The 113,638-nt window shown below is 71.7% G+C and carries 99 protein-coding genes and 1 tRNA gene (1 of these 100 cut by a window edge); 63 read left to right on the top strand and 37 right to left on the bottom strand.

Annotation, left to right across the window (positions count from 1 at the left end):
- Positions 1–2,052 carry the 5' portion of a DEAD/DEAH box helicase gene (locus ACWCQM_RS22580; RefSeq protein WP_450916951.1) on the bottom strand. 483 nt of this gene lie to the left of the window's left edge, so only the first 2,052 of its 2,535 coding nucleotides appear in the window; the start codon lies at positions 2,050–2,052; its stop codon lies off the left edge, out of view.
- 79 nt (positions 2,053–2,131) lie between these two features.
- On the opposite strand from ACWCQM_RS22580, the gene ACWCQM_RS22575 reads away from it, so the two are divergent.
- The 11 genes from ACWCQM_RS22575 (at position 2,132) to ACWCQM_RS22525 (ending at position 18,894) form a co-directional block, all read left to right on the top strand.
- Positions 2,132–2,485, top strand: a complete 354-nt coding sequence (locus tag ACWCQM_RS22575; protein WP_003967428.1) for an STAS domain-containing protein — start codon at positions 2,132–2,134, stop codon at positions 2,483–2,485.
- Between the two features lie 206 nt (positions 2,486–2,691).
- A complete protein-coding gene (locus tag ACWCQM_RS22570; protein ID WP_450916950.1) occupies positions 2,692–3,141 on the top strand; it encodes an ATP-binding protein in 450 nt (149 codons plus the stop codon).
- Positions 3,142–3,603: 462 nt separating this feature from the next.
- Entirely contained in the window at positions 3,604–6,045 is a 2,442-nt protein-coding gene (locus ACWCQM_RS22565; protein WP_450916949.1) for a sodium-translocating pyrophosphatase, read from the top strand.
- A gap of 297 nt (positions 6,046–6,342) precedes the next feature.
- Positions 6,343–6,963, top strand: a complete 621-nt coding sequence (locus ACWCQM_RS22560) for a small secreted protein (RefSeq protein ID WP_267074972.1) — start codon at positions 6,343–6,345, stop codon at positions 6,961–6,963.
- A 385-nt stretch (positions 6,964–7,348) separates the two neighbouring features.
- Positions 7,349–8,854 carry a DUF7059 domain-containing protein gene (locus ACWCQM_RS22555; protein ID WP_450916948.1) on the top strand — a complete coding sequence of 502 codons (1,506 nt, stop codon included), beginning with the start codon at positions 7,349–7,351 and terminating at the stop codon, positions 8,852–8,854.
- Between the two features lie 280 nt (positions 8,855–9,134).
- The gene (locus ACWCQM_RS22550) at positions 9,135–9,332 is read left to right on the top strand and encodes a hypothetical protein (protein ID WP_450916947.1); all 198 of its coding nucleotides are present in this window, start codon (positions 9,135–9,137) and stop codon (positions 9,330–9,332) included.
- Between the two features lie 280 nt (positions 9,333–9,612).
- The gene (gene topA, locus ACWCQM_RS22545) at positions 9,613–12,483 is read left to right on the top strand and encodes a type I DNA topoisomerase (RefSeq protein WP_450916946.1); all 2,871 of its coding nucleotides are present in this window, start codon (positions 9,613–9,615) and stop codon (positions 12,481–12,483) included.
- Positions 12,484–12,628: 145 nt separating this feature from the next.
- Positions 12,629–15,733 carry a dTMP kinase gene (gene tmk / locus ACWCQM_RS22540; RefSeq protein WP_450916945.1) on the top strand — a complete coding sequence of 1,035 codons (3,105 nt, stop codon included), beginning with the start codon at positions 12,629–12,631 and terminating at the stop codon, positions 15,731–15,733.
- A 141-nt stretch (positions 15,734–15,874) separates the two neighbouring features.
- On the top strand, positions 15,875–17,080 hold the full coding sequence (locus ACWCQM_RS22535) for a DNA polymerase III subunit delta' (RefSeq protein WP_450916944.1): 1,206 nt from the start codon (positions 15,875–15,877) through the stop codon (positions 17,078–17,080).
- A 112-nt stretch (positions 17,081–17,192) separates the two neighbouring features.
- Positions 17,193–18,722 (top strand): alpha/beta hydrolase, encoded by a 1,530-nt coding sequence (locus ACWCQM_RS22530; RefSeq protein WP_450916943.1) that lies wholly within the window; start codon positions 17,193–17,195, stop codon positions 18,720–18,722.
- Positions 18,723–18,820: 98 nt separating this feature from the next.
- Positions 18,821–18,894, top strand: a tRNA-Thr gene (locus ACWCQM_RS22525).
- 121 nt (positions 18,895–19,015) lie between these two features.
- On the opposite strand, the gene ACWCQM_RS22520 is transcribed toward ACWCQM_RS22525, so the two are convergent.
- Together ACWCQM_RS22520 and ACWCQM_RS22515 are read right to left on the bottom strand one after the other, a co-directional pair.
- On the bottom strand, positions 19,016–21,526 hold the full coding sequence (locus ACWCQM_RS22520; RefSeq protein WP_450916942.1) for an FtsX-like permease family protein: 2,511 nt from the start codon (positions 21,524–21,526) through the stop codon (positions 19,016–19,018).
- Entirely contained in the window at positions 21,520–22,260 is a 741-nt protein-coding gene (locus tag ACWCQM_RS22515; protein ID WP_450916941.1) for an ABC transporter ATP-binding protein, read from the bottom strand. The genes ACWCQM_RS22520 and ACWCQM_RS22515 overlap by 7 nt, the downstream gene beginning before the upstream one ends.
- 134 nt (positions 22,261–22,394) lie before the next feature.
- On the opposite strand from ACWCQM_RS22515, the gene ACWCQM_RS22510 reads away from it, so the two are divergent.
- Both ACWCQM_RS22510 and ACWCQM_RS22505 read left to right on the top strand, forming a co-directional pair.
- The gene (locus tag ACWCQM_RS22510; RefSeq protein WP_450916940.1) at positions 22,395–23,693 is read left to right on the top strand and encodes a sensor histidine kinase; all 1,299 of its coding nucleotides are present in this window, start codon (positions 22,395–22,397) and stop codon (positions 23,691–23,693) included.
- Positions 23,693–24,337 carry a response regulator transcription factor gene (locus ACWCQM_RS22505; protein ID WP_450917037.1) on the top strand — a complete coding sequence of 215 codons (645 nt, stop codon included), beginning with the start codon at positions 23,693–23,695 and terminating at the stop codon, positions 24,335–24,337. Before ACWCQM_RS22510 ends, ACWCQM_RS22505 begins: the two co-directional genes overlap by 1 nt.
- Before the next feature lie 132 nt (positions 24,338–24,469).
- Here ACWCQM_RS22505 and ACWCQM_RS22500 read toward each other — a convergent pair whose 3' ends face one another.
- Together ACWCQM_RS22500 and ACWCQM_RS22495 are read right to left on the bottom strand one after the other, a co-directional pair.
- Positions 24,470–25,150, bottom strand: coding sequence for a phosphotransferase (locus ACWCQM_RS22500; RefSeq protein WP_450916939.1), 681 nt, complete (start codon positions 25,148–25,150; stop codon positions 24,470–24,472).
- A gap of 37 nt (positions 25,151–25,187) precedes the next feature.
- On the bottom strand, positions 25,188–26,243 hold the full coding sequence (locus ACWCQM_RS22495) for a DUF2804 domain-containing protein (RefSeq protein ID WP_450916938.1): 1,056 nt from the start codon (positions 26,241–26,243) through the stop codon (positions 25,188–25,190).
- Positions 26,244–26,498: 255 nt separating this feature from the next.
- Here ACWCQM_RS22495 and ACWCQM_RS22490 point away from each other — a divergent pair, with 255 nt between their 5' ends.
- Positions 26,499–27,866: a carbohydrate-binding protein gene (locus tag ACWCQM_RS22490; RefSeq protein WP_450916937.1), complete on the top strand. Its 1,368-nt coding sequence runs from the start codon at positions 26,499–26,501 to the stop codon at positions 27,864–27,866.
- A gap of 171 nt (positions 27,867–28,037) precedes the next feature.
- The gene (locus ACWCQM_RS22485) at positions 28,038–28,907 is read left to right on the top strand and encodes a dioxygenase family protein (RefSeq protein ID WP_450916936.1); all 870 of its coding nucleotides are present in this window, start codon (positions 28,038–28,040) and stop codon (positions 28,905–28,907) included.
- 147 nt (positions 28,908–29,054) lie between these two features.
- Here the strand turns inward: ACWCQM_RS22485 and ACWCQM_RS22480 are convergent, their stop codons facing one another.
- Positions 29,055–30,761, bottom strand: a complete 1,707-nt coding sequence (locus ACWCQM_RS22480; RefSeq protein ID WP_450916935.1) for a bifunctional 3'-5' exonuclease/DNA polymerase — start codon at positions 30,759–30,761, stop codon at positions 29,055–29,057.
- 134 nt (positions 30,762–30,895) lie between these two features.
- On the opposite strand from ACWCQM_RS22480, the gene ACWCQM_RS22475 reads away from it, so the two are divergent.
- From ACWCQM_RS22475 to ACWCQM_RS22465, 3 genes are read left to right on the top strand one after another with little or no spacing between them, the layout of a single operon-like run.
- On the top strand, positions 30,896–31,825 hold the full coding sequence (locus ACWCQM_RS22475; RefSeq protein ID WP_450916934.1) for an NADP-dependent oxidoreductase: 930 nt from the start codon (positions 30,896–30,898) through the stop codon (positions 31,823–31,825).
- A gap of 28 nt (positions 31,826–31,853) precedes the next feature.
- Entirely contained in the window at positions 31,854–33,023 is a 1,170-nt protein-coding gene (locus ACWCQM_RS22470) for a DUF2786 domain-containing protein (RefSeq protein ID WP_450916933.1), read from the top strand.
- 55 nt (positions 33,024–33,078) lie between these two features.
- Positions 33,079–35,160 (top strand): FUSC family protein, encoded by a 2,082-nt coding sequence (locus tag ACWCQM_RS22465; RefSeq protein WP_450916932.1) that lies wholly within the window; start codon positions 33,079–33,081, stop codon positions 35,158–35,160.
- Positions 35,161–35,171: 11 nt separating this feature from the next.
- Here the strand turns inward: ACWCQM_RS22465 and ACWCQM_RS22460 are convergent, their stop codons facing one another.
- A complete protein-coding gene (locus tag ACWCQM_RS22460) occupies positions 35,172–35,675 on the bottom strand; it encodes a hypothetical protein (protein ID WP_450916931.1) in 504 nt (167 codons plus the stop codon).
- Positions 35,676–35,948: 273 nt separating this feature from the next.
- Between ACWCQM_RS22460 and ACWCQM_RS22455 the strand changes: the two genes are divergently transcribed.
- Positions 35,949–36,191, top strand: a complete 243-nt coding sequence (locus ACWCQM_RS22455) for a DUF397 domain-containing protein (protein ID WP_073750267.1) — start codon at positions 35,949–35,951, stop codon at positions 36,189–36,191.
- Between the two features lie 30 nt (positions 36,192–36,221).
- Here ACWCQM_RS22455 and ACWCQM_RS22450 read toward each other — a convergent pair whose 3' ends face one another.
- The gene (locus ACWCQM_RS22450) at positions 36,222–36,761 is read right to left on the bottom strand and encodes an ATP-binding protein (RefSeq protein ID WP_450917036.1); all 540 of its coding nucleotides are present in this window, start codon (positions 36,759–36,761) and stop codon (positions 36,222–36,224) included.
- Positions 36,762–37,120: 359 nt separating this feature from the next.
- Here ACWCQM_RS22450 and ACWCQM_RS22445 point away from each other — a divergent pair, with 359 nt between their 5' ends.
- The 4 genes from ACWCQM_RS22445 to ACWCQM_RS22430 all read left to right on the top strand — a co-directional run bounded on the left by ACWCQM_RS22445 (position 37,121) and on the right by ACWCQM_RS22430 (position 40,782).
- Entirely contained in the window at positions 37,121–37,984 is an 864-nt protein-coding gene (locus ACWCQM_RS22445; protein WP_450916930.1) for a helix-turn-helix domain-containing protein, read from the top strand.
- Between the two features lie 54 nt (positions 37,985–38,038).
- Positions 38,039–39,496, top strand: a complete 1,458-nt coding sequence (locus ACWCQM_RS22440) for an aldehyde dehydrogenase family protein (protein WP_450916929.1) — start codon at positions 38,039–38,041, stop codon at positions 39,494–39,496.
- A gap of 125 nt (positions 39,497–39,621) precedes the next feature.
- Positions 39,622–40,176 carry a DinB family protein gene (locus tag ACWCQM_RS22435; RefSeq protein WP_450916928.1) on the top strand — a complete coding sequence of 185 codons (555 nt, stop codon included), beginning with the start codon at positions 39,622–39,624 and terminating at the stop codon, positions 40,174–40,176.
- Positions 40,177–40,194: 18 nt separating this feature from the next.
- Positions 40,195–40,782 (top strand): PadR family transcriptional regulator, encoded by a 588-nt coding sequence (locus tag ACWCQM_RS22430; protein ID WP_450916927.1) that lies wholly within the window; start codon positions 40,195–40,197, stop codon positions 40,780–40,782.
- 40 nt (positions 40,783–40,822) lie between these two features.
- On the opposite strand, the gene ACWCQM_RS22425 is transcribed toward ACWCQM_RS22430, so the two are convergent.
- The 3 genes from ACWCQM_RS22425 to ACWCQM_RS22415 are packed head-to-tail and all read right to left on the bottom strand — an operon-like array spanning position 40,823 to position 43,290.
- Complete coding sequence (locus ACWCQM_RS22425) at positions 40,823–42,247, bottom strand: glutamate decarboxylase (RefSeq protein WP_450916926.1); 1,425 nt, start codon at positions 42,245–42,247, stop codon at positions 40,823–40,825.
- A gap of 10 nt (positions 42,248–42,257) precedes the next feature.
- Entirely contained in the window at positions 42,258–42,881 is a 624-nt protein-coding gene (wrbA, locus tag ACWCQM_RS22420) for an NAD(P)H:quinone oxidoreductase (protein WP_450916925.1), read from the bottom strand.
- 43 nt (positions 42,882–42,924) lie between these two features.
- Entirely contained in the window at positions 42,925–43,290 is a 366-nt protein-coding gene (locus tag ACWCQM_RS22415) for a YbjQ family protein (RefSeq protein ID WP_073750260.1), read from the bottom strand.
- A 153-nt stretch (positions 43,291–43,443) separates the two neighbouring features.
- Between ACWCQM_RS22415 and ACWCQM_RS22410 the strand changes: the two genes are divergently transcribed.
- Positions 43,444–44,814, top strand: coding sequence for a DedA family protein (locus ACWCQM_RS22410; protein WP_450916924.1), 1,371 nt, complete (start codon positions 43,444–43,446; stop codon positions 44,812–44,814).
- A gap of 60 nt (positions 44,815–44,874) precedes the next feature.
- Here ACWCQM_RS22410 and ACWCQM_RS22405 read toward each other — a convergent pair whose 3' ends face one another.
- Positions 44,875–46,587, bottom strand: coding sequence for a threonine/serine ThrE exporter family protein (locus ACWCQM_RS22405; RefSeq protein ID WP_450916923.1), 1,713 nt, complete (start codon positions 46,585–46,587; stop codon positions 44,875–44,877).
- Positions 46,588–46,783: 196 nt separating this feature from the next.
- Positions 46,784–47,278 carry an inorganic diphosphatase gene (locus tag ACWCQM_RS22400; RefSeq protein ID WP_031090989.1) on the bottom strand — a complete coding sequence of 165 codons (495 nt, stop codon included), beginning with the start codon at positions 47,276–47,278 and terminating at the stop codon, positions 46,784–46,786.
- A 56-nt stretch (positions 47,279–47,334) separates the two neighbouring features.
- Between ACWCQM_RS22400 and dacB the strand changes: the two genes are divergently transcribed.
- From dacB to folE, 6 genes are all read left to right on the top strand, one after another.
- The gene (gene dacB / locus ACWCQM_RS22395) at positions 47,335–48,849 is read left to right on the top strand and encodes a D-alanyl-D-alanine carboxypeptidase/D-alanyl-D-alanine endopeptidase (protein ID WP_450916922.1); all 1,515 of its coding nucleotides are present in this window, start codon (positions 47,335–47,337) and stop codon (positions 48,847–48,849) included.
- A gap of 48 nt (positions 48,850–48,897) precedes the next feature.
- Positions 48,898–50,043 (top strand): zinc-dependent metalloprotease, encoded by a 1,146-nt coding sequence (locus tag ACWCQM_RS22390; RefSeq protein ID WP_450916921.1) that lies wholly within the window; start codon positions 48,898–48,900, stop codon positions 50,041–50,043.
- Positions 50,044–50,232: 189 nt separating this feature from the next.
- The gene (gene tilS, locus ACWCQM_RS22385) at positions 50,233–51,306 is read left to right on the top strand and encodes a tRNA lysidine(34) synthetase TilS (RefSeq protein ID WP_073750255.1); all 1,074 of its coding nucleotides are present in this window, start codon (positions 50,233–50,235) and stop codon (positions 51,304–51,306) included.
- Between the two features lie 99 nt (positions 51,307–51,405).
- Positions 51,406–51,945, top strand: a complete 540-nt coding sequence (gene hpt / locus ACWCQM_RS22380) for a hypoxanthine phosphoribosyltransferase (protein ID WP_014155504.1) — start codon at positions 51,406–51,408, stop codon at positions 51,943–51,945.
- A 215-nt stretch (positions 51,946–52,160) separates the two neighbouring features.
- On the top strand, positions 52,161–54,212 hold the full coding sequence (gene ftsH, locus ACWCQM_RS22375) for an ATP-dependent zinc metalloprotease FtsH (RefSeq protein WP_450916920.1): 2,052 nt from the start codon (positions 52,161–52,163) through the stop codon (positions 54,210–54,212).
- A 180-nt stretch (positions 54,213–54,392) separates the two neighbouring features.
- The gene (gene folE, locus ACWCQM_RS22370; protein ID WP_450916919.1) at positions 54,393–54,998 is read left to right on the top strand and encodes a GTP cyclohydrolase I FolE; all 606 of its coding nucleotides are present in this window, start codon (positions 54,393–54,395) and stop codon (positions 54,996–54,998) included.
- Between the two features lie 37 nt (positions 54,999–55,035).
- Here folE and ACWCQM_RS22365 read toward each other — a convergent pair whose 3' ends face one another.
- The 6 genes from ACWCQM_RS22365 to ACWCQM_RS22340 form a co-directional block, all read right to left on the bottom strand.
- Entirely contained in the window at positions 55,036–55,521 is a 486-nt protein-coding gene (locus ACWCQM_RS22365; protein ID WP_450916918.1) for a DUF3180 domain-containing protein, read from the bottom strand.
- 111 nt (positions 55,522–55,632) lie between these two features.
- Positions 55,633–56,244, bottom strand: a complete 612-nt coding sequence (folK, locus tag ACWCQM_RS22360) for a 2-amino-4-hydroxy-6-hydroxymethyldihydropteridine diphosphokinase (RefSeq protein ID WP_450916917.1) — start codon at positions 56,242–56,244, stop codon at positions 55,633–55,635.
- On the bottom strand, positions 56,241–56,600 hold the full coding sequence (gene folB / locus ACWCQM_RS22355; protein WP_073750250.1) for a dihydroneopterin aldolase: 360 nt from the start codon (positions 56,598–56,600) through the stop codon (positions 56,241–56,243). The genes folK and folB overlap by 4 nt, the downstream gene beginning before the upstream one ends.
- Before the next feature lie 193 nt (positions 56,601–56,793).
- A complete protein-coding gene (locus ACWCQM_RS22350) occupies positions 56,794–57,276 on the bottom strand; it encodes a nuclear transport factor 2 family protein (RefSeq protein WP_450916916.1) in 483 nt (160 codons plus the stop codon).
- Positions 57,273–58,133, bottom strand: coding sequence for a dihydropteroate synthase (gene folP, locus ACWCQM_RS22345; protein WP_450916915.1), 861 nt, complete (start codon positions 58,131–58,133; stop codon positions 57,273–57,275). The genes ACWCQM_RS22350 and folP overlap by 4 nt, the downstream gene beginning before the upstream one ends.
- A gap of 203 nt (positions 58,134–58,336) precedes the next feature.
- A complete protein-coding gene (locus ACWCQM_RS22340) occupies positions 58,337–59,509 on the bottom strand; it encodes a betaine/proline/choline family ABC transporter ATP-binding protein (protein ID WP_450916914.1) in 1,173 nt (390 codons plus the stop codon).
- A gap of 141 nt (positions 59,510–59,650) precedes the next feature.
- On the opposite strand from ACWCQM_RS22340, the gene ACWCQM_RS22335 reads away from it, so the two are divergent.
- The 4 genes from ACWCQM_RS22335 to ACWCQM_RS22320 all read left to right on the top strand — a co-directional run bounded on the left by ACWCQM_RS22335 (position 59,651) and on the right by ACWCQM_RS22320 (position 63,227).
- A complete protein-coding gene (locus ACWCQM_RS22335; RefSeq protein WP_450916913.1) occupies positions 59,651–60,361 on the top strand; it encodes an ABC transporter permease in 711 nt (236 codons plus the stop codon).
- 3 nt (positions 60,362–60,364) lie between these two features.
- The gene (locus tag ACWCQM_RS22330) at positions 60,365–61,039 is read left to right on the top strand and encodes an ABC transporter permease (protein WP_450916912.1); all 675 of its coding nucleotides are present in this window, start codon (positions 60,365–60,367) and stop codon (positions 61,037–61,039) included.
- Between the two features lie 74 nt (positions 61,040–61,113).
- The gene (locus ACWCQM_RS22325) at positions 61,114–62,094 is read left to right on the top strand and encodes an ABC transporter substrate-binding protein (protein WP_450916911.1); all 981 of its coding nucleotides are present in this window, start codon (positions 61,114–61,116) and stop codon (positions 62,092–62,094) included.
- A gap of 104 nt (positions 62,095–62,198) precedes the next feature.
- A complete protein-coding gene (locus tag ACWCQM_RS22320) occupies positions 62,199–63,227 on the top strand; it encodes a hypothetical protein (RefSeq protein WP_450916910.1) in 1,029 nt (342 codons plus the stop codon).
- 38 nt (positions 63,228–63,265) lie between these two features.
- On the opposite strand, the gene ACWCQM_RS22315 is transcribed toward ACWCQM_RS22320, so the two are convergent.
- Both ACWCQM_RS22315 and ACWCQM_RS22310 read right to left on the bottom strand, forming a co-directional pair.
- Positions 63,266–64,408 carry an NADH-quinone oxidoreductase subunit D gene (locus ACWCQM_RS22315; protein ID WP_450916909.1) on the bottom strand — a complete coding sequence of 381 codons (1,143 nt, stop codon included), beginning with the start codon at positions 64,406–64,408 and terminating at the stop codon, positions 63,266–63,268.
- 35 nt (positions 64,409–64,443) lie between these two features.
- On the bottom strand, positions 64,444–65,463 hold the full coding sequence (locus ACWCQM_RS22310; RefSeq protein WP_450916908.1) for an SAM-dependent methyltransferase: 1,020 nt from the start codon (positions 65,461–65,463) through the stop codon (positions 64,444–64,446).
- Between the two features lie 96 nt (positions 65,464–65,559).
- On the opposite strand from ACWCQM_RS22310, the gene ACWCQM_RS22305 reads away from it, so the two are divergent.
- Entirely contained in the window at positions 65,560–66,768 is a 1,209-nt protein-coding gene (locus tag ACWCQM_RS22305) for a sensor histidine kinase (protein WP_450916907.1), read from the top strand.
- A gap of 19 nt (positions 66,769–66,787) precedes the next feature.
- Complete coding sequence (locus ACWCQM_RS22300) at positions 66,788–67,462, top strand: response regulator (protein ID WP_450916906.1); 675 nt, start codon at positions 66,788–66,790, stop codon at positions 67,460–67,462.
- 74 nt (positions 67,463–67,536) lie between these two features.
- On the opposite strand, the gene ACWCQM_RS22295 is transcribed toward ACWCQM_RS22300, so the two are convergent.
- Positions 67,537–68,649: a DUF5937 family protein gene (locus ACWCQM_RS22295; protein WP_450917035.1), complete on the bottom strand. Its 1,113-nt coding sequence runs from the start codon at positions 68,647–68,649 to the stop codon at positions 67,537–67,539.
- A 105-nt stretch (positions 68,650–68,754) separates the two neighbouring features.
- Here ACWCQM_RS22295 and ACWCQM_RS22290 point away from each other — a divergent pair, with 105 nt between their 5' ends.
- A complete protein-coding gene (locus ACWCQM_RS22290) occupies positions 68,755–68,913 on the top strand; it encodes a hypothetical protein (protein WP_198959785.1) in 159 nt (52 codons plus the stop codon).
- 121 nt (positions 68,914–69,034) lie between these two features.
- On the opposite strand, the gene ACWCQM_RS22285 is transcribed toward ACWCQM_RS22290, so the two are convergent.
- A complete protein-coding gene (locus tag ACWCQM_RS22285; protein ID WP_450916905.1) occupies positions 69,035–70,180 on the bottom strand; it encodes a threonine aldolase family protein in 1,146 nt (381 codons plus the stop codon).
- Positions 70,181–70,346: 166 nt separating this feature from the next.
- Here ACWCQM_RS22285 and ACWCQM_RS22280 point away from each other — a divergent pair, with 166 nt between their 5' ends.
- The 10 genes from ACWCQM_RS22280 (at position 70,347) to ACWCQM_RS22235 (ending at position 78,605) form a co-directional block, all read left to right on the top strand.
- On the top strand, positions 70,347–71,321 hold the full coding sequence (locus ACWCQM_RS22280; RefSeq protein WP_450916904.1) for a Rossmann-like and DUF2520 domain-containing protein: 975 nt from the start codon (positions 70,347–70,349) through the stop codon (positions 71,319–71,321).
- A gap of 17 nt (positions 71,322–71,338) precedes the next feature.
- Positions 71,339–72,352 carry a pantoate--beta-alanine ligase gene (panC, locus tag ACWCQM_RS22275; protein ID WP_450917034.1) on the top strand — a complete coding sequence of 338 codons (1,014 nt, stop codon included), beginning with the start codon at positions 71,339–71,341 and terminating at the stop codon, positions 72,350–72,352.
- On the top strand, positions 72,349–74,121 hold the full coding sequence (locus ACWCQM_RS22270) for an L-aspartate oxidase (protein ID WP_450916903.1): 1,773 nt from the start codon (positions 72,349–72,351) through the stop codon (positions 74,119–74,121). Before panC ends, ACWCQM_RS22270 begins: the two co-directional genes overlap by 4 nt.
- Positions 74,122–74,123: 2 nt before the next feature.
- The gene (gene nadC / locus ACWCQM_RS22265) at positions 74,124–75,170 is read left to right on the top strand and encodes a carboxylating nicotinate-nucleotide diphosphorylase (RefSeq protein WP_450916902.1); all 1,047 of its coding nucleotides are present in this window, start codon (positions 74,124–74,126) and stop codon (positions 75,168–75,170) included.
- Positions 75,170–75,967, top strand: coding sequence for a type III pantothenate kinase (locus ACWCQM_RS22260; protein ID WP_073750234.1), 798 nt, complete (start codon positions 75,170–75,172; stop codon positions 75,965–75,967). The genes nadC and ACWCQM_RS22260 overlap by 1 nt, the downstream gene beginning before the upstream one ends.
- A gap of 140 nt (positions 75,968–76,107) precedes the next feature.
- Entirely contained in the window at positions 76,108–76,704 is a 597-nt protein-coding gene (locus ACWCQM_RS22255) for a hypothetical protein (protein WP_450917033.1), read from the top strand.
- Between the two features lie 75 nt (positions 76,705–76,779).
- The gene (locus tag ACWCQM_RS22250; RefSeq protein WP_073750232.1) at positions 76,780–76,959 is read left to right on the top strand and encodes a hypothetical protein; all 180 of its coding nucleotides are present in this window, start codon (positions 76,780–76,782) and stop codon (positions 76,957–76,959) included.
- A gap of 103 nt (positions 76,960–77,062) precedes the next feature.
- The gene (locus tag ACWCQM_RS22245; protein ID WP_267075018.1) at positions 77,063–77,497 is read left to right on the top strand and encodes a BlaI/MecI/CopY family transcriptional regulator; all 435 of its coding nucleotides are present in this window, start codon (positions 77,063–77,065) and stop codon (positions 77,495–77,497) included.
- Positions 77,498–77,506: 9 nt separating this feature from the next.
- Positions 77,507–78,124, top strand: a complete 618-nt coding sequence (locus tag ACWCQM_RS22240; protein ID WP_450916901.1) for an amino-acid N-acetyltransferase — start codon at positions 77,507–77,509, stop codon at positions 78,122–78,124.
- 145 nt (positions 78,125–78,269) lie between these two features.
- Complete coding sequence (locus tag ACWCQM_RS22235) at positions 78,270–78,605, top strand: histone-like nucleoid-structuring protein Lsr2 (RefSeq protein WP_073750230.1); 336 nt, start codon at positions 78,270–78,272, stop codon at positions 78,603–78,605.
- On the opposite strand, the gene ACWCQM_RS22230 is transcribed toward ACWCQM_RS22235, so the two are convergent.
- A complete protein-coding gene (locus ACWCQM_RS22230) occupies positions 78,584–79,171 on the bottom strand; it encodes an SCO3374 family protein (protein WP_450916900.1) in 588 nt (195 codons plus the stop codon). The two genes, ACWCQM_RS22235 and ACWCQM_RS22230, sit on opposite strands and share 22 nt — an antisense overlap.
- A 440-nt stretch (positions 79,172–79,611) precedes the next feature.
- On the opposite strand from ACWCQM_RS22230, the gene ACWCQM_RS22225 reads away from it, so the two are divergent.
- On the top strand, positions 79,612–82,137 hold the full coding sequence (locus ACWCQM_RS22225) for an ATP-dependent Clp protease ATP-binding subunit (protein WP_450916899.1): 2,526 nt from the start codon (positions 79,612–79,614) through the stop codon (positions 82,135–82,137).
- 80 nt (positions 82,138–82,217) lie between these two features.
- Here the strand turns inward: ACWCQM_RS22225 and ACWCQM_RS22220 are convergent, their stop codons facing one another.
- Positions 82,218–85,472, bottom strand: a complete 3,255-nt coding sequence (locus tag ACWCQM_RS22220) for an NACHT domain-containing protein (protein WP_450916898.1) — start codon at positions 85,470–85,472, stop codon at positions 82,218–82,220.
- Positions 85,469–85,822, bottom strand: a complete 354-nt coding sequence (locus tag ACWCQM_RS22215; protein WP_450916897.1) for a trypco2 family protein — start codon at positions 85,820–85,822, stop codon at positions 85,469–85,471. Before ACWCQM_RS22215 ends, ACWCQM_RS22220 begins: the two co-directional genes overlap by 4 nt.
- Positions 85,823–86,277: 455 nt before the next feature.
- On the opposite strand from ACWCQM_RS22215, the gene ACWCQM_RS22210 reads away from it, so the two are divergent.
- The gene (locus ACWCQM_RS22210) at positions 86,278–86,979 is read left to right on the top strand and encodes a M23 family metallopeptidase (RefSeq protein WP_450916896.1); all 702 of its coding nucleotides are present in this window, start codon (positions 86,278–86,280) and stop codon (positions 86,977–86,979) included.
- Between the two features lie 17 nt (positions 86,980–86,996).
- On the opposite strand, the gene ACWCQM_RS22205 is transcribed toward ACWCQM_RS22210, so the two are convergent.
- Entirely contained in the window at positions 86,997–87,581 is a 585-nt protein-coding gene (locus tag ACWCQM_RS22205) for a TetR/AcrR family transcriptional regulator (RefSeq protein WP_450916895.1), read from the bottom strand.
- A 137-nt stretch (positions 87,582–87,718) separates the two neighbouring features.
- On the opposite strand from ACWCQM_RS22205, the gene ACWCQM_RS22200 reads away from it, so the two are divergent.
- On the top strand, positions 87,719–89,347 hold the full coding sequence (locus ACWCQM_RS22200) for an MDR family MFS transporter (protein WP_450916894.1): 1,629 nt from the start codon (positions 87,719–87,721) through the stop codon (positions 89,345–89,347).
- Positions 89,348–89,431: 84 nt separating this feature from the next.
- Here the strand turns inward: ACWCQM_RS22200 and cseC are convergent, their stop codons facing one another.
- The 5 genes from cseC to ACWCQM_RS22175 form a co-directional block, all read right to left on the bottom strand.
- The gene (cseC, locus tag ACWCQM_RS22195; RefSeq protein ID WP_450916893.1) at positions 89,432–90,751 is read right to left on the bottom strand and encodes a two-component system sensor histidine kinase CseC; all 1,320 of its coding nucleotides are present in this window, start codon (positions 90,749–90,751) and stop codon (positions 89,432–89,434) included.
- Positions 90,748–91,458 (bottom strand): two-component system response regulator CseB, encoded by a 711-nt coding sequence (cseB, locus tag ACWCQM_RS22190; RefSeq protein WP_450916892.1) that lies wholly within the window; start codon positions 91,456–91,458, stop codon positions 90,748–90,750. Before cseB ends, cseC begins: the two co-directional genes overlap by 4 nt.
- Positions 91,459–91,469: 11 nt before the next feature.
- On the bottom strand, positions 91,470–92,165 hold the full coding sequence (locus ACWCQM_RS22185) for a hypothetical protein (RefSeq protein WP_450916891.1): 696 nt from the start codon (positions 92,163–92,165) through the stop codon (positions 91,470–91,472).
- The gene (locus tag ACWCQM_RS22180; RefSeq protein ID WP_450916890.1) at positions 92,153–92,737 is read right to left on the bottom strand and encodes a SigE family RNA polymerase sigma factor; all 585 of its coding nucleotides are present in this window, start codon (positions 92,735–92,737) and stop codon (positions 92,153–92,155) included. Before ACWCQM_RS22180 ends, ACWCQM_RS22185 begins: the two co-directional genes overlap by 13 nt.
- A 180-nt stretch (positions 92,738–92,917) precedes the next feature.
- A complete protein-coding gene (locus tag ACWCQM_RS22175) occupies positions 92,918–93,820 on the bottom strand; it encodes an A/G-specific adenine glycosylase (protein WP_450916889.1) in 903 nt (300 codons plus the stop codon).
- A 262-nt stretch (positions 93,821–94,082) separates the two neighbouring features.
- Here ACWCQM_RS22175 and ACWCQM_RS22170 point away from each other — a divergent pair, with 262 nt between their 5' ends.
- A complete protein-coding gene (locus ACWCQM_RS22170) occupies positions 94,083–94,907 on the top strand; it encodes a hypothetical protein (protein ID WP_450917032.1) in 825 nt (274 codons plus the stop codon).
- A gap of 108 nt (positions 94,908–95,015) precedes the next feature.
- Here the strand turns inward: ACWCQM_RS22170 and disA are convergent, their stop codons facing one another.
- Complete coding sequence (gene disA, locus ACWCQM_RS22165) at positions 95,016–96,140, bottom strand: DNA integrity scanning diadenylate cyclase DisA (protein ID WP_073750217.1); 1,125 nt, start codon at positions 96,138–96,140, stop codon at positions 95,016–95,018.
- 80 nt (positions 96,141–96,220) lie between these two features.
- Complete coding sequence (gene radA / locus ACWCQM_RS22160) at positions 96,221–97,633, bottom strand: DNA repair protein RadA (RefSeq protein ID WP_073750216.1); 1,413 nt, start codon at positions 97,631–97,633, stop codon at positions 96,221–96,223.
- A 186-nt stretch (positions 97,634–97,819) separates the two neighbouring features.
- Here radA and ACWCQM_RS22155 point away from each other — a divergent pair, with 186 nt between their 5' ends.
- Entirely contained in the window at positions 97,820–99,577 is a 1,758-nt protein-coding gene (locus ACWCQM_RS22155) for a BACON domain-containing protein (RefSeq protein WP_450916888.1), read from the top strand.
- Positions 99,578–99,660: 83 nt separating this feature from the next.
- Here ACWCQM_RS22155 and ACWCQM_RS22150 read toward each other — a convergent pair whose 3' ends face one another.
- The gene (locus ACWCQM_RS22150) at positions 99,661–100,503 is read right to left on the bottom strand and encodes a hypothetical protein (protein ID WP_450916887.1); all 843 of its coding nucleotides are present in this window, start codon (positions 100,501–100,503) and stop codon (positions 99,661–99,663) included.
- Positions 100,504–100,535: 32 nt separating this feature from the next.
- Between ACWCQM_RS22150 and ACWCQM_RS22145 the strand changes: the two genes are divergently transcribed.
- From ACWCQM_RS22145 to ilvD, 4 genes are all read left to right on the top strand, one after another.
- Positions 100,536–101,483 (top strand): Ppx/GppA phosphatase family protein, encoded by a 948-nt coding sequence (locus ACWCQM_RS22145; protein WP_450916886.1) that lies wholly within the window; start codon positions 100,536–100,538, stop codon positions 101,481–101,483.
- A 95-nt stretch (positions 101,484–101,578) separates the two neighbouring features.
- Positions 101,579–102,403 (top strand): sugar phosphate isomerase/epimerase family protein, encoded by an 825-nt coding sequence (locus ACWCQM_RS22140; RefSeq protein WP_267075035.1) that lies wholly within the window; start codon positions 101,579–101,581, stop codon positions 102,401–102,403.
- Complete coding sequence (locus tag ACWCQM_RS22135) at positions 102,400–103,020, top strand: TetR/AcrR family transcriptional regulator (protein ID WP_450916885.1); 621 nt, start codon at positions 102,400–102,402, stop codon at positions 103,018–103,020. Before ACWCQM_RS22140 ends, ACWCQM_RS22135 begins: the two co-directional genes overlap by 4 nt.
- A 143-nt stretch (positions 103,021–103,163) precedes the next feature.
- The gene (gene ilvD, locus ACWCQM_RS22130) at positions 103,164–105,014 is read left to right on the top strand and encodes a dihydroxy-acid dehydratase (protein WP_450916884.1); all 1,851 of its coding nucleotides are present in this window, start codon (positions 103,164–103,166) and stop codon (positions 105,012–105,014) included.
- A 43-nt stretch (positions 105,015–105,057) separates the two neighbouring features.
- Here ilvD and ACWCQM_RS22125 read toward each other — a convergent pair whose 3' ends face one another.
- Complete coding sequence (locus tag ACWCQM_RS22125; protein ID WP_450917031.1) at positions 105,058–107,214, bottom strand: serine/threonine-protein kinase; 2,157 nt, start codon at positions 107,212–107,214, stop codon at positions 105,058–105,060.
- A gap of 123 nt (positions 107,215–107,337) precedes the next feature.
- Between ACWCQM_RS22125 and ACWCQM_RS22120 the strand changes: the two genes are divergently transcribed.
- The 6 genes from ACWCQM_RS22120 (at position 107,338) to proC (ending at position 111,600) form a co-directional block, all read left to right on the top strand.
- Entirely contained in the window at positions 107,338–107,676 is a 339-nt protein-coding gene (locus ACWCQM_RS22120) for an SH3 domain-containing protein (RefSeq protein ID WP_450916883.1), read from the top strand.
- 34 nt (positions 107,677–107,710) lie between these two features.
- Positions 107,711–108,259 (top strand): hypothetical protein, encoded by a 549-nt coding sequence (locus ACWCQM_RS22115; protein WP_450916882.1) that lies wholly within the window; start codon positions 107,711–107,713, stop codon positions 108,257–108,259.
- A gap of 111 nt (positions 108,260–108,370) precedes the next feature.
- Complete coding sequence (locus tag ACWCQM_RS22110; protein ID WP_450916881.1) at positions 108,371–109,129, top strand: class I SAM-dependent methyltransferase; 759 nt, start codon at positions 108,371–108,373, stop codon at positions 109,127–109,129.
- Between the two features lie 55 nt (positions 109,130–109,184).
- On the top strand, positions 109,185–109,964 hold the full coding sequence (locus ACWCQM_RS22105; RefSeq protein WP_450916880.1) for an ABC transporter ATP-binding protein: 780 nt from the start codon (positions 109,185–109,187) through the stop codon (positions 109,962–109,964).
- Positions 109,961–110,719, top strand: coding sequence for an ABC transporter permease (locus ACWCQM_RS22100; protein ID WP_450916879.1), 759 nt, complete (start codon positions 109,961–109,963; stop codon positions 110,717–110,719). Before ACWCQM_RS22105 ends, ACWCQM_RS22100 begins: the two co-directional genes overlap by 4 nt.
- Positions 110,720–110,790: 71 nt before the next feature.
- Positions 110,791–111,600, top strand: a complete 810-nt coding sequence (gene proC, locus ACWCQM_RS22095; RefSeq protein ID WP_450916878.1) for a pyrroline-5-carboxylate reductase — start codon at positions 110,791–110,793, stop codon at positions 111,598–111,600.
- 4 nt (positions 111,601–111,604) lie between these two features.
- Here proC and ACWCQM_RS22090 read toward each other — a convergent pair whose 3' ends face one another.
- Entirely contained in the window at positions 111,605–112,189 is a 585-nt protein-coding gene (locus ACWCQM_RS22090; RefSeq protein ID WP_450916877.1) for a cysteine hydrolase family protein, read from the bottom strand.
- Between the two features lie 74 nt (positions 112,190–112,263).
- Between ACWCQM_RS22090 and ACWCQM_RS22085 the strand changes: the two genes are divergently transcribed.
- The gene (locus ACWCQM_RS22085; RefSeq protein WP_450916876.1) at positions 112,264–113,256 is read left to right on the top strand and encodes a GlxA family transcriptional regulator; all 993 of its coding nucleotides are present in this window, start codon (positions 112,264–112,266) and stop codon (positions 113,254–113,256) included.
- Positions 113,257–113,638 lie beyond the last annotated feature (382 nt).

The raw sequence follows: 113,638 nt of genomic DNA, 5'->3' as shown, positions 1-113,638 counted from the left end.
CGTCCACCACACGGCGCGGGTGCGCAGGGTGCGGGGCGGCAGATCGAGTTTGGTCTCGCCAAGGACCTCTCCGGTGATGAGCCTGCGACGAAGGAAGGAGACGACCTGGTTGGTGACCTCCACGGAACCGAAGCAGAGCCGGCCGTCGTCCCATGGGATCTCGGTGTCGGTCTCGAGGACGGTGATCGCGGTCGTGTCGCGGGCATTGGTCGAATACGGAGGCACGGCTTCCTCGACCAGGGCCACCGAATCCTCCAGATCCAGCTTCCTGACCAGATAGGTCCGGCCCTGATGGAGGTGCACGGCACCCTCGTGAACGGCGGTGTGCGCGGCTGACTCGTCGACGGTCCCCAGCAGCCGGCCGGTGCCTTCCTCGACGATCTGCACAGGGCGGCCGCCTCCGCCACGGATGTCCGTGAGATCCGCGGCGCGTTCGCGGCGGGTCCAGTGCCAGCCGGTCGTACGGCGGCGCAGCAGTTTCGCGGCCTCCAGCTGCGGCAGCAGCTCCGGCACCGCTGGGCCGAAGAGCGCGATGTCGGCTTCGGTGAGCGGGAGTTCCGCGGCGGCGGCGCACAGGTGCGGCGCGAGCACGTAAGGGTTGTCGGGATCCAGGACCGTGGATTCCACGGGCTGCTGGAACAGCGCCTCGGGATGGTGGACGAGAAAGGTGTCGAGCGGGTCGTCCCGGGCCACCAGGACGGCCAGGGCGCCCTGCCCCGCGCGCCCGGCGCGGCCGGCCTGCTGCCAGAGGGAGGCACGGGTGCCCGGATAGCCGGAGATGACCACGGCGTCCAGGCCCGAGACGTCGATGCCGAGTTCCAGGGCGGTCGTAGCGGCGAGGCCGAGCAGGTCGCCGGAGTGCAGGGCGCGCTCCAGGGCCCGGCGCTCCTCCGGCAGATAGCCACCGCGGTAGGCGGCGACCCGCGCGGGCAGTGAGCGGTCCACCTCGGCGAGCCGCTCCTTGGCGATGACGGAGATGAGCTCGGCGCCGCGCCGGGAGCGTACGAAGGCGACCGAGCGGATGCCTTGGAGGGTCAGGTCGGTGAGGAGGTCGGCGGTCTCGGCCGTGGCGGTACGGCGTACGGGGGCCCCCTTCTCGCCGTGCAGCTCGGTCAGCGGCGGCTCCCAGAGGGCGAAGACCATCTCGCCCCGGGGTGAGGCGTCGTCGGCGACCTCCCGGACGGGCAGGCCCGTGAGGCGGCCCGCGGCCGCCGAGGGCTGGGCCGAGGTGGCGGAGGCCAGGAGGAAGACCGGGTCGGAGCCGTACCGCGCGCAGAGGCGGCGCAGACGGCGCAGCACCTGGGCGACATGAGAGCCGAAGACACCCCGGTAGGTGTGGCACTCGTCGATCACCACGAAGCGGAGGGAGCGCAGGAAGGACGCCCAGCGGGGGTGGGACGGGAGTATGCCCCGGTGCAGCATGTCGGGGTTCGTCAGGACGTAGTTGGCGTACTGGCGCACCCATTCGCGTTCTTCGACCGGCGTGTCACCGTCGTAGACCGCGGGGCGGACCGCGGAGCCCAGGGGTGCCGCCAGGGCCTTCACTGCGCGGCGCTGGTCGGCCGCCAGCGCCTTGGTGGGGGCGAGGTAGAGCGCGGTCGTGCCACGGCCGTTCGGGGCCTGTGAGCCGTCCAGGAGGGTGCTCAGCACCGGCGCGAGGTAGGCGAGCGACTTGCCGGACGCCGTTCCGGTGGCGATCACGACCGACTCGCCGTCCAGCGCGTGCTCGGCGGCCGTGGCCTGGTGCGTCCACGGATGGTCGATTCCGGCCCGGGAGATTGCCGAGATCACTTCCGGCCGGATGCGGTCCGGCCAGATGGCATGGGTTCCCGCACGCGGGGGCAAGTGCTCCGTATGAGTGATGCGCGCTGCCCGGCCCGCCGAAGCGGCGAGCCGGTCGAGAACCACCGTGGGAGAGGGGCGCGAGCCCGGGTTCTCAGGTGGTCGGCTGGGGCGGTGATTCTTGGCCATCGGCACCGAGTGTGTCACTGGCATGACGGACAATGGTCCCAAGGCGTCGTGCATGGCTGCTGGTAAGTGATTGAATGCCATCGCGGCTGGCGATCCGTCCCCTGGCCTCCGTCGGGGAGACCGAGGGGCGACCGCTCGATAGCAAGGTGCTGGAGGATCCGTGGACCTGTCCCTGTCGACTCGCAATGTGTCCGGCCCTGGTGGCGACCGTACGGTCGTCGAGGTCGGTGGCGAGATTGATGTGTATACCGCGCCCAAGCTGCGCGAGCAGTTGGTCGAGTTGGTGAATGACGGCAGCTACCACCTGGTTGTCGACATGGAAGGCGTCGACTTCCTCGACTCCACCGGCCTCGGCGTGCTCGTGGGCGGCTTGAAGCGTGTCCGGGCCCATGAGGGCTCGCTGCGCCTGGTGTGCAACCAGGAGCGCATTCTCAAGATCTTCCGGATCACAGGTCTGACCAAGGTGTTTCCCATTCACACCACGGTCGACGAGGCTGTCGCCGCCACCGACTGACGGTGGGCGCAGGCCGGCCTCTCCAGGGTCGGCAGGCAGACGGTGACAGACCGGCAGGCGGCAGCAGACGGCCGTCATGAGCAGGTGGTCGGCCCGTGGGGTCGGCTGCCGGCTTCGTCGGTTCCCGGAGAAGGATGAGAGCAGGGGTGCCGGGCGCCACGCCCGGGGCCCCTGAGATGCACGTCCGTACGTTTGAGGGGGATGGCATGCCAACCGTTGAACTCCGCTTCAGCGCTCAGCCCGAACACGTCAGGACGGCCCGCCTCGTGGCAGCCGCCGTGGCGCGCCGGGCAGGCGTCGATGAGGCGGTGCTCGACGAGGTCAGACTCGCCGTCGGCGAGGCGTGCAGCCGTGCCGTGGGCCTGCATCGTAGCCATGGCATCACCGCCCCGGTCGCGGTCGTTCTGATCGAGGAGGAGAAAGCGTTCTCCATCGAGGTCGGCGACGGGCTTCCCGCTCCGGGAAGCGACGCCTCGCAGCCGGGCGCGCCCGGTGGCAGAGGGCTTGACGAGCCGGAGACCGAGGCCGACAGCGAGGACGAGATGGGCCTCGCGGTCATCAGCGGCCTGGTCGACGATGTCGAGGTCCTGTCCGGCACCGACGGCGGCGTGATCCGTATGACCTGGCCTACGGCCTCGGCCGTGGTGCTTCCCTGAGCCGAGCGGCTCCGCCCGGCTCACCCCGGCCCGTGCGTCTCCCGGTTCTGCGTGCCCCGCCCCGTTCCGTACGTTGCTGCCCCCTGCCCAGCCCCGTCCCGCGGGCTTCCCGCCACGGCACGGCGCATCGTGTTCCGGACGGCGCCTCGTGTTCCGGACGGCGCCTCGTGTTCCGGACGGTGGAAGGTACATGGCCGTGGAGCCGATCACGATGTCGTGAACGCGATCACGGTCTCCGGCCCTGCTGAGCAGGGCCTTTTTTCTTTTCCCTTGATCAATGATCTCCTGCAATTCTGTGCACGCCATGCGCCTGCCCCATTACTGCATTCGGGTTCAATCGCATCCGAGATCATTTGCCATTGGGTGGACGAAAGTCGATTTCATTGACCACCCACTGTTTTGATCAGGTTCTGCTCCCTACAATCCGTCCACGTCTTGAGCGCTCAGCGTCAAGGAGGACGTATGGCGGAGTTCCTCAACACCCCACTGACAGAACTGACGCACGTTCCCGTACCTTCCGGCCGGTCCACCGCAATCGCGGCCGCAGCACTCACCGATGGCAACCGGCTGATCGTCGTCTTCATCGCGGTCGTCGCCCTTGCCGCGCTGGTCGTCGCCCAGCTGCTCGTACGCCAGGTGCTGGCGGCCGGTGAAGGCACCGATCGTATGAAAGAGATCGCGGCTGCCGTCCAGGAAGGCGCGAATGCCTATCTGGCCCGGCAACTGCGTACCGTCGGCATCTTCGCCGTCGTCGTGTTCTTCCTGCTTCTGCTGCTTCCGGCCGACAACTGGTCGCAGCGCGTCGGGCGCTCGCTGTTCTTCCTGGTCGGTGCGCTTTTCTCGGCGGCCACCGGATACATCGGTATGCGGCTCGCCGTCCGCAGTAATGTGCGCGTCGCCGCTGCCGCGCGTGAGGCGACCCCCGCCGAGGGGGAACCGGAAAAGGATCTCACCGCCGTTTCGCACAAAGCGATGAAGATCGCTTTCCGTACCGGGGGCGTGGTCGGAATGATCACCGTGGGCCTCGGCCTGCTCGGCGCCTCCTGCGTGGTGCTCGTCTACGCCGCCGACGCGCCCAAGGTGCTGGAGGGATTCGGCCTCGGCGCCGCCCTGATCGCGATGTTCATGAGGGTCGGTGGCGGCATCTTCACCAAGGCCGCCGACGTGGGTGCCGACCTCGTGGGCAAGGTGGAGCAGGGCATCCCCGAGGACGACCCGCGCAACGCCGCCACGATCGCCGACAACGTGGGCGACAACGTCGGTGACTGCGCGGGCATGGCCGCCGACCTCTTCGAGTCGTACGCCGTGACGCTCGTGGCCGCGCTCATCCTGGGCAAGGCCGCCTTCGGGGACGCGGGACTGGCCTTTCCGCTGATCGTCCCGGCGATCGGGGTCGTCACCGCGATGATCGGGATCTTCGCGGTCGCTCCCCGGCGTGCGGACCGCAGCGGGATGAGCGCCATCAACCGAGGCTTCTTCGTCTCCGCGGTGATCTCACTGGTCCTGGTGGCCGTGGCCGTCTTCGTCTATCTGCCCGCCTCGTACGCGGAGCTGGACGGGGTCACCGACGGCGCCATCACCTCGCACGGCGGCGACCCCCGGGTCTTCGCCCTGGTCGCGGTCGCCATCGGGATCGTGCTGGCCGCCCTGATCCAGCAGCTCACCGGCTACTTCACCGAGACCAGCCGCCGCCCCGTCCGGGACATCGGGAAGTCCTCGCTGACCGGTCCCGCGACCGTCGTCCTCGCCGGCATCTCCATAGGGCTGGAGTCCGCCGTCTACACCGCCCTCCTGATCGGGCTCGGCGTCTACGGTGCGTTCCTGCTCGGCGGTACGTCGATCATGCTGGCGCTCTTCGCGGTGGCCCTGGCCGGTACCGGTCTGCTCACCACGGTGGGTGTCATCGTCGCGATGGACACCTTCGGCCCGGTCTCCGACAACGCCCAGGGCATCGCCGAGATGTCCGGGGACGTCACAGGTGCGGGCGCGCAGGTCCTCACGGACCTGGACGCCGTCGGGAACACCACCAAGGCCATCACCAAGGGCATCGCGATCGCCACGGCGGTCCTGGCGGCGGCCGCCCTCTTCGGCTCGTACCGGGACGCCATCGCCACGGCCGTCGACGACGTGGGCGCCCGGGCGGGGGAGCTCGGGCTGAGCCTGGACATCTCGCAGCCGAACAACCTGGTCGGCCTGATCCTCGGCGCCGCGGTCGTCTTCCTCTTCTCCGGGCTGGCCATCAACGCGGTCTCCCGTTCGGCCGGGGCCGTGGTCTACGAGGTACGGCGGCAGTTCCGGGAACACCCCGGGATCATGGACCACACGGAGAAGCCGGAGTACGGGCGCGTGGTCGACATCTGCACCAAGGACGCCCTGCGCGAGCTCGCCACGCCCGGTCTGCTCGCGGTTCTGGCGCCGATCGCGGTCGGGTTCACCCTCGGGGTCGGTGCCCTGGGCTCCTATCTCGCCGGAGCGATCGCCACCGGCACCCTGATGGCCGTCTTCCTGGCGAACTCGGGCGGTGCGTGGGACAACGCCAAGAAGCTCGTCGAGGACGGGCACCACGGGGGCAAGGGCAGCGAGGCCCACGCCGCGACGGTGATCGGCGACACGGTCGGCGACCCGTTCAAGGACACGGCCGGGCCGGCCATCAACCCGCTCCTCAAGGTGATGAACCTCGTGGCTCTGCTCATCGCACCGGCGGTGGTGCAGTTCAGCTACGGCGACGATGCCAGCGCGGTCGTACGGGCTGTGGTGGCCGTGATCGCCATCGCCGTCGTCATCGCCGCCGTCCATGTGTCCAAGCGGCGGGGGATCGCGGTGGGCGACGACGACGGTCCGGGCGGTGGCGGTGGTGACGGAGGCAACCCCGTCAAGTCGACCGGCCCAGCGGCTGTTTCGTGACGCGTACGGCCCGTGACCTGCGGTCGCGTGGGTGATACCTGCTCAGCGAAGCGGCGGACGGCACGTTCTGACGTGCTGTCCGCCGCTGCCCGTGTCCGCCCCTGCCCGTCTCCGACGAGTCTCGGTCGGCAGACCGTGGCTCGTACGGATGTCCGAGGGAGTGGGTGAGTTGTATCTCCCTCATTCTCCTTGGTGCAAATGGCTTCAAAAGAATACATATCGGATGCCCGGCGCCTGAATGTCGCCCACTTGGCGTGTAAGTTCCGGGGCCGAGAGCCTTGGAAGGGACCCCATCCGGTGAACAAGAAGCTTGCAGCCGCACTGTCCGGCGGTGCGGTACTCGTACTGACGCTGTCGGGCTGCAGCGACGACAGCGACAACAAGGTGAACGACTGGGCGAAGAAGGTCTGCGACCAGGTTCAGCCGCAGCTGCAGAAGATCGCGAACGCCAACGCGTCGATCCAGCAGCAGACGGCCGACAACAGCAAGCCCGCCGACGTCCAGGCCACCGACTCGGCCGCCTTCCAGCAGATCTCGCAGGCGTACAAGGCACTGGGCACGGCCGTGAATTCGGCGGGGCCGCCGCCCGTGGACGGTGGCGAGACCACACAGAAGGAGGCGGTGAAGGAGCTGAACGCCTCCTCCGCGGCCTATGCCGAGTTGAAGACGAAGGTCGACGACCTCGACACGAAGGACCAGGCGGCGTTCGCCGACGGCCTCAAGGGGATCGCCGACGAGCTGAACAAGATCAGCACCAACGGCGACCAGGCCCTGAAGAAGCTTCAGTCCGGCGAGGTCGGTTCGGCGATGGCCAAGCAGAAGGGCTGCCAGAAGCCGACGGCCTCGGCCTCGCCCGCAGCCGCACCGGCCGGCTCCGCCGAGAAGTCCGCCTCGCCCTCGGCGAGCGAGAAGTCCTGACGGCCATCAGCAAGTCCTGACGGCCTCAGCAAGTCCTGATGGGCATCGGCAAGTCCTGACGGCCATCACCAGGGCCCTGACGTTCATCGCCAGGCCCCGATGGCCTTGGGACGTCCTGACGGTCGTCAGGGCGACCTGACGTTCATCGGGGCGTCCATGACTGTGGTCGGGAGGCCCTGAGGCCGGCGGCCGGTCCTTGACGGTCCACGGATGCCCGCAAGGCCGGGGAGGCGGCCCGCACGCCGTGACGGCGAGCGGGAAGCCGCCGCGACAGGCGGTCCGGCCCAGCCGGAAGCCGTGCCGCGGGCACGTCCGTGGCAGCCCGGTCGCCCCTCGTGGGCGCCGGGCCGCTGCCGTTGTCGGTGGGAGCGGCCACAATGGGCGGGTGAGTAAGAGCAGCCTCCCCGCATCCGACCGCAGCCCCCGGCTCCGCGAAGCCCTGATCGCCGCCGCCTTCACCGCCGACGGTCTCCTCGACCGGCTCGGCGCGCCCGCGTATGCCGCGCTCGCCCGCAGTGAGACCGTCCCCGCGCTCCGGGCCACCCGTGGGGACGCGCCGCTCGACACGCTGGTGCGGCTGTTCCTTCTCCAGCGCCCCGTCCCGGCGGACGCCGCCGCCGTCGCACTCCCGCTGGAGGAGTGCCTGGAGGACGGCTGGGTGATCCGCGACGGCGCCACGGTCCGTGCCACCGTCGACGTGCGGCCTTACGGCGGGCCCGAGGGCGAGGACTGGTTCATCGTCTCCGACCTCGGGTGCGCGGTCGGCGGTGCCGGTGGCATCGGCTCCCACGAGGAGGGCGTCGTGCTCGGTGTCGGCGGGGCGTCCACCACGCTCGCCGGGATCACCGTGCGGGGGCCCGTGGACTCCGCCCTCGATCTCGGTACGGGCTCCGGCATCCAGGCGCTCCACGCCGCCCAGCACGCCACCCGGGTCACGGCCACGGACGTCAACCCGCGTGCGCTGGAATTCACCCGCCTCACCCTCGCTCTCTCCGGCGCCGCCCCCGCCGACCTGCGGGAAGGCTCGCTGTTCGAGCCGGTCGGCACGGAGACGTACGACCTGATCGTGTCCAACCCGCCCTTCGTCATCTCGCCCGGTGCCCGGCTGACGTACCGCGACGGCGGCATGGGCGGCGACGATCTGTGCGCGACCCTCGTGCGGCAGGCGGGAGACCGGCTCAACGAGGGCGGATACGCGCAGTTCCTGGCCAACTGGCAGCACGTGGACGGCGAGGAGTGGCAGGACCGGGTGCGCTCCTGGGTTCCCGGCGGCTGTGACGCCTGGATCGTGCAGCGCGAGGTGCAGGACATCACGCAGTACGCCGAGCTCTGGCTCAGGGACAGCGGGGACCACCGCAGCGACCCCGCTCTCTACGCCGAGCGGTACGCCGCCTGGCTGGACGAGTTCGAGGCCCGCGGCACCAAGTCCGTCGGCTTCGGCTGGATCACGCTCCGGAAGTCCGCCGCGGCCGCGGCGGGAAGCCCCTCGGTCGTCGTGGAGGAGTGGCCGCACGCGGTGGAACAGCCCCTCGGGGATGCCGTCGAGGCCCATTTCGCGAGGCAGGACTATCTGCGCGAACACGACGACGCGGCGCTGCTGGCCGCGCACTTCACCCTCGCCGAGGAGGTCGTCCAGGAGCAGGTCGGGCTGCCGGGTGCCGAAGATCCTGAGCATGTGGTGCTGCGTCAGCACCGCGGGATGCGGCGGGCGACCAAGGTCGACGCGGTCGGCGCCGGCTTCGCGGGCGTGTGCGACGGTTCGCTGCCCGCGGGCCGGATTCTGGACGCCATCGCCCAGTTGATGGCCGAGGACCCGGTGCTGCTGCGTGACCGCACGCCGCAGGCGATCCGGGTTCTGGTGGAGGAAGGCTTCCTCGATCCCGTCCGGTGAACGGAGGGTGCCCCTCACCGGGCTCCGTTCCGGCTCCGGAGCTGCGTGCTCCGGTGCTCGTAACCCTTCTGAACAGCGCATACGTATCCGCCCGGTGCGCGCGCCCGGTCGGTCCACGGGGTATGCACAGGACCGTTCCCCAGGTGGGTGCGCGGTGTTCACCCAGGGTTCGTGCCGACGACGCTCCGGAGTGGCAGCCTCCCGTGTGCCGAGCGGCACCGGCGGGCCGAGGGCCCCGGGCCTGCCGGCAGCCGATGGCCGGAATGTGAGGGGTACGGACATGGAGAGCGTCACCGCGGCCTTCGCCGGTACGGCATTCAGCCTGTTCGGCACGGCCCTCCTCGTCTGGACGGGGGCGCGCACCATCCAGCGTGCGCCGGTGGCACTCGGCGTGAGCCCCGTCGCCTCCACCGCTCTCGCCACGCTCTTCGGCGTACTCTTCCTCGTCCTCGGCGTGTGGTGCTTCACCCGCATCTGATCCACTTCTCCGGAGGGGCCTGAAGGCCGCCGGGCATCAGGCCGCCGGGTCCCCCGACGGGGCGGTGAAACCCGCAGGCGGCGGCACCGCGGGGAGCGGACCGGGCAGTCCGGGCGGCAGGAATGGCGGAAGTCGGGTTACCGTTCGAGTGGCCGTTGCGGGCTTTTGCCGTTTGACACGGGGGCGGGTTGTACCGTCACACTCCGCAGCGACAGCACCGCGAGCAGCGTCAGAGCGCTGCCCGGATGCCCACGAGTGCCGACCGGAGAGAAGAGCGAAGTTGTCCCCGACCAGCGAGACCGCAGGCCGCCGACTCGTCATTGTCGAGTCGCCTGCCAAGGCGAAGACGATCAAGGGCTACCTCGGCCCCGGATACGTCGTCGAGGCGAGCGTCGGGCACATCCGCGACCTGCCGAACGGCGCCGCCGAGGTGCCGGACGAGTACACCGGTGAGGTACGCCGCCTCGGCGTGGACGTCGAAAACGACTTCCAGCCGATCTACGTCGTCAACGCAGACAAGAAAGCCCAGGTCAGGAAGCTCAAGCAGCTCCTCGCCGAATCCGACGAACTCTTCCTCGCCACCGATGAGGACCGCGAGGGCGAAGCCATCGCGTGGCACCTGCAGGAAGTCCTCAGGCCCAAGGTCCCGGTCCACCGCATGGTCTTCCACGAGATCACCAAGGACGCGATCCGGGCCGCCGTCGCCAATCCGCGCGAGCTCAACCAGCGCATGGTCGACGCCCAGGAGACCCGCCGCATCCTCGACCGTCTCTACGGCTACGAGGTCTCGCCGGTCCTGTGGAAGAAGGTCATGCCGCGGCTCTCCGCGGGCCGGGTCCAGTCCGTGGCGACCCGTCTCGTCGTCGAGCGTGAGCGCGAGCGCATCGCCTTCCGCTCCGCCGAGTACTGGGACCTGACGGGCACCTTCGCCACCGGCCGCACCGGTGACGCGTCCGATCCCTCGACGCTCACCGCCCGCCTCAGCGCGGTCGACGGGCGCCGTATCGCGCAGGGCCGTGACTTCGGTCCCGACGGACAGCTGAAGCAGGGCTCCGCCCAGACGCTGCACCTGGACGAGGAGAACGCCCGCGCCCTGGCCGCCGCACTCGCCGACTCCGCGTTCGCGGTCCGCTCGGTCGAGTCCAAGCCGTACCGCCGCTCGCCGTACGCCCCCTTCCGCACGACGACCCTCCAGCAGGAGGCGAGCCGCAAGCTGGGCTTCGGGGCCAAGGCCACGATGCAGGTGGCGCAGAAGCTGTACGAGAACGGCTTCATCACCTACATGCGTACGGACTCCACGACCCTCTCGGACACCGCGGTCTCCGCGGCCCGGGCGCAGGTCACGCAGCTGTACGGGGCGAACTACCTGCCCGACAAGCCGCGCACCTACGCCGGCAAGGTCAAGAACGCGCAGGAGGCGCACGAGGCGATCCGCCCCTCCGGCGACCGCTTCCGCACTCCGGCGGAGACGGGCCTCACCGGAGACCAGTTCCGCCTGTACGAGCTGATCTGGAAGCGGACCGTCGCCTCCCAGATGAAGGACGCCACGGGTAACTCCGTCACAGTGAAGATCGGTGGCCGGGCGAGCGACGGCCGGGACGCCGAGTTCTCCGCGTCCGGCAAGACGATCACCTTCCACGGCTTCATGAAGGCGTACGTCGAAGGCGCCGACGACCCGAACGCCGAGCTGGACGACCGCGAGCGCAGGCTGCCGCAGGTCGCCGAGGGCGACGCGCTGACCGCCGACGAGGTCACGGTCGACGGCCACGCCACCAAGCCTCCGGCCCGCTACACCGAGGCCTCGCTGGTCAAGGAGCTCGAAGAGCGCGAGATCGGCCGTCCGTCGACGTACGCCTCGATCATCGGGACCATCCTGGACCGCGGCTACGTGTTCAAGAAGGGCACGGCCCTGGTGCCGTCGTTCCTCTCGTTCGCCGTGGTCAACCTGCTGGAGAAGCACTTCGGCCGGCTCGTCGACTACGACTTCACCGCCCGCATGGAGGACGACCTCGACCGCATCGCGCGGGGCGAGGCCCAGTCCGTGCCGTGGCTGCGCCGCTTCTACTTCGGCGAGGGCGACGGTACGGCCGGCGCCGGTGCGGCCTCCGACGCGGGCAACGGCGACGGGGACCACCTCGGCGGGCTCAAGGAGCTCGTCACGGACCTCGGCGCGATCGACGCCCGGGAGATCTCCTCGTTCCCCGTCGGCAACGACATCAAGCTCCGCGTCGGCCGCTACGGCCCGTACATCGAGCGGGGCGAGAAGGACTCCGAGGGCCACCAGCGCGCGGACGTGCCGGAGGACCTGGCGCCCGACGAGCTGACCGTGGAGCTCGCGGAGGAGCTGCTGGCCAAGCCGAGCGGCGACTTCGAGCTCGGCGCGGACCCGGTCAGCGGCAACCAGATCATCGCCAAGGACGGCCGCTACGGCCCGTACGTCACCGAGGTCCTGCCGGAGGGCACACCGAAGACGGGCAAGAACGCGGTCAAGCCGCGGACGGCCTCGCTCTTCAAGTCCATGTCGCTCGATACGGTGACTCTGGCCGACGCGCTCAAGCTGATGTCCCTGCCCAGGGTCGTCGGTGAGGACGCCGAGGGTGTCGAGATCACCGCGCAGAACGGCCGCTACGGCCCGTATCTCAAGAAGGGCACGGACTCGCGTTCGCTGACCTCCGAGGACCAGCTCTTCGACATCACGCTCGACGAGGCGCTGGCGATCTACGCCCAGCCGAAGCAGCGCGGGCGGGCCGCCGCCAAGCCGCCGCTCAAGGAGCTCGGCACGGACCCGGTGAGCGGTGCCCCGGTGGTCGTGAAGGACGGCCGCTTCGGCGCCTACGTCACGGACGGCGAGACGAACGCGACGCTGCGGACCGACGACAGCGTCGAGGACATCACGCCGGAGCGCGGCTACGAGCTGCTCGCCGAGAAGCGGGCCAAGGGGCCGGCCAAGAAGAAGACGGCCAAGAAGGCTCCGGCCAAGAAGGCGCCGGCGAAGAAGGCGACCGCCGCGAAGAAGACGACGACCGCCAAGAAGGCGACCGCCACCAAGACGGCGGCCGCGAAGAAGACGGCCACCGCCAAGAAGGCTCCCGCGAAGAAGACGACCACCGCGGCCAGGAAGACGGCCTCGTCCTCGTCCGACGAGAGCTGACCGCCGCAGGGCGGCTGTGCGTGTGAACCGAAGGGGCCGGATCATCCGGCCCCTTCGGCGTACGCACCCCAGGTGGCCGGATTCCAGCGGCCATATGTTCGGACGCGGCCCCCGGGTACCGCACCGCTCCCGATAGGCTGGGCGGATGACGCGAGCCGAGCAGCCACCGGTCGTGAGCCCCACCTCCGACACACTTGCCGCAGACTCACGCGAGCGCGCCGTACGAGCCCTGTTGCGTGTTCCCCCGCTCAGGCGGTTGTGGAGCGCACAGCTCGTCGGGAGTATCGGCGATTCACTCGCCCTTCTCGTGCTGGTGTTGTTGTCGCTGCAGGCGGCGGTCCTTGAGGGCTCCTTCGGGGCCGGATACCGCGGGGCGGCCTTTGCCGTCGCCGCCGTGTTCGGTGCCCGGATTCTTTCCACCGTGCTCTTCGGAGCCGTGCTCCTTGGGCCCCTGACGGCACTCACGGCGCCCGCCGGTCCGGTGGACCGGCGCTGGCTGATGATCGGGGCGGACGGGCTGCGGCTCGCTCTGCTGGTCGTCGCGCCCCTGTGGATCGACTGGATGCCGGACAAGGCACTCATGATGATCCTGATCACCGTCTTCGTGACCGGTGTCGGCGAGCGGCTGTGGACGGTGGCCAAGGAGAGCGCGGCGCCCGCGCTGCTCCCGCCCCCGCCCCCGGAGGGCGCCGCCGTGCGCCCCCTGCCCGACCACCTCGACGCTCTGCGCAGGCTCTCGCTGCGCACCGATTTCCTGGCGGTGCCCGCCGCCGCTGCCGTTCTCGTGGTTGCCGCGCTGATCGGTGAGCTGCTCGGTACGGGCTTCGACTGGTTCTCCGTGCACCAGGCCGCGCTCGGTTCGTATGTCGCGGCGGGACTCTTCTCCGCCTCGATCTCCACCCTGTACTTCCTCGAACTGCCGGACACCCGCACGCCCCGCCCGCGCTCTCCCCTGGAGGGCCTGCGCAGGCCGGCCACCGGAACGGGGCCCGACAAGGGCCGCACCGGCAGCATCCGGCTGGTCGTCGCCGCGTGCGCCCTGGTTGCCGGGGCCATCGCCGCCGCGGCGGGCGTCTCCGTGCTGCACGCCTCCGACCTCGGTGGCGGGCCCGCCACCTTCGCGCTGCTGATCCTGGTCCTGACCGGGGGCACCGCGCTCGGCATCCGTACGGCGCCCAAGGTGCTGCCCACCCTGTCGCGGCGCCGGCTGCTCGCCCTGGCCATCGCCGTCACCGGGGTGGCGCTCCTCGCGCTCGGCCTGGTGCCGGACACGGCCACCGGGCTGCTGATCGCCCTGGTCGCCGGTTACGCGGCCGGGGTCGCCGCCAACATCGGGCACACGGTCATCGACCAGGAGACGGAGGCGTCCCGGCAGGCCAGGTCCACCGAGCACCTCCAGGCCGTCGTCCGGGTGCTGGTCGCGCTCGGCGCGGTGGGCGGCCCGCTGGTCGCCGCCGCCATCGGGCGTCACCGTCTCGGATCGGGCGACTTCGTCTTCGCGCACGGCGGGGCGGCGTTCACGCTGATGCTCGTCGGCGCCCTGCTGCTGCCCGTCGCGGTGATCGTCCTCGCCAAGACCGACGACCGGTCCGGAGTGCCCCTCCGCCGTGATCTGCGCGAGGCGCTGCGCGGTGGAGACCCCGCCGTGGCACCCGCGGCGAACGGCTTCTTCCTCGTCCTGGAGGGCGGCGACGGAGCCGGCAAGTCCACCCAGGTCGAGGCGCTCGCCGACTGGATCCGTGCCAAGGGGCACGAGGTCGTCGTGACCCGCGAGCCGGGAGCGACCCCGGTCGGCAAGCGGCTGCGCTCGATCCTGCTCGACGTGTCGTCGGCCGGGCTGTCGAACCGCGCCGAGGCACTGCTGTACGCCGCCGACCGGGCCGAGCACGTCGACTCCGTCGTCCGCCCGGCGCTGGAGCGCGGTGCGATCGTCATCTCGGACCGCTACATCGACTCGTCCGTCGCCTACCAGGGGGCGGGCCGTGACCTCGCCCCGACCGAGATCGCCCGCATCTCGCGCTGGGCGACGACCGGGCTCGTACCGCATCTGACGGTCCTCCTGGACGTCGACCCTCAGACCGCTCGGGAACGCTTCACCGAGGCCCCCGACCGGCTGGAGTCCGAGCCGGCCGAGTTCCACAACCGGGTGCGGTCCGGCTTCCTGACCCTGGCCGCGGCCGACCCGGCCCGCTACCTGGTGGTGGACGCGGGACAGGAACCCGAAGCGATCACCACGGTCGTACGCCACCGGCTGGACCAGCTCCTGCCGCTCTCCGAGGCCGAGATCCAGGCCGTGGAGGAGGCGCGCAGGGCCGCCGAGGAGGAGGCCAGGCGCAAGGCCGAGGAGGAGGCCGCGCGCAAGGCCGAGGAGGAGCGGCTGGAGCGTGAGCGGGAGGCCCAGCTCGCCAAGCTCCGTGCCGAGGAGGAGGAGCGCAGGCGCCGCGAGGAGGAAGAGGCGCGGCAGCGCGAGGCCGAGCGGCAGGCGGAGGAGGCCAGGCAGCGCGCCGAGGAGGCCCGCCGCCGTGCGGAGGAGGAGCGCGCCCGGATCGAGGCCGAGGAGCGGGTGCGCGAGGCCGAGCAGGAGCGGCTGCGCCAGCAGGCCCAGGAGGAGGCGCGGCTGCGCAAGGAGGCGGAGGAACTGCGCCTGGAGAAGCAGCGCAAGGCCGAGGAGGCGCTGGTCCGGGCCGAGGAGGCCCGCAGCCGCGCCGAGGCCGAGGCCGCTGCCCGGGCGGAGGCCGAGGCCGCTGCCCGGGCGGAGGCCGAGGCCGCGAAGCGTTCCCGTGAGGCCGGGCACCGTGAGTCGGGGCCGTCGGGCCGTTCCGGGCCGTCCGTGCCCGACAACGAGCTGACCGTGCCCACCCCGGTCGTGAATCCGAACGAGATCACGCAGCCGGTGCCGATCGCCCGGCCGGACCGGCCGGTGCGGGACGCGGAGGAGACGGCCGTGCTGCCGCCCGTGCGCGACGAGAACCCGTCGGACCGGGTGCCGCCGGGTGTCTTCCGGGACGAGCGCGGTGCCTCTCGCCCCGAGGGCGAGAACGAGCGCACGCGGGAGCTGCCCCAGGTCGGCGACGACCCGCAGGCCGGGCGCGGCGCTCAGGGCGGTTCCGGCCGGCAGAAGCGACCGCGTCCCGACTGGGCCGAGGAGACCCCGCTCGACGATCTGCCGTCCCTGGCCGACGAACTGCTCGGGGGCTCCGAGGACGACCAGGACGGCTCCGGCCGGGGCGGTCGCCGGCCGCGCCGCTGACGGGCGGGTGGTGAGGGGCCCGCCGCCCGAGGGCGGGGGGCCCGGGGACGGAAAGCCGGGATTGTCAGACCCTTCCCGCACAATGGGGAAGCGCTGGGAACGCGGCTTTCCCCGCACGACACCACCGGAAGGGCGGTGACCATGACCGTATGGGACGACCTGGTCGGACAGGACCGGGTGCAGGAGCAGCTCGGTGCCGCCGCCCGGGACGCCGATGCTCTGGTCACCGCCAACTCCGAGGGCGAGCCGGTGCCTCCCGGCTCGAAGATGACGCACGCCTGGCTCTTCACCGGCCCGCCCGGCTCCGGCCGGGCCACGGCCGCCCGCGCCTTCGCCGCGGCGCTCCAGTGCGTCAGCCCGGACCGCGCCCTGGGCGGGGCGCCGGGCTGCGGGTTCTGCGACGGCTGCCACACGGCGCTGATCGGGACCCACGCGGACGTCGAGGTGATCCGCACGGATCTGCTCTCCATCGGCGTGAAGGAGACCCGCGACCTGGTCCGCCGCGCCCAGCTGTCCCCGGCCGTGGGCCGCTGGCAGGTCATCGTCATGGAGGACGCCGACCGTCTCACCGAGGGCGCGGGCAACGTCCTGCTGAAGGCCGTGGAGGAGCCCGCGCCACGCACGGTGTGGCTGCTCTGCGCCCCCTCCCTCGAAGACGTGCTGCCGACGATCCGCTCCCGCTGCCGCCATCTCTCGCTGCGTACGCCGCCGGTGGACGCCGTGGCAGATGTGCTGATCAGACGCGACGGCATCGACCCCGAGCGGGCCGCGTCCGCCGCCCGGGCCACCCAGGGGCACATCGGCAGGGCACGCCGCCTCGCCACGGACGAGCGGGCGCGGGCCCGGCGGGCCGCCGTGCTCAAGCTCCCCCTGCGCGTGCATGACGTCGGGGGCTGCCTCAAGGCGGCCCAGGAGCTGATCGACACGGCCACGGACGACGCCAAGCAGATGGCCGAGGAGGTCGACGTCAAGGAGACGGAGGACCTCAAGGCGGCGCTCGGCGGCGTGGCCGGGGGCAGGATGCCGCGCGGCACGGCCGGTGCGATGAAGGAGCTGGAGGACAGGCAGAAGCGCCGGAGGACGCGAACACAGCGCGACAGCCTCGATCTCGCGCTCAGCGAGCTCACCGGGTTCTACCGCGATGTGCTGGCGCTCCAGCTCGGCTCCCGGCTCGCCCTCGCCAACACCGATGTACGGGACGCCCTGGACCGGATCGCCGAGTCGTCCACCCCCGAGCGCACCCTGCGCCGGATCGAGGCCGTGATCGCCTGCCGCCGCGCCCTCGACCGCAACGTCGCGCCGCTGCTCGCCGTGGAGGCGATGACGATGGCGCTCCGGGCCGGCTGACACCCGGGGCCGGCGGGATCGGCCTGCTCCTGTTCCCGGACAGCCCTGAGGTGAATTCACCCGTACGAGCAGGGAATCGGCCGAGTCGTCCCCCGGCGGCTACGCTCCGGGGATGGACACCAGGCGCCTGCTCCGTACGTTCGCCACCGCGCTCGGCACTGCCGGCCTTCTCGTCTCGGGCTGCAGCAGCGGCAGTTCGGCGCCCAGCGCGTCGGCGACGGGTTCGGCCGCCGCCGAGGAGCTCGAACCGTACTACGGGCAGAAGCTGCGCTGGCGGGACTGCGGTGTGGAGGACTTCCAGTGCGCCACGATGAAGGCCCCGCTGGACTACGCGAAGCCCGACGACGGTGACATCGAGCTGGCCGTCTCCCGTAAGAAGGCCACCGGGCCCGGCGAGCGGATCGGCTCGCTCCTGGTGAACCCCGGCGGCCCCGGCGGTTCGGCCATCGGCTATCTCCAGGGGTACGCGGCCATCGGCTACCCGGCCGCCGTCCGCGCCCGGTACGACATGGTGGCCATCGACCCGCGCGGTGTGGCCCGCAGCGAGCCGGTCGAGTGTCTGACCGGCAAGGAGATGGACGCCTACACGCAGGTCGACCAGACCCCGGACGACCCGGGCGAGGTCACCGGACTCGGCAAGGCCTTCGACACGTTCGCGAACGGCTGCGAGAAGCGCTCCGGCACGATCCTCCCGCATGTCTCCACGGTCGAGACGGCGCGTGACATGGACATCCTGCGCTCCCTGCTGGGTGACGAGAAGCTGCACTACGTCGGCGCCTCGTACGGCACCTTCCTCGGCGCGACGTACGCCGATCTCTTCCCCGCCCGCGTGGGCCGTCTGGTCCTGGACGGGGCGATGGATCCCTCGCTCCCGGCGATCGACATCAACCGCGACCAGACCGCCGGCTTCGAGGCGGCGTTCCAGTCCTTCGCGGCGGACTGCGTGAAGCAGACGGACTGCCCTCTCGGCACCACGAACACGTCGGACGCCGCGACCGCGCTGAAGAAGCTCTTCAGCGATCTGGACTCCGCGCCCGCGAAGACCGATGGGAGCAGGCAGCTGACCGAGTCCCTCGGGACCACGGGTGTGATCGCCGCCATGTACGACGAGGGCGCCTGGCCCCAGCTCCGCGAGGCCATCGCCGCCGCGCAGAACGGTGACGGCTCCGGTCTGCTCGCCCTGGCCGACAGCTACTACGAGCGGGATCCGAGCGGAAAGTACGCCAACCTGATGTTCGCCAACGCCGCGGTGAACTGCCTCGACCTGGAACCCGCCTTCGCCGACGCCTCCGCGGTGGAGAAGGCGCTCCCGGACTTCGAGAAGGCCTCCCCGGTCTTCGGCAGGGGCTTCGCCTGGGCAGCCCTGAACTGCGGCTCCTGGCCCGTCGAGGCCACGGGCACCCCGCACCGCACCGAGGCGGAGGGCGCCGCTCCGATCGTCGTGGTCGGCACCACCCGCGACCCGGCCACTCCCTACAAGTGGGCCGAGGCACTCGCGGAGCAGCTCTCCTCCGGGACCCTCCTCACCTACGAGGGCGACGGGCACACGGCGTACGGCCGGGGCAGCGACTGCATCGACACGGCGATCAACACCTACCTGCTGGAGGGCACCCCGCCCAAGGACGGCAAGAAGTGCGGTTGACCTGCGGATACGGCCGCGGGGGCGGGCGGTGCGGAGCACCCCTGGAAACTGTGTAGACTTGGCGTCGCTGCTGACCGCACCATGGTGCGACAGAGCGTGCCGCCTTAGCTCAGTTGGCCAGAGCAACGCACTCGTAATGCGTAGGTCTCGGGTTCGAATCCCGAAGGCGGCTCCGCTTAAGCCTCAGGACTCACTCGCCGTGACCTGGGGCTTTTGCTTTTCCCGGGACCAGTGACGGGGCCCTCGGCACCAGGGCCCCGTCCGGCGCGACAGACCCGCCCGCCGCCTCCGCGTCATTCGCGGGTGCCCGCCAGCTCCACCGGTCGTGTGCGCAGGGCCGCGACGGCGGGCAGTAGGGCGGCGACGGTGGCCAGTGCCGCGCAGGCGGTCAGTACCGTGCCGAGGGCCGGCCAGGGGACGGCGAGCGGGGAACTCACCGAGAGCAGGGCCAGGGCGGCCTTCACGCCCAGCAGGTTCAGGCCCGCCACCGCCCCTCCCAGGAGCGCGCCCACGGTGACCACCAGCAGGGTCTCGGCCGCCACCAGTCGGAGGACCTGCGGTTTCGTGGCTCCGGCGAGGCGGAGGGCCGCCAGGTCGGCTGCCCGGTCCGAGGTGGCCATGACCAGGGTGTTCGCGAGGGCGATGCCCGTGTACAGCAGGGCGATGCCCAGGATGAGGAGCAGGCCCGCGCGGGTGTTGCCGCCGGTGTGCGGGTAGTGCGCCGCGACCCAGGCGTCCGCCGTCAGGACCCGGGTGTCCGTGTCGCGTCCGGCCTTCTCCAGGAGGGTGCGTACGGCCGAGGCGTCCGCGTCGTCCCGGAGGGTGATGGCTACGCGGTCGACGGGGGCGCCGGACGCGTTCGCGGGGGTCACGTACACCCCGTTGCTTCCGGTGCCGGTCCGCAGCACGGCCGCGATCCTGAGGGAGGCCTCGCGGCCGTCGCCCAGCCAGACGTGGACGCGTGCGCCGACCGTGTGTGTCTCCCATTCCTCGTTGACGACGATGGAGTCGTCGTCCAGACCGTCCAGGCTCCCGGCCACGAGGGGCAGGTGCGTGGTCGCGGCGAGTGCGGCCGGTTCCGCCGCCCTGGCCTCCGAGGAGATGAGCGCGGTGCCCTCCTCCAGGACGGTGACCCCGGTGGTGCGGGAGGCGCCGGTCACCGTGCCGGGGATGTTCCGTACGCGCTGGAGGAAGCGCGGGTCGAGCGGGCCGTCGCCGCCCGCGATGTAGTCGGCGCCGGACGAAACCGCCGCCACCTCGCCGGACTTGGCCTCGGCGAGCGTGGCCACGGTGCCCAGGAGCGAGCCCGCCAGAGCGACGGTGATCAGGACGGGTGCGGCGACGGCCGAGGTGCGCCGGACGGCGGCCGACGCGTTCTCCCGGGCCAGCAGGCCGATGGCGCCCGGAAGCCGGGCGGGCAGCCGGCCGAGCAGGCGGGTGAGCGGGCGTACGAGCAGGGGGGCGAGCAGCGCGAAGCCGACGACGAGCCACATCGGCTGAAGGATGTACGTCTTCCGCTTGAGCACGTCCCCGGGGTCGGTCAGCAGGGACCAGCCGAGCAGCCCGAGACCGGTCAGCAGGACGGCGGCCCCCAGCAGGACACGGCTCAGGGGCATCCGGCCCTCGTCCACGGCCGCGTCGCGGAGCGCCTCCACGGGCCGGATGCCGCCCGCCCGGTGGGAGGCGGCCGCCACGCCGGCGAGTGCCACGACCAGGCCCGTCCAGAAGGCGGCGTGCAGCGGCCAGGACGCGTCGCCGATGGCGAACCACGCGGGGGCGAAGCCCTGGTCGACGAGCTCTCCCGCCAGCAGGGGCGCGGCTGCCCGGCCCAGCAGACACCCGGTGGCGGAGGCCAGTACGCCGATCACGAGCGCCTCGGCGACGACCGTGCGCCGCACCTGGCCCGGGGTGGCGCCCGCCGTGCGGAGCAGGCCGAACTCCCTTCTGCGCTGGGCGACGGCGTAGGAGAACGTCGAGGCGACGACGAAGACCGAGACGAAGCCGGTGATGCCTGCCGCCGTGCCGAGCATGGCGTTGACGGCGGTCAGCGCCTCGCTGTCCCGGTCGGGATCGGGGTCGGCCCGGTGCCGGCCGTCGCCGGTCAGGACGCTCATCCCGCGGACCGGCGAGGTCAGCGCCCGTACGGCGTCCGCGTCGGCGTGCACGGCCACCGCGTCGACGGCCGGGTGGATACGGGCCGCCTCGGCGTCGCTGAAGAACACCGCCGTCTCGAAGCCCGCGTCCGCGACGGTGCCGACGACCGTCCGGGTCCCGGTCCCCGAGGGGGTGCCGGGGGTCGTGATCCGGACCCGGTCGCCGGTCCGCAACCGAGAGCCGCTGCTGCCCGCTTCCGTGCCCTCGCCGGCGGTCGTGCCCGCCGTCACCACGATCTCGTCGGACGCGCCCGGAGCGCGGCCCGAGACGAGGCGGTACGGGGTGGCGGAAGAGATCGACCAGGGGTGCCCGACAGCCGTCCCGCCGGGCAGGTCCACGCGGAACGTACGGTCCTCGGCCGTACGCCCCAGGGTCGCGAGCCGGGCGGCGAGTTCCGCAGGCACGGGACGGGGGTCGGTGAGCCGGGCCGTACGCTCCCCGATGGGCGTGGCGACCCGCAGGGTGTCCGACGGGGCCACCACGACGGGCGCGGCGGCGAAGCGTTCCGGCGCGCGCTCCGGCGCGTCGAACGTGGCCGCCAGAGCCAGACCCGTCATGGCGATCAGCCCGACGCCCAGGGCGAGCGCGACGAACGATCCGATGAAGGTGACCCAGCGGGTCCGCATCGAGGAGAGGGCGGATGTCAGCACGGGACCACCGCCAGGGCGGTCATGCGCGCCGCGATCTGCTCGGCGGCCGGGTCGCGCAGCTCGTCCCGTATCGATCCGTCGGCCAGGAACACCACCCGGTCCGCGTAGGAGGCTGCCACCGGGTCGTGCGTCACCATGATCACCGTCTGGCCGCCGTCGGCCATCGACCGCAGCAGCTCCAGCACCTCCCTGCCCGTACGGGAATCGAGGGCGCCGGTCGGCTCGTCACCGAAGAGCACCTCGGGCCGGGTGACCAACGCGCGTGCCAGGGCGACGCGTTGCTGCTGGCCCCCGGACAGCTCGGTGGGCCGGTGCCCGGCCCGCGAACCCAGGCCGACCCGCTCCAGCACCTCACGCACCTCCGCGCGCCGGGGGCCGCGCCCCGCCAGCCGGAGCGGCAGCGCCACGTTCTGCTCGGCGGTGAGCGAGGGCAGCAGATTGAAGGCCTGGAAGACGAAGCCGATCCGCTCGCGGCGCAGCAGCGTGAGCCTGCGCTCGCTCAGGCGGGTGAGGTCGGTGTCGCCGAGGAACACCCGGCCGGACGTGGGCCGGTCGAGCCCGGCCGTGCACTGGAGGAGCGTCGACTTCCCCGAGCCGGACGGTCCCATGATCGCGGTGAACGAGCCCCGGGGGATGGCGAGGCTGACGCCGTCCAGGGCGGTGACCGCTTCGGGGCCCTTCCCGAAGGACCTGGTGACGGTGGCGAGGCGTACGGCTGAGGGTGGCTGATTCATGGGTCCCACTCAACCGGCGGCGCCGCGCGCCCACATCGCAGCGAGGGGGAGTCCTGAGGGTGGAGCTACCTCCACCCCCGTCCCCCCGCCCGCTGGGTGGTGGTCCCCGGCCCGGGCTGTCTACCGTGCGGGCCATGAGCTCCCTCACCCTGCGGCAGGCCCTCGTGCGCCGCCGCTATCTCCTCGGCGGCTGGCCGTGGCGCGCGGCGCTGTACCTGCTGAGCAGCGTCCCGGCCGGGCTGGCCCTCCTCGTGACGGTCCTGCTGCTGGCGACTGTCGGCGGTGCCCTCACCCTCGTACTCGTCGGTCTGCCGCTCCTGTTGACGCTCGCTCTGATCGGCGTTCCGGTGGCCGCCGTGGAGCGGCGCAGGCTGCGGCTGATCGACCCCGAACCCCTCGGTGATCCGCACAGGGCCCCGGAGCGCGCGGGGCTGACGGCGTGGCTGCGCATCCGGCTTCGGGAGCAGGCCACGTGGCGGGAGTTCGGTTACGCGCTGCTGTTCGCCGTGGTGCTCTGGCCCCTGGAGGGGCTCCTCGTCGGAGGTGTACTGGCCTTCTGCGGAGGGCTGTTGGCGACGCCGCTGGTCATGGCGGCCGTGACCGGAGGGGAGGAGGTGCGGGTGCTGAAGCTCTATCTGGCCGAGTCGTATCCGGGGGCCTTCGCCGCCGCGCTGCTCGGGCTGGCGCTGCTGCCGCTGTTCGCCTATCCCCTCGGATGGGCCGCGGTGGCGCGCGCGGCGCTGACCAGGGCGCTGCTGTCGGCCGACACCGGTGGAGTGGACGCCCGCATCCAGGAGCTGGGGCGCTCCCGGATGCGGCTGGTGGACGCCTTCGAGGCGGAGCGCCGCCGGATCGAACGTGATCTGCACGACGGCGCGCAGCAGCGGCTCGTCGCCCTCTCCATGACACTCGGCCTGGCCCGGCTGGAGAGCCCGGCCGAGCCGCTGGGCGGCCTCCTGGCCAAGGCGCACGAGGAGGCGGGCGAGGCCCTCGTGGAGATCAGGGAACTCATCCGGGGCATCCACCCCCAGGTGCTCACCGACCGCGGCCTGGCCGCGGCGGTCGAGGACATAGCCGACCGCTCCGCCCTCCCGGTCGATGTGGAGCTGGACCTGCCGGAACGGCTCCCGCAACCGGTGGAGACCGCCGTGTACTTCGCCGTCTGCGAGGCGCTCGCCAATGCGGCCAAGCACAGCGGGGCGAGCCGGGCGCGGGTCACGGGCCGGGTGGACGGGGAGCGGCTGACCGTCGAGGTACGGGACGACGGGGACGGCGGTGCGGCGACGGCCGGGGGCACCGGGCTCCAGGGGGTCGCCGACCGGCTCTCCGTGCTGGACGGCCGGCTGCTACTGTCCAGCCCGCCCGGAGGGCCGACCGTGCTCCGGCTCGACGTGCCCAGGGCCCCCTGCTCACCTGGTCGAATGAGGGAATGATGCTGCGCATCGTGCTGGCCGAGGACAGCGTGCTCCTGAGGGAGGGCCTCGTCGGCCTGCTGGAGAGGTTCGGCCACCAGGTGGTGGCGAGTGTGGGCAGCGCCGAGGAGCTCACAGCCGCCGTGGCCGAACACGGGCCGGACATCGTGGTGACGGACGTACGGATGCCGCCCGGCTTCTCCGACGAGGGGCTACGGGCCGCCGTCGCCCTCCGCGAGGCCCGGCCCGGACTGCCCGTCCTGGTCCTCAGTCAGTACGTCCAGCGGGCGTACGCCGAGGAGTTGCTCGACTCCTGCGACGGTACGGGCGTGGGCTATCTGCTCAAGGAACGCGTCGGGAAGGTCGAGGAGTTCGTCGACGCGCTCCGGCGGGTCGCCGAAGGGGGCACCGTCGTCGACCCGGAGGTGGTGCGCCAGCTGCTCAGGCACCGCCGCGATCCGCTGTCGCGGCTGACGGCGCGTGAGCAGGAGGTGCTGGCCCTGATGGCGGAGGGCCGCTCGAACGCCTCCGTCGCCGAGGCCTTGACGGTCAGCGAGGGCACGGTCAGCAAGCACTTCGGCTCGATCCTCACCAAGCTCGACCTCTCGCTGACGGACGCGACGAACCGCCGGGTGCTCGCCGTGCTGGCATATCTGCGGAAGTGAACGGCCCTGCTGCGGGCGGCTGTACGGAGACCGGGCCGCGGAGAGTGTCCGGAGGAGTGGACGCCGCAGTCGCTGTCCGGGGGAGTGGACCGGGCCGCCACACCAGATCTGCTCCCGGGTGGGGAGAGACCGTCAGCCCGCCAGTGACGCGACCAGCTCCGCCGCCCCCTCCAGCACCGCCCTCTCCCGTTCCGTGAGCCCGGGATCGGCCGCGCGCAGGACGGTGGCCCGGGTGAGGCAGGCCGCGGGTACACCGCCGTCGTCGGCGAACTCGGTGAGCAGCGCCGCCAGGAAGTCCCGCACCTGAGCCCCGGCGGCGGACGGGAGGGCGAGGGCCACCTGCGCCAGGATCAGCGAGGACATGGCCCGGTCCAGCGCCGGCGGCCCCTCCGAGGCCGTCATCCAGTCGATCACCACAGCGCCCTCCGGAGCCAGGACCACGTTCTCCGGGTGCAGGTCCAGGTGCACGATCCGGTCGTCGGGGTCCTGGGAGAGCCGCGCGGGGATCGCGTGCAGCTCCCGCAGCAGCCGCGCCAGCAGGTCCGCTCCCTCGGCCACGGTGACCGTGCCCTCCAGCAGTGCGTCCGCCAGGGTCGGCCCGGTCAGCCGCTGCATCACCAGGTCCGTGCGCCGCGCCGCCTCCACGGGCGGTCCGATGCGGGGGACCGGGAAGCCCGAGGCCGAGAGGTACGACATGACGGCCAGTTCCCCGGTGGTGTCGATGTCGGCGCGGTAGCGGCGAAGGGCCCAGGTGCCGTCGAGTGCGTACACGTCGGCGGTGCGTCCCGAGCCCAGCAGTGGGCCTATATGCATGGAGGGAAACCTACCCGCGCGGTTCCGCGCGGGGGAGTCACCAGCGCATGTGGACATCCTCGGCCCAGCCCAGGAGCTGGTCCACGGCGATCTCGGCGCCCTCGTCGGTGCGGATCCGGCCGGTGTAGTGGCCGAAGCACTGGTCGGTGCGGTTGGCGATCAGCCCGGCGTCCGTGTGCACGGACCGGTTGTGGAAGGGGGTGAACGTCAGGTCCACCTGGCCGGACGAGGGTGCCCGGACGGTCCAGGGGGCCAGCGGGTCGGAGGTGGACCACCTCCAGTCGAGCTCCTCGCCGATCTTGGTGAGCCGGCCGTCGACGCAGAGGGCGTTCTCGGTGGACCCGGTGCCCTCGGTCCAGCGCCCGCCGAACTGGAGGCCGACCGTGTGCCCGCCCGTACGCCCCGACGCGGCGCCCCAGTTCCAGTCGACGCTGCGCGGCCAGCGTCCCCGGCCGTGGTCCAGCACCGCCCAGGAGTCCTGCTCCTTGCCACCGAACGTCAGGATCTCGCGGCCGATCCGCACCCGGCCGGTGGCGGGGAGCGCGGTGTGCTTGGAGGTGTACTGGAAGCGCTGATCGCTCCAGGGCACGACCACCGACAGCGACTCGTGGTCCTCCGGCCGTGCCACCAGGATGCCGACCTCCAGCGGCAGCCGGTCCGGGGTCAGGCAGCGGGCCCGCAGTCTCGTGCCGGCGTTCTCGTCCCGGATCTCCACGCGGACCTTGCCGCCCGTCGGCCGCGCGGGGCCGACCACCACGTCCTCGGAGCCCGGTGCCCCGGCGATGGTGTCGGGGAGATGCACGCCCCGGGCGGCGGGGACGATCGACGAGCACTCGAACTCGCGGCCTCCGGGGCCGAATTCGAGGACGTAGACCGAGTTCAGCGCCAGGAAGTCGAGGTCGCTCACGGTCAGCGCCACCAGATGCGTCGGAGTGGTCACGCACCAGTACTCCCAGCGCTTGGTCCGCCCCCAGCCGCGCAGGTTCGAACGGTGCAGCGGCTGCCTGGACCAGCCGACCGCCGCCGGATTCAGGGTGCCGTCCGGCAGACAGAGGTCGACAGGCCCGGTGATCTCGTGCTCGTGCGTCGCCATGGCCGGAGCCTATAGCCGTGCGGTGCCCGGGCCGGGGGACGGCCCGGGGCGTGCCGGGTGAGCCTCCCCTGACCTGGGTGGAAGCGGGTCCAGGCGGCCTCGTGGGACATCCCCATAACGCGGCGGTAGGGGGCGGACGGGATCTCCTGCGCCAGGGCCGGGCGCGGCTACGTTCTCGGCAGTTCCCCACCCCCGCCGGGCCTCGCTCCCAGCGAGCCCGCGCAGTTCGACGCCCCCGAACACAAGGAGAGTGACGTGGAGACCACCATGCTGCGCAGACGCGCCTTCGCCGCGGGAGCCGCCGCCGTGGCGGTGGGCGCGCTGGCCCTCGCAGGTCTGACCGGAGTCGCATCGGCCGGCCAGGCGGCCGGCACCGCACCCGCCGCCGAACAGCTCTCCCCGGGACTGATCGAGGCCATGCGGCGCGACCTCGGCCTCGACCCCGGTGAGGCCCGCGCCCGGATAGCCGGCGAGTACCGTGCGGCCGCCGTCGCGGCGGCGCTGGAGAAGTCGCTCGGCCCGGACTTCGCCGGAGCCCGGGTGAGCGGTGACTCGGCCGTGCTCACCGTCGCCACCACCGACCGGGCCGACATCGCCCGGATCACCGGGGCCGGGGCCCGCGCCGAGGTCGTCGGCCACAGCCTGGACCGCCTCGAAGCCGCCAAGGCGTCCCTGGACGAGGTGGCACGGAAGAAGACCCCGGAGAACGTGCCCTCCTGGTACGTCGACATCAGCGCCAACCGCCTCGTGGTGAACGCCTCCCGCACCGGCGCCGCGGACGGCCTCCTGGCCGCCGCCGGTGTCCCCCGTGAACTCGTACGGGTCGACCGCTCGGCCGAACAGCCCCGTGCCTACGCGGATCTGCGTGGCGGCGACGCGTACTACATGAACGGCTCGGGCCGCTGCTCCATCGGATTCCCCGTCAAGCGCGGTACGCAGAACGGCTTCGTCACCGCCGGGCACTGCGGGACCCCGGGTGTCACCACGACCGGCGTCAACCAGCAGGCGCAGGGCTCCTTCCAGGGCTCCACCTTCCCCGGACGGGACTACGCCTGGGTCGCGACCAACGCCAACTGGACGCCGAGGGCCCTGGTCAACGGGTACGGCAACGGCGATGTGACGGTCGCCGGTTCGACCCAGGCGGTGGCCGGGTCCTCGGTCTGCCGCTCCGGTTCCACGACGGGCTGGCACTGCGGCACGATCCAGCAGCACGGCAGCAGCGTCACCTACCCCGAGGGCACCATCACCGGTGTGACCCGCACCAGCGTCTGCGCCGAGCCCGGGGACTCCGGAGGCTCGTTCATCTCGGGCAGCCAGGCGCAGGGCGTCACCTCGGGCGGCTCCGGGAACTGCTCCCAGGGCGGTACGACGTACTACCAGCCGGTCAACCCGGCGCTGGCCGCCTACGGCCTGACCCTCGTCACCAGCGGTACCCCGACCGACCCGCCCACCGATCCGACGGACCCGCCGACCGAGCCGGGCGGGACCTGGGCCGCGGGGACGACGTACGCCGCGGGCGCGGTGGTGACGTACGGCGGCGCGAGCTACCGCTGCCTCCAGGGCCACCAGGCACAGGCCGGCTGGCAGCCGCCGAACGTGCCGGCGCTCTGGCAGCGGATCTGACGCGCCTCCCGCGCCCGGCAGATCCAGGTAGCCCTGCGGCGGTTCCGGGCACCCAGCAGCAGCCCCCGGAACCGCGGCAGACCCGGAGAACAACAGCAGGACCGGAAAGCCACAGCAGATCCAGGCAACCGCAGCAGACCGAGGAAGCCCCAGCAGACCGAGGAATCAGCCATGACCGAGAGTTCAGCCGTGCCCCCGGAACCCTCCGCCGGCACCCCGCCCCGTACCTCCGAGGCCGGTCCGCCCGGCCGTCCCGTCAGCCGCAAGAACCTTCTGCGGGCCGCGGTCGCGGCGAGTGCCGTTCCCCTGATCGCGGGCGGCGGCATCGCCCTGGCCCGCGACACCGGCCACGGCGGTGCGCCCCTGGCCCTCACACCGGCCTGCGACGACGGGGACGACCCGACGCCCGAGCAGATGGAGGGTCCGTACTTCAAACCGGCCTCCCCGCTCAGGACCAGCCTGGTGACCCCGGGCACTCCCGGCACACCGCTGACCGTCAGCGGCTATGTGTTCGGCCGGGCCTGCAAGCCCCTGCCGGGGGTGCTGCTCGACTTCTGGCAGGCGGACGCCTCGGGGGCGTACGACATGAGCGGGTTCGCCTTCCGCGGGCACCAGTTCACCGACGCGGGGGGTGCCTTCACGCTTACCACGGTGGTGGCGGGGCTGTACCCCGGGCGGACGCGCCACATCCATGTGAAGGCACAGGCGCCCGGGCACCCCGTGCTGACCACACAGCTCTACTTCCCCGGCGAACCGCGCAACGCGACCGACGCCCTCTACGATCCGGCGCTGCTGATGAACGTCCGCACCGCCGGGTCCGGGCGGCAGGGCACCTTCGACTTCGTGCTGGACGTCGCCCAGCAGCCGGACCCCACCGACCCCACCACTCCGCCGGCCGGCGGCACCTGGGCGGCGGGCACGTCCTACCGGGCCGGTGACCGGGTGACCTATGGAGGTGCCTCCTACCGCTGTCTCCAGGCGCACTCGGCGATCGCCGGGTGGGAACCGCCGCTGGTCCCCGCGCTGTGGGAGCGCGGGTAGACGCGGGCACGCGGCGGCGCCCGGACCGGGAGATCCTCCCGGCCCGGGCATCCGGCCGCCGACCCGGGCGGGGGACGGCCGACGGCCCGGGCCGGGGACGGCCGTCGACCTGGCCGGGGGACGACCGCAGACCCGGCTCGGGGACGCCTACTTGGCGTCCGAATAGCGCTCCACGACCGCCGTGCTGAACGGGAACCGCACCGGCGTCTCACCGAACGCGACCCGCCCCGCCAGCTCACCCGCCTCCCGGATCGCCGCCACCACCGAGGGTGCCTCCTCGGCCGGGCAGTGCACGATCACCTCGTCGTGCTGGAAGAACACGAGCTCCGCCCGCATCCCCCCGGCCGCCAGCGTCCGCCGCAGTGCCGCGAGCAGCAGCAGCGCCCAGTCCGCCGCGCTGCCCTGGACCACGAAATTGCGGGTGAACCGGCCCCGCGCCCGGGCGTTCGACGAGGCGTAGCCCGGGGTGAATCCGTAGGTGTCGGCGCCCTCCCCGGCGGCGGGCTCCTCGCTCTCCTGGGGGATGCCCGCCTCGCCCGCCTCCTCCGCGCCGGCGGCGGGCGGGCTCGTGCGGCCCAGCCAGGTGCGGACGAGCCGGCCCTCCTCGCCGGCCTTCGCCGCGTCGTCGACGTACGCCACGGCATGCGGGAATCTTCGGCGCAGCGCCGCCAGGTTCTTCAGGCCGTCGCCGGAGGTCTGTCCGTAGATCGCGCCGAGGAGCGCGATCTTGGCGTGGTCGCGGTCGCCGTGGAACGCCCGGTCGGACAGGGCCTTGTAGAGGTCGCCCTCGTGTCCGGCCACCTCCATCAGCCCTCGGTCGCGGGAGATCGCGGCCAGCACGCGCGGCTCCATCTGGTCGGCGTCCGCCACGACCAGCCGCCAGCCCTCGTCGGCGACGACCGCCTGGCGTATCACCTTGGGGATCTGGAGCGCCCCGCCCCCATTGGTCGTCCAGCGCCCGCTGACCGTACCTCCCGGCTGGTACTCGGGGCGGAAGCGGCCCTCGCGCACCCAGTCCTGGAGCCAGCTCCAGCCGTGAGCCGTCCACACGCGGTACAGCTTCTTGTAGCGGACGAGGGGCTCCACCGCCGGGTGGTCGAGCTCCTCCAGCTCCCAGCGGCGCGTCGACTTCACCCTGATCCCGGCCTGCGCGAACGCCTTGATGACGTCCGCCGGCAGATCGGGCCGCACCCGTCTGCCGAAGGCCGCCGAGACCTCGTCGGCGGCCTCGGCGAGCCGGCGGGGCTCGCCGCCACCGGCGTACCGCTCACCGAGCAGGCCGCCCAGCACCTCGCGGTGCACATCGGCCCGCCAGGGCAGGCCCGCCGCGTTCATCTCGGCGGCGACCAGCATGCCGGCCGATTCGGCGGCCGTGAGCAGCAGCATCCTGTCCGGGTGCTCCGCCCGGCCGTGGCGGCGCAGCTGCTCCGCGTACACCTCGAGGAGCGCCTCGAACGGCAGGTCGGTGCCGGAGCGGGGCTCGAAGAGGGAGGACTGGGAGCCGGGCTCGGCCGCGCGGGCCGGCGGATCGGGCGGCACCGGGGCGTTGCGCAGGCGGGCCCAGGCCGCCGCGGCCGAGCGGGGCTCCCCGAGCCGTCCCTCGTGGCCGAGGAGCAGCAGCTCGGCGCACTCGATGTCGTAGCACCGCTCGACGCGGACGCCCGCCGCGAGCAGCCGGGGATAGATCCCGGAGGTCGAGCGCCAGACCCAGCGGAACACCTCGGGGCGGGAGCGGACGGACTCCGCCAGGTCGGGCTCGGAGAGGACGGGACCGGCGGGCAGGCCGTCGCGGGTCAGCGGCACGAGGAGCGCGCCGCCGCCCTCCGCAGTGGCCAGGGCCCAACGTTCGGTCATGGGCCGAGTCTCGCACCCGGCACTGACAGCGGCCCCTGCTCACCGGGCGGGCGCGCCCCGCTGCCGCCAGGATCGGAGTACGGGCGCGCGGCGCGCCCCGGGAACGCGGCGAGGACGACGCGGAGGAGACGGTGATGGAAGCGATCGTGTACGAGGAGTTCGGCGGCCCCGGTGTGCTGCACCGGGCCCAGGTCGACGACGTGCACGCCGGACCCGGGCAGATCCGGGTGGCGGTCAGGGCGGCCGGGGTCAATCCGGTCGACTACAAGATCCGCAACGGCTGGATGGAGGCGGCGTTCCCCACGCCGTTGCCCGCCACACCCGGCAGCGAGTTCGCTGGTGTGGTCGACGAGACGGGCGAGGGCGTCACGGAGTTCGCGGTCGGCGACGAGGTCCTCGGCCGGAGCGCGACCGGCGCGTACGCGGAGTACGTCCTCGCCGACGTGGGCTCCGTGGCGCCCAAACCGGAGGCCCTGGGCTGGGCCGAGGCCGCCGCGCTGCCGGTCGCGACGGCGACCGCCGCCCGGGTGCTCGACGAACTGGCGGTGGCCGAGGGCGAGACGCTGCTGCTGCACGGGGCGTCCGGAGCCGTCGGTTCCGCCGCCGTCCAGCTGGCCACGGCCAGGGGCGCGACCGTCATCGGGACCGCGTCGCCGGCCAACCACGACTATCTGCGGGTGCTCGGCGCGGTGCCCGTGGCCTACGGGCACGGGCTGGTGGAACGGGTGCGGGAGGCCGCGCCGCAGGGCGTGGACGCGGTGTTCGACGCCGCGGGCAAGGGTGCCCTGGAGGACTCGGTGGAGCTGCGCGGCGGCACCCCCGACCGGATCTCCACCATCGCCGACCCGGACGCGGCCCGCTACGGCGTGGCATTCTCGGCGGGCGGCGGGGAGAGCCCCGCCGAGGGCAGACGGCTCGCGGAGTACGCGGACCTCGCGGCCGTGGGCGGCCTGCGCATCCCGGTGGAGCGGACGTTCGCACTCCGTGAGGCCGCGAAGGCCCAGGAGCTGAGCGAGGCCGGACACGTGCGCGGCAAGCTCGTCCTGCTCCCCGGGGAGCACTGACCCGGCGGCAGCCGCCTACCCTGGCCCGATGGAATCGGTGATCGACCGGGCGTGTGCCGCGGCCCTGTACTCGGAAGGCGACGCGGGCCTGGACACCGGCGCCTCCCTCCTCGCGGCCGACCCGTCCGCCGACGCGGAGCTGCACCGCAGGGGCGAGGAGTTCGTCCGGCGTGCCTGGGCGCGAGGCTGGCAGCCCGCCGATGTCGTACGGACCGTCCGGCGCGAGCTGGACGAGCCGGCGTCCGCGCTCGCCGCAGCGCTGATCACGGCCGAGACCGCGGGCTACGCGACCCTCCCTCCGCGCTGGGCGGATCAGCTGGCCGCGCTGCCCGCCCCGGCCCCGCGCAACCGGCCCGACCGCTTCACGTACGCCTCCGCGCTCCTGGAGCTGTACCGGCTGCTGCTGCGGCTCCCCGTCATCGAACCGGTCGGGCCGCCGCCCGGCACGGCCGCCGACGTCCCGCACCGGCCGCCCGCCCCCGGCGAACCCCGCATGCTCACCAGGATCAGGGCGCTGCTCGCCAAGGCGGAGGCGACCGGTTTCCCCGAGGAGGCCGAGGCGCTCACCACCAAGGCCCAGGAGCTGATGGCCCGGCACAGCATCGACGAGGCGCTCGTCGCCGCCCGTACGCACGGCGCCGGTACTCCGGGTGCCGTCAGGATCGGGGTGGACGCGCCCTACGAGAGCGCGAAGGCGGTCCTGCTCGACTCCGTGGCCTCGGCGAACCGCTGCCGCGCCGTGTGGAACAGCGATCTCGGCTTCACCACGGTCGTGGGCTTCGAGCCCGACCTGGAGGCCGTCGAACTGCTCTTCACCTCCCTCCTGGTGCAGGGCACAGCCGCGATGACGAAGGCGGAGGCCGGACAGAGGGCGGGCGGGCGCAAGCGGACCAAGACCTTCAGGCAGTCCTTCCTGATGGCGTACGCCCAGCGTCTGGGCAGCCGCCTCGCGGCGGACACCGCCCGGGTCACCGCCGAGGCGGGATCGGACGGCTCGTCCCCGGGCGGCGGCTCCGGCGCCCTGCTGCCGGTCCTGGCGGCCCGGGACGTGGCGGTGACCGACACGGCGGAGCGGATGTTCCCGCAGACCACCACGACCCGGCTGCGCGGGGTCACGGACGCCGAGGGCTGGACCCATGGCACCGACGCGGCGGACCGGGCCAGGATGGGCGGCGGAAAGCCGGGAATCGACCGTTAGCTTCAGCGGTGCGGCACAAGTCGGGCTTGTCGGAGAATGCGGCTAGGCTCGCTCCATGAGCTGGCTCCGGGCGCTGAAGGAGACCGCCCGCTCGGGGCTGACGATCGAGCGGCGGCGTCTCGAACCGCTCATCGCGGTGCGCGGGGCCGCGGGCCTCGCCCTCGTCGTCGGGATCAGCCTGGCGCTCTTCGGCCCGGTGATCGCCGCGGGCTCCGCCTTCGGCGCCTTCCAGGCGGCCATCGCCACCTTCCAGCGCAGCTGGCGCCCCCGGCCCGTGCTCGCCCTGGTCTCCGGCGCCAGTCTGGCCGTGTCGACGTTCGTCGGTTACGTCACCGTGTCCCACACCCTGCTGTTCCTCGCCCTGCTGATCCTGTGGACGTTCACCGCCGGGATGACCTGGGCGGCGGGCCCGACGGGCGGCATCATCGCGGGCTCCAACGTCGCGATCATGCTCGTCACCATCACCCTGCCCACCTCGGTAGCCGACGCCGCGGCGCACGCCGCGATGATGGCCTTCGGCGGGCTGGTCCAGGCGGCGCTGATCGTGCTGTTCCCGGTCCGCAGATGGGGCGCCCAGCGTGACGCGCTCGCCGACGCCCTGGCGGGGGAGGCCGACTACGCCCGCAGGCTGCGTCACGACCCGGTCGCGCCCTTCGACCCCGTACCGCTGATGACCGCGCGCAACGCCGCCGCCGTCACGTCCTGGCAGGCCCGGAGCCGGCCCGCCGACCTGCACGGCGTGCGCGGGGTCGCCGAACGGCTCAGACCGGTCCTCGCCTCGCTGGCGGACCCGGCCCTGGGAGTCCCGGCCGAGGGCCCGGAACGCTACTGGGCGCGGGAGATCCTCGGCGCCGCCGGCTCCCTCCTCGACTCCGCCGCACGGGCGGTGCGCCACGGCGACCCGGTGAGCCTGGACGAGACGGCGCTCTCCGTGCTCAAGTCCCCCGACACCGAGGTCATCCTCACCGGCCCGCCCCGCCGCGCCGCCGACCGGCTCACCGCGCTGCTCGCGGACGTCATCGAGATCGCCGAGGGCACCGGCACGGACGACCGGACCCCCGGAGAGCCGCTCGTCCCGTCCCGCCGCCGGCCCGGCCTGCTGGGGCTGGTCCCGGTCGTCTACCGCTCCATGCGCCGCGAACTGCGCCGGGGCTCGACGATCCTGCGCCACGCGGAACGGGTCTCGGCGGTGACCGCGGCGGGCTACCTCATGGGTGCGGTGCTGCCGTTCGGCCACGGCTACTGGGCCCCGATGACCGCCGTGATGGTGATGCGCCCGGAGTTCACCCAGACGTACTCCCGCTCCGTGGCCCGCTTCATGGGCACGGTGATCGGAGTCGCCCTCGCCACCGGCATCGTGCAGGCCGCACACCCCAACGCGGAGCTCTCCGCCCTGCTCGCCGTCATCAGCGCCGCACTGATGTATCTGCTGATGCGCACCGGATACGCGGTCGGCCAGGTCTGCGTCTCCGCCTATGTCGTCTTCCTGCTCGGCATGGCGGGCGACGACTGGTCGCAGACCGTGCCCGAGCGGGTGGTGCTGACGCTCATCGGCGGGCTGCTCGCCATGGTGTCGTACGCCGTCTACCCGGCATGGGAGACCCCGCGGCTGCGCGACCGGCTCGCCGCCTGGGTGATCACGGACGGGCGCTACGCGGCCACGGTCCTCGACCGGTACGCCGATCCCATGTCCAGGAGCCTCGAAGAGGTGCGTACCGCCCTGCTCACCACCAGGGAGGCCCGCGTCGTCTGGCAGGAGGCGCTGGAGACGGCCCAGCACGAGCCCGTGCGCCACCGGGGCATCTCCCGGGTCTCCGCGGCGGACGCGCAGGACGCGCTCGCCCAGTTCGGCAGGGTCGCGATGCTCATGGAGGCCCACCTGCCCGCCGCCTCCGCCACTCCCGTGCCCGAGGCGGCGGCCCTGGCCGACGCGTTCCGGCGGGCCACCGAGGAGGGCGCGAAGGCCGTACGGGAACGACGCGTTCCGGACTGGGAGCCGGTCCGGGAGGCGCTGGCGCGCCGGGACGCCGCCGAGGGACCGCCGCCCGACTCCTTCGTGCGCAACGGGGCCACCCTGCTGCTCCACGCCCTGGAGGACTTCTCGCACGCGCTGGAGATCAGCAGCGGGCGGGCGTGAGCCCGGGGGCGTCAGGGGCTGGGGAGCTCCGGCAGGCCCGGCGCCACCGAGCCCGAGGGGGCCCTGGTCAGGGTGTCCTCGCCTCCGGCCTCCCAGGAGACGACGAGCTTCTTGCCGTCGTTGGACTTCACGGTCCCCATGGCACGGTCGGTGTTCCCGTCCACGCACTTCAGCGCGAGCGTCACCTCGCCCGTGTGCTTCACCTCGCCCCCGCAGACGTGCTGGTCGGCGACGAGCGCCACCTTGCCGGAACTGACCGAAAGGGCGAGGGGGCTGCCGTCGGACTCACCCGCCCAGGTGCCTTCCAGCGCCGTGGCCTCCGCGCTGTCGGCACCCTCGGCCGCGTCGTCGCCGACGGGAGCGGTGCTCCGCGCGGTGCCGGAGCCGGCGGAGGACGGGGCGCCGCCGGAGTCGTCGCCACTGCCGCAAGCGGTCAGCGTGAGCGCGGCGGCGAGAGCGGCGGCGATCAGGGCGCCGGTGCGCGGAAGCCGGTCCATGTGGCCCGAGTGGCCCATGTGGAGTTCCCCTTACTGATTCACGGCCGGAAGACGGCGCCAAGCTATCAAGGGGACAAGAGCAACTCCGTGGAACGGGAGCCAAATTGGCGTGCCGTTCGTCTCTTGCTCATAGAAGCGGGGGAACGGGGAACACGGTGAGCGGATCGGGGAGAAAACCTGTAATCGCGTGCGCACCCCGCGTGCACGTGCATCTGCTCATGCATTGGCATATGAACACAGCTATGATCCGAGCTAGTTGACACTTGCACCTTGCAACTCGGGGAGCGTCCTGTGCACCACGTGTACAACGGCATGGCGGCCACAGAGCTCCGCGGAGTCGTCTGGCAGAAGAGCAGACACAGCAACTCCCAGGGGTCCTGCGTGGAGTTCGCGAAACTGCCCGGGGGAAATGTGGCGATGCGGAACTCGCGCCACCCCGACGGGCCCGCCCTCGTCTATACGCCGGCCGAGATAGAGGCGCTGCTGCTGGGCGTCAAGGACGGGGAGTTCGACCACCTGGTCGCGGGTGGCTGAACGCCGCACGCCGGACCAGGGTGCGGCGTCCTACAGGTGTTCGGAGAACGCGTCGGCCGGAACCGGACGCTCCGGTGCCGGATGGTCCGTCAGCCGGAAGAGAGCCCAGACCACCTTGCCGAGCCCTCCGTCGGGCGGAGTGTCCCCGGCGGGCACGGGCGAGGGGTACCAGCCCCAGCCGTCGCTGAACGACTCGACCAGGAACAGCCCCCGGCCGGACTCGGCCGAATCGGCCGCCTCGCCCGCGACGGGGCTCTTCTCGCTGGGGTCGCGCACCGCACACACCAGCCGGGAGGTCCAGCGCATGAGGTGCAGCCGTACGGCGGAGTCGTGCCGATCTCTCGGACACTCGGCCGGAAGGGCATGCCGCAGCGCGTTGGTGACCAGCTCGGACACGACCAGCGCGACATCGTCGAAGCGGTCGCCGAGGTCCCAGGAGTTCAGTGTCGTACGGGTGAACTTCCGGGCCCCGCCCACCGCTTCGTACCGGGCCGGCAGCGTGCAGGAGGCTGAGCCGGCGACCGCCGAGGGGTCGGCGGGGGGAGGCCCCTGCCGTAACGGCTCGAGCATCGTCGATCCATTCGTCCCCATGCGAGGCACTCCCGGGATTCGCGGCTGTAGCGGCACTGCTTCTGGCGGGCACTGCGGTTACAGCGGCACAACACGAACGAGAACGCAGGTGCGCGAGGGCCATGGTTCCGAATGCGTACGGCAGATGCAAGGGCAGATGCACGTGCACGCGCCGGACCTGCCCGGTAGCGTGCCGGTTCGGACTCATTTCTTCCGCTTCATAGTTTTGGAGCTTTCGGAAAGTCTTGCCATCTCTGTAATCGAATGAGTACGGGCTGAAGCGTTTTGGTGGCAGAATCCGCCTCCGGGGTTCGGGGGAGCTCCGAGGTACGGGAAGCGATGGGGAGGGTCGGAAGCCAGTGTCGGCAGGCGAGTCGAGTGGTTCTGTGGTGCGGCGCATCCTGCTGGGCTCACAGCTCAGGCGCCTGCGCGAATCGCGCGGCATCACCCGTGAGGCGGCCGGCTACTCCATCCGCGCCTCCGAATCGAAGATCAGCCGCATGGAGTTGGGACGGGTGAGCTTCAAGGCCAGGGACGTCGAGGACCTGCTCACGCTCTACGGCGTCACGGACGAGGCGGAGCGCGGCTCCCTCCTCGGCCTGGCCCGTGAGGCCAACATGGCGGGGTGGTGGCACAGTTACGGCGATGTGCTGCCGGGCTGGTTCCAGACATACATCGGTCTGGAGGGGGCGGCCTCGCTCATCCGGATCTACGAGGTGCAGTTCGTCCACGGGCTGCTGCAGACCGAGGCCTACGCCCACGCGGTGGTCACGCGCGGCATGCCCGGAGCTCCGGCGGCCGAGATCGACCGCAGGGTCGCACTGCGGCTGGCGCGCCAGAAGGCGCTCGTCTCCGAGCAGGCCCCCTGCTTCCACGCCGTGCTCGACGAGGCCGCGCTGCGCCGTCCCTACGGCGGACGCGAGGTGATGCGGGCACAACTGCGGCATCTGATCGACATGTCGGAGCAGCCGAACATCACCCTCCAGGTAATGCCCTTCAGTTTCGGTGGTCATGCCGGAGAGAGCGGGGCATTCACGATGCTGCGTTTCCCGGAATCCGATCTGTCGGACATCGTCTATCTAGAGCAGCTGACAAGTGCGCTCTATCTGGACAAGGCCGAGGAAGTCGCCCAGTACGAAAAGGCCATGGTTCGGCTCCACGAGGACAGTCCGGGGCCGGAGGAGAGCCGGGATCTTCTCCGCGGACTCCTTCAACTCACCTGATTCCCCAGTACGATGACGTACCCACAGGAGTCTGCGCCTGCAGTAAGGGATTGAATGTCCTTCCCCAGTGAACTGGCCCACCAGTACATCGACGGCGAGTGGCTGACCGGTAGCGGTTCGTGGGACATCATTGATTTCAATCCCTACAACGGCGAGAAACTCTGCTCGATCACCGTCGCCACCGCGGCCGAGGCGGACCTCGCCTACCGCGCGGCCGAGCGCGCGCAGCCGGAATGGGCGGCGGTCAGTCCCTATGAGCGCCGGGCCGTTCTGGAGAACGCCGCGCGGCTCGTCGAGCAACGCTCCGGCGAAATCGTCGAGCTGATCATCGACGAGCTCGGCGGCACCCGCTTCAAGGCCGAGTACGAGGTGAATGCGGCGCTGCGGTTCCTGCGCGAGGCGGCCGGACAGGCGCTCGGAGTCATGGGGCGGCTGCTGCCCTCGCTCGCGGACGGCAAGGAGAACCGGGTCTACCGCCTGCCCGTCGGGGTGGTGGGCGTGATCAGTGCCTTCAACTTCCCCTTCCTGGTGACGATGAAGACCGTCGCCCCGGCCCTGGCCCTCGGGAACGCGGTCGTGGTGAAGCCCCATCAGAACGCCCCGATAGCGGGCGGCGCGCTGGTCGCCCGGATCTTCGAGGACGCGGGACTGCCCGCCGGGCTCCTGAACGTCCTGATCACCGACAGCGCCGAGATCGGCGACACCTTCATCGACCACCCCGTGCCCAAGGTGATCTCGTTCACCGGCTCCGACCGGGTCGGCCGTCATGTCGCGGCGATCGCGGCCGGGCTCTTCAAGAGGACCATCCTCGAACTGAGCGGCAACAGCGCCTTGGTGGTGCTGGAGGACGCCGATCTCGACCACGCGGTCCGGGCGGCCGTCCACAGCCGTTTCCTGTTCCAGGGCCAGGTCAGCATGGCCGCCAACCGCATCCTGGTGGACCGGTCCGTGGAGGCGGAGTTCACCGGGCGCTTCACCGCCGAGGTGGCCGGCCTCAGGACCGGCGATCCGCGCGACCCGGAGACGCGCATCGGTCCTGTCATCAGCGAGTTCCAGGCGGAGGCGCTCACCGCGCTGGTCGACGGGGCGATCGCGGACGGAGCCACCCCGCTCGTACGGGGCCGTGCGCGCGGCAACCTCGTGGAACCGACCGTGCTCACCGGGCTGCCCGAGGACTCACCGCTGCTGAAGCAGGAGATCTTCGGCCCCGTGGCGCTGCTGATGCCCTTCGACGGCGAGGACGAGGCCGTGCGGATCGTCAACGACAGCCCCTACGGCCTGAGCGGCGCCGTGCACACGGCGGACGCCGAGCGCGGTGTGCGGTTCGCCCGGCGTATCACCGGCGGGATGTTCCACGTCAACGGCGGTACCGTGCAGGATGATCCGCTCGTCGCGTTCGGCGGCGAGAAGAGGTCGGGCATGGGCCGGATGAACGGGGAGGCCGCCGTCGAGGCGTTCACCACCTGGAAGTGGATCTCGGTGCAGCACGGACGGACCGTCTTCCCCTTCTGAGACCGCCGGCCGCTCGGCCTCAGGGCTGCGGGCCCGCCGGGCCCCGCGATACAGGTCACGATCCGTCCTGCTGGGTCCGTACGTTGGCGTTCGGCACACACCCCGTACGGATGAAGGCGGACACCATGGTCACTCACGTTCCCGCAGAGGCTCCCGGAGACGAGCGCGGCGCGCTCCTCGCGTTCGTCGAGGCCCAGCGCGGGGCGATCCGGCGCTCGGTGCTCGGCCTCACGGAGGAGCAGGCGGCGAGCCGTCCCAGCGCGAGCGGGTGCTCCCTCTCCGGGCTGCTCAAGCACGCCGCCGAGATGGAGCTCAACTGGCTGCGTCTGGCGCAGCAGCGTCCGAACGAGAAGCAGCGCACCCAGGAGACCTGGGGCGACGGCTTCCGGCTGGTCGGCGAGGAGACGGTGCGGCGGATGCTGGAGTTCTGGGCGAAGGCCGCCGCCGAGACCGAGGCCTTCGTCCGCCACGAGGTCGACAGCATGGACGACACCTTCCCGCTGCCCCCGGCGCCCTGGTTCCCCGAGGACGGGCGCTGCTCCATGCGCTGGATGCTGCTGCACCTCGTCGAGGAATTCGGCCGCCACGCGGGGCACGCCGACATCATCCGCGAGTCGCTGGACGGCAGGTCGGCCCTCGATCTGGTCGCCGAGGAGGCGGGCTACGCTGACCGCAGCTGAGTACATAGAGTGGGTGGTATGTCCGCGATCCGACTCCTGGTTCTGGGCGCCGTGCGGCAGCACGGCCGCGCACACGGCTACCAAGTGCGCAACGACCTGGAGTTCTGGGGCGCCCACGAGTGGTCCCACGCCAAGCCGGGCTCGATCTATCACGCGCTCAAGCAGATGGCGAAGCAGGGACTTCTCCTCGCGCACGAGACCGCCCCGTCCACGGCGGGCGGCCCGCCCCGCACCGAGTACGAGATCACCGAGCAGGGCACCCGGGAGTTCTTCGCCCTGCTGCGCGACTCATTGACCTCGTACGACCGGAGCGTGGACGTCCTCTCCGCCGGTATCGGCTTCATCGTCGACCTCGAACGGTCCGAGGCGGTGGCGCTCCTGCGCGAGCGCGTCACCGCCATCGAGGGCTGGCGCGCCGCGGTCACGGAGGACTACACACCTGCCGAAGGCCCCGAGTCGCTCGGGCACATCGGCGAGATCATGAACATGTGGGTCCACTCGGCGGACGCGGGTGCCGAGTGGACCCGCGGCCTGATCGCACGGATCGAGGCCGGGGCGTACACCTTCGCCGGGGAGGGCGAGCCCTTCGTCGGGGTGCTCACCTGAGGGCCGTACCGATCCGGCTCCAGGGTCCTCGCGCCGGTGGTCAGTGGTGGAAGGCCGTCACGCTGCTCCGGTCCCTGTCCAACGGGTGTGCCTGGGCCCGCAGTTCCGGAAGGAGCCCGCGCAGATCGTCGAGCAGCAGCTCCGCGAGGTCCGAGGAGAAGCCGTTGCGGCAGACGACACGCAGGACCGAGAGGTCCTGGCGATTGGCGGGGAAGGTGTACGCGGGCACCAGCCAGCCGCGCTCGCGCAGCCGCCTCGACACGTCGAAGACGTCGTACGCCCGCACCTCCGGCTTCGTGGTCACCGCGAACACCGGGAGTTCGTCGCCCCGGGTCAGCAGCCTGAAGTCGTCCAGGGACTCGAATCCCGCGGCGAGCCGCATCGCGATGTCCCGGGCCGTCTGCTGAACGGCCCGGTATCCCTCCCGTCCCAGCCGCAGGAACGTGTAGTACTGCGCCACCACCTGCGCGCCGGGCCGGGAGAAGTTCAGCGCGAAGGTCGGCATGTCGCCGCCCAGGTAGTTGACCCGGAAGACCAGCTCCTCGGGCAGCTCGGCGGGGGAGCGCCACAGCGCCCAGCCCACGCCGGGGTAGACCAGGCCGTACTTGTGCCCCGAGGTGTTGATCGAGGAGACCCTCGGCAGGCGGAAGTCCCACACCAGGTCCTCGTCGAGGAACGGCGCCACCATCGCCCCGGACGCCCCGTCCACATGGACCGGGATGTCGAGCCCCGTGCGCTCCTGGAGGTCGTCGAGCGCGGCGCACAGCTCCGCGACGGGCTCGTAGGAACCGTCGAAGGTCGAGCCGAGGATGCCGACCACACCGATGGTGTTCTCGTCGCAGAGCTCGGCCGCCGCCTGCGGGTCCAGATGGAAGCGCTCGCCCTCCATCGGCACCAGGCGCGGCTCGACCTCCCAGAACGTGCAGAACTTCTCCCAGCAGACCTGCACATTGACGCCCATCACCAGATTGGGCCGCGCCGTCCCCGGGTAGCGGTCGGCGTTCCTGGCCGACCAGCGCCGCTTGAGCGCCATCCCGGCCAGCATGCAGGCCTCGCTCGACCCCGTGGTCGAGCAGCCCACCGCGGCCCCCGGATCCGGGGCGTTCCAGAGATCGGCGAGCATCGCCACACAGCGCCGCTCCAGCTCGGCGGTGCGCGGGTACTCGTCCTTGTCGATCATGTTCTTGTCCCGGCACTCGGCCATCAGCACACCGGCCTGGGGTTCCATCCAGGTGGTGACGAAGGTCGCGAGGTTGAGCCGGGAGTTCCCGTCGAGCATCAGCTCGTCGTGGACCAGCCGGTAGGCGGTCGCCGGCGGCAGCGGGCCGTCCGGGAGCTGGTGCGTCGGCGGCGCGGCGATCATCGGCGCCGTGGGGTCGGCCTCTCCGAAGAACGGGTTGAGGGCGAGCCTGCGGTGTTCGTCGGAGGGGATGCCCTTGCCGTGCGAACCCTGGTGGAGTGGCATGAGCGCGCCCTCAGCTCTCGGCCGCGAGTCCGGCCTTGATGGCCCGGGTGAACGTGACGACGCGCTCGGCCTGGACCCGTGCCGCGGTCAGGGTCTGCTCGCCGACGGGGATGTCTCCCTGCCCCGAGACGTGGGAGGTGCCGTACGGGTTGCCGTCTACGAACTTCGAGGCGTCGGTGTAGCCGGGAGGGACCAGGATGCCGCCGAAGTGGTAGATCGTGTTGTAGAGCGCCAGCAGGGTGGACTCCTGGCCTCCGTGGGCCGTGCTGCTCGCGGTGAAGCCGCTGTAGACCTTGTCGGCGAGCTGCCCCGCCTGCCAGAGGCCCCCCAGGGTGTCCAGGAACTGCTTGAGCTGGGCGGTGACGTTGCCGTACCGGGTGGGCGTGCCGAAGATCACCGCGTCGGCCCAGACCATGTCGTCGGGCGAGACCTCGGCGATGTCCGCGGTCTCCTTCGCATGGGCGGCCCAGGCCGGATTGGAGTTGATGGCCGCCTGCGGGGCGAGCTCGGCGGCCTTGCGCAGGCGCACCTGCGCACCCGCGTTCTCGGCGTCCTTCGCGATGGCCTTGGCGATCGTGGAGATGGTGCCGGTGGAGGAGTAGTAGATGACGGCGACGTTCACGGACGTGGGCATGCGGGGGCCTCCGGGGAGAGCGGGGAAGGGGGAACGGGTGCGCTCAGGAGTTGCTGATCACGGCCGCCGTTCCGTAGGCGCAGACCTCGGTGCCGACATCGGCGGCCTCGCTCACGTCGAACCGCATCATCAGTACCGCGTTGGCGCCGCGCGCCCTGGCCTGGTCGACGAGCCGCTCCATGGCCTGGTTGCGGGTCTCGACGAGGGTCTTGGTCAGGCCCTTCAGCTCGCCGCCGATCATCGACTTCAGACCGGCGCCGATCTGGCTGCCGAGGTGGCGTGAGCGCACCGTGAGTCCGAACACCTCGCCGATGACCTGTGTCACCTGGTAGCCGGGTACGTCGTTGGTCGTGACGACCAGCACGTCCGCCCGGGGCGTCTGTCCGCCGCCGTAGTCCTCAATGCCCATGATGTGGCACCTCCTGCGGAAAGCTTTGCCCCGGTTCGTCCCGTGCGCATCCTTGCTTACGCCAGTGGAACCCAGGCGTCCTCCCCGGCGTTGATAGCTTGGGGCGGCCACGCAGCCGCCGCCGTACCTCGACCAACCCTGGAGCCCGGACCCTTGAATACGCTTGCGCTCGGCCCGAGCTGGCTGGACCCGGATTACCTGCTCAACACCTTCGGGCTGCCCGGCCTCCTGCTCATCGTGTTCGCCGAGTCCGGGCTGCTGATCGGCTTCTTCCTGCCGGGCGACTCGCTGCTGTTCACCACGGGCCTCCTGGTGACCACGGGCGACCTGAAGTACCCCCTGTGGCTGGTCTGCCTGCTGGTCGCCCTGGCGGCGATCATCGGTGACCAGGTCGGCTATCTCTTCGGCCGCAAGGTGGGACCGGCGCTGTTCAAGCGCCCGGACTCCCGTCTCTTCAAGCAGGAGAACGTCGAGAAGGCCCACGAGTTCTTCGAGAAGTACGGCCCGAAGTCGCTGGTTCTGGCCCGCTTCGTGCCCATCGTCCGCACCTTCACGCCGATCATCGCCGGTGTGAGCCGGATGGACTACCGCTCCTTCATCACGTTCAACATCATCGGCGGCATCCTCTGGGGTGTCGGGGTGACGCTGCTCGGCGCGGCCCTCGGCAAGGTCGACTTCGTGCACGAGAACATCGAGATGATCCTCATCCTGATCGTTCTGATCTCCGTGGTGCCGATCCTGATCGAGTTCCTGCGCGCCCGCAGCAAGTCGAAGAAGGAGCAGCCCGCGCAGCGCGAGGACGACAACGACAACGGCAACGGCCCCTCGGACGGCGGCCCGGGCACCGGCGGCACCGGCACCGGCCAGGGCCCCGCGGCCTCGTACGGCACGGGCCAGTACGGCAACGACCGGCCCGGCGGATACGGCACCGGCCAGGACAGCCAGTACGGCCAGTACGGCGGTCAGCAGTACGGCAACGCCCAGGCGGGCGGGCAGTACGGCGGTCAGTACGGCAACGCCCAGCCCGGTCAGTACGCCGACCAGCCCGGCCAGTACGGCGCGCAGGCGGGCCAGCAGTACGGCAGCGCCCAGCAGTACGGCGGCCAGTACGGCAGCGCCCAGCCCGGCCAGTACGGCGGCGCGCAGCAGGGCCAGCAGTACGGCGGTCAGTACGGGAACGCCCAGCAGGCCCAGGAGTACGGCGGCCAGTACGGCAGCGCCCAGCCCGGCCAGTACGGCGGAGCCCAGGCGGGCCAGCAGTACGACGGCGGCCAGAGCCAGCAGTACGGCGGCGCCCAGAGCCAGCAGTACGGCAACGCCCAGCAGGGCCAGCAGTACGGCGGCCAGTACGCCGGCCAGGGCAGCCAGTACCCGGACGCCCAGGGCGCTCCGTACGACGGCGGGCACGACGGCCAGTACGGCGCCGGCCGGACTCAGCCCCCGGCCCAGCCGCAGCCCGGACCGTACGACCGGGGCGGCCAGGACGGCGACCAGGACCCGTACGGCTGGCAGAACAGGCGCTGATCCCCGCGCACGCGCCGACGGCGCCCCGGTCCCCGGCGGGACCGGGGCGCCGTCCGTGTGTCAGAAGCCGCGGGTCCGTTTGGCGGCGCGGCGCGAGGCGCCCCCGACCGCGCCCGGCACCCGCATGAACAGCCGGGAGATCTCGCTCCCCAGATTGACCCCGATGGCGATCGCCAGCGCCGTGGCGACAGCGGTGAAGAGCGAGGTGAGCCCGGCGTCCACCTCGTTCTGCGCGACGCCCAGCAGACCGAAGTAGGTCGCCGAACCGGGCAGCAGCGGTCCGATCGCCGCCGTGATGTACGGCAGCGACGAGGTGTAGCGGTAGCGCGAGAACAGCTGGCCGAACAGGCCCACGAGGCCCGCCGCGACCGCCGTGGCGGCCACCGGGGAGATGCCGCCCGTGCGGGCCATCGCCCCGTAGATGATCCACGCCACGCCCCCGTTGAGGGTCACCGCGAGCACGGTGGAGCGCTCCTGCTGGAGCAGCACGGCGAAGGCCAGCGTGAGGAGCATGGAGGCCAGGATCTGGACCACCGGCCGGTCGTTGGGCACGAACCGGGCCTCGGGGTTCAGCTGGGCGCCGAGCTGGACGCCCAGGTAGAGCATCAGAAGCACCCCCGCCACGATGCCGATGAAGAAGTACATGACCTCCAGGAGCCTGGCTCCCGCGGTGATGTAGTAGCCGGTCAGACCGTCCTGCACCCCGGCGACCAGCGCCCGCCCGGGAAGCAGCGCGAAGAGACCACCGGTGATCACCGCGGACGGCCGGATGTCCGTCGAGTGGGTGAGGGTGAGCGCGATACCCATCGCCGCCGGAGGCATGGCCGCAGCCGTGAACTGGTAGAACTCGGGCAGCCCGCGCCCGGCGCAGAGCCAGGCCAGACGGTCGCCGAGCATCGCGCCCGCCGCCGCCACGATGAAGACCAGGGCGCCACCGCCGACCAGCACCGACGCGGAGCCCGCGAGCAGACCGGCGGCGACCGTGAGCACCCAGCCCGAGTACGGGTGCCGGTTGCGGCGGATCTCCGCGAGGCGCCGGTAGGCCTCCTCCAGCGACACCTCGACGTGCTCGGCCGTCGTGATGTCGTCGATCAGCCGGAACACCGCGGCCAGCCGGGTGTAGTCGGTACCCCGGCGGCGTACGGTCCGGCTCGCCGTCACGGGGTCCTCGACCAGCGACGGCTGGTGCGAGATGGAGAGCAGGGTGAAGGTGACCGTCGGTTCGCAGCGGTCGAGCCCGTAGGAGCGCGTCACCGCGAACATGGCGGCCTCGACGTCCTCGGCGCCCTCGCCGCCCGCGAGCAGCAGCTCCCCGATACGCAGGGTCAGGTCGAGCACGCGCGGAACGGCCGGGCCCGAGTCATCGGTCTTCTGGACGCTCTCGGGGGCCGGGCGCTCGGTCACCGGCATGCGCAGCATCGTGCGCATCCGGTCCTGCCAGGGCGCCTCCTTGGTCAGCCGGACCATCGGAATGCCGTGCGCGGGAGTGAAGGCGGGCGGCGGATGCTGCGCGTTGTACCCGCTCGGCGGCACGAAGGCGGAGGACAGCGTGTCGGATGCGGAACCGCCGCCCGGCCCGGAACCGGAACCTGGGGCCGAGCCCGGCGCCGACGACGGCTCGGTGTGCAGACCGGCCGGAAGGGCGAATTCCGAGCTGGGGTGGTCGTCCTCGAGCGGTGGTGGCTGCTCCACACCGGCCGGTGGGACGAAGGCGCTGCGCGCCTCGTCGGACTGGGGCTTCTGGTCCTCGGGACCGCCCTGTTCCGCCACCACTCGACCTCGTTCCTCCTCGACCGCCCGTCCTGGGAGCGCTTCTGCCCAGTATGGACACGGACATGGGGGGCCACGCACGACGGGCGGCGCACCGTGAAGGTGCGCCGCCCGTCGTACGTACGGTCAGCGGGACCGGAGGGCCCCATGCGCCGTGATCCGCGCCGTCCCGCCCGTAAGCGGAACCGGAAGGATCACGTCAGTGCGCGCCGCCCTGCGCCTCGAGGCGCTTGTAGGAGGCCTCGATCTCGGCCTCGGCCTCGGCGCGGCCGACCCAGTCGGCGCCCTCGACGGACTTGCCGGGCTCCAGGTCCTTGTAGACCTCGAAGAAGTGCTGGATCTCCAGGCGGTCGAACTCCGACACGTGGTGGATGTCGCGCAGGTGCTCCACCCGCGGGTCGGACGCCGGGACGCACAGCAGCTTGTCGTCGCCGCCGGCCTCGTCCGTCATCCGGAACATGCCGATCGCGCGGCACTTGATGAGGCAGCCGGGGAACGTCGGCTCCTCCAGGATGACCAGCGCGTCCAGCGGGTCGCCGTCCTCGCCGAGGGTGTTCTCGACGAAACCGTAGTCCGCCGGGTAACTGGTCGAGGTGAAGAGCCGACGGTCCAGACGGATCCGACCGGTCTCGTGGTCCACCTCGTACTTGTTCCGCGAACCCTTCGGAATCTCGATAACGACGTCGAACTCCACGGGTGGCTCCTCCATGATCAACACATACGACTGGTGGTTAAGTGTCCCTCACGCAGATGAGTGCTCGCGAAAGGGGCTGGTCAACGGTGGCCGAGCCGGTGGACAGACCGACGCACGAACCGTTGAACGGATGGGGCAGGTGGAAAGCCCCGACGTACCTGAAGCGCGGGAGCGGGGCGCAGGACCTCCGGCTCGTCGCAGGCTCCGCGGTGCTCGGCCTGGTCGTCGCCGTCGGTGCCGTCCTGGCCGCCGGTCCGTGGGACTCCGGTCAGCGTAAGGCCGAGCGGGACCGGGCGGCCGTTCAGGAGCGCGCAGGTGGCGCACATCACCAAGGGGAGGCTACCGACGGACCGGCGCCCGCCCCCAGCGCGCCCCCCGTTCTGAGCGCCCTGGGCAACACGGCGGGGCTCTCCGCCCAGGCGGGCGCGAGCGCCCTGGGTGCCGCTCTCGATCCGCTGCTGGACTCGCCCGCCCTCGGTGCCGTGCGCACGGCCGTCGTCGTCGACGTGGCCACCGGCAAGCAGCTGTACGCCCATGGCGCGACGACCCCGATGACCCCCGCCTCCACGGTGAAGATCGCCACTGCCGCCGCCGCGCTCTCCGCACTCGGGCCCGGTCACCGCATCGCCACGACGGTCCGGCTCTCCCCGGACTCCCGCACACTCACCCTGGTCGGCGGCGGCGACCCCACCCTGGACAAGGCGGCCCTGCGCTCCCTGGCCGCCGACACCGCACGCTCCCTGCGCGACGGCGGCGCCGGGACCGTCCGGCTCAGGTACGACACGTCGGGCTACTCGGGCCCGGCCCTCCACCCCATCGGCCCCAACGAGAACATCGCTTCCGTCAGCGCGCTCATGGCCGACGAGGGCCGCCTCGACGGCAGCGTCCGAGGGCCCGCTCCCCGTACGGCCGACCCGGCGGGCGACGCCGCGCGCGCCTTCGCGGACCTCCTGGACGACGCCGGTGTGGACACCCGGTCCGCGCCCGAGGCCGGGCGCGCCGTGGGCGGGTCCCGGACGGTGGCGACGCATCTGTCGAAGCCGCTCTCCGCTCTCGTGGAGCGCGCGCTGACCAACAGCGACAACGACATCGCCGAGGCGCTCGCGCGCCAGACCGCGATCGAGGCGGGGGAGCCGGCCTCCTTCGCGGGCGCCCGGCGCGCGGTGACCGCCCGGCTGAAGGCGCTCGGCCTGCCGCTGAAGGGCGCCCACCTCGCCGACGGGAGCGGTCTCGACCGCGCCGACAAGGTGACGGCGGCCCTGCTGGCGCAGCTGCTGGCGCTGGCCGCCGGTCCGGACCATCCCGAGCTCCGCCCGGTCCTCACGGGCCTGCCGGTGGCGGGTTTCAGCGGCACGCTCGGCGACCGCTACACCGCCACATCCCGGGGAACCGGCCTGATCAGGGCCAAGACGGGCACCCTCACCGGCGTGAACAGCCTCGCCGGGACCTCGGTCGACGCCAGGGGACGACTGCTCGCCTTCGCCTTCCTGGCCTCGGGCACCACATCCCCCGACGAGGCGGAGTCCTCACTCGACACCCTGGCCACAGCGCTCACCAAAGGCGGCCGGTGAGCGCCTGACACCCCACCACGGGGCGGCCACCTCACGTACGGTTGACGCATGACGAGCATCGGTGGTGCCGAGATGGTCGACTGGAATCTCGCGGTCGCGACCGCGACCCGGTTCGTGCGGCCGGGTCCCGAGATCAGCCGTGAGGAGGCCCGCGCCGTCGTCGCGGAGCTCCGCCGGCACGCCAAGGCGTCGGAGGAGCACGTCCGTTCGTACACCCGGATGATCCCGGACGGGCACGAACCCGAGGACACCCCCGTCCTGGTCGTCGACCGGGCGGGCTGGATCAGGGCCAACGTCGCGGGCTTCCGTGAGCTGCTGCGCCCCCTGCTGGGGAAGATGCAGGACCGGCGCGGCACCGGCCCGGGCAACGCCGTGCTCGGCGCCGTGGGCGGCAAGGTCACCGGCGTCGAACTGGGCATGCTGCTGTCGTTCCTGGCCTCCCGGGTCCTCGGCCAGTACGAGACCTTCGCCCCCGCCACCCGCGAGCTCCCGGCCTCCGCCAACGGCGGCGGCAGGCTGCTGCTGGTCGCCCCCAACATCGTCCACGTCGAACGCGAACTCGAGGTCGACCCGCACGACTTCAGGCTCTGGGTGGCCCTCCACGAGGAGACCCACCGCACCCAGTTCACCGGTGTCCCGTGGCTCCGCGACCACCTCCAGGGCGAAATCCAGTCGTTCCTCGACGAGACCGACGTCGACCCGATGACCTTCCTCGAACGGCTCCGAGAGGCCGCGCAGACCTTCTCGGGCGGCAGCCGGCCCGAGGGCGAGCGCGGCGAGGAGGGCGACGACGGCGGGCGCAGCCTCGTCGAGATCGTCCAGACGCCCGCCCAGCGCGAGATCCTCGGCCGTCTCACCGCCGTGATGTCCCTGCTCGAAGGACACGCGGACTTCGTGATGGACGGGGTGGGCCCCGATGTGGTGGCCTCCGTCGCCGAGATCCGGGAGAAGTTCCAGCAGCGCAGGGCGCGCGGGGCGAGCCGGCTGGACCTGGCGCTGCGCAAGCTCCTGGGGCTCGACGCCAAGCTGCGGCAGTACCGCGACGGCGAGAAGTTCGTCCGCGCGGTGGTCGGCGAGGTCGGCATGGACGGCTTCAACAGGGTGTGGACCTCCCCCAATACCCTGCCCACCAAGGCCGAGATCGCCTCCCCCGAGGACTGGGTGGCGCGGGTGCACCGTAAGGCAGACTCGTGATCATGGCGTGCCCGGCGGCAGAAGATTGCCTCCCCAATCACCCATCCGAGGGACCATAAGGGCATGGGAAGGCGTGCAATGCTCGATGAACAGCTTGGCTCTGTCACCATCGACGCACTCTGAGTGACGGGACTCCGTCCCGGCCCGCTCGGAGGCACCCCCCAAAACTTCACCCGAAGGGCACCGGACATGGGTCCCCATCCTGCGGTCGCGGCGATACGCCTGGCGGTCCGCCGCGTACTCCACGACGTCGTCACCGAATACAGCCGTCACAGCGAACAGGCCGGACACGCCGAGTTCGCCGAAGCCGGGGCGGGCGGCCGGCGTCCCGGGCTTCCGGAGCGCCCCGACACCCCGCTCGTCCTGGTCGCGTGCTCCGGCGGCGCCGACTCCATGGCGCTCGCGTCCGCGCTCGCCTTCGAGTCGCGCAAGCTCCCCGTCCGCGCCGGCGGCATCACCGTCGACCACAACCTCCAGCCCGGCTCCGACCTCCGCGCCGGCGAGGTCGTCACGCGCCTCGCCGAGATGCGGCTCGACCCGGTCGAGGCCGTCGCCGTCCACGTCGGCCGTGACGGCGGGCCCGAGGCCGCCGCCCGCGACGCCCGCTACGCGGCCCTGGACGCCGCGGCGGAGCGCCTGGGCGCCGCGGCGGTCCTCCTCGGCCACACCCGCGACGACCAGGCCGAGACCGTCCTGCTGGGCCTCGCCAGGGGCTCGGGCATCCGCTCGCTCTCCGGGATGGCCGCCGCCTCCGGGCCCTCCGGCCGCTACCGCCGCCCCTTCCTCCAGCTCGACCGGCAGACCGCCCGCAAGGCCTGCCTGGTGCAGTCGATCCCCGTCTGGGACGACCCCCACAACATCGACCCCGCCTACACCCGTTCCCGGCTGCGCCACGAGGGCCTGCCCGCCCTGGAGAAGGCGCTGGGCAAAGGCGTCGTGGAAGCTCTCGCCCGTACGGCGCAGCTCTCCCGCGACGACGCGGACGCACTCGACACCTGGGCCGCCGAGGCCGCCCGCTCGGTCCGCGACGACGACGGACGGCTGGAGTGCGCCAAGCTCTCCGTCCTGCCGCCCGCGGTACGCCGCCGGGTGCTGCGCCGCGCCGTGATCGACGCCGGTTCACCCGCGGGTTCGCTCTTCGCCCGTCATATCGAGGAAGTCGACCGGCTCATCACCGGCTGGCGCGGCCAGGGCGCCATCAACCTGCCCGGCCGCGTCGAGGTGCGGCGCCAGGGTGGCAGACTGGTGATTCGGCAGAGCTGAAGCGCAAGCGGCTGAAGTGCAGGCGAAACGCCGGTCCGGCCCGGGGAACAGTCCGGGTCCGGCAGGGCAGAGAAAGAGACGCGGGTGAACGAGAAGGACATGGGCACCGACCTTCAGTCGGTGCTCCTCACCAAGGAAGAGATCGACGCGAAGCTCGTCGAGCTGGCAGCGAAGATCGACGCGGAGTACGCGGGCAAGGACCTGCTCATCGTCGGCGTGCTCAAGGGCGCCGTGATGGTGATGGCGGACCTGGCACGCGCGCTGTCCACCCCCGTCACCATGGACTGGATGGCCGTCTCCTCGTACGGCGCGGGCACCCAGTCCTCGGGCGTCGTCCGGATCCTCAAGGACCTCGACACCGACATCAAGGGCAAGCACGTCCTGATCGTCGAGGACATCATCGACTCCGGCCTGACGCTGTCCTGGCTGCTGACCAACCTCGGCTCCCGCGAACCCGCGAGCCTGGAGGTCTGCACGCTGCTCCGCAAGCCGGACGCCGCGAAGGTCGCGATCGACGTGAAGTGGGTCGGCTTCGACATCCCCAACGAGTTCGTCGTCGGCTACGGCCTGGACTACGCGGAGAAGTACCGCAACCTCCCCTTCGTCGGGACGCTCGCCCCCCACGTCTACGGCGGCTGAGTCACCCGGCCCCGCCGGACCCGGGCGCAACCAACCGGGCCGGACGGCCGGGAACCCTTGTGGCGTTCGGGCCGTTGGAGCCTTCGAAGACGGGTTTGTCGTACGTCCCCTGCGGTCACGGGTGACAATGCTGGGGTACCGTCCGAAGAACAGTCTTTTCTCACAGCAGCATTTACCTACGGGCAGGAGGGACGGGGCGACTTCGCTCCGTATGGATGGACGTGAAGCGATACTTCCGTGGGCCGGTCATGTGGATCGTGCTGGCCGTCCTCGCCGTGGTCGTGTTGATGCAGGTCGTCGGCTCGTCCGGCGGCTACAAGACGGTGGACACCGGCAAGGTGATCCAGGCGATCAGCAAGAACCAGGTGAAACAGGCCAAGCTGACCACCGGTGACGAACAGATCCTGAAGATCGAGCTGAAGGACAAGGAAAAGCTCCAGGGCGAGTCCGGCAGCAAGTTCCAGGCGAGCTACATCGGCAACCAGGGTGTCGAGCTGGCCGACACGCTGCAGCAGAAGTTCGAGAGCGGTGACATCGAGAAGGGTTACACCGTCTCGCCGTCGAAGCAGTCCCCGTTCGTCTCGATCCTTCTCTCCCTGCTGCCCTTCGTCCTGATCGTCGTCGTGTTCCTGTTCCTGATGAATCAGATGCAGGGCGGCGGCTCCAAGGTCATGCAGTTCGGCAAGTCCAAGGCCAAGCTGATCACCAAGGACACGCCGAAGACGACGTTCGCCGATGTGGCGGGGTCGGACGAGGCCGTCGAGGAACTGTACGAGATCAAGGAATTCCTCCAGGAGCCGGCGAAGTTCCAGGCCGTCGGCGCCAAGATCCCCAAGGGCGTCCTGCTGTACGGGCCGCCCGGAACGGGCAAGACGCTGCTCGCTCGCGCGGTCGCGGGCGAGGCGGGCGTGCCGTTCTACTCGATCTCCGGTTCCGACTTCGTCGAGATGTTCGTCGGTGTCGGTGCCTCCCGTGTCCGTGACCTCTTCGAGCAGGCCAAGGCGAACGCTCCGGCCATCGTCTTCGTCGACGAGATCGACGCCGTCGGCCGGCACCGCGGTGCCGGTATGGGCGGCGGTCACGACGAGCGCGAGCAGACGCTCAACCAGCTGCTCGTCGAGATGGACGGCTTCGACGTGAAGGGCGGCGTCATCCTGATCGCCGCCACGAACCGGCCGGACATCCTGGACCCGGCGCTGCTGCGTCCCGGACGTTTCGACCGGCAGATCGCGGTCGACCGCCCGGACATGCAGGGGCGCCTGGAGATCCTCAAGGTGCACCAGAAGGGCAAGCCCGTCGCGGAGGACGTCGACCTCAACGCGGTCGCCCGTCGTACGCCCGGCTTCACCGGTGCCGACCTGTCGAACGTGCTGAACGAGGCCGCGCTCCTGACGGCGCGCAGCAACAAGAAGCTGATCGACAACCAGATGCTCGACGAGGCCATCGACCGCGTCGTGGCGGGTCCGCAGAAGCGGACCCGGATCATGTCCGAGAAGGAGAAGAAGATCACCGCGTACCACGAGGGCGGACACGCCCTGGTCGCGGCGGCTTCCCCCCAGTCGGACCCGGTCCACAAGATCACGATCCTCTCCCGCGGCCGTGCCCTCGGTTACACGATGGTGCTCCCGGAGGAGGACAAGTACTCCACGACGCGCAACGAGATGCTCGACCAGCTGGCATACATGCTGGGCGGGCGCGCGGCCGAGGAGCTGGTCTTCCACGACCCGACGACCGGCGCTGCGAACGACATCGAGAAGGCCACTGCCACGGCCCGCGCGATGGTCACGCAGTACGGCATGACCGAGCGTCTGGGTGCGATCAAGTTCGGCGGCGACAACACCGAGCCCTTCGTGGGCCGGGAGATGGGCCACCAGCGCGACTACTCGGAAGAGGTCGCGGCGCTCGTCGACGAAGAGGTCAAGAAGCTCATCGAGACCGCGCACAACGACGCGTGGGAAATTCTCGTGGAGAACCGCGACATCCTCGACGCCCTGGTCCTGGAGCTTCTCGAGAAGGAGACGCTCGGCAAGGAGCAGATCGCCGAGATCTTCGCCCCGATCGTGAAGCGCCCGGCCCGTCCGGCGTGGACCGGTTCCGCCCGGCGTACTCCGTCGACGCGTCCGCCCGTGCTCTCTCCCAAGGAGCTGGCCCTGACCAACGGCGCTGCCAATGGTTCGGCCACCCCGGAGATCGCTCCGACGGACATCACGTCGAAGAACACCGGCACCTCCACGGAGGCGCTTCCGGAGGACCGCCCCGAGAGTTAGCCCCTGCCCGACCAGGTGTGTCCCCTGTCACGGGGCTCCACCGGGCCCGGAATGGATGCCGCGCCCCCCAGGTTCTAGCCTGTGGGGGCGCGGCTTTTTCGTACGCCTGCGCCATGCCCGCCGCATCGTGTGAGGTCCCGGCGGGCTGCGCATGTGACTGCACAGAGGAACGAGGCACAGATGACCGACCCGGTGACGTTCGACGGGCAGGGTTCGATCGGCGTATTCGACGAGAAGCGGGCCGAGGCCGCCGTGCGGGAGCTCCTCATCGCGGTCGGCGAGGACCCGGACCGCGAGGGCCTGCTGGAGACCCCGGGCCGGGTGGCACGCGCGTACAAGGAGATATTCGCCGGGCTCCACCAGGAGCCCGAGGACGTCCTGACGACGACGTTCGACCTCGGCCATGACGAGATGGTGCTGGTCAAGGACATCGAGGTGTTCAGCACCTGCGAGCACCACCTGGTGCCGTTCCACGGCGTCGCGCACGTCGGCTACATCCCGGCGACCTCGGGAAAGATCACGGGGCTGTCGAAGCTGGCACGGCTGGTCGACGTCTACGCCCGCCGGCCGCAGGTGCAGGAACGGCTCACCACGCAGATCGCCGAGTCCCTGATGGCGATCCTGGAGCCGCGCGGGGTCATCGTGGTCATCGAGTGCGAGCACATGTGCATGTCGATGCGCGGCATCCGCAAGCCCGGAGCCAAGACGATCACCTCGGCGGTCCGCGGACAGCTGCGTGATCCGGCCACGCGCGCCGAGGCCATGAGCCTCATCATGGCGCGCTGAGCGCGGACGAGAGGCCCCGGGGCGGCTTGGAGCGCCCTCAGGCGGCCTGGGCCGTGTTCCGGTCGTTGTCGCCGTCTTCGGGGAGCTTGCAGACGCGCTCCAGGAAGAAGGCGGCGGCGATGACCGCGACGCCGGCCAGCACCGCGAAGCCCGCGTAGATGGCCTGATCCCGACGGGGCGGGACATCCAGGGAGCCGAGCAGGAAGACGCCCGTGCCGCCGTACATCCCGGCGACCAGCGCGGCGACGAGCGCGCTCGCCTGGCCGAAGACCAGGGCTCGGGCGGCCATCAGCGGCTCGACGCCCTTCGCGCCCGGACGCCGCTCCCGCTGGGCACGCAGCCGCGCCCTGATGGACAGGGCCGTGGCCAGCAGGACGACGGCGATCGCGGCCAGCACGATGGGAGCGGCGAGCGGCACGCTCGGCAGGGTGCCCAGGGCGTCCCAGAGGCGCGCCGCGCCCCAGGACAGCACGCCGGCTCCGGCGAAGATTCCGGCCAGGAGACCGAGCCGTAGTTGCTTCACCGAGAGTGCCGCCCTTCGCCGCCGTGGCCGTGTCGTGCGGCGCGGGTCGTCCACCCGTGCCGTCGCCGCTTCGTTCGCCCCCGAGCCTAACGACTCCTCGGGTCCTGACGACTACTCGGGGAGACGGAGTTCCAGGTCGGGCCGGGGAAGCACTCCTTCGCGGCCGACTCCGGCCAGCAGATCGGAGACCGGTCCGGCGCCGGGCAGCTGGGCCTCCGGGTCCACGTCGTGCCAGGGGGCGAGGACGAAGGCGCGCTCGCGGGCGCGGGGGTGCGGAAGGGTGAGCAGCGGGTCGTCGGAGACCACGTCGGCGTACGACACGATGTCGACGTCGATCGTGCGCGGGCCCCAGCGCTCCTCGCGGACCCGGTCGAAGGCCTCCTCGATGGCCTGGCCGCGCTCCAGCAGGGACGAGGGGGGCAGGGTCGTCTTCACGACGATCACCGCGTTGAAGTACGACGGCTGGGAGCCGGGAGTGACGCCCCAGGGCTCCGTCTCGTAGACCGGGGAGACCGCCTTGACCCGCAGGCCGGGGGTGTCCTCCAGGGCGTCGATGGCGCCCTGGAGCGTCTCCAGCCGGTTGCCGAGGTTGGAGCCGAGGGAGATCACGGCGCGTTTGGGGTTGGAGAGGGTGACGTCCGCAGCGTCGACCTGCTCGACCACGGCGGCGGGAACCGGCTGTACGGTCGGGTCGCTCTGCCCTTCGGTGGAAAATGCAGTCATGCTCGGCTCCGGGTGATGGTGATGGTCACGTCGTCGAAGGGGACGGTGATCGGGGCGTCCGGCTTGTGGACGACGACCTCTACCTCCTCGACCCCCTCGTGCTTGAGGCACTGCTGCGCGATGCGTTCCGCGAGGGTCTCGATCAGGTCGACCGGCTCACCCTGGACGACATCGACCACCTCTTCCGCGACCACGCCGTAGTGAACGGTCTTCGTCAGGTCGTCGGCGGCTGCCGCGGGGCGGGTGTCGAGGCCGAGCACCAGGTCCACGATGAAGGTCTGGCCCTCTTCCCGTTCCTTGGGGAAGACACCGTGGTGCCCACGGGCCTTGAGGCCGCGCAGCGCGACACGATCCACGCGAATCACTCCTGCTGTTGTCGTCTCTGGAGGCACCCGGCCGCGTGCGGGCGGAAAGGCGCCGTCTTTCGAATCTACCCGCGAGCACCGACAGTGCCTGCCCGCGGGGGACGCGGGCCGGCACGGTTCGGGGGTGGTAGCCGCGTATACCCCGTGATCGCCCGGCCCAATCCCCGTGACGCGTCCGGGCCGTTCAGGAGGACGGTTCTTCGTCCTCTTCCTCACCGGTTTCGGCCAGTACGGGGGAGCCGTGGTGGGACCACAGCTTCCAGCCCTCGGGTGTGCGCCGGAACACATTGGTGGCGACGACGAGCTGGCCGACCAGCGGGCCGAGCGCGTTGCCGTCCTCCGCCGGGCCGCCGCTGAGGATGTTCTCGGTGCAGGTCACCAGCGCGGTGTCGCCGGTCATCGAGACACCGACATCGGTCAGGAAGAACTGGATGTACTCCGTGTTCGCCATGATCAGCGCATAGCTCCGCAGCACCTCGCCGCGGCCCGTGAGCACCGGCCAGCCGGGATGGACGCAGGAGACGGTGAGGTCCTCGCCCGGCAGCCAGAGGCCGGAGAGGGCGTCGAAGTCGCCGCGCTCCATCGCCTCGTAGAAGGCGGTGTTGGCCTCCTCGACCGCCGCGATGTCGGCGGCGGCCTCCTCGTGCTCGTCGCGCGCGGCGCTCACGCGGCTCCTTCGACGGCGCGGGCCACCCGCACCGCGTCGGCCGTGGGGCGTACGGCGTGGACCCGGACCGCCCAGGCGCCCGCGTTCGCGGAGAGGGCGGAGATCGCGGCCGTCGCGGCGTCCCGCTCGCGGGCCGGCGGCGGGGTGGCGTCCCCGCCCGCCAGGACATGGCCGAGGAAACGCTTGCGGGAGGCGGCGACGAGCAGCGGCCTGCCCAGATCGCGCAGCCGGTCCAGGTGCGCGACGAGTGCCAGGTCCTGTGCGGCGTCCTTGGCGAAGCCCAGGCCGGGGTCGATCACCAGCTTCTCGGGGTCCACCCCGCCCTCGATCACCGCGTCCATCCGTTCGCGGAGCTCCGCGACGACCTCGCCCACGACGTCCTCGTAGACCGCCCGGCTGTTCATCGACTCGCTGAATCCGCGCCAGTGCATGACGACGAACGGCACTCCGGCGGCGGCGACGACCCGGATCATGTCCCGGTCGGCCAGGCCGCCGCTCACGTCGTTGACCAGGGCCGCGCCGGCTGCGACGGATTGTTCGGCGACGCTGGCCCGCATGGTGTCCACGGAGATGGTGACGCCCTCGGAGGCCAGCCCCCGCACGACGGGGATCACCCGCCGGAGCTCCTCCGCCTCGTCCACCCTGCTCGCGCCGGGGCGCGTCGACTCACCGCCGACGTCGACGAGATCCGCCCCTTCGGCCACCAGTTCGAGGCCGTGCTTGATCGCGGCCGTGGTGTCGAACCAGTGGCCTCCGTCGGAGAAGGAGTCGGGCGTCACATTGACGACTCCCATGACCGCGCAGCGGTCCCACTCCGGCAGACCCCGTACTGTGCCCCGTCCTCGCAACGTACTCATGCGACCAGCCTAGGCCCGGTGAGGGGCTGCCCGGGCCGCGCGCACGGGCGGCCGGCTCCGGCGGGCCCGTCCCGCACCCCGAGGGCCCGACCGCTGCGGGACCGGTCGCCCGGAGGATCCGCCCGCCCCGGATTCGGCCGGACGGGCACCCTGGGCGGCCGTGCGGGAGGCCTGGGCGGCAGGCCTGGGCGGCCGGGAGGTCCTCAGGCGCCGACGCCCGCCACGGTCTCCACGGCGACCTCGGCGCGCGGCACGTCCTGCGCGTCGGCGTCGATCGACCGGCGGAGTGCCTCGTGGAGCCGGGCCGGGGTGAGCACACCGAGGAAGCGGCCGGTGCCCTCCTTGTCGATGACGGCGATCCAGCCCGCGTCGTGCTGGAGCATCGTGGCGAAGGCCTGCTTGAGCGGCGCGCCGAGCGGAAGCCACGCCTCCATGCGCCGGGCGTGCTCGCGGACCGTGCCCTTCGCGGTCGCCGCGTCGCCCGCCGGGATCCAGCCGTGCAGATTGTCCTGGCCGTCCAGGACGACCGCCCAGCGCGCTCCGTCCGCCCGTAGCCGCTGGGTCGCCGTCGCCAGCGGGTCGTCGAGGTGGACGACCGGCGGCTGGTCCAGGTCGCTCTCCTCGACCGGGGTGACCGAGAGCCGCTTCAGGCCGCGGTCGGCCCCGACGAAGTCGGCCACGTACGGGGTCGCCGGGGCGCCGAGCACGGTGGCGGGGGTGTCGAACTGCTCGATGCGGCCCTGTCCGTAGACGGCGATGCGATCGCCGAGCCGGACGGCCTCCTCGATGTCGTGGGTGACGAACAGGACGGTCTTGCGGACCTGTGCCTGGAGTTTCAGGAATTCGTTCTGGAGCCTTTCCCGCACGACGGGGTCGACCGCCCCGAAAGGCTCGTCCATCAGGAGGACGGGCGGATCGGCCGCCAGGGCCCGTGCCACGCCCACGCGTTGACGCTGGCCGCCGGAAAGCTGCTCGGGATAGCGGCCGCCGTAAACGGAGGGATCCAGTCCGACCAGATCGAGCAGTTCGGCGGCGCGCTCCTTCCCCTTTCCCCGCTTCCAGCCGAGGAGATGAGGCACGGTCGCCGTGTTCTCCAGGACCGTTTTGTGCGGGAAGAGGCCGACCTGCTGGATCACATAGCCGATACGGCGCCGGAGTTGCACGGGGTCGATGGCGGATATGTCGTCCCCGTCGAGGAATATCCGGCCCTCGGTCGGTTCGATCAGACGGTTCACCATCTTCATGGTGGTCGTCTTGCCGCAGCCGGAAGGTCCGACGAGCGTGACCAGTTCACCGTCGGCGACCTCGAAGGAAAGGCCGTCGACGGCGGTGGTGCCGTCCTCGTACCGCTTGGTGACGTGCTCGAAACGGATCATGATTCCCCATTGTGACGCGGGTTCTGTGAAGGCCATGTTGCCGGAATACGACAGCCTCGGCGATTGTCGGTGCTCGGGGATAGGGTCGCCGGAGAAGAGGCCGTGACGGCGCCGCGAGGGCGAACGGGAGGTGGGGGACGGATGGCCGAGCAGAACTGCCTGGTGGCGAACGACTGGATCTGCGGGGAGTATCTGCGTTCCCGCAGCCATGAGTTGACCGAGGCGACCGTCCAGCACATCTGGATCACGGCGGTCTCCGTGCTGATAGGGCTCGTGGTGGCATTTCCGCTCGCGCTGCTCGCCCGCCGCGGAAGGCGTTTCGCGGGACCGGTGCTGGGGCTGACCACCGTGCTCTACACCGTGCCCTCGCTGGCGATGTTCTCGCTGCTGCTGCCGCTCTTCGGGCTCTCGGCGGCGCTCGTCGTCACGGGCCTGGTGCTCTATTCGCTGACCATCCTCGTGCGCAACATCCTGGCCGGCCTCGAAGCGGTGCCCCAGGAGGCCAGGGAAGCCGCGAAGGGGATGGGGTACGGCCCCGCCCGGCTCCTCTGGGAGGTCGAACTCCCCCTGGCCCTCCCCGCGCTGATGGCCGGGCTGCGCATCGCCACGGTGTCGACGGTCGCGCTGACCACGGTCGGCTCACTCGTCGGCAAGGGCGGCCTCGGCAACCTCATAGAGGACGCGCTGCCCAGCTTCTTCAAGGCCCAGGTGCTCACCGCGTCCGTGCTCTGCGTGCTGCTCGCGGTGGCCGCGGATCTGCTGCTGCTCGGGGCGCAGCGCCTGCTCACGCCGTGGACCCGGATACGGACCCCGTCCACGGGGCCGGGCATCGCGAGGACGGAGGCGGCCTGACCCATGGGAGTCATCCAAGACGCGTGGACCTGGCTGACCACCGGCTCCAACTGGTCGGGGGACGGCGGGGCGGCCCAGCGCCTGGCGGAGCATCTGTACGTCAGCGGGATCGCCCTCGCGGTGGCTTGTGCCCTCGCCCTGCCGGTCGCCCTCTGGCTGGGCCACGTCGGCAAGGGGGGCGCGCTGGCGGTCAACGTCTCCAACGTGGGGCGGGCGGTCCCGGTGTTCGCGGTGCTGGCCCTCTTCATGATGACGCCCCTGCGCAACTCCGGCTATCTGCCCACGGTGATCGCGCTGGTGCTGTTCGCGGTGCCCCCGCTGCTGACGAACGCCTACGTCGGGATGAGGGAGGTGGACCGGTCGGTGCTGGAGGCGGCGCGGGGGATGGGGATGTCCGGCGGGCAGCTCTTCGTGCGTGTCGAGCTTCCCCTCGCCTACCCGATGATCATGACCGGTCTCCGGTCCGCCGCCGTACAGGTGGTCGCGACCGCCTCCATCGCCGCGATGGTCGGGCTCGGCGGCCTCGGCCGGATCATCACCGCCGGATTCAACACCTACGACACGGCGCAGGTCTTCGCGGGCGCCGTGCTGGTCGCCCTGCTGGCCCTGGTCGTGGAGGGGGTGCTCGTGGCGCTGGACCGGCTGCTGTCGCCCCTGCGCCGCCGCAGGACCGTATGAACGGCCGCCGCGGGACCGTAGGAACACGCGGACCCTTTCGCACTGTGCACACCATTTCCCGGACGGAGAACACCATGAGCAGGACCTCGCGCATAGCGGGTGCGGTCATCGGAGTGGTCGCGCTGGCAGGGTCGCTCGCGGCCTGCGGCGGCGACAGCCTGGAGAGCGAGAAGAGCGGCTCGGACGCGGGTTCGGGTGCCGGTTCCAGGAAGGGCTCGCTCGTCGTGGGCGCCGCCGCCTTCACCGAGTCGAAGGTGCTGGCCGAGCTGTACGCGCAGATTCTGGGCGACGCCGGATACGACGCCTCGATCACCACGGTGAAGAACCGCGAACTCTACGAACCCTCCCTGGAGAAGGGTGAGATCGACGTCGTACCGGAATACGCGGCGACCCTCGCGGAATTCCTCAACGCCAAGGTCAACGGCGCGGACGAGGCGGGGAAGAACCCGGTCGCCTCGGGTGACGTGACGGCCACCGTGGCGGCCCTGGAGAAGCTCGCCACCCCGCTCGGGCTGAAGGTCCTTCCGGCGGGCGAGGCCGTCGACCAGAACGCCTTCGCGGTGACGAAGGAATTCGCCGACAAGAACAGCCTGAGGACGCTTTCCGATCTCGGCGCCTCGAAGATCAAGGTGAAGATCGCGGCGGGTGACGAGTGCGAGGTGCGCCCGTTCTGCGCTCCCGGACTGAAGAAGACGTACGGCATCGACGTCACCGGCATCGATCCCAAGGGTGTCGGCACGCCGCAGTCCAAGCAGGCCGTCAAGGACGGCAAGGACCAGCTGGTCCTCACGACCACCACGGACGCGGTGCTCGACACTTACGGGCTGGTGTTCCTGGAGGACGACAAGAAGCTCCAGAATGCGGACAACGTCCTTCCGGTTGTCAATGCCAAGGACGCGGGCGCCCCGGAGATCGCGGAGGCGCTGGCGAAGCTCACCGGCGTACTCACCACGAAGGACCTCGCGGAACTCAACCGCAAGGTCGACGCCGAGCGTGCCAAGCCCGCCGACGCGGCTGCGGACTATCTGCGGTCGAAGGGCTTGATCAAGAAGTAAAAGGGCGTATCGAAGGGCCACTTGAGAGGCCGCTAGGTAACCGGCGGGGAACAGATTGCCGGGCGGCCTCCCAAGTGACTCGTACGCACGGTAAATTTCGGGCCATGCCACGAGGACGCCACCGCCATTCGCCGCCCCTTCACAGAATCCTGCCGCCCGCCGTGCTGGCCGGAGTGCCGGTCGTCTGTGCCGCCGGCGCCTGGCTCCTCGCGGAACCGCAGGCCCTGCGCGCCCTGGTGGCCGTGACGGCGGCCGCCGCCGTCACCGGTGCCTGGCTGATGCGCAGCTGGGACCGGGCCGCCGGGCTCCGTGTGGCGGAGCTGACCCGGGCGCGTGCCAGCGACGAATGGAAGACCGAGGAGCGCATAGCCGAGGTCGAGGCCGACCTCGAGGAATCACGGGAACTGCGCGTCCGGCTGGAGACCAAGCTGCGCCGCAAGCGCGTGGAGCTCGCCGGGCTGCGGAACGAGCACGCGGCGCTGCTGCGCCGGTACGCCAACGCCGAGACCGAGCGGGCCAGCGCGCTGGAGGGCCGCAGGCAGCTCGCCATCGAGGCGTCCGCTCCGCGCGAGCTGCTTCCCGCGAGCTCCACACCGACCCCCGGGGCCTATCTGAGGGCCGCCCAGGCACTCCAGGACCTCTCGCGGAACGCGGCGCTCCAGGAGGCCCGCCGCACGGCCGAGCTGGCCAGGCGGCGCGATCTCGCCGAGCGTGCCGCGGACCGGGACACGGAGGGAAACGGCCCGAAGGGGAAGCACGCGGCGGTCGCCGGAGCGGGTGACCTCCAGCACCGCCGTACGCAGGCCGCCCTGCCCGCCCCGAAGCTGTCGCCCGCCCCCGTGCGCCCGCCGCGCGCCGTGCCCGCGGCCTCCGCGGTCGTCCCGTACGCCGCGGCGCGCCGCCATCTCGTCCCGCAGGGAAGCTTCGACTTCTTCGGGACGCAGAAGGCGAACGCCGCGATCGAGTCCGTGCAGAACGAGGACCTCGCGGACGTGGTGGGCGAGGAGGCCCTGGCGGCGCACCGCACGGGCACGGCCGAGAACCGCGCGGTCGGCAAGGTCATCGACCTGACGGCGCACGACGACACCGAGCAGCTGGACGTCGTCGGGCTGCGGAGCGCGATCTCCTCGTAGTAACCGGCTCCGCCGGGGCGGAGCGGGGCGGGACGGGGCTACTTGTCGATGTCCCCGACGACGAAGAAGAGCGATCCGAGGATCGCCACCATGTCGGCGACGAGCGTGCCCGGCAGCAGCTCGGTCAGCGCCTGGATGTTGTTGTACGAGGCGGAGCGCAGCTTCAGCCGGTACGGGGTCTTCTCGCCCGTGGAGACCAGGTAGTAGCCGTTGATGCCGAGCGGGTTCTCGGTCCAGGCGTAGGTGTGCCCCTCCGGCGCCTTCAGCACCTTGGGCAGCCGCTGGTTGATGGGCCCGGGCGCCAGGTCCGCCATCCGGTCCAGGCAGGCGTCGGCGAGGTCCAGCGCGTTGTGCGTCTGCTCCAGCAGGCACTCGAAGCGCGCCAGGCAGTCCCCCTCGGTCCGGGTGACGACCTTGAGGGTGTCCCGCAGCTCCCCGTACGCGAGATACGGCTCGTCCCGGCGCAGGTCGAAGTCGACGCCCGAGGCCCGGGCGATCGGCCCGGAGACCCCGTAGGCGTGCACGGCGTCGGCGGACAGCACCCCCACGCCACGGGTGCGGCCCCGGAAGATCTCGTTGCCGAGGACCAGCCGGTCGTAGACGTCCATCCGCGAACGCACCGAGGCCACGGCGTCCCTGGCCCGGCCGAGCCAGCCCGCGGGCAGGTCCTCCTTGAGGCCGCCGACCCGGTTGAACATGTAGTGCATCCGGCCGCCGGAGACCTCCTCCATCACGGCCTGGAGCTCCTCGCGCTCCCGGAACGCGTGGAACATCGGGGTGATCCCGCCGAGTTCGAGGGGGTAGGAGCCGAGGAACATCAGATGGTTCAGGACCCGGTTCAGCTCCGCGAGCAGCGTCCTCGTCCAGACGGCGCGCTCCGGGACCTCCATGCCGAGCATGCGCTCGACGGCCATGACGACACCGAGCTCGTTGGAGAACGCCGACAGCCAGTCGTGGCGGTTGGCGAGCATGATGATCTGGCGGTAGTCCCGGGCCTCGAAGAGCTTCTCCGCGCCGCGGTGCATATAGCCGATGACCGGCTCGGCCTGCTGGATCCGCTCGCCGTCCAGCACGAGCCGCAGCCGGAGCACGCCGTGCGTGGAGGGGTGCTGGGGACCGATGTTCAGCACCATGTCGGTGCTCTCCGCCGCGCCGCCGATGCCGATCGTCGTCTCCGTCATGCGGGACAGTATCCCTCCTCGCGATCCGGGCCCCGCTATCCCTCCTCGCGGTCCGTGAACCGCCGTCCCTGTCCATCGTCGCGGTCCGTGACCCGTTGCCGCAGCCAGCCGAAGTCGCCCAGCCCGCCCCGCGCCGTGAGCTCCGCGGCCTCGCCCGCCGACGCGAGCGCCCGCACATAGCCGACGGGATCGGCCGACGCCCTGGCCAGCGGCGGCCGTTCGCCGCTCACGCCCAGTTCACGCAGCGCCGTCCGCTGGTCCAGCAGTTCGGCGGTGCCCCCGGCCGCCGCCGCGCATGCGTCCAGGGCGACGTGGGAGGTCAGGTCGCAGCCGCCGTCGGGTACCGGCTTCACCTCGCGGCCCTCCCGGAAACCCGTGAGCGTCCCGAACGGCGGCCTCGCCGCCCGGACATGCGCGTAGTCCACGGCCACGGCGGTCCCGGAGTCCAGGGAGGCGACGGCCGCAGCCCAGGCCTCGTCGCGCGGCCCGCCGATCTCCGCACGGTCACCGGGCCCGGACAGCGGCCACCAGTGGCTCAGCCACCGGGCGTCGGCCCCGGTCACCGGATCGCCCAGCCGCTCGGTGCCGTCGCTCCGCACGAGGACGTAGCGGGCCACCCCGTCGGCGTCGGCCTCGGCGATCTCGGTCGGCACGTTGTCCAGCCATTCGTTGGCGAACAGCAGCCCCCGTGTCCCCCGCGGGAGTTCGGCGCACCACTCGACGGCGGGGTCCAGGCCCGGCGGGCGCGGGGCGATCTCCACGGCGTACGCCCGTACGGTGAGCCCCGGAGCGAGGGAGCCGTCCCGCAGCGCCGCCAGCACCCCGGTCACCAGCTCGCCGCGGCCTGCCCCCACATCCACCAGGTCGACGGAGTCCGTGCCCAGCTCCCCGGCCGTGGCGGCCAGCAGCCGGGCGACGGCGGTCGCGAACAGCGGGGAGGCGTGCACCGACGTGCGGAAATGGCCCGCGGGGCCCTCCGGGCGCCGGTAGAAGCCCTCGTCACCGTACAAAGCGGACTCTGCGGCTTCCCGCCATCGGCACCAGGCATACGTCACGTAGGCAAGTCTCCACCTTGGGGAGTACGGTCCCAGGACCCGGATCGATCCTCCGGCTGACCCTGGTACCGATCAGCTGTCCCTACGCTGGGTAACGTGCAGCGCTTCTACGATTTCATCCGCAGACACCCGACGGGCGTCGACATCCTCTGGGCTGTCTGCCTCCTCGGGTTCTCCGGCGTGTCCATCGTGGCCGGCCAGGTCGGGGGCGGCCCGGAGCGCGTCGCCGCCGTGCCGATCGCCGTCGGACTCTGCGTCGTGGTCGCGCTGCGCCGCCGGGCACCGGAGAAGATGCTGCTGCTCGCGATCCTGATGGGCGTCGCCCAGCTGCTGTTCGGAGTGCGGCCGGATGTGGCGGACTTCGCCATGCTGGTGATCACCTACACCGTCGCCACGGTCGGCGAGCGCTGGGCGTCCCGGCTCGCCCTCGGATGCAGCCTGGCCGCTGCGGGGATCTCGCGGCTGCGCTGGCCCGGCGACGCCCCGGTAGGCGGCTGGGCGCAGAGCCTCGGCTACGTCGTCATCATGACCGTGCCGTTCGTCCTGGCCTGGGTGCTCGGTGACTCGATACGCACCAGGCGGGCCTACTTCAGCCAGCTGGAGGAGCGCGCCGCCAGGCTGGAGCGCGAGCGCGAGGCGCAGTCGAAGGTGGCCGTGGCCGCCGAACGCGCCCGTATCGCCCGTGAACTGCACGATGTCGTCGCGCACAACGTCTCGGTGATGGTGGTCCAGGCCGACGGCGCCGCGTATGTCATGGACGCGTCCCCGGATCAGGCCCGCCAGGCACTGGAGACCATCTCCAGCACCGGCCGCCAGGCCCTCGCGGAGATGCGACGGCTGCTCGGTGTGCTGAGGACCGGGGACGCCAAGGAGAGCGGGGAGTACGTCCCCCAGCCCGACGTCGAGCAGATCGAGGAACTCGTGGGCAAGGTCAGGGAGACCGGCCTCGCGGTGGACTTCAGGATCGAGGGCACTCCGCGTCCGCTGCCGAGCGGGGTCGAGCTGACCGCGTACCGCATCGTCCAGGAAGCCCTCACCAACACCCGCAAGCACGGCGGCCCGGACGCCGGGGCGAGCGTGCGGCTCGTCTACTTCGACGACGGGCTCGGCCTCCTCGTCGAGGACGACGGCCGGGGGGCGCCGCACGAGCTGTACGAGGACGGCGGGATCGACGGCGCGGGACAGGGAATGATCGGCATGCGCGAACGGGTCGGCATGGTCGGCGGCACCCTGGACGCGGGCCCGCGCCAGGGCGGCGGCTTCCGGATCAGCGCGCTGCTCCCGCTCAAGCCGGCCAACCAGTGAAGGAAGGACAGGACACCGCATGGCGATCCGCGTGATGCTCGTCGACGACCAGGTGCTGCTGCGCACCGGCTTCCGGATGGTGCTCGCCGCACAGCCGGACATGGAGGTCGTCGCGGAGGCGGGCGACGGGGCCGAGGCGATCGAGGTGCTCGACTCCACGTCGGTCGACGTGGTGCTGATGGACGTACGCATGCCACGGCTGGACGGGGTCGAGGCGACCCGGCGCATCTGCGCGCGGACCGAACCGCCCAAGGTGCTGATCCTGACCACGTTCGATCTGGACGAGTACGCCTTCTCCGGCCTGAAGGCGGGTGCCAGCGGGTTCATGCTCAAGGACGTGCCGCCCGGCGAGCTGCTCTCCGCGATCCGCTCGGTGCACAGCGGCGACGCCGTCGTGGCCCCGTCCACGACCCGCCGGCTGCTCGACCGCTTCTCCCCGATGCTGCCGAGCAGCACGCAGGAACCGCGGAACAAGCACGTGGGGAAGCTGACGGAGCGCGAGCGCGAAGTGATGCTGCTGGTCGCCCAGGGACTGTCGAACGGCGAGATCGCGGCCCGCCTGGTCCTCTCCGAGGCGACCGTGAAGACCCATGTCGGCCGCATCCTCACCAAACTGGGGCTGCGCGACCGCGTCCAGGTCGTCGTCCTCGCTTACGAGACGGGGCTGGTCAGGGCCGGTGGCGGGGCGGGCTGACGCCCACCCGCGCACTCCGGGCGCCGCGGATCGACCGCGGTACGCACGCCGGCGTACGTCCGTGAGCCCGCGGCTCACCGCAGTACGCCCTCCAGGAAGTCGCTGCCCAGCCGGGCCACCACGGTCAGGTCGAGCGCGTGCAGGACGTACCTGCCGCGCCTGCGGGTGGTGACGAGCCCGGCCTTCTTGAGCACCGCCAGATGGCGGGAGACCTCGGGCGGTGTGATGCCGTGCGACGCGGCGAGTTCGCCCGTGGTGTACGGGGAACGGGCCAGGTTGCGGCAGATCCGCATCCGCATCGGGTGGGCCAGCGCCTCCATCCGGAGCTGGAGCAGTTCGACGGACGCGGGGGAGGGCAGCTCCGGGCGGTGCACCGGGTACTGGATCACCGGGCGCCAGCCGGGGGCGTGCAGCACCATCAGATGCGGCCAGCCGAAGCTGGTCGGGATGAGGGTGAGACCGGTGCCGGTGGCGGACCCCGTGGCCTCGGTGCGCCCCGTGGTCAGCTTGTCGACGCTGATCCTGCCGGCCTGCTCGTCCAGTGACAGGGCCGCGGAGACCGCGTCCAGCGCCGCGCCGAGGCCCTTGCGGCGCAGCACCTCCGTCTTGTGCCGGGCGTCGGTCGCCAGCTGGACCTGGGCGCGCTGCCAGGTGTCGGAGAAGAAGGCCTGGTCGCAGTCCTCGAAGAGCCGCCGGACCCAGCCGCGCACGGAGACGGGGTCGGCCAGCAACTGGCGGGTGAAGGCCAGCGGCTTGGGCCCCCTGGCCGCCGCCATGTCCAGCGCGCGGGTCCGCATCGGGGCGTCGGCGAGCGGAGAGGGCGCGCCCGTTCCGTACAGGCTGGTGCAGGTGAACTCCAGGGCGGCCGAGACGAACCGCTCGTCGTCCAGCTTGTCGAGGATGTCCAGGTCCTCGGCGAGGGTCGCGCCGGTCCTGCCGTCGCCGCCCGGGACACCGGCGAACGGCATGAAGATGTCGGAGAACGTGTTCCGCCACAGGAACTCCGCCTCGTTCAGCCGGTCCGCGAGGTCCGGCTCCAGGGCGGCGGAGGTCGCGGTCGCCCAGCCGTGCAGGCCGGGGTGGTGCCCGGGCTCGGAGAGCGCGTGCAGGGCCAGCCCCAGCTCTGCCAGAGGGGAGGTCTCGAAAACGATGCGTTCGGGAGGCAGACCCGCGATGTCGATGTGCACGCTCACCCCTCCATAGTGCGGGGTGCCGGAGCGGGGGTTCCCCCCACTTGACCGCAGTCGTCAATCCACGGGCGGAGCGGGCGGGGGCGGGGTCAGGCTGGATTCATGGACATCGTTCAGCAGCACATGCTCGACAGCTATCGGGCCGCGCAGCACGGCGAGGTGCCGCCACCGCTGCCCGGCAGGCACGACCGGGACGTCCTGCGCGGCATCCGCAGGCGCATCCGCGCCTGGGCGGCCGCCCACAGGCCGCCCCTGGCCTGATCCGCCGGGCCGCTTACGCGAGCCGGGCCGCTTACGCGAGCCGGGCCGCTTACGCGAGCCGGGCCGCTTACGCGAGCCGGGCCGCTTACGCGAGCCGCACCTCCTACGCGAGCCGCACCTCCTACGCGAGCCGTGCCGTGAACTCCGCCACCGCCTCCTTCACGTCGCCCGCCGTCCACTCCAGCCCCGGAGCCGCCACCGTGACCTCGGTGAACGAGAGCCCGGGCGGACCGGACGGAGCCGCGAACCAGCGGCGGAAGAGCGTCACGCCCGTCTCCTCGGCCTGCCGCACCGACGCCTCGTCCAGCACCTCGGCGGCGTACGGCAGCCAGACCTGGAACTGGTGGGTGTGCGGCGGCTCCGGGTGCACCCGGAACCACGGCACCGGCGACGCGGCCAGGCCCTCCGAGAGCGCGCCGGCGACCACCTTGGCGTGGGCCACGTACGACGGCAGCCTCGGCAGCTCCCGCTCCAGGCCCAGCAGGGCGGAGAGGGCGGCCGGATACTGCTGGAAGACCTGTCCGCCGTAGCGGTGGCGCCAGGTCCTGGCCTCCTCGATCAGCGACTCGGGCCCGGCGAGCACCGCGCCGGACATGCCGTCCAGGGACTTGTAGAACGACACGTACACGCTGTCGGCGAGCGCGGCGATCTCCGGCAGCCCGCGCCCGAAGTGCGACGTGCACTCCCAGAGCCGCGCCCCGTCCAGATGCACCACGGCGTCCCGCTCCCGCGCGGCGGCCACGGAGGCCTCCAGCTCCTCCCAGGAGGGCAGGACGAAACCGGCGTCGCGCAGGGGCAGCTCCACCATGAGCGTGCCGAACGGCTCCGGGAAGTCCCGGATCTCCTCCGCCGTCGCCTGGCGGGGAGCGCTCGTGGGATGCACCGTGCGCAGTCCGGCCACGGAGGTGAGGGCGGAGCGCTCGTGCACCTCGGGGTGGGCCAGCGGATGCAGCGCGACGACCGGACTGCCCGTACGCCCCGCCCAGCACCGGAGGGCGATCTGCTGGGCCATTGTCCCGGTCGGGAAGAACGCCGCGGCCTCCATCCCCAGCAGATCGGCGGTGCGCCGCTCGACCTCGGCGACGACCCCGTCCCCGTACACATCCGTCCACTCGTCCAGGTCGTGGACGGTGCCGGCTCCGGCGGCGAGCGCGGTCAGCCGCTCGGCCAGCGTGTGGTCGGCGGAGGCCCGCGCCAGAACCTTCCCGGACCGCTGCCACGCGGTCAGCCTGCGGTTGCGCTGCTTCTGCTCATCGGTGACTGCCATGGGACGATCATCACCCGGACAACTGACACCGCCCACCGCGGGTCCCCTCGCCGCCGGAAGTTATCCACAGGGTGTGGACGAGCGGTGGGTGTACGGAAACGCTGGCGTAGCATGCAGAGGAATCGTCCGGTACCCCCCGCGGACTGGAACGGAAGGCCGTCGCCGCGTGAACGCATCAGTTTCCAAGGAACCCCTCGACGCGAGGGACCGCCCCGCCCGCCTCGCCGTCGGAGTCGTCGGCGCGGGCCGGGTCGGCCCCGCCCTCGCCGCCTCGCTGCAGCTCGCCGGACACCGCCCGGTCGCGGTGTCGGGCGTCTCCGACGCATCCGTGCGCAGGGCCGCCGCCCTGCTCCCCGACGTACCCCTGGTGACCCCCGCCGAGGTCCTCGCACGGGCCGACCTCGTGCTGCTGACCGTCCCCGACGACGCGCTGCCCGGCCTGGTCGAAGGCCTCGCCGAGACCGGCGCCGTGCGTCCGGGCCAGCTCATGGTCCACACCTCCGGGCGTTACGGGACGAAGGTGCTCGACCCCGCGCTGAGGGCCGGTGCCCTCCCGCTCGCGCTGCATCCGGCGATGACCTTCACCGGCACCTCCGTCGACGTCCAGCGGCTGGCCGGCTGCTCCTTCGGGGTCACCGCACCCGAGGAGCTCAGGCTCGCCGCGGAGGCGCTCGTCATCGAGATGGGCGGCGAGCCCGAATGGGTCGCCGAGGAGTCCAGGCCGCTCTACCACGCCGCGCTCGCCCTCGGCGCGAACCACCTGGTCACCCTGGTCGCGCAGTCCATGGAGCTGCTCCGGAAGGCCGGTGTGGGCGCCCCCGACCGGATGCTCGGCCCGCTGCTCGGCGCCGCCCTCGACAACGCCCTGCGCTCCGGCGACGCCGCGCTGACCGGGCCCGTCGCCCGGGGAGACGCGGGGACGGTGTCCGCCCACATCCGCGAGCTGCGCCGGCACGCCCCGCAGACGGTGGCCGGATATGTCGCCATGGCCCGCGCCACGGCCGACCGGGCGCTGGACCACGGGCTGCTCAAGGCGGAGCTCGCGGAGGACCTCCTCGGCGTCCTCTCGGACAGCAACGCCGTGCACGGAACGAACGGAACACACGGCCCGGACGAGTCCGGACCGGGGGAGAGCCGATGAACAGCGCACCCGAGCCGATGAACCCCGCCCCCGCGACCCTGCTGAGCACCGCGGCCGAGCTGGACGCCCTCGGCCGCGCACCCGGGGCACGCCGCTGCGTCGCCATGACGATGGGCGCGCTCCACGAGGGCCACGCCACTCTGATCCGCGCCGCACGGGCCGCGGCGGGACCCGAAGGCCAGGTCGTCGTCACCGTCTTCGTCAACCCGCTCCAGTTCGGCGAGGCGGCCGACCTCGACCGCTATCCCCGCACCCTGGAGGCCGACCTGGCCCTCGCCTCGGAGGCCGGGGCCGACGCGGTCTTCGCCCCCTCCGTCGACGAGGTCTACCCGGGCGGCGACCCGCAGGTCAGGATCACCTCGGGCCCCATGGGAGAGCGGCTGGAAGGCGCCCACCGCCCCGGGCACTTCGACGGCATGCTCACCGTCGTCGCCAAGCTCCTGCACCTCACCCGGCCGGACGCGGCGTTCTTCGGGCAGAAGGACGCCCAGCAGCTCGCACTGGTCCGCCGCATGGTGCGCGACCTCAACTTCGGCATCGACATCGTCGCCGTACCGACCGTCCGCGACCCGGACGGCCTCGCCCTCTCCAGTCGCAATCGCTTCCTCACCCCCGAGGAGCGCCACACCGCGCTGGCACTGCCCAGGGCGCTGTTCGCCGCCCGCGACCGGCTGGCCGCCCAGCAGGCGCTGCACGCCCGCGCCCGAACGGTCCCGGAGCGCGAGGGCAGGGCCGCCGCCCTCACCCGGCTCGGCGAGGCCCGTGCGGCGGCCGACACCCAGGCGGTGGCGCTGGCCAGGCCGACCGTCGCCCCCGCGGCGGTGCGGTCCGCCGCCCGTGCCGTCCTCGACGAGGCGGCCGAGGCGGACGTGCCGCTCGTCCTGGACTACGTGGCGCTCGTGGACCCGGCCGACTTCACCGAGATCCCGGACGACCGGGTCAGCGGTGATGCGCTCCTGGCCGTCGCCGCGCGGGTGGGAGCCACCCGCCTGATCGACAACATCCCGCTGACCCTCGGAGCCCTCTCGTGACCGGAATACGGCTGACCGCCCCCGCCCCCGGCTGGGCCATCGACGCGGACGTCGTCGTGGTCGGCTCGGGCGTGGCCGGTCTCACCACCGCGCTGCGCTGCGCGGCGGCGGGCCTCGCGACGGTCGTCGTCACCAAGGCCCGCCTGGACGCCGGCTCCACCCGCTGGGCGCAGGGCGGCATCGCCGCGGCCCTCGGCGAGGGCGACACCCCTGAGCAGCACCTCGACGACACGCTGGTCGCCGGGGCGGGGCTCTGCGACGAGGCGGCGGTGCGGGCCCTGGTCACCGAGGGCCCCGACGCCGTACGCCGGCTGATCGACACGGGCGCCCACTTCGACACCACGGAGACGGGTGACATCGCCCTGACCCGCGAGGGCGGCCACCACCGCCGCCGCATCGCGCACGCCGGGGGCGACGCGACGGGCGCCGAGATCTCCCGCGCCCTGGTCGGCGCGGTCCGCTCCGCCGCCCTGCGCACCATCGAGAACGCCCTGGTCCTGGACCTGCTCACGGACGCGGAAGGCCGTACCGAAGGCGTCACCCTGCACGTCATGGGCGAGGGCCAGCACGACGGCGTCGGCGCCGTCCGCGCTCCCGCCGTGGTGCTCGCCACCGGCGGCATGGGCCAGGTCTTCTCCGCCACCACCAATCCGCCGGTCTCCACCGGCGACGGGGTGGCGCTCGCACTGCGGGCCGGGGCCGAGATCTCCGACCTCGAATTCGTCCAGTTCCATCCGACCGTCCTGTTTCTCGGCGCCGGTGCCGAGGGCCAGCAGCCGCTGGTGTCCGAGGCGGTGCGCGGCGAGGGCGCCCATCTCGTCGACGCGTCCGGGACCCGCTTCATGCTCGGGCAGCACGAGCTGGCCGAGCTGGCGCCCCGCGACATCGTCGCCAAGGCGATCACCCGCCAGATGCAGCTCCAGGGCACCGAGCACATGTATCTCGACGCCCGCCACTTCGGTACCGAGATGTGGGAGACGCGCTTCCCGACGATCCTGGCCGCCTGCCGCACCCACGGCATCGACCCGGTGACGGAGCCGATCCCCGTGGCCCCCGCCGCGCACTACGCCTCGGGCGGCGTGCGCACGGACCTCACGGGCCGTACGACCGTCCCCGGCCTGTACGCCTGCGGAGAGGTCGCCTGCACCGGTGTCCACGGAGCGAACCGGCTGGCGTCCAACTCCCTCCTGGAGGGCCTGGTCTTCGCCGAGCGCATCGCGGCCGACATCGCGAGCGGCGCGGAGACCACCGGCCGCCCGCGGGCCGCGGCCCCGGGCGTACCGGTGGTGGACTCCTCCCGCGAGCGCACCGTCCCGCTGCTCACCGCCGAGTCCCGCGGCACCATCCAGCGGATCATGACCAGGGGCGCCGGAGTGATCCGCTCCGCCGCCAGTCTCGCCGGCGCGGCCGAGGAGCTGGAGGCGCTCCGGCGCGCGGCCGCCGACGCCGAGGACGACGGCCCCAAGGACGCCGTGCCCGGCGTGGAGGCGTGGGAGGCGACCAACCTGCTGCTCGTCTCGCGGGTGCTCGTCGCCGCCGCCAGGGAGCGTGAGGAGACCCGCGGCTGCCACTGGCGCGAGGACTTCCCGGACCGCGACGACGACGCTTGGCGCCGCCACCTCGTCGTCCGCGTCACCCCGGACCGCCGGCCCGTCGTCCGCACGACGGACAGTGCCGCGTTCCCGCCCGTACGCGCCGGAGAACCGGCAGACTCCGCACTGCCCACCAGCCTCCGCAACCAGCCCGCCGACGCCCCCGAGGAGCCGTAACCGTGAGCACGCCCGAAGAGAATCCGCGCCCGACACCCGTGGACGTACCGCTGATCCACATCGGCGCACCCGCCGCGTCCGGGGGCGGCTGCGGCGACGGCTGCGGCTGCGGTGACGGCTACGACCCCGACGGCCTGGAGTGCGGCCTCGACCCCGCGCTGGCCCAGCTCCTGGCCGAGGCCGGGCTGGACCCGGTCCAGGTCGAGGACATCGCCCATGTGGCGATCGAGGAGGACCTCGACGGCGGCGAGGACGTCACCACCGTCGCGACCGTCCCTGAGGACGCCGTCGCCACCGGGGACTTCACCGCGCGTGAGCCGGGCGTGGTCGCCGGTCTGCGCGTCGCCGAGGCCGTCCTCTCCATCGTCTGCACCGACGAGTTCGAGGTCGAGCGCCACGTCGAGGACGGCGACCGCGTCGTGGCGGGCCAGAAGCTGCTCACGGTCACCACCCGCACCCGTGACCTGCTCACCGGCGAGCGCAGCGCGCTCAACCTGCTCTGCCGGCTCTCGGGGATCGCGACCGCGACCCGCGCCTGGGCCGATGTGCTCGAAGGCACCAAGGCCAAGGTCCGCGACACCCGCAAGACGACCCCGGGACTGCGCGCGCTGGAGAAGTACGCCGTGCGCTGCGGCGGCGGCGTGAACCACCGCATGTCGCTCGTGGACGCCGCGCTGGTCAAGGACAACCACGTGATCGCCGCGGGCGGTGTCGCCGAGGCGTTCACCCGGGTCAGGAAGGCGTTCCCCGAGCTCGCGATCGAGGTCGAGGTCGACACCCTGGAGCAGGTGCGCGAGGTGCTCGACGCGGGCGCCGACCTGATCCTCCTGGACAACTTCACCCCGTCCGCGACCGCCGAGGCGGTCGCCCTCGTGGGCGGCCGTGCCGTGCTGGAGTCCTCGGGCCGGCTCTCCCTCGACTCCGCGCGGGCCTACGCCGACGCCGGGGTCGACTATCTGGCCGTCGGAGCCCTCACGCACTCCTCGCCGATCCTCGACATCGGCCTGGACTTCCGCGACGCGGTGCCGACCGACGGGGCCGTCGCCTGATGCTGCTCACCATCGACGTCGGAAACTCCCACACGGTCCTCGGCCTGTTCGACGGCGAGGAGATCGTCGAGCACTGGAGGATCTCCACCGACGCCCGCCGCACCGCCGACGAGCTGGCCGTCCTGCTCCAGGGCCTGATGGGCATGCACCCGCTGCTCGGCATGGAACTCGGCGACGGCATCGAGGGCATCGCGATCTGCTCGACCGTCCCCGCCGTCCTGCACGAGCTGCGCGAGGTCACCCGCCGCTACTACGGCGACGTCCCCGCCGTCCTGGTGGAGCCGGGCGTCAAGACGGGCGTGCCCGTCCTGATGGACAACCCGAAGGAGGTCGGCGCGGACCGCATCGTCAACGCGGTCGCCGCCGTCGAGCTCTACGGGGGCCCGGCGATCGTCGTGGACCTCGGCACCGCCACCACCTTCGACGCGGTGTCGGCGCGCGGCGAGTACGCGGGCGGTGTGATCGCGCCCGGCATCGAGATCTCGGTGGAGGCTCTCGGGGCGAAGGGGGCCCAGCTCCGCAAGATCGAGCTGGCCAGGCCCCGCAGCGTGATCGGCAAGAACACCGTCGAGGCCATGCAGTCCGGCATCGTGTACGGCTTCGCGGGCCAGATCGACGGGGTCGTCGAGCGCATGAAGAAGGAGCTGGCGGCCGACCCCGACGAGGTCACCGTCATCGCGACCGGCGGCCTTGCTCCGATGGTGTTGAAGGACTCCTCCGTCATCGACGAGCACGAACCGTGGCTGACGCTGATCGGGCTGCGCCTCGTGTACGAGCGCAACCTCGCCAGGATGTAGGGCACGCCCTCGGTCACCTGCGGGAACGGTCCGGCGGTGCGGCGCTCGACGGCGCGCCGCCGGGCGGCCAGTTAAGCGGATTTTGTCCATTTAGCACGTATTGTCGCGTCATGCCCACGCCCTACGGATCACGCGGCGGCATGGCGTTCAGCGCGGACGAGCTCCGGGTGCTCCGACGCGCTCTCGCCAACGCCCTCCACCCCACGCCCCTGCCGGAAGATGACGTCCAGGACTGCCTGCGGCTCGCGGGTGCGGTGGACGAGGCGGTGAGCGAGGCCGGCAGGCTGCGCGCCTTCCTCCTCGCCGATCTCGCCCGCTACCGCGAAGCGCTCCCCGGCTCGCTCAGCGGCTATCTGGAGCTCCTCCAGGACGCACTCGCGGCGGGTTACGACCCCCGCCCCGACGATCTGGCGGCCCTGCGCGCCCTGCGGGGCGCACCGGTCGCGGCGGCCCTCCTGGAGCGCTGCCAGGTGCTCGCCGAGCGCTCCGTGCGCGCCCGTCTCGCCGGGTGCGCGGCCCCCGCCACCGCACCGGCGCCGCGCAGCCGGCTGCTGGCCCTCCCCGGGGGCCTGTCGGCGGCCAAGGAGCCCGAGCGGCCCCGGACCCCTTCGGGGCCTCCCGCGCCGGCCCGCCCCGCCGCTCCCGGCGAGCGCCCGATGCCCAAGCCCTCCGAGGTCTTCCCGCCCCGCCGCAGGCCCGTGCCGGCGCCTCCGCCGGAGGAGCGCGCGGTGTCCTGAGCCGCCGGGAGGGGGCCGCCGCGCCCGGGGGGTGCCCGGGAGTGGCCGGAATGCCGGGCTCGCTACCCTGGGGGCATGGACTACGTATCCGCGCTCGTTCCCCCCGTGGTGATGGCCGTCTTCTTCGTCGGTCTCGTCATGACGATCATCAAGAGCCAGGGCGGCCCCAACAAGGCCAAGGAGGACGCCGCCGTGGACGCGGCGATCGCCCGTGCCGAGTCGGCCGAGCAGGCTCCCCGGGCCGGGAGCGTCTGACCCGGACCTGAGCACGAAGGGCGCACGGCTCCTGGAGGAGCCGTGCGCCCTTTTGCGGTCCCGGAAATATCCCATTCCAGACATCTAGCACTAAGGTGACGCTGTGCCTCGCCAATTGGGAGAGCTGGAAGACGCCGTGATGACACGGGTCTGGCAATGGAACCGCCCGGTCACGGTGCGGGAAGTTCTGGAGGACCTTCAACAGGAACGGTCCATCGCGTACACGACCGTCATGACGGTAATGGACAATCTCCATCAGAAGGGCTGGGTGCGCCGGGAAGTCGACGGCCGGGCATATCGATATACAGCCGTCTCCACCCGCGCCGCATACTCGGCCGCGCTGATGAACGAAGCCTGGTCGCAGAGCGACAACCCCGCTGCCGCACTGGTCGCCTTCTTCGGCATGATGTCCGCCGAGCAGCGCGAGGCTCTCCGGGATGCGATGCGTGTCGTCGTGCCCGCCTTCCCGGAACCGTCCGAGAGCCGGCCGGATGACGGGGCCACGGCCGATGAAGCACCCCGGGAGGGCGGGCGATAGCGTCGGGGGATGTCCTCAGAGCAACCGCAAACCGAGCACCGCGCCGAGTCGCAAACCGGAGCTCATACCGGCCCGGAAACCGGGTCTCGCGCAGATCTTCATACCGGCCCGTCGGTAAATAAGCCGGCCATCACCGTCCGCAGGGCCAGGACGAGCGATGTCGCCTCCGTCCGGGGGCTCCTTGACGGCTACGTCTCCGAAGGCATCCTGCTCGACAAAGCGACGGTGACGCTTTACGAGGACATCCAGGAGTTCTGGGTCGCCGAACGAGACGAGGACGCCCGTGTCATCGGCTGCGGCGCACTCCATGTGATGTGGGAAGACCTCGCCGAAGTCCGTACTCTCGCCGTCGATCCGGGCATCAAGGGCGCCGGAGTCGGACACCAGGTGCTGGACAAGCTCTTGCAGACCGCGCGCTGGCTCGGTGTACGCAGGGTTTTCTGTCTCACCTTCGAAGTGGACTTCTTCGCGGCACACGGCTTCACCGAGATCGGAGAGACACCGGTCGACGGAGATGTCTACAGCGAGCTGCTGCGTTCCTATGACGAGGGTGTCGCCGAGTTCCTGGGTCTCGAACGAGTGAAGCCGAACACCTTGGGCAACAGCCGGATGCTTCTGCACCTGTGAACGGCGGAACAGACCGGAACCCCTATGTCCGAATCGCGCATGTTTCCCGCGTTCTTGCACTCCTGAACCTCTCCCAGGGGTTTGTGTTTTCCCGGGAAAAGCGGTTTCCTTTCCGCGTACTGCATTTTCGATGAAAGGAAATCCGGTGGCACAGAAGGTTCAGGTCCTTCTTGTTGACGACCTCGACGGCGGCGAGGCGGACGAGACCGTGACGTTCGCTCTTGACGGCAAGACGTACGAGATCGACCTCACCACGACGAACGCGGACAAGCTCCGTGGTCTTCTTGAGCCGTACACCAAGAGTGGCCGTCGCACGGGTGGTCGCGCCGCGACCGGCCGCGGCAAGGGCCGCGCCGTTACCGGTGGCAACAAGGACACCGCCGAGATCCGTAGGTGGGCGCGCGAGAACGGCCACAATGTGAATGACCGCGGCCGCGTTCCGGCCGAGATCCGCGAGGCTTACGAGAAGGCCAACGGCTGACCTGTCGGCCGATGGGCCCACAGGCGTGTCCGGGCGTGCGTGAGCCGGGCCCGGTGGCATTCCGTAGCCGCCGCGTCCACGAGTCGTACGAGATCGGGAGCATCCCCACCCCTGCTCCCGAGGCCGCCGAGGGCCGGGAGCGACTGCTCCACCTCCTGGCGCGTCCCAGGGGGCCGCAGCCAGAACGCGGCCCCCGGCGAGCCCTTCGTCGCCCCGCCGGGCGGCGGTGGAGCCGTGATGTGCCCGCCGAGCCCGACGGCGGACAGGTCGAGGGTGATTCCGCCCCACTCCAGCCAGTCCAGAAGACCGGGAAGCTCCTCCGCGCTGCCCGCGGCCACCAGAAGCCGCATCCGCTGCCCCGCCATCGCCACCGGACCGGTGCACCGGACCCGGCGCAGCGCCGCGTGGCCCGCCGCCGCCGGCATCTCCAGCACGTCGAAGCGCAGCCCCGTCAGCAGCCGCACCGGCGACGTGTCCGTCGTGGCCCAGCCGAGCTCGCGGGCGTACCACTGCGCGCAGTCGTCGGATTCCGGCGCCGAGCGGGGAGGCGGGACGAGGGGAGCCATGTCCGATGAACCGCCGAACCGGTTCCCGGGTTACGTGCTGTCCGTGATCGACTGCTCTGTGTGCTCGCGCCAGGGTGGTGCGGGAGCGTCAGGCGGCGCGAAGTTGTTCGCCCGTAGCGGAGGAAACGGGGGTGCGCCGCATGGACTGTCGGTGGGTGCGGGTAAGACATCCCTAGTGGGAAGGGGCGACACGCGGGCAAAAACGTCTCACGTTCGCCATCGGCGTACTGGCGAAAGGGCTATCTGCCTGGCCTGCGGGAACATCGTCTCGCACCATCGGGTTGGAGCAGTTGTCGGCGTTCGTGGCGGGGCATCCGCCAGGTAGCAAGGCCGGGTGTCGGCAGTTGAAATGAGCGGTCCCCGCTTGCGGGACTAAGCTGCGGAAGGACAGGGAGGGGACCGACCCCTTACTGCCTGACCGCTCTGAGGAGCGATTAACGATGTTCGAGAGGTTCACCGACCGCGCGCGGCGGGTTGTCGTCCTGGCTCAGGAAGAAGCCCGGATGCTCAACCACAACTACATCGGCACCGAGCACATCCTCCTGGGCCTGATCCACGAGGGTGAGGGTGTCGCCGCTAAGGCCCTGGAGAGCCTCGGGATTTCGCTCGAGGCGGTCCGCCAGCAGGTGGAGGAGATCATCGGCCAGGGCCAGCAGGCCCCGTCCGGGCACATCCCCTTCACGCCCCGGGCCAAGAAGGTTCTGGAGCTGTCGCTCCGCGAAGCCCTTCAGCTCGGCCACAACTACATCGGCACGGAGCACATCCTGCTCGGCCTGATCCGCGAGGGCGAGGGCGTCGCGGCCCAGGTCCTCGTGAAGCTGGGCGCCGACCTGAACCGGGTGCGGCAGCAGGTCATCCAGCTGCTCTCCGGGTACTCGGGAGGCAAGGAGGCCGCCACAGCGGGCGGCCCCGCCGAGGGCACGCCCTCGACGTCCCTGGTGCTCGACCAGTTCGGCCGGAATCTCACCCAGGCCGCTCGCGAATCCAAGCTCGACCCGGTCATCGGGCGCGAGAAGGAGATCGAGCGGGTCATGCAGGTGCTCTCCCGCCGTACGAAGAACAACCCGGTCCTCATCGGCGAGCCCGGCGTCGGCAAGACGGCGGTCGTCGAGGGCCTGGCGCAGGCCATCGTCAAGGGCGAGGTGCCCGAGACCCTCAAGGACAAGCACCTCTACACCCTGGACCTCGGCGCCCTGGTGGCGGGCTCCCGCTACCGAGGTGACTTCGAGGAGCGCCTGAAGAAGGTCCTCAAGGAGATCCGCACCCGCGGCGACATCATCCTGTTCATCGACGAGCTCCACACCCTGGTGGGTGCGGGCGCCGCCGAGGGCGCGATCGACGCGGCGAGCATCCTCAAGCCCATGCTGGCGCGAGGCGAACTCCAGACCATCGGCGCCACGACGCTCGACGAGTACCGCAAGCACCTGGAGAAGGACGCCGCGCTCGAGCGCCGCTTCCAGCCCATCCAGGTCGCGGAGCCGTCGCTGCCGCACACCATCGAGATCCTCAAGGGTCTGCGCGACCGTTACGAGGCCCACCACAGGGTCTCCATCACGGACGAGGCGCTGGTCCAGGCCGCCACCCTGGCCGACCGCTACATCTCGGACCGCTTCCTCCCGGACAAGGCGATCGACCTGATCGACGAGGCCGGTTCCCGGATGCGCATCCGCCGGATGACCGCGCCGCCGGACCTCCGCGAGTTCGACGAGAAGATCGCGGGTGTCCGCCGCGACAAGGAGTCGGCCATCGACTCCCAGGACTTCGAGAAGGCAGCTTCGCTCCGCGACAAGGAGAAGCAGCTGCTGGCGGCGAAGGCCAAGCGGGAGAAGGAGTGGAAGGCCGGCGACATGGACGTCGTCGCCGAGGTCGACGGCGAGCTCATCGCCGAGGTCCTGGCCACCGCCACCGGTATCCCGGTCTTCAAGCTGACCGAGGAGGAGTCCTCGCGTCTGCTGCGCATGGAGGACGAGCTCCACAAGCGCGTCATCGGGCAGAAGGACGCCATCAAGGCTCTCTCGCAGGCGATCCGCCGTACGCGAGCCGGCCTGAAGGACCCGAAGCGCCCCGGTGGCTCGTTCATCTTCGCCGGCCCGTCCGGTGTCGGTAAGACTGAGCTCTCCAAGACGCTCGCCGAATTCCTCTTCGGTGACGAGGACGCGCTGATCTCCCTCGACATGTCGGAGTTCAGCGAGAAGCACACGGTTTCCCGCCTCTTCGGTTCGCCCCCCGGTTACGTGGGTTACGAAGAGGGTGGCCAGCTCACCGAGAAGGTGCGCCGCAAGCCGTTCTCCGTCGTTCTCTTCGACGAGGTCGAGAAGGCCCACCCCGATATCTTCAATTCCCTGCTCCAGATTCTGGAAGACGGTCGTCTGACCGACTCCCAGGGCCGGGTCGTGGACTTCAAGAACACGGTCATCATCATGACGACCAACCTCGGGACCCGGGACATCTCCAAGGGCTTCAACCTGGGCTTCGCCGCCCAGGGCGACGTCAAGACGAACTACGAGCGGATGAAGGTCAAGGTCAACGAAGAGCTCAAGCAGCACTTCCGGCCCGAGTTCCTCAACCGTGTCGACGACACGGTCGTCTTCCACCAGCTCACCGAGGAAGACATCATCCAGATCGTCGACCTGATGATCGCCAAGGTGGACGAGCGCCTCAAGGACCGCGACATGGGCATCGAGCTCAGTGCCGAGGCCAAGTCGCTCCTGGCGAAGAAGGGCTACGACCCCGTGATGGGCGCCCGGCCGCTGCGCCGGACGATCCAGCGCGAGATCGAGGACATCCTCTCCGAGAAGATCCTCTTCGGTGAGCTGCGTCCCGGTCACATCGTGGTCGTGGGCACCGAGGGCGAAGGGGACGAGAAGAAGTTCTCGTTCCGCGGCGAGGAGAAGTCGGCACTGCCCGACGTCCCGCCGATCGAGCAGGCTGCGGGCGGCGGCCCGAACCTGTCGAAGGACGCGTGAGGCGCGCGTAGCGCCCGAGCGTACGAAGGGGCTGCCCCGGACCGGTTTCGGTCCGGGGCAGCCCCTTTCCGGTGCGCTCATCAGCAGACGTCGATGTGGAGCCGGCTTCCCAGGCCCTCGCCCCCCACCGGCGTGGCACCGTAGCCCGCGTCCACCGTCACCTGGAGGCCGGGCCAGGATTGCAGCGGCGTGAGATCCAGCGCCGAGGGCCGGGCGGAAGCGACGAAGGTGAGACGGGCGAGCGAGGGGAAAAGGTGCCTCAGGGCCTCCACGCTCTCGCCCGGTGGCGGAGCCTGCACGGTCAGGTCCGCGACGGAGGGCACCGGCGCGGCGGAGCCACTCGTGCCGGGCCAGGGGAAGGCACTGCACCTGAGCGTGCTGATCCGGGGCGCGGAGCGCAGCGCGTCGAGTGCGGACTCGAACGCGGCCACCTCCGAGATCTCCAGTGTGTGGAGTGAGGTCCACGGAGCCAGGCCGTCGAGGAGTAACGGCTGCTCGCACGCGACCGCCAGGCTGGTGACCGCGGGAAGGGCCGGTAGCGCACCCAGCCGGTCCACGGCGAGGTTGTTCAGGCGCAGGACCTGGAGCCCCGGCAGCCGGGCGAGCGGGGCGAGGAGTCCGGGCGCCAGGTGCCGCATGTCCAGCTCCAGGATCCTCAGCGCGGAGAGCTCTGTGAGGGGGGTCAGATCCCGCAGGGCGGGGCACCCGGCGAGCGTCAGGTACCGCAGGGATCCGGCAGAACCGCTCAGCCAGGACAGACGCTCGATCTCCGCGTTCCTCCGCACGAAGAGGGTCTTGAGATCCCTGCCCTGCATCATGGCGCCCAGTTCCTCCTCAGGGGCGTCGACGACCAGGGCGAGGGTGGTCACGGACGGTACGTGGCGAAGACCGCGCAACTGCTCCCTGTCGGTCACTGTGACCAGCACCCGCGCGAGATCGCAGTGCGCCAGCACGTCCCGTGCGTACTGCTCGGCGGGGAAATGGCCCCAGGCCCTCCCGAAGGACCAGCTCCGCTCGGGGTACCGGAGGACCCACGCCCGGGCGTACGGAATCGCCTCGCGGCCCCCGACGGCCCAGATCAGTTCCTCGACCGGCACGGTGGCGGGGCGGTCGGACGCCATGTTCTGCGGCGCGGGGAGGTGCGCCAGGGCCGTTGCGCCGAGGCGTGCGAGTGCGGCCACGTCCTCCCCGTTGTCCGGGGGGAACAACGCGGCGGTGCTCCGTCTCACCCGTTCCCGCACCGCCTGGTCGAGCCAGCTGGCGTGCTGCTCGCACAGGGCTGCGAGGATGTGGATGTCCCTGCGTGCCCGCGAGCCCTCCCGCAAGGCCAGCCCCGCGTCCAGCAGTCCCTCCACCAGCAGGGGAAGCTCCCTGCGCCCACAGTGCCCGGCCGACAGCAGGATGACGTCCTGCCACTGCTCCTCGCCCGCGTGCCCGAGCAGTTCTCCCAGGTGGTCGTCCTCGATGAGCTCCTTCGCGGCCAGGAAGTCCTGGAAGGTGCGGTGGGCGAACTGGTACGTCTCGTCCGTGTGCTCCTGGAGCAGGCCGCTGCGGTTCAGGAGGTGGGTCAGGATCTGGTCGGCCGTGCCCTGGGCGCCGACCCGGTCCATCCCCGGCAAGGCACGGTCCAGCTGCCGCAGTGCCTGCTCGCGGGTGAACTCCGACTGACCCTCGCGTACCAGCCACACCGCGATGCGCTGGAGGAGCTGCGTGTGCTCCTCGACGTCCATGACGATGCCCTCGGGGCGCTCGATCCGGCGCCGCCGGTCGCGGTGGCCCAGCAGCATCTCCAGCGCCGAGCGGTACAGCTTCCAGCGGGTCTCCGGGAGGAAGCCCTCGCGGCGGCGGTGCAGGGCGCAGATCACCGCGCACAGGAGCGGGGTGCGGCCCAGGTCCCGGAGGATGGAGTTCTGCGCGAACTGCCGGGAGAGATCCCGTTCCAGTTCGTTCAGCCTCTCCAGGTCCTCGTCGTCCTCGGACAGCCGCGCCGCCCTGTGCCAGGACCTCACGAAGGACTGGATGTCCTCGTTCCGCATCGGCAGCAGCCGCAGCTCCTCGAAGCCCTCGGAGTCCAGCCAGCCCGGTTCCACGGCCAGGGGGCGGACGGTGGCGACGCAGCGGGTGTCCGGGTAGCGCAGCAGGAACTGGGACAGCCAGGCGCGGGCCTGTTCGCGTTCCTCGGGCGGCACCTCGTCGAGGCCGTCGACCAGCAGCAGCGCCCTGCCCGACTCCAGCACCCGGCCCGCCCAGCCGTCGGGGGCACGGTCGACCACCAGTCCGGCCGCCCCGGACAGCTCCGCGGGCCCGGGGAACTCGCTGCCCCGGGCGCGCAGGGTCCGCAGGGGGACGACGAAGGGGACAAGGCCGTTCAGCGGTTCCAGCGCGTCGCTCAGGGTCCTGGCCGAGGTGTGGGCGGCCAGCCACCACAGAAGGGTGGTCTTCCCGGCACCCGCGTCGCCCCGGAGCAGGACCCGGCGCCGGTCGGCGAGGAGCGCGTCCACACGCTGGGGTCCCGAGGGCGGGAGCAAGGGGGCCTGGTGCGGAGACTGGGCCTCCAGGCTCAGATAAGCCGTGTCCAGGTCCCATTCCGAGTCGTGCCGGCCCAGCTCGTCGAGGCCGAAGATCTTCGTACGCCGGTACGCGGCGCCGATGGAGGCCGCGTACTCCTCCTCGTACCGGAGGTCTCGGGGGAAGTGTCCGTGGATCCTCTCGTGGCGGAGCGGGGTGCCGCCCTGCTCGTAGACCAGGCGGAACGGCTTCGCCTCCAGTACGGGCCCCAGCGGTACGCACTCGACGCGCCTGTCGCCCCGCTGCAGGGGGACCTGGCGGGCGATCCCGAGCAGGACGTCACCCGCGAAGACGGGCCCGCCGGAGAGTCCCGCGAGCGGGGAGGACTCCTGGCCGGGCCCGACGGCGGGCGCCCCGTCGAGATCGCAGACCAGCAGATTGCGCATCCGGCCCGCCATGGGCAGGACCGTCGCCGTGTACTGGTCGGCCTCCGCGTGCTTCTCGGCGCCGTACCGCTGGATGCGGGGGAACCCGGTGATCTCGCAGTGGTCGATGGCCTGCCGGGTGTCCACCAGGCCGAGCCGGACCGGGCCGACCGGAAGGACCGGGTCCACGGCCTGGAGCAGGGCGGCGTCGAGATCGTGGTCGATCCAGACCACCGTGGCCGGGACGGGGCCCGTGACGTCCGGGTGGGCGAGGTGGCACCCGTTGCTGCCCCTGACCACATGGGCGCAGGTCAGCACCAGCCGGTCGGTGAGCAGGACCCCGCTGCCCTGGAGGGTGCCGGAGACGACGACGGTGCGGTCCGCGGGGTGCGGTGCCCTCACGAGCCTGCCGCACCGCCGAAGTGTGCGGTGCTCCCCGTCTCCTCGTCGCCGATCTCCCAGGCCTCCCCGGTCACGGCGTTGCGGGGGGTCAGGGTGAAGCCGACCTTGTGCGTGCGGCCGATGGACCGCGAGGTGTCCGCGCCCGCCTCGACCACCCAGGCCTTCACCTTGCCGCCCGCCTTGTGCTCCCTGCGCAGTTCGAGGGTGAACTCCATCTGGATGTCCCCGACGGAGAAGGCCACGGGCCTGCCGGTGGCGCGGGTCGCCGCGTCGATGAGCTGGTTGCGGATCGACTCGACGGCGTCGGCGAGTTCGATGCCGTCCAGGCCGTGGGTGCTGTCGTCAGCCATGGCTTCCCCCCGGGGTGCTGAGCAGGTGTCCGTCAGCGTAGTCAGCACCGGGGGCCGAAGGTCCCGAAACGGACAGGCTTCCGGCCCACCGACGGTGACAAGGCGCACAGGCCGTTTCGGGCCTACTAGGCGCCCTAGGAGACGTGGCGGCGAGGGGCGGAAGGACCTTCGGCCCGCCGCCGACGAGACTTTCGGCGTTTGAGTCGATATGCCCGCCTTGGTGGTCTGTGTCCGGGAAGGACGCCTTTGGAACTGGGGTTAAACCCGCTTCGCGCAAATAATCGGGAAGATCGTCCGCCATCTCCGGGTCGGCCACCGCGGCGAATTCCCGCCCCCCTCGACTACGGCTTTTGATCGTAGATGGGGGGTTTGAGTGTTGCTGGGGGTGCGGGTTACCAAGGTGGAGCAAGCCCGGTCCGAGCACCGGGTCCATTCACCCCGGAGGTACTCACCGCATGTCGAAGCGCGTTACGTTCCAGCACTCCCGCCGCCCGTCCATGCCCCGCGCCACCGGCGCCGTCGTGGCCGCAGGCCTGGGTGCGTCGATGGTGTTCGGTGCGGGCGCGGCGTTCGCGTCCGGCACGACGGACACCGCCGCCCTCGCCGGTGCGACCACCGCGGGCTCCGTCGCCGAGCAGGCGACCGCCCAGGGCAAGGCCGCCGAGAAGGCGAAGGCGGACAAGGCCGAGGCCAAGAAGAAGGCCGCCGCCAAGAAGAAGGCCGCGGCGAAGAAGAAGTCCGCCTGGGAGGCCCCGGTCAACAAGTACGTCCTGAGTGCCACCTACGGCACCGGCGGCGACCGCTGGGCCAGCAAGCACTCCGGCCAGGACTTCGCGGTGCCGATCGGCACCAAGGTCGAGGCCGCGCACACCGGCCGGGTCGTCAAGGCCGGCCCGAACGGCGGCGGCGACGGTCCCGCGTACGGCAACGCCATCGTGATCAAGCACGCCAACGGCAAGTACTCGCAGTACGCGCACCTGTCGAAGATCGACGTGAAGATCGGCGACCGTGTGAAGACGGGCGAGAAGATCGGCCTGTCCGGCAACACCGGTAACTCCAGCGGCCCGCACCTGCACTTCGAGATCCGGACGACCCCGAACTACGGCTCGGCGATCAACCCGGTCTCGTACCTGAACTCCGTGCACGTCCACATCTGACGGACGCCGTGCGGCCGCTAAGCGGCGGGCCCGTGGTCATGGGCCTTGGTCACCAGCTCGATGGCGACCTCGAGAGCAGCCTTGCGCTTCTCCTCGGGGTCGCCTTCGGCGTTCCGGAGGGCCATCATCCCGGCGTGCATCGTGAAGAGCGCGCTGAAGCACCGCACCTGGTCGGTCAGTGCGGCGTCGGGGTCCTTGATCAGGTCGACCAGCGAGATGACCCGGTGCTTGATGGTGTGGCCGATGCTCAGTTCGCGTACCGTCGCCTGGTTCTCCTGCATGAAGACGAAGAGCGGCTCGGCGGCCCTGAGCGCCTCGCTGTAGCGGATCAGGATCTGCTTCTTCGTCTCCAGGGTGCGCGGCTGGCCCTTGCCCCACTCCAGGAGCTCCTCGACCGGCCGGTTCAGGTCCTCGAAGATGCCGACGAGGATGTCTTCCTTCGTCTTGAAGTGGTAGTACAGCGCAGCCTTGGTGACCTGCAGCTTTTCGGCGATCTCGCGGAGCGAGGTCTTCTCGTATCCCTGCTCGGCGAAGAGCTCCAGGGCGACGTCCTGAATGCGCTGGCGGGTGTTGCCCCGGCGAGGCTGCGGCGTGCTGCCCATGCGACTCTCCCACTAACTTACTTGACGACCGGCTAGTTACGGGTCTACCTTCCCGCAGTGTAGTCAACTAGCCGGGCGGCAAGTAAGTGCCGGGGCCGGTGGCAGTCAGCGCGATCAGGGGATCAGGGGAGAAGGACATGGCGGAGCTCAAGAAGGCGGCGGACCAGCCGGCCGAACCACAGGCACGCAGCGTCAGGGTGGTCGTACTCGCCCTGATGATCACGATGCTGCTGGCCATGCTCGACAACCTGATCGTCGGCACCGCGATGCCGACGATCGTGGGTGACCTGGGCGGCATGGAACACCTGTCCTGGGTGGTCACCGCCTACACCCTGGCCACCGCCGCCTCCACCCCCATCTGGGGCAAGCTCGGCGACCTCTACGGACGCAAGGGCGTGTTCCTCGCGTCCATCGTGATCTTCCTGGTCGGCTCCGTGCTGAGCGGCATGGCCCAGGACATGGGCCAGTTGATCGGCTTCCGCGCGGTGCAGGGCCTCGGCGCCGGCGGCCTGATGGTCGGAGTGATGTCGATCATCGGTGCCCTGGTCCCGCCCCGGGAGCGCGGCAGGTACCAGGGCATGATGGCCGGCGTCATGGCGATCGCCATGATCGGCGGACCGCTGGTCGGCGGCGTCATCACCGACCACCTGGGCTGGCGCTGGAGCTTCTACATCAACCTCCCGCTCGGCGTGATCGCGCTCGCCATGGTCACGGCCGTGCTGCACCTGCCGCGCACGGAACGGTCGAAGGCCAAGGTCGACTACCTGGGCGCCGCGCTCCTCACCGTGGGCATCACCGCGATCGTCCTGGTCACCACCTGGGGCGGTACGGAGTACGCCTGGAGCTCCGCCGTGATCATGGAGCTGATCGCCCTCGGCGTCGCCTCCCTCGTCGGCTTCCTCTTCGTCGAGACGAAGGCCGCCGAACCGATCATGCCGCTGCACATCTTCCGCAGCCGCAACTTCACCCTCATGTCGGTGATCGGCTTCATGGCCGGCTTCGTGATGTTCGGAGCGGTGCTCTTCCTCCCGCTGTACCAGCAGTCGGTCCAGGGGGCGTCCGCGACCAACTCAGGGCTGCTGCTCCTGCCGATGCTGCTGGCGATGATGGTCGTGTCGCTGATCGCGGGCCGGGTCACGACCAGCACCGGCAAGTACCGGATCTTCCCGATCATCGGCAGCGCCCTGATGGTCACCGGGCTGTTCCTGCTCTCCACCATGGACACCGGCACCACACGCCTCACCTCCGGTGTCTACATGGCGGTGCTCGGCGCGGGCATGGGCTTCCTGATGCAGATCACGATGCTCGTCGCCCAGAACAGCGTCGAACTCAAGGACATGGGTGTCGCCTCGTCCGCCACCACCCTCTTCCGTACGCTCGGCAGCTCCTTCGGCGTCGCGATCATGGGCGCCCTGTTCAACGGACGCGTGCAGGACGAGATGGCGGCGCGCGGCGGCGGCGGGGCGACGGAGCAGTCCGCGCAGCTGGACGCGTCGAGCCTGGCGAAGCTCCCGGACGTGGTGCGTGAGGCGTACGAGTACGCCGTCGCCTCCGGGACGCACATCGCCTTCCTGGTCGGCGGCTCGGTCGCGGTGACCGCCCTGATCGCGTCGGTGTTCGTCAAGGAGGTCCCGCTGCGGGGCGCCGGGAAGCCGGAGGCGTCCTCGGACGGCCCCGCAGGTCCCGCCGACGAGGTTCCCGCAGGTTCCTCCGACGCCGTTCCCACCGCGGGGACCGAGCCGGCCAAGGCCTCGCAGAACGCCTGAGCGGGCCGCACGCGAGCGAGCCGCACACCACGCATCGGGGCCCCGGAGGCGACTCGCCTCCGGGACCCCGGCGCGTGCGCACGTTCAGCCCAGGTCCGCCTGCCGCAGTACCGGGAAGCTTCCGGTGTCCGTCGGCGCGTGCTCGGGCAGCCACAGCACGGCGACCGCCCCGCCCTCGGCGCCCCCGGCCGGCCCCGCGTTGCGGAAGGTCAGCCGGGCGCCCAGGACCCGCGCCTGCCCGGTGGCGATGGTCAGGCCCAGACCGTGCCCCCGCACCGAACGGTCACTGCTGCCGGTACGGAATCTGCTCGGCCCCTCCCGCAGCAGCGCCTCGGGGAAGCCCGGCCCGTGGTCGCGGACCCGTACCACCCGGCCCTCGACCGTGACCTCGACCGGCCCCGCCCCGTGCTTGGCGGCGTTGCCCAGCAGATTGCCCAGGATGCGTTCCAGCCGCCGCGGATCGGTGGAGACCCAGGACTCGTGCACCACCCGCACCGTGATCTCCGGATCGAGCAGCCTGACCCGGCGGCCGACGAACTCGCCGAGGGCCAGCTCCTGGAGCTCGGCCCGCTCCGAGGCGCTGTCCAGCCTGGCCACCTCCAGGACGTCCTCGACCAGGGTCCGCATGGCCTGGGCCCGGTCCCGTACGAGCTCCGTCGGCCGCCCCGGCGGCAGCAGCTCGGCCGCCGTGAGCAGCCCGGTCACCGGGGTGCGCAGCTCGTGCGCGATGTCGGCCGTGACCCGGCGCTCCGCCTCGATCCGCTCGTTCAGCGCGTCGGTCAGCGCGTCCACGGCCCGGGCCAGCTCATCGGTCTCGTCCCGTACGACACCGCCGACGGCCTCGCGCACGCGCACCTCTGTGTTGCCCTGCGCGACCTTGCCGGCCGCCGCCGCGGCCTTGCGCAGCCGCCGGGAGAGCTGGCCGCCGATCAGGACGCCCAGCGCGCAGCCGCCGAAGACGACCGAGACCGAGCCGATGATCAGCGCCCGGTCGAGGTCGCCCATGATCGTGGCGCTGCGGTCGGCGAAGCGGGTGTGCAGGGAGAGGACGTCGCCGTTGGCCAGCGGCACGGCCGCCCAGACGTCGGGTACCCCGTCCTCGTACTCGTCGACGTGCGTCGCCCGCCGGTTGTCCCGTATCTGGTCGCGCAGGCTCTTCGGCAGCGACGGGTCGTTGATCTTGGAGCCGAACTTCGGCGACGGCTTCTGGGTGTTCGTCGCCTCGTACAGCCGCTGGGCGAAGAGCAGCCGCTCCAGCTGCACCTCGCGCGCGTTCTCCAGCATCGAGACCCGGGCCGCGTTGTGGACGACGAGGCTCAGCGCCAGCGCGATGAGCGCGCCGACCGCGGCGATCGCGATGCTGATCTTCCAGCGGACCCCGGTCCGCAGCGCCAGCCGCCTCATGCGCGCAGCTTGTAGCCGAAGCCGCGGACCGTCTCGATCCGGTCCTGCCCGATCTTGGTCCGCAGCCGCTGCACATGGACGTCGACGACACGGGTGTCCCCGCCCCAGCCGTAGTCCCAGACCCGCTCCAGGAGCCTGTCCCGGGAGAGCACGGTGCCAGGCGCCGCGGAGAACTCCAGCAGCAGCCGCATCTCCGTGGGCGTCAGGCCTACGTGCGCGCCGCTCCTGCGCACCTCCATGCCCTCGGTGTCGATCTCGACGTCGCCGAACACCAGCACCCCGTCCGCGCCGGCCCCCGCCCCGGCGCCGCCGTCGCTCCGCCCGCCGGCCCCGGCCGCGTGGCCGAAGCGCCGCAGCACGGCCCGGATACGGGCGACGAGCACGGCCCCGTCGAACGGCTTGGTCACGTAGTCATCGGCCCCCGCCTCCAGGCCGAGCACCACGTCGATCGCGTCGGCCCGCGCCGACAGCATGATCACCGGCACCGTCGACTCGTCCCGGATGCGCCGGCACAGACTGACGCCGTCGAGCCCGGGCACCATCACGTCCAGCAGCGCGATGTCAGGGCGGTCCGCCCGGAAGGCTTCCAGTCCCAGCAGGCCGTCGGGCACCGCGGTGACCGTGAAGCCGACCCGCTCCAGGGCGAGCTGGGTGGCCTCGCGGATGACGTCGTCGTCCTCGACGAAGAGGACATGGGTCTCGGCCATGCGAACGGCTCTCAGTTCTGTGCCGTCTGCGGTGCGGGGAGTGCGTCCTCCCCGCTGCCGACGGCCCGGTTGAATTCGTTGTGCACCCGGTCGGTCTCGGTGAAGCGGCCGGAGGCCCAGCGGTAGGTGACGACGTCCTCGCCCGAGGGGTACGCCACCGAGTCCTTCGAGCCGTACACCTGGGTCGTCACCACCAGGTCGCCCCGGTCGATCGTCCCGTAGACCGCGGGCACCTCGGCGGCGAAGACGTTCCCGTAGGAACCGTCGGCGTCCCGCCGGTAGACATAGGTACCGACCCCCACCAGATCACCGCAGGTCATCACGTTGACCACGACATCGGCCGAGGGGCCGCCCGTGAGCGTGCCGTACGAGGTGTCGACCGGGTACTGGTCGCCCGCGCAGGGCTTCAGACCGGCCTTGAGCGCCCGGTCCACCTTCGGATCGGACTTCACGAGCGCCACGGCGTCCACCCGGGGGGCCGGGCGCGCCGTGCCGGTGGCGGCGGCGCTCGACGGCGTCGCCCGTGCCACCTGCTGGGTGCCCGCGGGCCCCTCGTCGCGCGTGCCCGTGCCTCCTGTGGAACAGCCGGAGCAGAACAGCCCGACGGCGGCGAGCCCGGCCAGTGCCGTGCTCCCCGCCGCCAGACCGGCCCCGAGTCTCCCGCGACCGGCGGCCGTGCCGCCCCCACCGCCTGTCAGGCCGCGCACCGCTCCCGCCCCCGCTCGTCATGACGCCTGTCCGGCTGTGCGGGTATCCGCGCCGGTGCCTCCTCGACCGCACGGCTCCGGGCCGCGCGGTCCTCCAGCTCCTGGCGCAGTCGTGCCAGGGCGCGGTGCAGCGTGCTCTTCACCGTACCGGCCGACATGCCGAGCGCCGCGGCCGTCTCCTCCGTGCTCATCTGCTCCCAGTGTCGCAGCACGACGACGCTGCGCTGCTTCGGAGCCAGCACGCCGAGTACGTCGATGAGCAGGGCGCGGTCGGCGCGCTGCTCGGCACCGTCGTCGACGCTCGCGTCGGGGAGCTGGTCGGTGGGGACCTCGTCGAGCTTGCGGGCCCGCCACCACTCCGTACGCGTGTTGATCATGACGCGGCGCAGATAGGCGTCCGCGAGCGACTTGTCCTCGATGCCGTCCCAGCGGCCGAGGGTGCGGACCAGCGCGGTCTGCAGCAGGTCCTGCGCGTCCACGGGGTCGGGAACCAGCCGGCGTGCGCTGCGCAGCAGCGCGTCCTGCCTGGTACGCACGTACTCCTCGAATGCGAGCACCTCGCCCTGCGCCATCACAACCGCCTCCGTCCCCGTGGATCCCCGTCGTACCGCTGCCGGCGGGTGGTCCCGTCGCCGACGTCCGATGACGTTACGGAGGCGTTGTCACGAGGCTGTGCGGAGCAGCCGTACGCGGACGCACGGCTGTCCATCGGTTGTGTAACAGCCGATGGACAGCCGGTCCGTCGTACGAGGTCAGGTCAGGGGCAGCCGGTACCGGCCGTTCGCCAGAGGCTCGACGAGTCCGTCGGCGACGAGCCCGTCCAGGGCGCGCGCCCGCTGCACGGGCTCCTCCCACACCGCGTCCAGCGCGGACTGCGGCACCGGGGTGACCGCGTCGCGCAGCACCGCCAGCAGCCGGCCCCGCACCTGCCGGTCCGTACCGGCGTAGGTCTGGCCGCGGCGCGGCGGCCCCTCGTGGGCGGGCTTCCCCGCCAGCCGCCAGGCGCACTGTCCGGCGATCGGGCAGCGCGTGCAGTCCTCGTTCTTCGCGGTGCACACCAGTGCGCCGAGTTCCATCGTGGCCGCCGCCCAGCGGGCGGCCGTCTCGTCCTCCTCGGGGAGCAGCGCGCGGGCGAGCTTGCGCTCGGCCGCGGTCGTCGCGTTCGGCGGGTACTGGATGCCGGTGGCCGCCCGGGCGAACACCCTGCGGACGTTCGTGTCGAGCACGGCATGACGCTGCCCGTAGGCGAACGAGGCCACGGCCGCGGCCGTGTACTCCCCGATCCCGGGCAGTGCGAGCAACTGGCCGTGCTCGCTCGGCACATCGCCGCCGTGGCGTTCCGTTATCGCCTGCGCGGCCCCGTGCAGCCGGAGCGCACGGCGCGGGTAGCCGAGCCGGCCCCAGGCGCGGACGGCTTCGCCGGGTGCATCGGCGGCCAGGTCCGCGGGGCGCGGCCAGCGGGCCATCCACTGCTCGTAGACCGGGAGGACCCGGTTCACCGGGGTCTGCTGCAGCATGAATTCGCTCACCATCACACCCCAGGCACCCGCTTCGGGGCGGCGCCAGGGCAGATCGCGGGCGTGCTGCTCGAACCACCCGATGACGGGGGTGTGGAGGGAGGCGGGGGGCGTCTGAGTCGAAGTCGTGGCAGTCATCGCACTCTCGATCCTGGCACGGAAGAGCACACGATGTGCACGGCCCCGGGGGGTGTCGGGCCCGGCTGGGGGCTCACGGGGTGATATCGCCACCCGTTCTGTCCCTTCGTACGGGGCGGACGAGTTCCGAGCGGTGCAAAGCGGCTGTTAGCGCCCGGGAACGGTCCGGCCGTGATGATGATCCGGAAAACTTGTCGATCAGAGCGGGGGTTGGGGGCCGGAGTTGGCCTGGATCTCTCGTACAGTTCGGTCCGTGGGATCTATGCGCAATCCGGTCGGTCCGCTTCCCTCCAGCATCTACTGGCGTAGGAGAGCAGTAGCGGTGCTGGTGGTCGCGCTGCTCGCGGCGCTGGCCGCATGGGCACTCACCTCGGGCGGCGACGGAGGCGGCGGACAGGACGACGGGAAGCCGGGGGACTCGGAACCCGCGCCGTCCATCACACCCGGACCGTCCAGCTCGGGCCCGGTCGTCGGCCAACCCCCGGGCGGGCGCGACGAGTCGGGGGACACCGGCACCGGTGGAACCGGAGGCACCGGTGGAACCGGCAGCACCTCGGGCTCAGGCGGGACCGAGGGCTCGGACACCGCCGGGTCCGGCGGCTCCGGAGGGGCCGGAGGGGCCGGTACGGGTGCGGACGCGAGCGGCGGCACGAGCGGCGGGCAGCAGGTGCCGGCCGGCTCCTCGCTCCCCAACTGCACCCCGGGCGCACTCCAGTTGACCCTGAAGACGGATCTCAGCTTCGGCCCCGACGACAAGCCGCGCTTCCGGCTGACCGCCAGGAACACCTCGGCCGCCGACTGCAAGGCCGATCTGGGTCCCAGGAGCGCGGTGCTCACGATCACCGAAGCCGGTGAGGACGACGAGCAGCTGTGGTCCTCCGCCGACTGCCCGAAGGCCGGCTCCCTCTTCCTGAGGATCCCGGCGAACTCGGCCGTGGTCCACACCGTGGACTGGGACCGGAAGAAGAGCGCGCCCAAGTGCGCGACGCCCCCGGCGGGTGTCGCGGGGCCGGGGACGTATCTGCTGGAGGCCAAGGTCCCGGGCGAGAGCGTTCAGCGCGCGTCGTTCGTCCTGGCCAAGGACTGACGCCCGCGGCTCCGTGTTCGTCCTGGCCAAGGACTGACGCCCGCGGCTCCGTGCCGGGCCGCCCGCGTGGCGGGCCGGGTGCCGTTCCGGCGCGATCCGGGACAGCCCTCAGACGTACCGTTCGAGGATCGAGGACTCCGCCAGCCGCGAGAGGCCCTCCCGCACGCTCCTGGCCCGCGCCTCGCCGACGCCGTCCACCGCCTGGAGGTCGTCCACGCTGGCGGCGAGCAGCTTCTGCAGGCCGCCGAAGTGCTCCACCAGGCGCTCGATGATCGCCCCGGGCAGCCGGGGCACCTTCGCCAGCAGCCGGAAGCCCCGGGGGGAGACGGCCGAGTCCAGCGTCTCGGGCGAGCCGCTGTACCCCAGAGCCCGCGCCACCACCGGAAGTTCGAGCAGCTCGGTGTGGGTGAGCGTGTCCAGCTCGGAGAGCGCCTCCGCGACCGTACGGGACCGCTTCGCGGTCGGCTCGGGGACGTAGTCGCGCACGACCAGCTCCCGCTCCGGCTCCACGCCCGCGATCAACTCGTCCAGCTGGAGTGCCAGAAGGCGGCCGTCGGTGCCCAGTTCCACCACGTACTCGGCGATCTCGGTGGCGATCCTGCGCACCATCTCCAGGCGCTGCGAGACCGCCGTCACGTCCCGGACGGTCACCAGGTCCTCGATCTCCAGCGCGGAGAGCGTCCCGGCGACCTCGTCCAGCCGGAGCTTGTACCGCTCCAGGGTGGCGAGCGCCTGGTTGGCGCGGGACAGGATCGCGGAGGACTCCTCCAGGACCCGCCGCTCCCCGTCGACGTACAGAGCGATCAACCGCATCGACTGGGAGACCGAGACCACGGGGAAGCCGCAGGCCTTGGAGACCCGGTCCGCCGTGCGGTGACGGGTGCCCGTCTCCTCGGTGGGGATGGAGGCGTCCGGGACCAGCTGGACGCCGGCCCGCAGGATCTTGGTCATGTCCTTGTCGAGGATCATCGCGCCGTCCAGCTTGCACAGTTCGCGCAGGCGGGTCGCGGTGAACTCGACGTCCAGCACGAAGCCGCCGGTACACATCGATTCGACGGTTCTGTCCATGCCGAGAACGATCAGCCCGCCGGTGTTGCCGCGGAGGATGCGCTCCAGTCCGTCGCGGAGGGCCGTGCCGGGCGCGACCGCGCTCAACGAGGCGCGCATCAGCGCCTCGTTACCCGTGCCTTGGCCGGACTTTCCGGGCGTTGCTGCCCGGTCGTTGGCTGCCACTGCACTCCTCCGGTCACAGGTTTGCGGTGCCCTTGCGTCCCTCATACCGTTCGTACGGGCGGGCGAGACCAGGGCAAAGTCTACCGGCGCGCGCCGTCCTCCTGTGGTCCGTCCTGACGAGACCGGCGGGGGAGGACTCTGAGAGCGTCACCCATGTCGGCGACTTCCGTGACCTTCATACCGGCGGGGACCTTCCCCGGGTCCCTCGGGACCAGGGCGTGCTTGAACCCCAGACGGTACGCCTCGGCCAGTCTGCGCTGGACCCCGGTCACCCTTCTGACCTCCCCGGCGAGACCCACCTCACCGATCGCGACCAGGTTCTTCGGGAGCGGGGTGTCGCTGGCCGCGCTGGCCAGGGCCAGGGCGATCGCGAGGTCCGCCGCGGGCTCGGTGAGCTTCACGCCGCCCACCGTCGCGCTGTAGATGTCCCGCTTGCCGAGCGCGCTGATCCTGCCCCGCTGCTCCAGGACGGCCAGCATCATCGAGACCCGGGAGGTCTCCAGGCCTGAGGTGGTGCGCCGGGGTGAAGGGATCTGCGAATCGACCGTCAGCGCCTGGACCTCGGCGACGAGGGGGCGCTTGCCCTCCAGGGTGACCGTCAGGCAGGTGCCCGGCACGGGCTCGTCACGCCGGGTGAGGAAGAGGCCCGAGGGGTCGGCGAGGCCGGTGATGCCCTCGTCGTGCAGCTCGAAGCAGCCGACCTCGTCCGTCGCGCCGTACCTGTTCTTGACGCCGCGCACGAGCCGGAGGCGGGCGTGCCGGTCGCCCTCGAAGGAGAGCACCACGTCGACGAGGTGCTCCAGGAGGCGCGGCCCCGCGATCGCCCCGTCCTTGGTGACGTGGCCGACGAGGAGCGTGGCCATGCCGCGCTCCTTCGACGCCCTGATGAGCGCGCCCGCGACCTCGCGGACCTGCGCCATGCCGCCGGGCGCGCCGTCGATCTCCGGGGAGGCGACCGTCTGCACGGAGTCCAGGACGAGAAGGGACGGCTTCACCGCGTCCAGATGTCCCAGGACCGCGGAGAGGTCCGTCTCCGCGGCCAGATACAGATGGTCGTTGATCGCCCTGATCCGGTCGGCCCGCAGGCGCACCTGGCTCGCGGACTCCTCGGCGGTGACGTAGAGAGTGCGGTGGTCGTCGCTCGCCGCCTTGGCGGCCACGTCCAGCAGCAGCGTCGACTTGCCGACGCCCGGCTCGCCGGCGAGCAGCACGACGGCACCCGGCACCAGCCCGCCGCCGAGCACGCGGTCCAGCTCCCCGACCCCGGTCGAGCGCGCGGTGGCCTGCCGGCTGTCGACCTGGCCGATCGGCAGGGCGGCGGTGGAGACCCGGCCCGCGGCGGTCGTGCGCACCGCGGGGGCGCCGCCGAACTCCTCGACCGTCCCCCAGGCCTGGCACTCCGGGCAGCGGCCGAGCCATTTGGCCGTCGTCCAGCCGCATTCGGTGCAGCGGTAGGACGGCCGGTCCTTCGCGGTTTTCGTACGGGCAGCCATGGCGTCACCGTATAGGTGGGGTCTGACAGCACCGGCCGTGGGCAGGGGAAGCGAACATGTGCCCGATGCGGTAGTTCCGGAGGAATACGGGATTCCTGTCCTCTTTCGAGGGAGACCGTCACCCGTAAGGATTAAATGTAGGAAAGTGCTGTCAGGGCCGGGCCACCTTCTGCCTACGGTCGCCCCGTGACGAGCAGCAGGCTGGAGACCCCCACACACCCCACCGGCGCACACCGGACGCACCGCCGCGCGGCCCGCCCGTCGGCGCAGCGAACGCCCGCACGTTACGAGCCGTACCTCGACGGCCTGTTCACCTACTGCCTCTCCGTGCTCTGCGACCACGAGGCCGCCACCGAGGCGCTCGGCTCGGTCCTCGCGATCGCGGAACGGCAGGACGGCCGGTGCCCGGCAGCCGAGGAGGAACGTAAATCCTGGCTGTACGCCCTGGCCAGGTGGACGTGCCTCCGGGCGCTCACCGAGCAGCGGCGCGGCCGTCAGGCGCACCGCAGGCAGGCCGCCCCCGCGCCCGGGAGCCGCGCCACCCCGGACACCGCCGCCGTTCCCGGCGGCCCCACCGAGTCACCGGCGGCCGAAGCGCGCCGGCGCGAACTCGCGCAGTTGGCCTGGCCCGAGGCCGCGGGCACCACCCCCGAGCAGCGCGAGGCGCTGGAGCTCGCCGTGCGCCACAAACTCACCCCGCGCGCCGTAGCCGCCGTCCTCGGCCTCGACCCCGCCGGCGCACGGGAGCTGCTGGCCGGTGCGGCCTGCGAGGTGGAGCGCACGCGCGCCGCCCTCGCCGTGGTGGAGAAGGGCGACTGCCCGACCGTCGCCCGGCTCACCGGCACCCACCAGGTCCTGCTCTCCGCCACGCTGCGCAGGGAGCTCGTCCGGCACGTCGACGACTGCCCGCGCTGCCGACGCGCCGCCGAGCGGGCCGGTGCGACCGGGCCGTGGCCGGGAGCGGCCGTCACTCCGGCCGCCGCGCTGCCGGTCGTCGAGGCACCCCTGCCCTCCGTGCGCGTCGCGCTGACCCACGCCAGGCGGTCCCGGTCCGGCGCGCCCCGCTTCGGCCGGACCGGCTTCCCGCTGGACCCCAAGGACCATGCCGCGCGCCGGGACAGGGTCCGCGCCAGGGTCGTGACGACGACGGTCGTGGCGACCGTCGTCGCCGCCCCGGTGATCGCCCTGTGGGCCGCCTACCGGGGCGCGCCGCTGACCGGCGAGGGCCGCGACACCTCGGTCAGCGCGGCGGACAGCGACGGGGAGTCCTCGCTCGACGACGACTCGTACGACCACTACGCGAACGCGGGCAACGCCCGCCCCGACGCGAACGGCCGCTTCACCGAGGACCCCCGGACGCCCGACGTCTCGGCCGAGGTCATCAGCGTGGGAGCGGACGGGCCGGGCACGGGCACCCTCGCGGTCTCGGCCCGCTCCTCCGGCAGCCGTACGGCGGTCACGCTCACCGCGACCGGCACCGAGGCCGTCGCCTGGTCCGCCCGCGCGGACGCCCCGTGGCTGCGCCTGAGCCGCACATCGGGCACGGTCGCCCCCGGGCGCAGCGTCACCTTCTACGTCTACGTGAACAGCGCGGCAGAACCGCGCGGCGCCTGGAGCGCCCGTGTGGTGCTCTCCCCCTCGGGGTCCGCGGTCGCGATCACGGGTCGCGGCGCAGCGACCACGCGCCCCGGGAGCCCGGGCCCGGCCCCGGACCCGTCGTCGGAGTCCCCGAGCCCCGCGCCGTCCACCCCGCCGCCGTCCACCGGTCCGACCCCGGACCCGCCGCCCTCGCCCGAGCCGACGCCCACGCCCACACCGACGGAGCAGCCGTCGGAGCAGCCGACGGACCCACCCGCACCCTCACCGCCCGACGGAACGGGCGAGCCCGCTCCCTCCTCCGGCCCGACGAGCGGGCCGGGCTCCCCGTCCGGGCCGGCCGGATGACCGCAACGGCGGCCCGGGAGCCCGGCGGAACGTTCGTCCGCCGCGCCCCGGGCCGCCATTCGCGAAGCGGCGGCGGGCCCGTCTCAGGCAGGGTCCGCCGGATGCGGTGCCATCGGCAGCAGCGAGGCCAGCCGCTGCTCGCACAGCTCGGCCAGCCGGGCGTAGGCCTCCTCGCCCATCATCTCGGTGAGCTCGGGACGGTAGGACACATAGACCGGCTCCCCGGCCCCGTGCGCCGAGGTCGCCGAGGTGCACCACCAGTGCAGGTCGTGCCCGCCCGGTCCCCAGCCCCGCCGGTCGTACTCCCCGATCGAGATCTGGAGCACCCGGGTGTCGTCGGGCCGGTCGATCCAGTCGTACGTGCGGCGGACCGGCAGCTGCCAGCAGACGTCGGGCTTGGTCTCCAGCGGCTCCTTGCCCTCCCGCAGGGCCAGGATGTGCAGGGAACAGCCCGCGCCGCCCTCGAACCCGGGACGGTTCTGGAAGATGCAGGAGCCCTCCCAGCGCCGCGTCTGGCGTTCGCCGTCCTCGTCGACGCCGACCCAGCCCGAATTCGTACCGACGTCGTGGAACTGCCAGATCTCCGGTGTGAGCCGCGCCACGTGCCCGGCCACCCGCTTCTCGTCGTCCTTGTCGGAGAAGTGCGCGCCCAGCGTGCAGCACCCGTCGTCCGCGCGGCCCGCCTGGATGCCCTGGCAGCCGCTGCCGAAGATGCAGGACCACCGGGACGTCAGCCAGGTCAGATCGCAGCGGTAGACCTGCTCGTCGTCGGAGGGGTCGGGGAACTCGACCCAGGCCCGCGCGAAGTCGAGCCCCTTCTCGTCGGGCCCGTCCGGCCCCGTTGCTTCCGGCTGCTGCATCTCCCGCTTCGCATTCCGCTGCTTCTTCGTGGCTTTGTCCGGCTTCGCCTTTTTCGTCTTTGGCACGCGCCCAGAGTAAGCCGCAGTAGCGTGCCCGTATGAGACTCGGAGTCCTCGACGTGGGGTCGAACACGGTGCACCTGCTGGTGGTGGACGCCCACCCCGGCGCCCGTCCGCTGCCCGCACACTCGCACAAGGCGGAACTGCGGCTCGCCGAACTCCTCGACAGGGACGGCGCCATCGGCCCCGAGGGCGTGGACCGCCTCGTGGCGACGGTCACCGACGCCCTTCAGGCGGCCGAGGACAAGGGCTGCGAGGACGTGCTGGCGTTCGCCACCTCGGCCGTGCGCGAGGCGAGCAACGCGGACGAGGTGCTGACCCGGGTGCGGGAGGAGACCGGCGTGGCCCTCGCCGTCCTCAGCGGCGAGGAGGAGGCCCGGCTGACCTTCCTGGCGGCCCGCCGCTGGTTCGGCTGGTCCGCGGGGAAGCTGCTGGTCCTGGACATCGGCGGCGGCTCGCTGGAGGTCGGGTACGGCATGGACGAGGAGCCCGACGCCGCCGTCTCGCTGCCGTTCGGCGCCGGACGCCTCACGGCCGGCTGGCTCCCGGGCGACCCGCCGGACCCGGCCGACGTACGGGCGCTGCGCCGCCATGTCCGCGCCGGTATCGCGCGTACGGTCGGCGAGTTCACCAGGCTGGGCCCGCCCGACCACGTTGTCGGCACCTCCAAGACGTTCCGGCAGCTCGCCAGGATCTCGGGCGCCGCCCGCTCGGCCGAGGGCCTGTACGTCCAGCGCGTCCTCACCCGCAAGTCCCTGGAGGAGTGGGTGCCGAAGCTGGCGGCGATGACCGTGGAGCAGCGCGGCGGCCTCCCCGGAGTCACCGAGGGGCGGGCCGCGCAGCTGCTGGCAGGGGCGCTGGTGGCGGAGGGAGCGATGGACCTGTTCGAGGTCGAGGAGCTGGAGATCTGCCCCTGGGCCCTGCGCGAGGGCGTCATCCTGCGCCGCCTCGACCACCTGCCGGCGCAGCAGGCCGCACTCGCCTGACCGGCGGAGGCGGCCCCGCCGGTCAGGCCATGGTCCTTCTCACTTTCCGCCACCGTCCCTCGGTGAGGCGCACCGCTGGCCCGTACCCTGTCCACGTGGCAGAACCAGTGGTGCGCATCCCGGATGCGAAGGTCGCCCTGTCGACGGCCTCGGTCTATCCGGAGTCGACGGCGACGGCCTTCGAGATCGCCGCGCGCCTGGGCTACGACGGTGTCGAGGTCATGGTCTGGACCGACCCCGTCAGCCAGGACATCGAGGCCCTCCAGCGGCTCTCGGACTACCACCAGGTGCCGATCCTCGCCGTGCACGCGCCCTGTCTGCTGATCACCCAGCGGGTGTGGTCCACCGACCCGTGGGTGAAGCTCCAGCGGGCCAGGGCCGCGGCGGAGAAGCTCGGGGCGTCGACGGTGGTCGTCCATCCCCCGTTCCGCTGGCAGCGCAACTACGCCCGGGACTTCGTCACCGGCATCTGGCGCATGGCCGACGAGACCGATGTGCGCTTCGCCGTCGAGAACATGTACCCGTGGCGCTACAAGGACCGCGAGATGCTCGCGTACGCCCCCGCCTGGGACGTCAGCAACGACGACTACCGGCACTTCACCGTGGACCTCTCGCACACCTCGACCGCGCGGACCGACAGCCTGGCCATGGTGGACCGGATGGGGGACCGGCTCGCCCATGTCCACCTCGCCGACGGCAAGGGGTCCGGCAAGGACGAGCACCTGGTGCCCGGCCGGGGCGACCAGCCGTGCGCGGAGCTGCTGGAGCGGCTGGCCCGCAGCTCCTTCGACGGCCATGTGGTCATCGAGGTCAACACCCGCCGCGCCATGTCGTCGGCCGAACGCGAGGCCGACCTCGCGGAAGCGCTCGCCTTCACCCGGCTCCATCTGGCCTCGTCGGCGCGGGCGCCCCGCCAGTGACTCCGGGCAGTGACGACCCCGCCCCCCGGCGCCGGGGCCGCCCCTCCCGCGGTGAGCGTGCCGCGGGCCCCGACACCAGGACCCGCATCCTCGAAGCGGCCCGCACGGAGTTCGCCGAGCGGGGCTACGACAGGACGTCGGTCCGGGGCATCGCCAAGGCCGCCGAGGTCGACGCCGCCCTGGTCCACCACTACTTCGGCACGAAGGACGAGGTCTTCGCCGCCGCCGTCGAGCTCTCCTTCGAGCCGGCGCTCGTCATCCCCTCGATCCTGGAGGGCCCCCGGCAGGACCTGGGGGAGCGGCTGGCCCGCTTCTTCTTCGGCGTATGGGAGAACCCGGTGACCCGGGCGCCCGTGCTGGCGGTCCTCCGCTCCGCGCTGACCCACGAGGCGGCGGCGAAGGTGCTGCGCGGCTTCGTGCTGCGGCGGCTGCTGGAGCGGATCGCGGCGGACCTGGACGTCCCCGATCCGACCCTCCGCGCCGAACTGGCGGCCTCGCACATGATCGGCATCGCGGTCCTGCGGTACGTGGTCGGGGCGGAGCCGCTCGCATCGGCGGACCCGGAGAAGATCATCGAGATGGTCGCTCCCACGCTCCAGCGCTATCTGACGGAATAGTCCCCGTCCGCCGAGCGTCACCACGGATCGGCGTACCGCCCACCCAGCGGTCGCCTCGTCCCGTTATCCGGACAGAGTGTCCAAATCGTGGAGTCGAGGCGTACGCTCGTAAGCAGTCTTTTCTGTCGAAGGAGCGAGAGACGATGCCCCAGCTGAGGTCCCGCACAGTCACACACGGCCGCAACATGGCGGGCGCGCGCGCCCTTATGCGTGCGTCCGGGGTAGCGAGCGAGGACATCGGCAAGCCGATCATCGCGGTGGCCAACTCCTTCACGGAGTTCGTGCCGGGCCACACCCACCTCGCCCCCGTCGGCCGGATCGTCTCCGAGGCGATCAAGGCGGCGGGCGCGGTGCCCCGCGAGTTCAACACCATCGCGGTGGACGACGGCATCGCCATGGGCCACGGCGGCATGCTCTACAGCCTGCCCTCCCGCGACCTCATCGCGGACAGCGTCGAGTACATGGTTGAGGCCCACTGCGCCGACGCCCTGATCTGCATCTCCAACTGCGACAAGATCACCCCCGGCATGCTGATGGCCGCGCTGCGCCTCAACATCCCCGTGGTGTTCGTCTCCGGCGGGCCGATGGAGGCCGGCAAGACCACACTCGTCGACGGCACGGTCCGCACCCTCGATCTCGTCGACGCGATCTCGGACGCGGTCAACGACAAGATCTCCGACGCGGACATCCTCCGTATCGAGGAGAACGCCTGCCCCACCTGCGGCAGCTGTTCGGGCATGTTCACCGCCAACTCGATGAACTGTCTCGCCGAGGCGATCGGCCTGGCCCTTCCCGGAAACGGCTCGGTCCTCGCTACCCACACCGCCCGCAAGGCGCTGTACGAGAACGCCGGCCGCACGATCGTCGAGATCACCAAGCGTTATTACGAGGAGGACGACCACTCCGTCCTGCCCCGCAGCATCGCCGGCCGCGAGGCATTCGAGAACGCCATGGCCCTCGACATCGCGATGGGCGGTTCCACCAACACGATCCTCCACCTGCTGGCCGCCGCCCAGGAGGCAGGGCTCGACTTCGGCCTTCCGGAGATGGACGAGATCTCCCGGCGTGTCCCCTGCCTCGCGAAGGTCGCCCCCAACGTGGCGCCCGGCGGCACGTACTACATGGAGGACGTCCACCGGGCCGGCGGCATCCCCGCCCTCCTCGGTGAGCTTCACCGCGGCGGTCTGCTCAACGAAGGCGTGCACGCGGTGCACTCCGGCAGCCTCGACGAGTGGCTGAAGAACTGGGACGTCCGCGGCGGCTCCCCGTCCCCCGAGGCCGTCGAGCTCTGGTACGCCGCCCCGGGCTGCGTCCGCAGCGCGACCGCCTTCTCGCAGTCCGAGCGCTGGGACACCCTCGACACGGACGCGGCCGGAGGCTGCATCCGCGACATGGAGCACGCCTACTCCAAGGACGGCGGCCTGGCGGTCCTCAAGGGGAACCTCGCCGTGGACGGCTGTGTCGTGAAGACGGCGGGCGTCGACGAGTCGATCTGGACCTTCGAGGGACCGGCCGTCGTCTGCGAGTCGCAGGAGGACGCCGTCGACAAGATCCTCCGCAAGGAGATCACGCACGGCGATGTCATCGTCATCCGCTACGAGGGCCCCAAGGGCGGCCCCGGCATGCAGGAGATGCTCTACCCGACGTCGTTCCTCAAGGGCCGCGGCCTCGGAAAGACCTGCGCCCTGGTCACCGACGGCCGCTTCTCCGGCGGCACATCGGGCCTCTCCATCGGCCACGCCTCGCCCGAGGCCGCGTCCGGAGGCACCATCGCGCTCGTCGAGGACGGCGACCGGATCAGGATCGACATCCCGAACCGCTCCATCGAGCTCCTCGTCGACGACGCCGAGCTCGACACCCGCCGCGAGGCGCTGAACGGCGTGTACGCGCCGAAGAACCGCGACCGCAAGGTCTCCCAGGCGCTGCGCGCGTACGCCGCGATGGCGACCAGCGCGGACAAGGGCGCGGTCCGCGACGTCTCCAAGCTCGGCTGACCCACTCCGATCGGAGCGGTCCCGTCCGGCCCCGTCCCTGGTCTCACCAGTGGGCGGGGTCGTCCGCGTCCACGGCGAAGACGGACCCGTCCGGGGCGGTGCCGACGACACCCCGGCCGAGCACCACCGGGGCGGGCAGCGACGAGGCGGCGCCGAGCTTCCCTGCCCTCAGCCTGGGCCGCGTCTGGCCGAGCAGCGTCCCGTGCTCCGTATCGACGGCGAGCAGCCGCCCGTCCGCCGCCGAGAAGTACAGCCGGCCGCCCGCTCCCAGCACCGGCGCCGAGGTCGTGCTGACGGCCGTCTCCAGCCGCCACCGCTCGGCCGGGGCCGTGCCCGGACGGACGTCGACGGCCAGCAGCGTCCCGCCGCGCTCCAGCAGCAGGGCGGTGTCACCGTCCATCACGAGCTCCGGGCCGTTCATCCGGAAGGGCAGCGGCACCCGGGCCGTCTCGCGCCGCGCCGGGTCGTATCGGACGAGCCCTGTCGTCTGGGCCTTCTCGTTCATGACCGTCAGCAGGAGTACGCCGTCCGACGCCCCGGCCGGGGTGAGCATGCCGTCCAGCCTGCGCTGCCAGACCGTGTCGCCGGTCCCCGCCTCGATCGCCGTGACGAGGGTGGTGGTGCCCCGCGCGGAGTTCTCGAAGACGTACGCGGTGCCGGTCCCGTCCTCGTACAGCGCATAGGCCGGTGCCCGGTGCCCGGGGACGGCGTGTTGCCAGCGCGACGCGCCGGTGCGCGCGTCGAGCGCCTGGAGCGTGCCGTCCTGGCGGGTCATCAGCAGGACGTCCCCCGCCGGGAAGGGGTCGTCGAGGTACGCGGAGAGGTCCGTGTGCCAGAGCTCGGTGCCCGTACCGGGGGCGTACGCCCGGAGCACTCCGCCCGACGCGACGGCGTACGCCTCCTCGGAGACCGTGCTTCCGGGCCTCGTGCCCCCGGACACCGGGCCGGAGCCCTTCGACGACGTGTCCCTGTGCGACCAGATCACCCGGCCGTCCGACGGATCGAGCCGGGCGGTGCCGTACCCCGCGGCGACGCAGTGGAGCGCGGAGCCGGCCGGGGCGCACGCCGGTGTGGAGCTCCCCTCGGCCCCCAGCGGTGTCCGCCAGGGCGTGAACGCCGCAGAACGCCCGGCCTCCCCGCCGGGCCCTTCCTCCGGCGCCCCGGAGCCGCTCCACGCGCCGGCCGCCCAGATCCCTCCCGCCACCAGCGCGGACACCGCGGCGACGGCCGCGATCCGCAGCCCGGTGCGCCTGCCCTTGCCCGTCCCGCCCGGCAGCCCGTCCCCGGCCCGCACGTGCGTGGTCTCCTCGGGGGCGTCCGCCGACTCCACGGGGAGCGGCTTGCGCTGCATGGGTATGAAGGCGGCGGCCTCGTAGGACGGCGGATGCAGCTCCCTCATGATCTCGTCGGGAGTGGGGCGCTCGGCGGGGTCCTTCGCCAGGCAGCGCCCGACGAGCGGAGCGAGGTCCGTGGGCACTCCGGCGAGATCGGCCTCGTCGTGCACCACCTGGTAGGCGACGATGTAGGGGCTGTCCGAGTCGAAGGGCCCACGGCCCGTCGCCGCGTGGACCAGCACCGCTCCGAGGGCGAACACGTCCGCGGCGGGCCCGACCTCGCGTGGCCGCTGGAACTGCTCGGGCGCCATGTAGGGCGGCGAACCGATCAGCTTGCCCGTCTCCGTGCGCAGATCGCTGTCGTACGGCCGGGAGATCCCGAAGTCGATGACCTTGGGCCCGGAGTCGGGCAGCAGCACATTGCTCGGCTTGAGATCACGGTGGATGACTCCGGCCCGGTGGATGTCGCGCAGGGCCTCGGCGAGTCCCGCGGTGAGCCTGCGCAGCTCGGCCGGGCTCATCGGCCCGTTCCGCTTGACCTGCTCGGAGAGCGTCGGGCCGGGCACGTACAGCGTGGCCATCCAGGGCAGCGCGGCCGTCGGATCGGCGTCCACGACCGGTGCGGTGAACGCCCCGCTGACCCGCCGGGCCGCCTCGACCTCCTGCCGGAACCGCGCCCTGAACTCCGGGTCCGCCGCGTGCTGGCGGTGCACGACCTTCACCGCGAGCTGCAGGCCGGAGGGGGAGCGCGCCAGGTGCACGACACCCATGCCACCCGCTCCGAGACATGCCTGGAGACGGTACTGCCCGGCGTACTCAGGATGCTCCGCTTCCGGATGTGATCCGGCCCCTCGCAGCGGCGGCATCGCCCACCCCCGTGTGTTCGTGCGCATGCGCGACGCACGGAGCCTAGTCGATGGTGCGTGCGATGAGAGTGGGGCTTGTTAGCCTGCGCGTCACACGCATCGCTTTCAACGGGGGAGGCCCTCATGGGTGTTGAGGAGAACACGGCCGGCACGGCGACGACGGACACCGGGGCGGCCGCCGCGGCCGGGGAGGTGACGGCGCTCGCCGCGAGCACCGTCGTCTACCCGATCGCGCCCGGCTACCGCGTCAACGTCCGCCGGGGACCGGGCACGCAGTACGGGATCGTCCGGACCCTGCCGTACGGGATGAGCGTCCCGGTCTACTGCCAGAGCCGGGGGGAGTGGGTCTCCGGCCCGTACGGCACGTCGAACCTCTGGGACAACATCGCCAACGGCCAGTTCGTCTCCGACGCCTACGTCAAGACGGGCAGTGACGGCTTCATCGCTCCGCGCTGCGACTGACGACGCCGGCGCTCGCCCTGGGACAATCGATCCCGTGAGCGAGAACAGCGAAGCATCCGGCACACCTTCCAGCGGCACGGCACCCGGTGGCACCGCACCGGGGCCGCAGCCCGAACCCCTCCGTTTCTTCGGTACGACCTGGGTCGGCCACGACGGCGGATACGGGCTGCGGCGCGTCGCGGTCACCGTGGGTTCACTCGTGGCCGCCGTCGTCTCCTGCTTCGTCCTGCGCTTCGCCTACCAGGGGCTGGAGATCGCCGAGGTCGGCAGCTTCGTCGGCATGCTCGTGGTGCTGATGTTCGCGGTCTGCAGCGCCATCGCCTTCCGTAAGACCTGGGAGGGCTTCACCCGCCGCCCCGCCGACCCGGCAGCCGACGACAGGCTGCGCGGCCTGAAGTCGATCGGCTTCATCGGCTCGCTCCTCGCCTACTTCCTGCGTTCCTTCACAGAGGCACCCGGCGAGAAGCTCCGGCGCACGGAGTACGAGACGGCGCTCGCCCAGTACGAGAAGCGCCGCTCGTCCCGCACCGGGAACCCGGCCGCCCGCAAGAGCGCCAAGGGCAAGCGCCCCGGGCGCCGGTAACACCCCCGGGCTCCGGTGACGCCCCGGACGCCGGTAACACCCGGGGCCCCGCTCCGGCGGAACTGCCGCGTTCCCCGCCCGCACGGGCCGATCCGGATGCAGCATGAACGCATGTCTGTCACCACACCCCGCGCCCTGTCGTTCGACAGTGCCGCGGCCCAGTACGCCGCGTACCGTCCCGGCTACCCGCCCGCGCTCCTGGACGCCGTCGAGGAGCTGTCCGGCCGCCCCCTGCACGGTGCCCGTGTCGCGGACGTCGGCGCGGGGACGGGCATCGCCACCCGGCTGCTGCACGAGCGCGGAGCCCTCGTCACCGCCGTCGAGCCCGGCCCCGGCATGGCGGCGGAGCTGCACAGCTCGCTGCCCTCCCTCCCCGTGGTCCGGGGCGACGGCAACCGCCTTCCCCTGGCCACCGCCTCGGCCGACCTGATCACCTACGCCCAGTCCTGGCACTGGACCGACCCGGACCGCGCTCTCCCCGAGGCGCTCCGCGTCCTGCGCCCCGGCGGAGCGCTGGCGCTCTGGTGGAACGTCTCCGACGAGTCCGTCCCCTGGATCGCCGACCAGGACGCCCGGCTGCGCCGCCATCTCGGCGCGGGTGAGAGCGTCCACGGCACCGGTTCGCGGAACCTCGCCACCCTGCGGGGCGGCGACTTCGTCCGCCGGCCGGTGCCCTGGTCCCGGACCGTCCCGCTCGGCACGCACCTGGCCAACCTCGCCACCCACTCCGCCTTCCTCGTGCGCGGGGGCGCCGACGGCGAGCCCACCCGCCGGTTCCTGGACGAGGAGCGTCGCCACCTGGCCGCCGTGTTCCCGGACGGCATGGTCGAGGAGCGCTACGTGGTCGAACTCGCCGTGCTGGTCCGCTGACGCACCGGCCCCGCGCTCCTTGACGAGGTCGCTCGACGGCATCCATATTCATCGCATGATGAATTTCTCGCGCACCACGGACGCGAGCGCCGTCGAGGCCCGCGCCCTCACCGTCGTACGAGGAGACCGCACGGTCCTGCGCGACCTCGGCTTCACCGTCGAGCCGGGCAGGATCACCGGCCTCCTCGGCCCGTCCGGCTGCGGGAAGTCCACACTCATGCGCGCCGTCGTCGGCAGCCAGGCCAAGGTCACGGGCACACTGAACGTCCTCGGCCGCCCCGCCGGACACCCCGCCCTGCGGCCCCGCGTCGGTTACGTCACCCAGGCACCCTCGGTCTACACCGACCTGACCGTCCGGCAGAACCTGGAGTACTTCGCATCCGTGCTCCTGCCGGGCCGCGGGCACCGCGCCGCACGCCAGGAATCCGTCGCCCGCGCCATCGGCGACGTCGACCTCACCAGCCACGCCGACGCCCTCGCCGGGAACCTCTCCGGCGGACAGCGCAGCCGTGTCTCGCTCGCCGTCGCCCTGCTCGGCACCCCCGAGCTCCTGGTCCTCGACGAGCCGACCGTCGGACTCGACCCCGTACTCCGCCGCGACCTGTGGAACCTCTTCCACACACTCGCCGCCGACCGGGGCACCACCCTCCTCGTCTCCTCGCACGTCATGGACGAGGCCGAACGCTGCCACCGGCTGCTGCTCATGCGCGAGGGCGAGATCCTCGCCGACGACACCCCCGACGCCCTCCGCACCCGGACGGGCTCCGCCACCGTCGAAGAGGCCTTCCTCCACCTCGTGGACCAGGCCGCGGCCACCCGCCAGGAGACCCGATGAGCACCGACGCCCCCGCACTCAGCCCGGCACGCACCCTCGCCACCGCCGCCCGCGTCCTGCGCCAGCTCCGCCACGACCCCCGCACCATCGCGCTGCTGCTGGTCCTCCCGCTCCTGCTGATCACGCTGCTGCGCTACGTCTTCGACGCGGGCCCGGGGACCTTCGACTCCATCGGCGCCTCGCTGCTCGGCATCTTCCCGCTGATCACGATGTTCCTGGTGACCTCGATCGCCACCCTCCGCGAACGCACATCGGGCACCCTCGAACGCCTGCTCGCCATGCCTCTGGGCAAGGGCGACCTGATCGCCGGATACGCCCTGGCCTTCGGCGCCATCGCCGTCGCCCAGTCCCTCCTGGCCACCGCCGTCTCCGTCCGGGCCCTGGGCCTGGACGTCGTCGGCTCGCCCTGGCTGCTGCTCCTGGTCGCACTCCTCGACGCGATCCTCGGTACGGCGCTCGGCCTCTTCGTCTCGGCCTTCGCCACCTCCGAGTTCCAGGCGGTCCAGTTCATGCCGGCCGTGATCTTCCCGCAGCTGCTCCTGTGCGGCCTGTTCACCCCGCGCGACCAGATGCACCCCGTCCTGGAGACCGTCTCCGACTTCCTGCCGATGTCGTACGCCGTCGACGGGATGAACCAGGTCCTCACCCACACCGACATCACCGCCGACTTCTACCGCGACATCGTGATCGTCGCGGGCTGCGCCCTGCTCGTCCTCTGCCTGGGAGCAGCCACCCTCCGACGCCGCACCACCTGAGGGCGCGGTGCGAGGATGGCGGCCACGACACGTACCGAGTACCGCGTACCGCCACCCGGAGGATGAACCGCATGACCCAGACAGTCGCAGTCCTCGGCACCGGAAAGATCGGCGAGGCCCTGCTCAGCGGCATGATCCGGGCCGGCTGGCGAGCCCCCGACCTGCTGGTCACCACCCGGCGGCCCGAGCGCGCCGAGGAACTCCGCGCCCGCTACGGCGTCCAGACGGTCACCAACGCCGAGGCCGCCAAGAACGCCGACATCCTCATCCTCGCGGTCAAGCCCCAGGACATGGGCACGCTCCTCGACGAGCTCGCCCCGCACATCGCCGCGGACCGCCTCGTCATCAGCGCCGCCGCCGGCATCACGACCGGCTTCATCGAGGACAGGCTCGCCGAGGGCATCCCGGTCGTCCGCGTCATGCCGAACACCCCCGTCCTGGTGGACGAGGGCATGTCCGTCATCTCGGCCGGCGGCCACGCCACCCCCGAGCACCTCGACCACGCCGAGGCGATCTTCGGGGGCGTCGGCAAGACCGCCCGCGTCCCCGAGTCCCAGCAGGACGCGGCCACCGCCCTGTCCGGCTCGGGACCGGCGTACTTCTACTTCCTCGTCGAGGCCATGACCGACGCGGGCATCCTGCTCGGCCTGCCCCGCGCCCAGGCGCACGACCTGATCGTCCAGGCCGCCATCGGCGCCGCGGTCATGCTCCGGGACAGCGGCGAGCACCCGGTCAAGCTCCGCGAGGCCGTCACCAGCCCGGCCGGCACCACCATCAGCGCCATCCGGGAACTGGAGAACCACGGCGTACGCGCGGCCCTCATCGCCGCGCTCGAAGCGGCCCGCGACCGCAGCCGCGAGCTCGCCACCGGCAACGGCTGACCGGCTACTTCGCCGCGGCCACCAGCTCCTCGCTGCGCACCACGCTCGCGAAGCCACCGCCGTGCAGGGTCACGGCGGTGGCCCGGGCCACCTCGTCGGCGCTCAGCCTCCAGCCCCAGGGCCCCACCGCGTCGAAGGTGTACGTCGCGTCGAACGCGAAGAGGACCTCGTAACCGAGATTGCCGCCCATGCGCGCCGTCGTCTCCGCGCACATGTTGGTCTGGATCCCCGCCACCACGATCTGCCGCACCCCGGCCTCCCGCAGCCAGGCGTCCAGATCGGGTGTGCCGTAAAAGGCGGAGTTCACCGACTTCGTCAGGAACAGCTCGGGCCCCGTGCCCTTTCCGCGCCGCTCCTCGACGTACTCCTTGAAGGCGTTCCCCGGATATCCCGTCCGCAGCGGCGAATCCGGCTTGGGTGAGTCGTGCCGTACGAACACGACGGGCCGGCCGCTCGCCTGCCAGACATCGATCAGCTCCGCGATGTTCCGGTCGGCCTCCGGGTTGTTACGCGGTCCCCAGTGCGCCTCCTCCTCGAATCCCTGCTGCACGTCGACGACCACCAGCGCTGCGTTCTCCCTGATCTCCATGCCCTTCACCCTCCTCGCGACGCGGGCCCTTTCCCAGGGGTATGAAAGCCATCGATCGATGTTTTACTGCCACCATGACCGCGTCACCCGGCAGCCCCGCCCGCATCGCCCTGGTCGCGTTCCCGGGGGTCCGCGCCTTCGACGTCTCCGTCATCACGGAGGTCTGGGGGGTCGACCGCACCGACCGGGGCGTCCCCGCCTTCGACCTGCGCCGCGCGGCCGTCGGCCCGGAGGCCGTGCCGCTCAGCGGAGGCCTGTCCCTGGCGCCCGACCGCACCCTGGCCTGGCTCGACCGCGCGGACCTCGTCGTGGTCCCGGGGCTGGACGACCATGTGCCACCCGCGCCCGCCCCGGTGCTCGACGCCCTGCGCCGCGCCCACGGGAGGGGCACGCCCATCGCCGCGCTCTGCGGCGGTGCCTTCACCCTCGCCCAGGCCGGACTGCTGGACGGCCGAAGGGCCGTCACCCACTGGAACCTCACCGAGCTGCTCACGGAGCGGCATCCCCAGGTGACCGTGGTGCGGGACGCCCTCTTCGTGCATGAGGACAACATCTGGACCTCGGCAGGCACCGCGGCGGGCATCGACCTCTGCCTCCACCTCGTACGCACAGCCCACGGAGCGGAGGCGGCGGCGACGATCGCGCGTTCGATGGTGACGGCACCGTTCCGTACAGGTACCCAGGCGCAGTTCATCGAGCACCCCACGCCCCGGGCCGACCGGGACGCGGACGCGCTCGCCGAGATCCGGGCCCATGCGCTGACCCATCTGGCGGAGCCCCACACGGTGGCCAGTCTCGCCGCCCGCGCCGGCATGTCACCCCGTACCTTCGCCCGGCACTTCCAGGCGACCACGGGTACGACGCCGATGCGCTGGCTGATCGCCCAGCGCATCGCCGCAGCCCAGAAGCTTCTGGAGAGGACCGACCTGGCCCTCCCCGAGGTGGCCCGCCGCGCGGGGTTCGGCAGCGAGGTCACCATGCGCCAGCACTTCGCGACGCACCTGGCCACCAGCCCGCGCGGCTACAGGCTGGCCTTCCATGACGGAGGCGGGAGAGACGGGAGTTGACACGGCCCCCCTCAATCCGTAGTGTGCTCCGAGTTGTCCGACGTGAGCGCCGACCCCGGTCGGTCCCCGGACAGCCATTCCGCAGTAACCACTCGAAACGAGCGACATCTGTCGTGACGTTTTTGCGTGTGCACGTGCGAAATGAGGAATGAGCGTTCGAAGGCGACCCGATTAGCGTCGGGGCTGGGGATTCCGCTAAAGTCTCACTCGTCGGAACGGCCCAACGGCCGTGAAGACAAACCCCGCTGACTGGGAATCAGGCCCGAAAGGATCTGATAGAGTCGGACTCGCCGGAAAGGGAAACGCGAAAGCGAAGAACTGGAAAGCGAAACGAGCAGTAACCCGCTTCGACCGGGAATCGGACACGAAAGAGTCTGATAGA

Source organism: Streptomyces sp. NPDC002125 (assembly GCF_053593715.1).
Note: the sequence above shows the minus strand (reverse complement) of the source record. Positions and strands in the feature narration are given on the sequence as shown.

What these genes read in the sequence shown, in the direction of transcription:
- ACWCQM_RS22570 (WP_450916950.1), top strand. Translation starts at nt 2,692, where the DNA reads ATGCCAACCGTTGAACTCCGCTTCAGCGCTCAGCCCGAACACGTCAGG.
- ACWCQM_RS22565 (WP_450916949.1), top strand. Translation starts at nt 3,604, where the DNA reads ATGGCGGAGTTCCTCAACACCCCACTGACAGAACTGACGCACGTTCCC.
- ACWCQM_RS22550 (WP_450916947.1), top strand. Translation starts at nt 9,135, where the DNA reads ATGGAGAGCGTCACCGCGGCCTTCGCCGGTACGGCATTCAGCCTGTTC.
- tmk (WP_450916945.1), top strand. Translation starts at nt 12,629, where the DNA reads ATGACGCGAGCCGAGCAGCCACCGGTCGTGAGCCCCACCTCCGACACA.
- ACWCQM_RS22535 (WP_450916944.1), top strand. Translation starts at nt 15,875, where the DNA reads ATGACCGTATGGGACGACCTGGTCGGACAGGACCGGGTGCAGGAGCAG.
- ACWCQM_RS22530 (WP_450916943.1), top strand. Translation starts at nt 17,193, where the DNA reads ATGGACACCAGGCGCCTGCTCCGTACGTTCGCCACCGCGCTCGGCACT.
- ACWCQM_RS22515 (WP_450916941.1), bottom strand. Translation starts at nt 22,260, where the DNA reads ATGAATCAGCCACCCTCAGCCGTACGCCTCGCCACCGTCACCAGGTCC.
- ACWCQM_RS22510 (WP_450916940.1), top strand. Translation starts at nt 22,395, where the DNA reads ATGAGCTCCCTCACCCTGCGGCAGGCCCTCGTGCGCCGCCGCTATCTC.
- ACWCQM_RS22505 (WP_450917037.1), top strand. Translation starts at nt 23,693, where the DNA reads ATGCTGCGCATCGTGCTGGCCGAGGACAGCGTGCTCCTGAGGGAGGGC.
- ACWCQM_RS22500 (WP_450916939.1), bottom strand. Translation starts at nt 25,150, where the DNA reads ATGCATATAGGCCCACTGCTGGGCTCGGGACGCACCGCCGACGTGTAC.
- ACWCQM_RS22495 (WP_450916938.1), bottom strand. Translation starts at nt 26,243, where the DNA reads ATGGCGACGCACGAGCACGAGATCACCGGGCCTGTCGACCTCTGTCTG.
- ACWCQM_RS22485 (WP_450916936.1), top strand. Translation starts at nt 28,038, where the DNA reads ATGACCGAGAGTTCAGCCGTGCCCCCGGAACCCTCCGCCGGCACCCCG.
- ACWCQM_RS22480 (WP_450916935.1), bottom strand. Translation starts at nt 30,761, where the DNA reads ATGACCGAACGTTGGGCCCTGGCCACTGCGGAGGGCGGCGGCGCGCTC.
- ACWCQM_RS22475 (WP_450916934.1), top strand. Translation starts at nt 30,896, where the DNA reads ATGGAAGCGATCGTGTACGAGGAGTTCGGCGGCCCCGGTGTGCTGCAC.
- ACWCQM_RS22470 (WP_450916933.1), top strand. Translation starts at nt 31,854, where the DNA reads ATGGAATCGGTGATCGACCGGGCGTGTGCCGCGGCCCTGTACTCGGAA.
- ACWCQM_RS22465 (WP_450916932.1), top strand. Translation starts at nt 33,079, where the DNA reads ATGAGCTGGCTCCGGGCGCTGAAGGAGACCGCCCGCTCGGGGCTGACG.
- ACWCQM_RS22460 (WP_450916931.1), bottom strand. Translation starts at nt 35,675, where the DNA reads ATGGGCCACTCGGGCCACATGGACCGGCTTCCGCGCACCGGCGCCCTG.
- ACWCQM_RS22450 (WP_450917036.1), bottom strand. Translation starts at nt 36,761, where the DNA reads ATGCTCGAGCCGTTACGGCAGGGGCCTCCCCCCGCCGACCCCTCGGCG.
- ACWCQM_RS22440 (WP_450916929.1), top strand. Translation starts at nt 38,039, where the DNA reads ATGTCCTTCCCCAGTGAACTGGCCCACCAGTACATCGACGGCGAGTGG.
- ACWCQM_RS22435 (WP_450916928.1), top strand. Translation starts at nt 39,622, where the DNA reads ATGGTCACTCACGTTCCCGCAGAGGCTCCCGGAGACGAGCGCGGCGCG.
- ACWCQM_RS22430 (WP_450916927.1), top strand. Translation starts at nt 40,195, where the DNA reads ATGTCCGCGATCCGACTCCTGGTTCTGGGCGCCGTGCGGCAGCACGGC.
- ACWCQM_RS22425 (WP_450916926.1), bottom strand. Translation starts at nt 42,247, where the DNA reads ATGCCACTCCACCAGGGTTCGCACGGCAAGGGCATCCCCTCCGACGAA.
- wrbA (WP_450916925.1), bottom strand. Translation starts at nt 42,881, where the DNA reads ATGCCCACGTCCGTGAACGTCGCCGTCATCTACTACTCCTCCACCGGC.
- ACWCQM_RS22415 (WP_073750260.1), bottom strand. Translation starts at nt 43,290, where the DNA reads ATGGGCATTGAGGACTACGGCGGCGGACAGACGCCCCGGGCGGACGTG.
- dacB (WP_450916922.1), top strand. Translation starts at nt 47,335, where the DNA reads ATGAGTGCTCGCGAAAGGGGCTGGTCAACGGTGGCCGAGCCGGTGGAC.
- ACWCQM_RS22390 (WP_450916921.1), top strand. Translation starts at nt 48,898, where the DNA reads ATGACGAGCATCGGTGGTGCCGAGATGGTCGACTGGAATCTCGCGGTC.
- tilS (WP_073750255.1), top strand. Translation starts at nt 50,233, where the DNA reads ATGGGTCCCCATCCTGCGGTCGCGGCGATACGCCTGGCGGTCCGCCGC.
- hpt (WP_014155504.1), top strand. Translation starts at nt 51,406, where the DNA reads ATGGGCACCGACCTTCAGTCGGTGCTCCTCACCAAGGAAGAGATCGAC.
- ftsH (WP_450916920.1), top strand. Translation starts at nt 52,161, where the DNA reads ATGGACGTGAAGCGATACTTCCGTGGGCCGGTCATGTGGATCGTGCTG.
- folE (WP_450916919.1), top strand. Translation starts at nt 54,393, where the DNA reads ATGACCGACCCGGTGACGTTCGACGGGCAGGGTTCGATCGGCGTATTC.
- folK (WP_450916917.1), bottom strand. Translation starts at nt 56,244, where the DNA reads ATGACTGCATTTTCCACCGAAGGGCAGAGCGACCCGACCGTACAGCCG.
- folP (WP_450916915.1), bottom strand. Translation starts at nt 58,133, where the DNA reads ATGAGTACGTTGCGAGGACGGGGCACAGTACGGGGTCTGCCGGAGTGG.
- ACWCQM_RS22340 (WP_450916914.1), bottom strand. Translation starts at nt 59,509, where the DNA reads ATGATCCGTTTCGAGCACGTCACCAAGCGGTACGAGGACGGCACCACC.
- ACWCQM_RS22335 (WP_450916913.1), top strand. Translation starts at nt 59,651, where the DNA reads ATGGCCGAGCAGAACTGCCTGGTGGCGAACGACTGGATCTGCGGGGAG.
- ACWCQM_RS22330 (WP_450916912.1), top strand. Translation starts at nt 60,365, where the DNA reads ATGGGAGTCATCCAAGACGCGTGGACCTGGCTGACCACCGGCTCCAAC.
- ACWCQM_RS22325 (WP_450916911.1), top strand. Translation starts at nt 61,114, where the DNA reads ATGAGCAGGACCTCGCGCATAGCGGGTGCGGTCATCGGAGTGGTCGCG.
- ACWCQM_RS22320 (WP_450916910.1), top strand. Translation starts at nt 62,199, where the DNA reads ATGCCACGAGGACGCCACCGCCATTCGCCGCCCCTTCACAGAATCCTG.
- ACWCQM_RS22315 (WP_450916909.1), bottom strand. Translation starts at nt 64,408, where the DNA reads ATGACGGAGACGACGATCGGCATCGGCGGCGCGGCGGAGAGCACCGAC.
- ACWCQM_RS22300 (WP_450916906.1), top strand. Translation starts at nt 66,788, where the DNA reads ATGGCGATCCGCGTGATGCTCGTCGACGACCAGGTGCTGCTGCGCACC.
- ACWCQM_RS22290 (WP_198959785.1), top strand. Translation starts at nt 68,755, where the DNA reads ATGGACATCGTTCAGCAGCACATGCTCGACAGCTATCGGGCCGCGCAG.
- ACWCQM_RS22285 (WP_450916905.1), bottom strand. Translation starts at nt 70,180, where the DNA reads ATGGCAGTCACCGATGAGCAGAAGCAGCGCAACCGCAGGCTGACCGCG.
- panC (WP_450917034.1), top strand. Translation starts at nt 71,339, where the DNA reads ATGAACCCCGCCCCCGCGACCCTGCTGAGCACCGCGGCCGAGCTGGAC.
- ACWCQM_RS22260 (WP_073750234.1), top strand. Translation starts at nt 75,170, where the DNA reads ATGCTGCTCACCATCGACGTCGGAAACTCCCACACGGTCCTCGGCCTG.
- ACWCQM_RS22255 (WP_450917033.1), top strand. Translation starts at nt 76,108, where the DNA reads ATGGCGTTCAGCGCGGACGAGCTCCGGGTGCTCCGACGCGCTCTCGCC.
- ACWCQM_RS22250 (WP_073750232.1), top strand. Translation starts at nt 76,780, where the DNA reads ATGGACTACGTATCCGCGCTCGTTCCCCCCGTGGTGATGGCCGTCTTC.
- ACWCQM_RS22240 (WP_450916901.1), top strand. Translation starts at nt 77,507, where the DNA reads ATGTCCTCAGAGCAACCGCAAACCGAGCACCGCGCCGAGTCGCAAACC.
- ACWCQM_RS22230 (WP_450916900.1), bottom strand. Translation starts at nt 79,171, where the DNA reads ATGGCTCCCCTCGTCCCGCCTCCCCGCTCGGCGCCGGAATCCGACGAC.
- ACWCQM_RS22225 (WP_450916899.1), top strand. Translation starts at nt 79,612, where the DNA reads ATGTTCGAGAGGTTCACCGACCGCGCGCGGCGGGTTGTCGTCCTGGCT.
- ACWCQM_RS22215 (WP_450916897.1), bottom strand. Translation starts at nt 85,822, where the DNA reads ATGGCTGACGACAGCACCCACGGCCTGGACGGCATCGAACTCGCCGAC.
- ACWCQM_RS22210 (WP_450916896.1), top strand. Translation starts at nt 86,278, where the DNA reads ATGTCGAAGCGCGTTACGTTCCAGCACTCCCGCCGCCCGTCCATGCCC.
- ACWCQM_RS22205 (WP_450916895.1), bottom strand. Translation starts at nt 87,581, where the DNA reads ATGGGCAGCACGCCGCAGCCTCGCCGGGGCAACACCCGCCAGCGCATT.
- ACWCQM_RS22200 (WP_450916894.1), top strand. Translation starts at nt 87,719, where the DNA reads ATGGCGGAGCTCAAGAAGGCGGCGGACCAGCCGGCCGAACCACAGGCA.
- cseC (WP_450916893.1), bottom strand. Translation starts at nt 90,751, where the DNA reads ATGAGGCGGCTGGCGCTGCGGACCGGGGTCCGCTGGAAGATCAGCATC.
- cseB (WP_450916892.1), bottom strand. Translation starts at nt 91,458, where the DNA reads ATGGCCGAGACCCATGTCCTCTTCGTCGAGGACGACGACGTCATCCGC.
- ACWCQM_RS22180 (WP_450916890.1), bottom strand. Translation starts at nt 92,737, where the DNA reads ATGGCGCAGGGCGAGGTGCTCGCATTCGAGGAGTACGTGCGTACCAGG.
- ACWCQM_RS22175 (WP_450916889.1), bottom strand. Translation starts at nt 93,820, where the DNA reads ATGACTGCCACGACTTCGACTCAGACGCCCCCCGCCTCCCTCCACACC.
- ACWCQM_RS22170 (WP_450917032.1), top strand. Translation starts at nt 94,083, where the DNA reads ATGCGCAATCCGGTCGGTCCGCTTCCCTCCAGCATCTACTGGCGTAGG.
- radA (WP_073750216.1), bottom strand. Translation starts at nt 97,633, where the DNA reads ATGGCTGCCCGTACGAAAACCGCGAAGGACCGGCCGTCCTACCGCTGC.
- ACWCQM_RS22145 (WP_450916886.1), top strand. Translation starts at nt 100,536, where the DNA reads ATGAGACTCGGAGTCCTCGACGTGGGGTCGAACACGGTGCACCTGCTG.
- ilvD (WP_450916884.1), top strand. Translation starts at nt 103,164, where the DNA reads ATGCCCCAGCTGAGGTCCCGCACAGTCACACACGGCCGCAACATGGCG.
- ACWCQM_RS22125 (WP_450917031.1), bottom strand. Translation starts at nt 107,214, where the DNA reads ATGCCGCCGCTGCGAGGGGCCGGATCACATCCGGAAGCGGAGCATCCT.
- ACWCQM_RS22120 (WP_450916883.1), top strand. Translation starts at nt 107,338, where the DNA reads ATGGGTGTTGAGGAGAACACGGCCGGCACGGCGACGACGGACACCGGG.
- ACWCQM_RS22110 (WP_450916881.1), top strand. Translation starts at nt 108,371, where the DNA reads ATGTCTGTCACCACACCCCGCGCCCTGTCGTTCGACAGTGCCGCGGCC.
- ACWCQM_RS22105 (WP_450916880.1), top strand. Translation starts at nt 109,185, where the DNA reads ATGATGAATTTCTCGCGCACCACGGACGCGAGCGCCGTCGAGGCCCGC.
- ACWCQM_RS22100 (WP_450916879.1), top strand. Translation starts at nt 109,961, where the DNA reads ATGAGCACCGACGCCCCCGCACTCAGCCCGGCACGCACCCTCGCCACC.
- proC (WP_450916878.1), top strand. Translation starts at nt 110,791, where the DNA reads ATGACCCAGACAGTCGCAGTCCTCGGCACCGGAAAGATCGGCGAGGCC.
- ACWCQM_RS22090 (WP_450916877.1), bottom strand. Translation starts at nt 112,189, where the DNA reads ATGGAGATCAGGGAGAACGCAGCGCTGGTGGTCGTCGACGTGCAGCAG.
- ACWCQM_RS22085 (WP_450916876.1), top strand. Translation starts at nt 112,264, where the DNA reads ATGACCGCGTCACCCGGCAGCCCCGCCCGCATCGCCCTGGTCGCGTTC.